Genomic DNA, 111,679 nt, shown 5'->3' with positions numbered 1-111,679 from the left:
CGACAGCGCTTCCGGCGGCGGCGGCGACGCGCTCTCGCAGGACCGCGTCGAAGTCGACGACCGGGGTCCACGACTCGGCGGTGACCTCGGCGCCGGAGAACTCGGTCAGCTCGGCGACCAGCGCCCTGACCGCGTCCTCGTCGCCGCCCCTGGCGTCCAGCCAGGCGCTGACCAGGCCGGGGACGGCGTTGGCGTTGTTGGGCGACACACGCGTCTTGCCGAAGGTGGCGACCACGCCGCCTCGCTCGGCGGCCTGACGGGCGTGCAGGACGGTACGGGCGAAGGGCAGCATCGGGTCGTCACGGTCGGCCAGGCGGGTGGTGCCCGCGTGGTTGGCCTGGCCGTGGAAGTCGAACCGCCAGCGGCCGTGCGGCCAGATGGCCGAGGCGACGCCGACCCGGGCGTCCCGGTGCACCAGGTCCTGCCCCTGCTCGACGTGGAGTTCGACGAAGACGCCGATGTGCCGCAGGGTCTCCTCGTCCCGGCCCAGGCCGCCGGGGTCGCGCCCCGCCCCGCGCAGCACCTCGGCCAGCGAGTCGCCCTCGTCGTCCTTCAGAGCGCGGGCCCTGTCCGGGTCGAGGATCCCGGTCAGCAGGCGGGAGCCGACGCACGGGACGCCGAACCTGGCGCCCTCCTCGTCGGTGAAGCAGACGATGCCCAGGGGGCGTGCGGGCTGGAAACCCCTGGCCCGCAGCAGGTCGAGGGCGGCGAAGGCCGACACGACTCCGAGGGGGCCGTCGAAGGCGCCGCCCTGCCGTACCGAGTCGAGATGGCTGCCGGTGACCACGCCCGGCCGGGCCGAGGGGTCACCCCACCAGGCCCACAGGTTGCCGTTGCGGTCCTCCCTCAGGTCGAGGCCGCGCCTGGCTGCCTCCTGCCCGAACCACCGCCGGAGTTCCAGATCCGCGGGCGACCACGCGTCTCGCAGGTAGCCCCGGGTCCGGCCGTCACGTCCGAGGTGCTCTATGGCACCCCACATCTCGTCGAACACCCTCCCATTATGTGAATGAGCCCATTCATTGGCGAGCCCGCCGCCCTCTCGACCCGCCGCGTCTTCACCCCGGCACCCCGCCGCGCCTCCGTCCCGAGACCCCGCGGCCCCTCAGTCCGGCTCAGCCCGGTGTGCCCTCGGCCCGCCGTACCGCTCTCAGTTCGCGGGTCCGCCGGTGGGACGGACGGTGATCTCGGTGATGTGGGCGTCGGGGGACGCGGTCAGGGCCGTCACCACCACCCGGGCCACCGAGTCCGGGTCGAGGTAGTTCTCCGGCTCGTAGGGGCCGCCCTCGACGGCCCGCAGCTCGCGCTGCATGTCGGTGGCGGCCCGTCCCGGGTAGATCGTGGTGACCCGGAGCCGGGGCTCCTCCAGGCGGAGCCCGTCGGCGAAGGCGCGCAGCGCGTACTTGCTGGCCGCGTAGGAGACCCAGTCCGGGTTGACCCGCTGCCCCGCCCCGGAGTTGATCAGCACCACGTGGCCCCGCGCCGCGCGGAGCGCGGGCAGCAGCAACCGGGTCAGCTCGGCCACCGCGATCACGTTGACCTCCATCGTGCGCCGCCACACCTCGGCCGGGGTCTCCTCGACACGTCCGAGGGTCACCACGCCCGCGCTGTGCACCAGCACGTCGAGCCGGTCGACGCCCGCGACGTCGGCCTCCGTGACGGCGGTGAGCTCCACCGGCCAGGGCCGCGCGCCGGGCAGGGCGGAGACCGTCCCGGCCAGCGCCTCGGTGTCCCGGCCGCCGAGCAGCAGGTCGTACGTGGGAGCCAGGGCGCGGGCGATCGCGGCGCCGATCCCTCGGGAGGCGCCGGTGACCAGCGCGGCGGGGCGTTCGGGCATGTCGATCATCCTACTCGGGGCGGAACATCTCGGGCCCGGGACGCTCCAGCGTCATCGCGAGGACGTCCTCGCGCGGGTAGCCGAAGTCGTTCGGCCGGATCCTGACCGCGTCGGCCGCCGCCTCCACGATCACGCACCGGTACCACTCCCCGCCCTCCAGGAACAGCCAGGGCCGCATCAGCACCTCCAGCCCGGACCGGTGGACCACCTCCAGCGCCTCCTCCTCGGAGGACGGCTCCCCCAGCGGGTAACCGAACACGGTCAGGGGCTCCCAGCCCTCGCCGGACGGGCGGATGAAGCCCATGAGGGCACCGTCGTCGTCACGCCTGATCTCTCGCATGCTTGACACTGTACTCAAACTTGAATACAAACTTGTATATGTCTTCCACCCGGACCCTGCTGCTCGGCGTGCTGCTCGACGGCCCGCTGCACGGCTACGAGGTACGGCGCCGCCTCGAACTGTGGGGCGCCGACAGCTGGGCCAACGTGGCCTACGGCTCGATCTACCACGGCCTGGCCAAGATGGCCGAGGAGGGGCTGCTGGAGATCGTCGAGCAGGGCAAGGGCGGCAGGACGGTGTACGGCATCACCGAGACGGGACGCGCCGACTTCCAGCGGCAGCTGACGGACAGCTGGTGGTTCGTGAAGCCGATCGTCGACCCCTTCCAGGTCGCGCTCACCTTCATGGACCGTCTCCCCCCGGCCGACCTGGTCAACGCCATGGAGGCGAGGGCGGAGCAGCTGCGGGCGTCCATCTCGATGATGCGGCGCGCGCTGGGTGGCAAGCAGGGCTACGGAGCCCCCCGGCACATCGACGAGTGCCTTCAGCTCAACATCCGCCAGTTCCAGGCACAGCTCGACTGGATCGAGGCGTCCGTCGCCGATGTCAGAGCCGGAAAACTCCCCTGAGCCTCGGCATCGACCGACGAGCGTCAACCGGTGAGCATCGACCAGTGAGCGCCAACCGACGGGCGTCGACCAGCGAGCGTCCACCGGTGAGCCTCAACCAGCGAGCGTCAACCGGCGGGTGGCAACCGCCCCGGAGCGCGTGGAAGATTACCGAACCGGAAAACCGGTTGAGTCCCCGCCGCCGTTCCCCGAACCTTTACCCCACCCCCCACCACGGAGAGTCATGATCATCGAAGCGCACGACCTGCGCAAGACCTTCACCACCGGGCGCGGCAGGGACGGCCCCCGGAAGGTCGAGGCCGTCAAGGGCGTCGACCTGTCCGTCGCCGAGGGCGAGATCTTCGCCTTCCTAGGTCCCAACGGCGCGGGGAAGACCACCACGATCCGGATGCTCGCCACCCTCGTCACCCCCACCTCCGGTACCGCCCGGGTGGCGGGCCACGACGTGGTCACCGAGGCGGCCAGGGTACGGGAGAAGATCGGCTACGTCGGCCAGGGAGGCGGCGTGGACGAGAACTCACCCGGCCGCGAGGGCCTGATCCTCGCCGCCAGGATCGGCGGCATGTCCCGCGCGCGGGCGAAGGCGCGCAGCGAGGAGCTCCTCGCCTCCTTCGACCTCGCCGAGATCGCCGACCGTCCCGTACGGACGCTGTCCGGCGGCCAGAAGCGCAGGTTCGCCCTCGCCGTCGGCCTGGTCAACCACCCGCCGCTGTTCTTCCTCGACGAGCCCACCACCGGCCTCGACCCGCAGAACCGGGCCAACCTGTGGGACGAGGTGCGCTCCCTGCGCGAGCGGGGCACCAGCGTGCTGCTGACCACCCACTACCTGGAGGAGGCCGACGCGCTCTGTGACCGGCTGGTCATCATCGACCACGGCCGCGTCGTCGCGGAGGGCACCCCCGCCGATCTCAAGAAGGAGGTCTCGGGCGACGTCGTCACGCTCCGCCTCGACCGGGCCCCCGAGGCGCGGGTGCTCCTCGACGCCGAGCCGTACGTCAGGGAGGTCCGCGAGGAGGACGGCGTCCTGCGCGCCTACCTCGACGACGGGGAGCACAACCTGCCCGCCCTGCTCCGCGCCCTGGAGGCCGGGGGGCTGCCGATCCGGTCGATCTCCCTGGACCGGGCCACGCTCGACGACGTGTTCCTGCGCCACACCGGCCGTTCCCTGCGCGACGCGACCTGAACGACAAGGACCTCCCATGCTCCGACACACGATGCTGTTCCTGGGCTACGAGCTCAGGGGCACCCTGCGCAACCCCGTCTGGTCGCTGTTCGGCCTGATGCAGCCCGTCCTGTACCTGCTGCTCTTCGCACCGCTGGTGGCCAACACCACCGCGGGCGGCACCATGGGCGACACGCTGCGGATGTTCACGCCCGGCGTGATGATGATGATCGCCCTGTTCGGCTCGCTCTTCGTGGGCTTCGGCATGATCAACGAGATCCGCAACGGCTACCTGGAACGGCTCGCGGTCAGCTCCGTCTGGCGTCCCGCGATCGTGCTGGGCCGCGCCCTGCGCGACATGATCGTGCTGGTCGTCCAGGCCCTGCTGGTGATCGCGCTCGCCACGCTGATGGGCATGCGGGCCAGCCTGCCGGGGCTCGCGCTCATGCTGGTGCTGATGGCCGCCACCGGACTGCTCGCCTCCGGCCTGTCGTACGGCATGGCGCTGGCGCTGCGCGACGAGAACGGCATGTCGCAGATCATGCAGTTCTTCGCGCTGCCGCTGATCCTGCTCACCGGCATCATGCTGCCCATGTCGCTGGCCCCCGACTGGATGCGGGCGGTCGCGCAGTTCAACCCGCTCTACCACGCGGTCGAGGCCGGGCGGGCGCTGTTCGACGGCGACCTCTCCGACGGCTCGATCCCGCTGGCCTTCGGCCTCATCCTGGTCCTGTCCGCGGTCAGCCTGCGCTGGTCGGTCGGCTCGATGAAGCGGCTCGCGGGCTAGGGTGCCGCGCCGCCCGCCGCGCCGTCAGTCGAGCTGCTCGGTGAAGATCCCGGCCTGGTCGATCATCCGCTCGTACTCCTCCAGCCGGGCCTGGGTGCGCAGCGGCGCCGCGTCGGCCATCGCCTCCACCAGCACCATCGCCAGCGCCAGCGGTCCCGCGTGCGAGTCGAAGACCAGCCGCTCCCCGACGGGAGCGGCCAGGATCACGTCGGCCTCGAAGGGCACGTCCCGCCGATCGGTGATCACCGCCGTACGCAGGCCGAGGTCGCGGGCCCCCCGCAGGGCCTGTACGGCCTCGGCCGGGTAGCGGGGCAGGACCACCGCGACCAGCCAGCCCGCTCCCGCCCGGCGCGCGGCGTACAGGCCGTCGGCCAGCTCGGAGCCGCCGTGGGTCAGCAGGCGGACGTCGGGGTGGATCCGGCGCGCGAAGTAGGCGAACGTGGTGGCCAGCCCGCTCGACACCCGCAGGCCGAGCACCGGCAGGGGCTCGCAGCCCGCCAGGTTGGCGCCCAGCTCCGCGAGGTCGGAGGGGTCGCTCAGCGCGTCGCGCACGCTCCGCAGGTTGTCGATCTCCACATCGATCGCGGTCTGCAGGTCGTTGGCCCGCGACGGCCTCCTGCCGCCCACGACCAGGGGCCGCAGCGCCTGCCTCAGCTCGGGGTAACCCGCGAAACCGAGCACCATCGCGAACCTCGTCACCGACGGCTGGCTCACCCCGGCCCGGTCGGCCAGCTCCACGCTCGACAGGAAGACGGCCTCGGACAGGTGGTCGCCCAGGTAGCGCGCGATCCGCCGCTGCACGGGCGACAGCCGCCGCCCCTCCAGAAGCCGATCCAGTCCGTCACCCACGCCCCCTCCAACCGCTCGAAGACCCACGAGCATTCCCCTCCCCCGTCCCGCCCCCGCTGTCGTTCTACACCCGGCGGGACGGGAGCGAGCGGCGCCGGGAGGATTCGCGCACCGGAATCAGGACGCGGCACGCGAATCGACCACCCGTACGCTTCGGCCGCGAGGCGCGTGCCCCCGGCCGTGACCCGCACCGGCTCCTAAAGCCCCGCGCCCCGGGTCGTGACCCGCACCGGCTCCGAAGCCGCACATCCGGACCGGGACGCGCGCCCGCTCAGGAGCCGCACGCCCCCGGACCGTGACGCGCCCGTTCCGAAGCCGCGTGCACCCGGTCATGAAGCGCGCCCCGTCAGGACTCGCACGCCCGGATCACGGCACGCGCCGCCTGGGACCCGCGTGTCCCGGGTCGCGGCGCGCGCCGTCAGAACTCGCGCGTCGGTCCGTCGTCCGTCAGGACTCGCGCACCGATCCCCGTCAGGACTCGCACACGGTCCCGTCAGGACTCGCGCATCGGGACGCGGACGCCCCGCTCCTCGGCCACGGTGACGGCCTCGTCGTACCCGGCGTCGACGTGGCGGATGACGCCCGTGCCCGGGTCGTTGGTGAGGACCCGGTTGAGCTTCTCGGCGCCGAGTTTGGTGCCGTCGGCCACGGTGACCTGCCCGGCGTGGATGGAACGGCCGATGCCGACGCCGCCGCCGTGGTGGATGGAGACCCACGCGGCGCCGGAGGCGACGTTGAGCATGGCGTTCAGCAGCGGCCAGTCGGCGATCGCGTCGGAGCCGTCGGCCATGCCCTCGGTCTCCCGGTACGGGCTCGCGACGCTGCCGCAGTCGAGGTGGTCGCGGCCGATCACCAGCGGGGCCTCGATCTCCCCCGAGGCCACCATGTCGTTGAACCGCTCCCCGGCCAGGTGGCGCTCACCGTACCCGAGCCAGCAGATGCGGGCGGGCAGGCCCTGGAAGTGGACCTTCTCCCCGGCCAGCCGGATCCACCGGGCGAGCGGCTCGTTGTCGGGGAACAGCTCCAGGATCGCGCGGTCGGTCTTGGCGATGTCGGAGGCGGCCCCGGACAGCGCGGCCCAGCGGAACGGGCCCTTGCCCTCGCAGAACAGCGGCCGGATGTAGGCGGGCACGAAACCGGGGAAGTCGAACGCGCGGGTGTAGCCCGCGAGCTGGGCCTCGCCCCGGATCGAGTTGCCGTAGTCGAAGACCTCGGCCCCGGCGTCCTGGAAACCGACCATGGCCTCCACGTGGGCGGCCATGGACTCGCGGGCCCTGCGGGTGAAGCCCGCCGGGTCCTTCTCGCGCTCGTCGGCCATGTCCTCGAAGGCCACGCCGACCGGCAGGTACATCAGCGGGTCGTGGGCGGACGTCTGGTCGGTGACGACGTCGATCTCGGCGCCCCTGCGGAGCAGCTCGGGCACGACCTCGGCCGCGTTGCCCTCGACCCCGATGCTCAGCGGCCTGCGCTGGTCACGGGCCTCGTACGCCAGGCGCAGCGCCTCGTCGAGGTCGGCGGCGCGGACGTCCAGGTAGCGGTGCTCGATCCGCCGGTCGATCGACCTGGGGTCGCAGTCGACGCAGATCACCACGCCGCCGTTCATGGTCACCGCGAGCGGCTGGGCGCCGCCCATGCCGCCGAGCCCGGCGGTCAGCGTGATCGTCCCGGCGAGGTCGCCGCCGAACCGCTTGGCGGCCACGGCCCCGAAGGTCTCGTAGGTGCCCTGGAGGATGCCCTGGGTGCCGATGTAGATCCAGGAACCGGCCGTCATCTGCCCGTACATGGTCAGCCCGGCGGCCTCCAGGCGCCGGAACTCCTCCCAGTTGGCCCAGTCGGGCACCAGGTTGGAGTTGGCGATGAGCACCCGGGGGGCCCACTCGTGGGTGCGGAACACCCCGACGGGGCGGCCCGACTGCACCAGCAGCGTCTCGTCGCCCTCCAGGGTGGTCAGGGTACGGGTGATCGCGTCGAAGGAGCGCCAGTCGCGGGCGGCCTTGCCCGAGCCGCCGTAGACGACGAGCTGTTCCGGATGCTCGGCGACCTCGGGATCGAGATTGTTCTGGATCATGCGGAGCGCCGCCTCCTGCGGCCACCCCTTGGCGGTGAGCGTGGTACCGCGCGGCGCGCGCACGATCCGGCTGCCGGACATGCCCGACCTCCCCATCAGGAATGAATGAACGTATTCATATTTGGTCACCCGGAGGCTACAGGTCAACCCGGAAAAGGGGGTACCGCGGGCAGCACGCCCGTGGTACCCCCTGGTGGTAGCCGTAACGATCGTCACGCCCGGATCCTCGTCCCGCACGGACGGGACCGGGTGATCGAATGCGGCGCGCGCCCGATGGGCGCTCCGATGCGAAGGAGAGGCTCCGCACAGGCGGGGATGCCCGGTTCACCGGACAGCGAATCAATCTCCCGATCCGCTGTCCGAATTATGGCTATATGAGCGATATGAATTTACCCAACCGAGCCGGTGACCACAGGTTAGGTGGGCAGCAGGAACTGGGTGGCGGCCAGCTCGCGGTAGAGCGCGTCGTCGGCGAGCAGCTCGTCGTGGGTCCCCACGGCCCGCACCCGGCCCGCCTCCATCACCACGATCCGGTCGGCCCCCGCCACGGTGGAGAGGCGGTGGGCGATCACCAGCACGGTCGTCTCCGCCGCCACCTCCGCGATCACCTCGCGAAGCCGCAGCTCGTTGACCGCGTCGAGCTGGGAGGTGGCCTCGTCCAGCAGCAGGAGCCTGGGGCTGCGCAGCAGGGCGCGGGCGATGGCGACCCGCTGACGCTCGCCGCCGGAGAGCATGATCCCCCGATGGCCGACCCTGGTCTCCAGCCCCTCGGGGAGCCGGGAGACCAGGTCCTCCAGGCGGGTGCGGGCGAGCACCCGCCAGATGTCGGCCTCGTCCACCCCCGGCGCGGCGAAGACGAGGTTCTCCCTGAGCGTGCCGTCCAGCACCGGCGCGTCCTGCTCGACGTAGCCGAGGCAGGCGCGCAGCTCGGCGAGCGGCCAGTCCGCGATGTCGCGGCCGTCGATCGTGATCGTCCCCGCCTGCTGCTCGTAGAACCGCTCCAGCAGGGCGAAGATCGTGGACTTGCCCGCCCCCGAGGGACCCACCAGGGCGGTCAGCCCGCCCGCGGACACCTCGAAGGAGACGTCGTCGTGGACGACCGGCCTGTCGTCGCCGTACCGGAAGGCGACACCCTCGAAGACGACCCCGGCCGGGGCCCTGCCGACCTCGTACACCGCGCCGTCCGCCCCCTCGGCGGGGAGCTCCTCGATCTCGCGGATCCGCTTCACCGCGGCCAGGCCGTTCTGCACCTGCGTGAAACCCTGGACCAGCTGGCCGATGGGGGCCACCAGGTAGAACAGGTACAGCAGGAAGGCGATCAGCGAGGAGACCTCCAGCGAGCCCGAGGAGACCCGCGCGCCGCCCACTCCGAGCACGGCCACGAAGGCCAGCTGCGCGGAGACCCACGCCGAGACACCGGCGATCGAGGTCAGCCAGGCGACGGCGATCCCCCGGTCGCGCGCCTCGCGGGCCGCCTCGCCCACCGCGGCGATCTCCCGCTCCTCGGCACCGCTGGCCTTGACCGTACGGAACGCCTGGAGCACCCGGTCGAGAACCGCGCCCATCTCGCCGACCGCGACCTGCGCCTGCATCGAGGCGCGCTGGATACGGGGCATGATCAGGCTGACGAGCCCGCCGACCACGACCAGCACTCCCAGCGTGATGAGCAGCAGCAACCCGTCGATGACCGCCATCATCACCACGGCGCCCACGAGCATGAACAGTGAGCTGACCGTCTCGACCACGCCGTTGGTGAACACCGCCCGCAGCAGCGTGGTGTCGGAGGTCACCCTGGACATCAGGTCGCCCGGCTTGAGCCGGTCGACCTCGGACACCCGCAGCCGCAGCATCCGGTCGACGAGGGTACGGCGGGCGGAGAAGACGATGCCCTCACCCATCCGCTCCAGCACGTAACTGCCCAGCGCGCCGATGGCCGCGCCCAGGAGCACGGCGGCGGTCAGGCCGAGCACCGGGCCGAGCAGGGAACGCTGCTCGCCGAAGGCGTCGATGACCGTCTTGGCCAGGAGCGGCATCGCCAGCCCGGCCAGCGAGCCGACGAGGCTGAGCACCCCGCCCAGCAGCAGAGCCCTTCGGTGGGGGCGCACGTACGCGACCAGCAACCGCCAGGACGCGGTCTCGGGCACCGTGCTCCCGGGGTCTTCTGTGTCCTTCGCGTCCTTCGTGTCCCCCGGCAATGTGACCCCCGCCAATGTGTCCCCCTCCGAAGCGATGTGATCGGCCTCCGGCCGCTTTTCCTATCTACCGCGCGCGAGTCCATCTCGGGCGTCTCGCCCTGGTTTAGAGATGAAAGCGATGGCGTCAATGTAGGTTGACACCATCACCACTGTCAATACAGGTTGACTTAAAGGGGCCGTACGTGGGCCGGGGACCCGGCGAGGGGACCCCGGCGGGACCACGAGAACGCGACGGGGAAAGCCGATGGGAGAGCGGTGGAAAAGGTGCCGGGAAATCGTCCCGTCCGGCGCCAATCCGGGGAGGCCCCGGCGGCGAATGGGGACCGAGGAATCCGGCCGGATCCTTCCGTACCCCCGTACACCCCCGTACCCACGGCCGGTCACACCGTGACCGGCGGCCGAAAGGACCAACTGACATGGAGCTCCGGATCAACCGGCGCGCCCTGGTCGGCATGGGCGTCATAGGGGCGTTGACCGCTTCCTCGTTCGTCCTGCTCAGAGCCGAGACCGGTACCGCCTCCTCGCACCGCGAGGCACCGATGATCGCGGGCGACCCCCGCAACGACAACACCGACGTGTACGCGTTCGTCAGCCCCGACAAGCCCGACACCGTCACGCTGCTGGCCAACTTCATCCCGTTCGAGGAGCCGAACGGCGGGCCGAACTTCTACCAGTTCGACACCAACTCCCGCTACAACATCAAGATCGACAGCAATGGCGACGCCAGGCCCGACGTCGTCTACCAGTGGACGTTCCGCAACGAGGACCGGCGCGGCAACGGCACCTTCCTGTACAACAACGGCCCGATCACCTCGCTGAACGACAAGAACCTGCTGTTCAGGCAGCGCTACAAGCTCACCAGGAGCACCGCCCACGGCACCAGGACCCTGGTCGCGAACGGTGTGGTGGCGCCGAGCAACACCGGCCCCGCCTCCGTCCCCGACTACGGCAAGCTGCGCGCCCAGGCCGTCAAGAGCCTGCCCGGCGGCGGCAGGGTCTTCGCCGGGCAGTCGGACGAGGCGTTCTTCGCCGACCTGCGGGTCTTCGACCTGCTGTACGGCGGCGACCTGTCCGAGGTCGGCCAGGACACGCTCAAGGGCTACAACGTGCACAGCCTCGCGCTCCAGCTGCCCAAGGACGAGATCGCGCTGCGCGGCGACCCGAAGCGCAACCCCGTCGTCGGCGTCTGGTCCACCGTCGACAAGTGGAGCCCGAAGGGCTACGTCCAGGTCTCCCGCCTGGGCCAGCCGCTGGTCAACGAGGTCGTGGTCCCGGCCGGGCTGAAGGACGCCTTCAACGCCCTGCCGCCGGACCAGGACGCCGGGATCCCCGCCGTCGTCAAGCGTGTCACCGAACCCGAGGTGCCCAAGCTCCTGGAGGCCATCTACGGCCTCAAGGCGCCGAAGACGCCCCGCAACGACCTGGTCGAGATCTTCCTCACCGGTATCGCCAAGGAGAACGGCCCGATCAAGGCCGACCTCAACTCGCAGAGCCTCAACAAGGACGCCGGGAAGCTGCGCCCGTCGGAGATGCTGCGGCTGAACATGGCGGTCCCGCCCTCGGCGACCCCGAACAGGCTCGGCGTGCTCGCCGGAGACCTGCAGGGCTTCCCGAACGGCCGCCGCCTCGGCGACGACGTGATCGACATCGCCCTCCAGGCGATGGCGGGCGCCGCGCAGACCGGCAAGCTCGTCGACGCGCTGGCCTCGGGCGACAAGGTGGACGCCAACGACAAGCCGTTCGACACGGTGTTCCCGTACCTCCCGCTGCCGGGCAACACGTCGGTGAACGCGAGCTGACGTGGAGCGCGGGGCCGGGCTCTCCCCCGGCCCCGCGCGACCGCGCACCCGCGCTCCCGCATGCCTCCGCGTGCTCCCACGTGCTTCCGCGCCGACCAGAGGGGTGCTGACCATGAAGACTTCCGCGAAAGCCCGTACGGCGGCGGCCGTGCTCGGCCTGGCCTCGGCGCTCACCCTCGGAGCGGCGCTGATCCCCGGCGACCGGCCCGCCCCCGCGCCCGCGCCCGTCGCGGCCCGGGTGGACCTCACCGAGACGCCCGCCTCCGCCGTCTCCCTCGACGACGCGATCGAGGCGCTGAACGACCGGCTCCGGCGACTGCCCGCCGACCACCTCGCCTGGGCGCGGCTCGGCGCGGCCCACATCCAGCGGGCGCGCCTCACCGCCGACCCGTCCCACTACCCGCGCGCCGAGGCGGCGCTGGCCAGGGCCACCGCGCTGAGCCCCGGCGACCCGGAGGTGCTCACCGGCCTGGCCGCGCTCGCCGCCGGGCGCCACGAGTTCGCCGAGGCCGTACGGCTGGCCCGTGCCTCGGCCGCCGCCAACCCCTACGGCCAGGGCGCCCAGGCGGTACTGGCCGACGCCTACACCCAGCTCGGCCGGTACGGGGAGGCGAGGCGGGCCGTCGACAGGATTATGGAACTCCGCCCCGGCGTCGCGGCCTTCACCCGGGCCTCCTACGACGCCGAACTCAGGGGCGACCGGACGGCGGCCCGCCGGATGCTGGAACACGCGCTCTCCGACGCCTTCTCCCCCGCCGACGTCGCCTACTGCCGCCACTACCTGGGCGAACTGGCCCTGCACTCCGGTGACCTGCGCGGCGCCGCCGAACAGTACCGGCTCGCGCTGAAGGCCGACCCCGCCTTCGTCCCCGCCCTCGCGGGGAGCGCGCGGGCCGCCGCGCTCGGCGGGCGCACGGCCGAGGCGATCGACCGCTACGCCACCGTGGTCGCGCGGCTGCCCCTGGCCCAGTACGTGGTCGAGTACGCCGAGGTGCTGACCGCCGCGGGCAGGGACCCCTCCGAGCAGTGGGCCCTGCTGCGGGCACAGCGGAGCCTGACGCGGGAGGCCGGGGTGCGGGACGACCTGACCTGGGCCGAGTACGAGGCCGACCACGGCTCTCCGGCACTGGCCGTCACGCACGCGCGGGCCGAGTACGCCCGCAACCCCAACGTGGTCGCCGCCGACGCCCTGGCCTGGGCCCTGCACCGCGACGGCCGCAGCCGCGAGGCCCTGCCGTACGCGAGGAGGGCCACCGCCACCGGCTGGCGCAACGCCCTCCTGCTGCACCACCGCGCGGAGATCGAACGCGCCCTGGACATGGCCGGAGAGGCGGGGCGCTCCGCCGCCCGCGCCCGCGCGGCCAACCCCTCCTTCTCTCCCGCCCTCCCCGCCCTCGCGAGGTTGTCATGAAGTTCACAGAGGTCCGGAAACGGGGAGGAACGACGACGCCGCCGAGCCTCCCGAGGCTCGCAAAGCCGCCGAGTCCCGCGAAGGCTCTGAGATCGTCGAGGTCGTCACGGCTCGTGAAAGTGTCGCGTGCGGCGCTCGGCGCGGTTCTCCCGGTCGTGGCGGTCGTGGCGATCACCGCCCTCGCGCCCCCGGCCGCCGCCGCCACCACCGCGAGCGCCAACGCCTCGACCGCCACCACCGCGGGCGGTACGGTCACCGTGACCGGCGCACGGGTCGCGCACCCGCTGGGCAACTTCACCGTCAACCACTACAACGGCCTGCGGATCGGCCCGGAACTGGTGGAGAGCCTGGCGGTGGTGGACAGCGCCGAGCTGCCCACCCTCCAGGCCCGCCCCTCGGTGGACACCGACCGCTCGGGTACGGTCTCGGACTCCGAACGGTCGGCGTACGGCACCGCCCGCTGTGCCGAGCTGGCCTCCGCGCAGCGCCTGGCGGTGAACGGGACCGCGACGCCCTGGCGCGTCGCCGGGAGCGCCTTCGCCTACGAGCCCGGCCAGGGCGGCCTGGAGACCACCCGCCTGACCTGCCGACTCTCCGCCCCTCTCCGGGGGACCGGGACGATCTCGTTCGACGACGCCTACCTCGCCGACCGGATCGGCTGGCGGGAGATCACCGCCGTGGCGTCGGGAGGGGTGCGGCTGACGCGGTCGTCCGTGCCCGGCACGAGCGCCAGCCGGGAGCTGCGGGCCTACCCGGACGGTCTGCTGTCCAGCCCGCTCGACCAGCGCACCGCCGAACTGGGCGTGGCCCCGGGGACCGGATCGGTGACGGTCACGCTCCCGCTCGTACCCGACGGGCCGATCGCCGACGCGCTGGCCGCGCTGGACCGTACGTTCACCGGCCTGATCGGTACCGATTCGCTCACCCTGCCGCTGGGGCTGCTCGCCGTCCTGCTGGCCACGGTCCTGGGCGCCGGGCACGCCCTCATCCCCGGCCACGGCAAGACCGTCATGGCCGCCTACCTCGCGGGCAGGAGGGGCCGCCCCCGTGACGCGCTGATCGTCGGCGCCACCGTGACCGCCACCCACACCCTGGGCGTTCTCGTGGTCGGCCTCCTGCTGAGCGCCTTCTCCGTTCTCACGGGAGAGGGGGTCCTCGCCTGGCTCGGCCTGGCCAGCGGCCTGCTGATCTCCGCCGTGGGCGTCCGCCTCCTGCTGTCCGCCTGGCGTGCCTACCGCACCGGCGAGGCCCCGGCCCACGGGCACCTCGGCCATGGTCACGGACACTTCGGCCACGGGCATGGTCACGGACATGGCCACGGGCACGGGCACGGGCCCGACCGGCTCGCCGAGGAGGGGCGTACCGTGGCGCTGCTGGAGCGGGAGGGGACCGATCCCGGCGAGGAGGTCGTGCGGTCGCGTACCGACGGAGCAGCCCGTACCGGACGCGAGAGAGCGGCGCCCTCGAAGGGCGGGCTCGTGGGCATGGGGGTGGCCGGGGGGCTGGTTCCCAGCCCGTCGGCGCTCGTCGTCCTGCTCGGCGCGATCGCGCTCGGCCGCACCTGGTTCGGGATCGCGCTGGTCCTGGCCTACGGCGTGGGGATGGCGGGTACGCTCACCGCCACCGGGCTGCTCCTGGTCAGGCTCACCGGACGGCTCGACCGCCTGGCCACGGCGGGCGGCGGTCTCGCGGCCCGCGTCTCGGCCTTCGCCCCGGTCGGCACCGCCGCCGTCGTCGTCCTGCTCGGCCTGGGCCTGGCCCTGCGGAGCCTCACGGGGTCCTTCTGAGTGCCCGGCGGCCGGTGAGGCCCCGGCACCACACTCTTCCGGACGTTCTGCCGAATCGCCCCAGAGCCGAGAGACGATCCGCCGCGTGCCGGTATCCCGCCCAGGATCTCCTCGCGAGCTCATCGGGTTCACCTCGAAGGGGTCGCCGCGTGCCGGTGTCCCGCCGATCCGGAGTCGGCTCCGAGGGGAGCCCATCGGCGGGACACCGGCATTCGGTGCGGCGGGGTGGGAGTCAGCGGCGGCGGGCGCCGTACTCCTTGCGCATCTCCGCGACGGTGTCCAGGATCTCGTCCTGCGTCTTCAGAAGCTTCGCCTCGGCCTCCTCGGTCCTGGCCTCGGCCACCATCCGGCGGTTACCCGTCCGGCTGGCCAGCTTCAGCTTGGCCTTGGCCTTCATTTCGCGCAGGTTGAGCTTCTCCATGAGACCCATGATCAGCACCCTTCAGCAGAGAGGACCGTCGACTGCCCGGCGGACGGCCGAATATGCGTCCCAGGAGCTTTCCCGTCCCTCCCGGGTCCCCGGCCTCACCGTCTCGGCCCGATCCCGGCGGCGCCCGGCTTCCTCAGTCGGGGTCGGGGACGTCGTCGTAGTCGACGTCGCCCTCCTCTGCGCGGCGGAGGCCGATGTCCTCCACCCAGGCGCAGGCGAACCGGCGGATCTTCATGATCTGCTCGCCGTCCACGCCGTAGGCCTCGAAGTCCTCGTCGGCGATCAGGTCGACGAACTCCAGCCGCATCACCAGCTCGGCGAGCTCGAACTCCTCGTTGTGCAGGCGGGCGAGGTGTTCGAGCTCGCGGAAGCCGTACAGGTGGGAGACCGAGGCGATGTCGATGACGTCACGGGCGAGGCTGCGCTCGTGCAGGGCCCGCATCTTCAGGCCGACCGCGTCGTCCAGGGAGACGACGGAGACGTCGCCGACGATCACGGGCTGCTGCTGGAACGCCTCCCTGAGCAGGTCGAACTCGCAGCTCTGCTCGGTCACCGGGTCGCTGACCACGAGGCGGCCCATCCGGGGCGTCACCTCCGTCAGGGTGACCTCCAGCCCGGCCTTCCTGAACGCCTCGGCCATGCCCTCCGCGACCTCGGGCAGCGGCGTCTCGGCGGCGGTCGCGAAGTCGAGGTCGTTGCTCGGGCGTTCGGTGAATCCGTGGGCGTTCATCGCGTAACCACCCGCCAGGACCAGCCCGAACCGGGTGCAGGCGGGCAGCGCGGCCTCCAGCATCCGCTGCTGGAAGGGAGGCAGGATCACCGTTCCCATCCCGGCGTCCCGTCGCCCGTCCCGGTCCTCGCTTCGGTGCCTGTCTCGGTCCTCGCCTCGGCGTCGCGGCCCGCTTCGGCTCCCGCGCCGATATCGAGGCTCGTACCAGGGTCAAGCCTCCACCCCAGGGCGGCGATCTTGGTTTCCCAGGCCCTCCGGTAGCTCGGCCCGATGCCCCGGCGCAGGGTCGGCCAGTCGGCCACGAGAAGCTCGGCGTTCAGGTACGACTCGGCGTCGGACCGGCCGCCGCCGGTGATGACCGTACGGTAGAGGCTCATCCGCAGCAGCGGGTTCACCAGGTCGAACTCGGTGAGCCCTGACCAGCCGAGGTGCACGGGCAGGGCGACCTTCCCCGTCGCCGGGCCGCGCAGGTCGGCGAGCGATTCGGGGACGCGCTGCTCCACGCCGTCCCATCGGGACGGAAGCGTACTCACGTCCCCCAGTATGCCCGCCGTTCGCCCGAGGTCCACGGGACGCGCGGGCTCGGCGGCCGGAACGGGCGCCGAGCGAATCTGTACCGGGAACGACGGCAGGGGGAACGGCGCCGGGCGGATCCGTACCGGGAACGACGGCGCGCGGGCTCAGCGGCGGGAACGGCGGCGGGTGGAGGGAAGGTCGTGGCGGCCGGAGAGGAACTCCTGGAAGGCGATCTTGCCGCGGATCACCGGGCGGCGCCAGCGCTCCTCGCGGCCCTCGGCCCTGGCCATCTTGCGAGGCTGCGGGTGCCGGGAGTCCGGCGCGAAGAACCAGTGGGCCCAGGGCGACCCCGGGCGGGCCAGCCGTACGGCGCCGGGCACCAGGAGGATCGGGACGAACAGCCCGGCGAGACCCGTCCAGATCTTGCCCTTGAGCAGCGTGATCACGGCGAGTACGAGATTGGCCACGATGAAGCCGACCGTCAGCCACGTGGCCCGGGGTTCGCCGTCGTAGTCCTCCCAGCCGAGGGGGCGCAGGCCGATCAGGAGCAGGGCGGTGATCGCGACGGCGATGAACACGGCGTCGACCGAGGCGCGGCCCTCCTCCTCCCAGTAGACGTCGTGCAGGTGCAGGATCAGCGCGAACTCGTCCAGGATCAGGGCGGCTCCGGCGCCGAAGACGGCCGCCGTCACCGCGTACCAGCCCTCGGAGACCCCCGAGACGATCAGGCCGGACACCCCGCCGAGCAGGGTCAGCACCACGCCGAACACCACGTGGTGGATGTGCATCTCACCGACGTTGACGTCGCCGAACCAGCCGATCTTGGCGCGGATGAGCCGGACGTTGATCCTGGTGAGCAGGAAGACGGCGATCAGCGCGACGAAGAAACAGAACAGCGGCAGCCGTCCTGTGTCCATGATCCGTTCTCGGAACAAATCCCCCACCGTCCTCCCAGGCTATGCGAGGGGGACCTCCGGGCAGGCGCGGGAACCACCGCGGCACGACGCTTTCCCCGTCGCCCGCTCTCCCCGGCATACGGATTCCCGGGCGTACGGCACCCGTCCGAGGCGTACCGCGTGTCAGGCGAGGAACCCCCGCAGCAGCGCCGCGGTCCCCTCAAGGTGTTCGGCCACGGCGCGGCGCGCGGCCTCCGGGTCCCCGGCCAGGATGGCCGTCACGATCGCCTGGTGCTGGACCGCGGCGTGCTCGATGTTGCGCTGGAGCACCGGGATGGCGTTGAGCAGGTCGGCGACCCGGAGCCTGGCGTCGGCGCAGGCCCCGGCGAGCAGGGCGGAGCCGGTCAGCTCGGCGATGGCCAGGTGGAAGGCCGTGTCGAGACGGCGGTAGTCGCCGGGCCCGGCCGAGTTGACCTCGCGCAGCCTCTCCCGCAGGACCTCGCGCCGCTCCGGGGTCAGCGGGGTGGCGGCGAGCACCTGGGCCGCGCCGCACTCGACCGCCATCCTGAAGGTGAGGGCGTCGGACAGGTCGGCGGTACCCATGTCGACCACGGCCCTGCGCAGGTCGTCCCGGTGCGGGTCCGGCGGGGCGTAGGTGAGGAAGGCGCCGCCGTACCGGCCCCGGCGCACTTCCAGATAGCCCGCGTCCTGCAGCTCGCGGATGGCCTCGCGCAGGGTGACCCTGCTGATGCCGAGCTGGGCGGCGAGCTCCCGCTCCGGCGGCAGTTTCTCGGCCACCAGCCCCAGTTTGATGACCTGGAGCAGGCGTTCCACCGTCTCCTCGAACGCGTTGCCCGCGCGCACCGGCCGCAGCACGGCCGTCAATCGCGACACCTCGTCCAATTATCCCCTCCGGCCCTTGACAAGGCTCCCCCCGCTACACGTCAATGGTCTGACACTAGCCCAATAAGACCCCGACGAGGAGGGCATGTGGACGTCCCCGAGCTTCACGACGAGGTGCGGGCAGGGCGGATCGACACCGTGCTGCTGGCGGTCGTCGACATGCAGGGCCGTCTTCAGGGGAAGCGCCTGTCGGCGCGCTACTTCCTGGAGGAGGTGGTGCGGCACGCCTCCGAGGGCTGCAACTACCTGCTCGCGGTCGACATCGACATGAACACGGTCGACGGTTACGCCATGTCGTCCTGGGAGCGCGGATACGGCGATTTTGTTATGAGGCCGGACATGTCCACTCTTCGCCGCGTGCCGTGGCAGGAGGGGACGGCCCTGGTGATGGCCGACCTGGTGTGGGAGGACGACTCTGACGTGACCGCCTCGCCGCGCCAGATCCTGCGCCGTCAGCTCGCCCGGCTGGACGAGCGGGGCTGGGGCGCCTTCGTCGGGACCGAGCTGGAGTTCGTCGTCTTCAACGACACCTACGAGGACGCCTGGCGCCGAGGCTACCGCGACCTGACGCCTTCCAACCTCTACAACGTCGACTACTCCCTCCTCGGCACCGCCAGGGTCGAACCGCTGCTGCGCAGGATCAGGCTCGGCATGGAGGGCGCGGGCATGTACGTCGAGTCGGCCAAGGGCGAGTGCAACCTCGGCCAGCACGAGATCGCCTTCCGCTTCGGCGAGGCCCTGTCCAGCTGCGACAACCACTCGATCTACAAGAACGGCGCCAAGGAGATCGCCTCCCAGGAGGGCATGGCGATCACCTTCATGGCCAAGCCGAACCAGCGCGAGGGCAACTCCTGCCACATCCACATCTCGCTCAGGGACGCGGACGGGGAGCCGGTCATGTCCGGTTCCGGCCAGCACGGCCTGTCGGCGACCGGGGAGCACTTCATCGCCGGTCAGATCGCGCTGATGCGCGAGCTGACCCTGCTGTACGCACCGAACGTCAACTCCTACAAGCGGTACGTGCCGGGCAGCTTCGCCCCCACCGCGGTCAAGTGGGGCGTGGACAACAGGACGTGCGCGCTGCGCCTGGTCGGCCACGGCCCCTCGCTGCGGATCGAGAACCGGGTGCCCGGCGGCGACGTCAACCCCTACCTGGCGGTCTCGGCCCTGGTCGCGGCCGGGCTGCACGGCATCGAGAACGAGCTGCCGCTTGAGGACGCCTTCACGGGGAACGCCTACTCGTCGGGCGCGGAGACCGTGCCGAGTACGCTGCGGGGCGCGCTGGAGCTCTGGGAGGGCTCCGCGTTCGCGACGGCCGCCTTCGGCGAGGACGTCGTGGCGCACTACGCGAACAACGCCCGGGTCGAGCTGGCCGCCTTCGACGCGGCGGTGACCGACTGGGAGCTTTTCCGGGGATTCGAACGGATGTGAATGTGAAGATCATCAATCCGGCGACAGAAGAGGTGGTCGCCGAGATCGGGATGGCGGACGCCGCCGAGACCGACAGGGCGGTGGAGCGCGCCGGGCGCGCCTTCGCGACCTGGCGGAACGTCGGCCCGGGAGACCGGGCCCGGCTGCTGCGCCGTTTCGCCTCGCTGGTGCGCGAGCACGCCGAGGAGCTCGCCCTGCTGGAGGTCGCCAACTCCGGGCACACGATCGGCAACGCCCGCTGGGAGGCGGGCAACGTCGCCGACGTCCTCGACTTCTACGCCGGGGCGCCCGAGCGCAACCACGGCCTGCAGATCCCGGTGCCCGGCGGGCTGGACGTCACCTTCAGGGAGCCGCTGGGCGTCGTCGGCGTGATCGTGCCGTGGAACTTCCCGATGGTCATCATGACCTGGGGGCTGGCCCCGGCGCTGGCCGCGGGCAACACCGTGATCGTCAAGCCCGCCGAGTGGACGCCGCTCACCGCCCTGCGGGTGGCCGAGCTGGCCCTGGCCGCCGGTCTGCCCGAGGGGGTGTTCCAGGTCCTGCCCGGGGCCGGGGAGGTGGCGGGCGCCCGGCTGGTCGAGCACCCCGGCGTAGCGAAGATCGTGTTCACCGGCTCGACCGAGGTCGGCAAGGAGATCGCCGCCACGTGCGCCGGGCAGGTCAAGCGGCTCACCCTGGAGCTGGGCGGCAAGAGCGCCAACGTGGTCTTCGCCGACGCCGACCTGGAGAAGGCCGCGGCGACCGCGCCGTACGCGGTGTTCGACAACGCGGGCCAGGACTGCTGCGCGCGCTCCCGGATCCTGGTCGAGCGCTCGGTGCACGACGAGTTCCTGGCCAGGTTCGGGGAGGCGGTGCTGGACGTCAGGGTCGGCGACCCCCGCGACGAGGCCACCGAGATGGGCCCGCTGATCAGCGCCGAGCACCGGGAACGGGTGGCCTCCTTCGTCACCGAGCCGCCCCACCTGCGGGGCACCTGCCCGCCGGGGCCGGGGTTCTGGTTCCCGCCGACGGTCCTGACGCCCCGGTCCGCGGACGACCGGGCGTTCACCGAGGAGATCTTCGGGCCGGTGGTGTCGGTGGTGCCGTTCGACGACGAGGCGGACGCCGTGCGGATCGCCAACGACACCCCGTACGGCCTGAGCGGGTCCATCTGGACCCGCGACGTCGGCCGGGCGCTCCGGGTGGCCAGGGCGGTCGAGGCGGGCAACCTCAGCGTCAACTCGCATTCGAGCGTCCGCTACTGGACCCCGTTCGGCGGTTTCAAACAGTCGGGCCTTGGCCGCGAGCTGGGCCCCGACGCCCTGTCAGCGTTCACCGAGACCAAGAACGTCTTCATTTCCGAGGAGTAGTAGCGATGCTGCGTTTGCAGGACCGGGTCGCCGTCATCACCGGCGCCGGAAGCGGGATCGGCCTGGCCACCGCGCGCCGGTTCGCCGAGGAGGGCGCCCGCGTCGTGTGCGTGGACCTGGACGAGACGACCGGCGCCAAGGCCGCCGACGAGGTCGGCGGGCTGTTCGTGCGGGCCGACGTGACCAGCGAGGAGGACGTCGCCCGCGTGTTCCGGACCGCGTTCGACACCTACGGCAGCGTGGACATCGCGTTCAACAACGCGGGCATCTCGCCGCCGGACGACGACTCGATCCTGGAGACCGGCATCGACGCCTGGCGCCGGGTCCAGGAGGTCAACCTCACCTCCGTCTACCTGTGCTGCAAGCACGCCATCCCGTACATGCGGCGGCAGGGCAAGGGGTCGATCATCAACACCGCGTCGTTCGTGGCCGTGATGGGGTCGGCGACCAGCCAGATCTCCTACACCGCCTCCAAGGGTGGGGTGCTGGCCATGTCCCGCGAGCTGGGCGTGCAGTTCGCCCGCGAGGGCATCCGGGTGAACGCCCTGTGCCCGGGGCCGGTGAACACGCCGCTGCTGCGGGAGCTGTTCGCCAAGGACCCCGAGCGGGCGCAGCGCCGCCTGGTCCACATCCCGGTGGGCCGCTTCGCCGAGGCGTCCGAGATCGCCGCCGCGGTGGCGTTCCTCGCCTCGGACGACGCCAGCTTCATCACCGGCTCCGAGTTCCTGGTGGACGGCGGCATCTCCGGCGCGTACGTCACCCCGCTGTAGCCCTTTCCGCGCGCCCCCCTCCCCCGCGGGCGACCCCGGCGTGTCCCCCGGCCTCGCCGCGGGTCGCCCCGCCATGGCCGGTAGCGTGCGGAGAGGGGGCACGGACCCCCCTGACCAGCCCTGACGTCGAGAAGCAAGAACAAGACAGGAGATCATGTCCCGTCCCGTCATCGGCATCACCTGCTACGTCGAGCCCGCGCGGTTCACCGTCTGGGAGACGACCACCGCGCTCCTGCCGTACGACTACGTCGACCACGTGGCCCGCGCGGGCGGGCAGCCGGTGATCCTGCCTCCGGCGGGTGACCCCGCGGCGCTGGCGGGGCGCCTGGACGGGCTGATCCTGGCCGGTGGCGGGGACGTCGGCCCGGAGCGGTACGGGCAGGAGCCGCACGAGCGGACCGGCTACGTCCGGCCGTTCCGCGACGACGCCGAGCTGGGGCTGGTCAGGGCGGCGCTGGAGCGGGGCCTGCCCTTCCTGGGGATCTGCAGGGGCATGCAGGTCCTGAACGTCTCGCTGGGCGGCACCCTCCACCAGCACCTGCCCGACGTGGTCGGTCACCCCGGGCACGCCCCGGCCCCCGGCCACTACGGCAGGATGCCGGTGTGGCTCGCCCCCGGCAGCCGGACCTCGAAGATCTTCGGGACCGAGACCGTGGACGTGGCCCACTACCACCACCAGGCCATCGACCGGCCTGCCGAGGGCCTCACCGTGACCGCCCACGCCGAGGACGGCACGATCGAGGCCGTGGAGGTGGACGACCACCCGTTCGCCGTCGCCGTCCAGTGGCACCCCGAGACCGACGGCGAGTCCGCTCTGTTCGAGGCACTGGTCCGGCACGCCACCCCCTGACCGGGACCGCGAGGGGATTTCGCTCGGCCTGTACGAACGGACGGATCGGGGCCGCGAGGGGATCTCGCCCACCCGGTACGGGCAGATGGGTCAGGGCCACGGGAGGATCTCGCCCGCCCGGTGCGGACGGACGGATCGGGACCGCGAAGGGATCTCGCTCGCCCGGTACGAACGGACGGATCAGGGCCGCGAGGGGATTTCGCTCGGCCGGTGCGGGCGGTTAGGCTGGCCGGTGACACCGATGAATCCCGTGCGGGAGAGCGTCCTGACACCCAGGCCAGGACCCCTGAAGGAGCAAGCCCTCCCCGCGAACCTCTCAAGGCAAAGGACCGTGCGGGTAGGTGCCCTCTGGAAAGCAGGTCCCACGACCTCGCCGAAGGTGAAAGTCCGGTAAAACCCGGATGAAACTCTCAGGCACCCACGACAGAGGGGGAGGATGCTCTCATCTGTCCCTTGTCTGAGGTGCGCACATGTCCCGACCTACGCCGCTGCGCGGCGTGCACGAGTCCCTCGGCGCGACGCTGACCGACTTCGCGGGCTGGCTGATGCCGCTCCGCTACGGCAGCGAGTCGGCCGAGCACAACGCGGTCCGCCAGGCGGCCGGCCTGTTCGACCTCTCCCACATGGGGGAGATCTTCGTGACGGGGCCGCAGGCCGCCGAAGCCCTCGACTACGCGCTGGTCGGCCACCTCTCCGCGCTGGAGCCCGGCCGCGCCCGCTACACGATGATCGTCGACGCCGAGGGCGGCGTGCTGGACGACCTGATCGTCTACCGGCTCGCCCCCGCCGAGTTCATGGTCGTCGCCAACGCCTCCAACTACCCGAGGGTGGCCGCCGAGCTGACCGGCCGCGCCAAGGGCTTCGACGCCGCGGTGGACGACCGCTCCGAGCGGTACGCGCTGGTCGCGGTCCAGGGCCCGCGCTCCGCGGAGATCCTGGGCTCGCTCACCGACGCCGACCTCGACGGGCTCAAGTACTACGCCGGACTGCCCGCCGTCGTCGCGGGCCACGAGGCCCTCGTCGCCCGTACGGGATACACCGGCGAGGACGGTTTCGAGCTGTTCGTCGCGGCCGGGGACGCCGAGCCGGTCTGGGCCGCCCTCACCGAGGCGGGCGCCCCGCACGGCCTGATCCCCGCGGGCCTGTCCGCCCGCGACACCCTCCGGCTGGAGGCCGGGATGCCGCTGTACGGCAACGAGCTGTCGGCCGGGCTGACTCCGTTCGACGCCGGGCTGGGCCGTGTGGTGAGGTTTGACAAGCCGGGCGACTTCGTCGGCCGGGCCGCCCTCGAATCGCGCAGGGACGTCCCGCCGTCCCGCCGCCTGGTCGGCCTGATCGCGACCGGCCGCAGGGTGCCCCGGCACGGGTATCCGGTGGTGGTCGCCGGTGACGGCGCCGTCGTCGGCGAGGTCACCAGCGGGGCACCCTCCCAGTCACTGGGCAGGCCCATCGCGATGGCCTACGTGGACAACGGCCTGTCGTCAGGACTGGCCGTCGACATCAGGGGCAGCCACGAGCCGGTCGAGGTCGTCGCACTGCCCTTCTACAGGAGGAAAAAATGAGCAGCATTCCCGAGGAACTGCACTACACCAAGGAACACGAGTGGATCTCCGGCATCGATGACGGCCTGACCCTCACCGTGGGCATCACCGCCTACGCCGCCGAAGCGCTGGGCGACGTGGTCTTCGTGCAGGTCCCCGAGGTCGGCTCGACGGTCGCCTCCGGTGACGCCGTCGGCGAGGTCGAGTCGACCAAGTCGGTGAGCGACATCTTCGCCCCGGTCTCCGGCGAGATCGTCGAGGTCAACCAGGCCGTCGTGGACGACCCCTCGCTGGTCAACAGCGACTCCTACGGCGACGGCTGGCTGTTCCGCGTACGTCTTGAGGGCTCCGCCGACGACCTGCTGTCGCCGGAGGAGTACGCCGCGCTCACCTCGGGTGAGTCCTAAGCCTCTCCCCCCTCGCGTCACGGTCACGCGCGTCCCCGGGCGCGCGTGGCCGTCCACGCTGGAAGGATTCAGATGACGATCAGCGTCTTCGATCTCTTCAAGATCGGAATCGGCCCGTCCAGCTCGCACACCGGCGGCCCGATGGCCGCCGCCCACAAGTTCGCCCGCGGCCTCCACCAGGACGGGCTCCTGGAGAAGACCGCCCGGGTGAGCGCCATCCTGTACGGCTCGCTGGGCCTGACCGGCAAGGGCCACGGCAGCGACAAGGCCGTGCTGCTCGGCCTGTCCGGCGAGAAGCCCGAGCTGGTCGACGTCGACACGGTCGACGCGCGGCTCGCCGCCATGCGCGAGTCCGGCACCATCTCCCTGTACGGCTCCCACGAGATCCCCTTCGTCATCGGCGAGGACCTCGTCTTCGAACGCAAGATCTCACTCCCCGGCCACCCCAACGGCATGCGCTTCACCGCGCTGTCCGAGTCCGGCGAGACGATCCGCGAGAAGGTCTACTACTCGGTGGGCGGCGGCTTCGTCGTCGACGAGAACGCCACCGGCGCCGACCGGATCAAACCCGACGACACCGTCCTGCCGTACCCCTTCACCACGGCCGCGGAGCTGCTCGCCCAGTGCGCGGAGACCGGGCTGTCGATCTCCGGGCTGATGCTGGAGAACGAGCGGGCGTTCGGCCGCACCGAGGCCGAGATCCGCGCCCAGCTGCTCGTCCTGTGGCGGGTGATGAGCGAGTGCGTACGGCGCGGCATCGGCAAGGAGGGCGTACTGCCCGGCGGCCTGAAGGTCCGCCGCCGCGCCCACCAGCTCCACCGGCAGCTGCGCAGCGAGTCGCCGGAGAAGGACTCGCTGCAGACGATGGACTGGGTCTCGCTGTTCGCCCTCGCGGTCAACGAGGAGAACGCCGCCGGTGGCCGGATCGTCACCGCGCCCACCAACGGCGCCGCGGGCATCATCCCGGCCGTGCTCACCTACTACGACCGCTTCACGAAGGACTCCGACGACGAGGGCGTGATCCGCTTCCTGCTGACCGCGGGGGCGATCGGCGTGCTGTTCAAGGAGAACGCCTCCATCTCCGGCGCCGAGGTCGGCTGCCAGGGCGAGGTCGGCTCGGCCTGCTCGATGGCCGCCGCCGGGCTCACCGAGGTGATGGGCGGCACCCCCGAGCAGGTCGAGAACGCCGCCGAGATCGGCATCGAGCACAACCTGGGGCTGACCTGCGACCCGATCGGCGGCCTGGTGCAGATCCCGTGCATCGAGCGCAACGCGGTCGCCTCGATCAAGGCCATCGCCGCCGCCAGGATCGCGATGCGCGGCGACGGCCGCCACTTCGTCTCGCTGGACAAGGCCATCAAGACGATGCGCGACACCGGCCGCGACATGCTCGACAAGTACAAGGAGACCAGCCGGGGAGGGCTCGCGGTGAACGTCATCGAGTGCTGAACGGGCCCCGGGTCGTGGACCGGGTCTTCGGACCTGGGACGAACGTCATCGACGTGTTGAGCGGACCCTGAACCGCGATGGGTCTTCGGACCCGGAAGAGTGCCGAGCGGTCCCGGATCGCGACGGGTTTTCAGACCTGGGACGAACGCCATCGGTGCCGAACGGGTCTTCGGGCCCGGAACGAACGTCATCGAATGCCGAGCGGGTCCCGGGTCGTGACGGATCTTGAACGTCGCCGGGTGCGAGCGGTCCCGGATCGCGGCGGGTCTACAGGGCGGCTTCCGCTCCCCGGGACGAACGCCGGGAGCCGGACGAAGAGCCCGAGGGGCCCGAGGAGTCCCTGGAAAGCATGCGGGAGGCGGGACCGGAAGGCCCTTCGGGACATATAACCCGATCGCTATCAAATTTCGCATCACGTGCAGGCTCCTCCGCTCCCGCGCCTATGCTGGGTGGCCATGTGCGCGGGATTCGGGAGGTCGCGGTGGTAACGGGAACACACCCGGCAAGCCGTTCCCATCGCTCCCAGCGCCCCGCGAAACCCTCCCTCCCCCTGCGGACGCTCCGCTTCCTCGGGTCGCACTGGCTCTTCATCACCGCCCTGCTGGCGGGCGGCGGCCTGCGGGTCCTCGCCATGCTCGGCTACCGGCCCGCCCTGTGGTTCTGGGCCGACTCCTTCGTCTACCTGAACGCGGGACTCGATCCCCGCCCCCTGGAGTCCCGTCCCGCGGGCTACGCGCTGTTCCTGTGGATTCTCAAGCCGCTGTCCAGCGTCCCCGCGGTCGTCGCGGTGCAGCACCTGCTCGGACTGGTCGTGGCCGTCTGCGTCTACCTGCTGCTGCGCAGGCTGGGCGGGCTGCCGGGGTGGGGCGCGACGCTCGCCGCGCTGCCGGTGCTGCTGGACGCCTACCAGATCCAGCTCGAACACCTCGTCATGGCGGACCTGCTCTTCCAGTTCCTGGCGGTGCTGGCGGTCACGCTGCTGCTGTGGCGGCGGCGCCCCGCGGTGTGGGTCGCGGCGCTGGCCGGAGCGCTGCTGGCCGCGGCGACCGTCACCCGCACGATCGGGCTGCCGCTGATCGCCGTGGCACTGGTCTGCATGGTGATCCGCAGGGCCGGGTGGCGGGCGGTCGTCGCCGCGACGCTGGCCGCCGCGATCGGCCTGGGCTCGTACGCGGCCTGGTTCAGGGCAGAGCACGGGACCTTCGGGATCACCAGGGGAAACACCTTCCTCTGGGCGCGGACGATGACCTTCGCCGACTGCGCCAGAATCCACCCGCCCGGCCCCGAGGCGGCCCTGTGCCCCGTCGAGCCGCTGGGACAGCGCGCGGCACCGCCCGTCTACATCTGGGACGCCAAGTCCCCGCTGAACAAGGTCAAGGGCAGCTGGGCGGAGCGGGACGCGCTCGCGGGCACCTTCGCCACCCAGGCGATCATGGCCCAGCCGTTCGACTTCCTCCGGGCGGGCCTGGAGGACGCGGCCCACATCTTCGACTGGACCCGGCGTGTCTACCCCGCTCCCGGTCCGCAGAGCGCCTACGTCTTCCCCGACACCGTGCGGCCCTTCTCCTCGGGGGCCGCCTCGCAGGGCAAGACCGCCGAGGAGCTGACCGTGGCCTACCAGGGCTCGTCGGGGGCGCCGGTGATGGCCGAGCCGTACGCGGGCTGGCTGCGCGACTACCAGGCGTACGGCTTCGTGCGGGGCCCGTACCTCGCGGTGATCCTGCTGGTCGGCCTGGTCGGCGTGCTGATGCGGCTGCGGCGGCTCGGCGGCGTGGTGCTGCTGCCGTGGGCCGCGGGGACCATGCTGCTGATCCTGCCGCCCTTCATCGCGGCCTTCGACCACCGCTACGTCATCCCCGCCCTCCCGCTGGCCTGCCTGGCCGCCGGGCTCGCCTTCGGGTCCAGGCACGAGGAGAGGGCACCGGAGGCCGAGGATCCGGACGAGGATCCGCCGGATGACGGCCCCGGCGACGACGACCCGTTCCAGGTCGCGGCGGTCGAGCGGCCGGTGTACGCGAGCCCCGTCAGGGAGACGGCGCACGGGTCGTACGACGGGCAGGCGTACGGGGAGACCTCGTACGGAGGAACCCTGCCCAGGGCCTCGTACGGCGACACGGCGGAACGACCGGCGTACGGCGCGACGGGGGAACGACCCGCGTACGGCGCGACGGGTGAGCGGCCGGTGTACGGGGGGTCAGCGGCGGCGAACGTGCAGGCGAACCAGCACGCCGAGTTCTACCTCCCCGAGCGCCCGTCGGACCTTCCCCACCGCGTCCCTGTTCAGCCGGGCCACAAGCTTGCCGACGTCGGTCGCGGGCGCGCAGCCCACCCCGATGCGCAGCCGCTCGTGCCGTACATACCTGACGCGGACACGAGTGAGCCCTTCGACTTCTTTAAGAGCGACCCCCAGCATGGCGGTCCCCGTCCCGGTCCGCCTGCCCCACCGCCCCCACCCCAGGGCGTGTAGCAGCCACCGCACCGCCAGGAGAGCCAGCGCCACCAGCAGCAGCGCGACCAGCCAGCCCAGCCACGGATGCGCGGCCAGCCAGCCGGGGAACCCCCGGTGCACGAGCCTGCCCCCGGGCGACTGGCCGGGAAGGTCGCCGCGCCCCCGCAGGAAGGCGTAGAGCCCGGCGCACACCAGCGTCGTCCCGGTGACCGCCAGGCCGATCCGGTTGCCCAGGTACGGCCGCATCAGGCCCCCTTCCTGCGCAGCCGTACGACGACGTCACCCGCGCACATCGCGCCCAGGCCCGCCAGCCGGTCGCCCACCGCCGCGCCCACCCGGCGCAGCACCGGCCCGGTCCGCTCGGCGTCGGTGAACACGGTGACCTCGACGATCCGCGACGTGAGCCGGACCCGCGCCCCGTTCACCTCGTCCACCGACTCGGCGGCCTCCCGCAGCGTGCGGCGCAGCCCGGACCTGGTGATGCCGATCACCATGTGCGGGTCTCCCGACTCCAGCGGCACGAGCCTGGTCCGCCCCGGCAGCGCGGCGAGCACGAGCATCACCAGGCCCGCCGCCATGGCGAGCATCGCGGCGGCGAACGTGGCGGGATCCGACCAGTTCCACGCCCCGGCGCCGTTGACGAGCCGCCGGTAGGGCACCCGCGCGAGCGGTGACTCCAGCAGCAGGCCCACCGTCACCGAGGCCGAGACCACCAGCGCGGCGGCCACCGCCAGGGCGGCGGGGACGCCCGCGGGGGTCCTGCTCGGCCTGAGCAACCGCACCGACCTGCGCCGGATGTCCTGGAACTGCTCGGCCGCCGCCTTGCCTCCCGAGCCGCCGGTGGTGGCCCCCGCGCCGCCGGTGCCTCCCGAGCCCGCCAGGATGTCCTGGAGAGTAGTCGTCATTCGGTCAGGTGTACGCGTTCCGGCAGGACCGGGCCGGGGATCAACCGCCCACTTGCACGATCTTGGGACCTCCCTGGCGGGAGCATTGACCACCCGGCCGACAATATGAATAGCGTTCACATTCACCGGGGCCGGGTTATCCTGCGGACATGGACGACCGCCAGCGTTACGACCGGGCCACAGCGCACCTGGACCCTCCCTTCGCCGTCCTCGACCTGCCCGCCCTGCGCGCCAACGCCGAGGGCATGGCCCGCCGCGCCGAGGGCAAGCCGATCAGGGTCGCCAGCAAGTCCATCAGGTCCCGGGCCGTGCTCGAACGCATCCTCGCCATGGACGGCTTCACCGGAATCATGGCCTTCACCCTCCCCGAGGCCCTCTGGCTCGTCTCCACCGGGATGCGGGACGTGCTGGTCGCGTACCCCACCGTCGACCGCGCCGCGCTCGCCGAGCTGGCCGCCGGGCCGACCGCGGCGCGGGAGATCACGATCATGGTGGACCGGGCCGAGCACCTGGACCTCGTCGAGTCCGCCGTCGCCGGAATCCGCGACCGCCACGAGATCCGGCTCTGCCTGGACGTCGACGCGGGCTACCTCGCCTTCGGCGGCCGGTTCAGGGCGGGCGTCCGCCGCTCCCCCATCCGCGAGATCGACCAGGCCGCCGACCTCGCCACCGAGATCGCGAAACGCCCCGGCTTCCGGCTCGTGGGCCTGATGGCGTACGAGGCGCAGATCGCCGGGGTCGGCGACAACCCCCCGGGCAACCCCGCCCTCACCCGGGCCATCCGCCTGATGCAGGCCAGGTCCAGGCGCGAGCTGATCACGCGCAGGGGCCGGATCGTCCAGGCCGTCCGCCAGGTCACCGACCTGGAGTTCGTCAACGGCGGCGGCACCGGCAGCATCGAGAAGACCACCAAGGAGAGGGCCGTCACCGAGATCGCGGCCGGATCCGGCTTCTTCCACCCCCGCCTGTTCGACTTCTACCGGGGGTTCACCGGCCGGCCCGCCGCCCTGTTCGCCCTGCCCGTCGTACGCCGCCCCGCCCCCGGCGTCGTCACCGTCCTCGGTGGCGGCTACCCCGCCTCCGGCGCCCCCGGCGACAACCGCCTGCCCCAGCCCTACCTGCCGTGCGGGCTGCGCTACGACTCCGACGAGGGAGCCGGAGAGGTCCAGACCCCCCTGATCGGACAGGCCGCCGAGGACCTGCGCGCCGGTGACCGGGTCTGGTTCCGGCACGCCAAGGCGGGTGAGCTCTGCGAGCGCTTCGCGAGCCTGCACCTGATCGACGGGGACGAGGTCGTGGACGAGGTCCCCACCTACCGCGGCGAGGGCCGTACCTTCCTCTGACCTCACCTTTTCCTCCGCGCTTGGAGGGCGGAGGCATGGGGCGGGTCCCGGCACACAGAACGAACGGGCACCCGCCGCTCCAGCGGCGGGTGCCCGTTCCCGTCATGTCCCAGCCCCACCCTCCGGGCACGATGGCCTGCGGTGCTCCCGCACCCGGAGGGGGCCCGGCCCCCGAGAGATCTCAGAAGCCCAGGTCGAGCTCTTCCCACTTGCTGCACTTGTAGGTCGACGAGCTGCGGTACTTGACCTGGCAGGTCTTGACCCGCACCTCACTCACGTCGTGCGCCGTGACACGGAAGCGCTTGGTGTCGTCGTAGCTGCACACCCTGTCGCGCTTGGCGACCTCCCAGTCCTCTTCACCGGACGAGATGACCTGGACCTCGACGTAGGCGCAGCGGCCGCCCTGGCGGAGGGTGCGCCTGTCACCGTCGTACAGCTCGCCCCGCAGCCTGAACGTGTTGTCCTCCTCCTCGTCACCCTCGACCGAGTACTCCGCCTCCAGCGTGGCCAGGCCGTTCCTGGACTCCTGCTCGAAGCTGTCGTCGAAGTCCCGCGCCGACGACGCGGAGGACGCTGCCGACACGGACGCCGGCGTCGCGGCGAAGGCGGCCGGAGCCACCGTCAGCATGAGGCCCGCGGTCGCCACCACCGCGATCGCGGATCGAATGATGCTTTTCATGGATTTACCCCTCCCTTTCACCTACTCGCGATGTTCCGCCAGCAGGAAAAAGGTCACATGAGTAAACCCCTACTCAATTCCGGGCCGCCGATCGATCCCCGGCGACATTCGGAACCCCCGGTTCAGCGACGACGACGCCGCCACAACATGACCACCGCGCCGAGCGCCAGCACCGCCCCCACCCCGATCAGGATCGGCGCCAGATCCGGCCGGTCGTCCGCCCACAGATCCTCGGGCTCGTCGGCGAGGCGGACCGGCTTCGGCCCCGCCGCACCGCCCACCAGGTCACCGACCTGGGAGACGAGATGCTCCGCGTTCGCCCGGACCTTCGCCACACTCCGCGCCGCGACCCGCTTGGGGCTCACCCGGTCCGCGATGGCGTCCACCGTCTGGGCCAACTCCGCGCGCGTGCGCTCGATCTGCCGCTCCAACTCCGCGGGATCGGTGTCCGCCATGGCTCTCCTCCCCTACTCCTTGACATTGATCAGTCTGTCAGGTCCTACCCACCCACGGCACTTCGGGCAGGCCGGTAAGTTGACCGGGGAACCATTCCTCGGAGGAACACCATGAAACTTGAGCCGGGCGACGCCGCCCCGGACTTCACGCTTCCCGCCGCCGACGGCACCACCGTGTCGCTGGAGACACACCGCGGCAAGCGCGTCATCCTCTACTTCTATCCCGCCGCGATGACCCCGGGCTGCACCAAGCAGGCCTGCGACTTCCGCGACAGCCTCGCCTCGCTCACCTCGGCCGGATTCGCCGTGCTCGGCGTCTCGAAGGACAGCCCGGCCAAGCTCGCCAAGTTCGTCGAGCACGACGCCCTGACCTTCCCGCTCCTGTCCGACCCCTCCCTTGAGGTCCACAAGGCCTACGAGGTGTACGGAGAGAAGACGATGTACGGCAAGACGACCGTCGGGGTCATCCGCTCCACCTTCGTCATCGACGCCGACGGCAAGATCGAGAAGGCTCTCTACAACGTGAAGGCGACCGGCCACGTGGCCCGCCTCCGCCGCGAACTCGGCATCGACTAACACCCTTTTTTACCATTTAATACGACGTGAGCACGCCCCAAGAATTGTCAGCCCCATTACCTAACCTTGGGGCGTGCCTTCCAAATACAAATACACCCCCGAAATGCTGGCGGAGGCCGCGGCCGACTCCCTCAGCATCGCCGACGTCCTGCGCCGCCTCGGCATCACCATCGCGGGCGGCAACCACGCCCACATCAGCCGCCAGCTGAAGCGCTTCGGAATCGACACGTCGCACTTTCGCAGGGTCTCACCCAACAAGGGGCGACCCTCACCGCGACGCCGCCTTCCCGAACAGGTTCTGGTCGTACGACCGGAGGGCAGCCCGCGTTCGGACCCGGGGCAGCTCAGGCGCAGCTTGATCGCCATCGGGATGCCGTATCGCTGCGCGGGCTGTAGGATCGAGGGCGCCTGGCAGGGTCAGGCATTGACACTGCACGTCGACCACATCAATGGCGACTGGCTGGACAACAGAAAAGAAAACCTGCGCTTTCTCTGCCCCAATTGCCATTCACAAACAGAGAATTTCGCAGGAAAATCAAGGGGCCGTAGTCCAAAGGTAGAGACACACGGTTTAGGTCCGTGCAAGTTCGGGTTCGAATCCCGACGGCCCTACAAAACAATTCAAGATATCCCGGTCGGCATGAAGTCGATAGACACCAGCATAACAATATCTCCCCAGGATTCATTCTTCATAGAATACTGTCGGAGCGAAAAACGCTTCGCGTCGAGGTCCGCGGTCATACGCAGAGCCATTCAGTTGATGCGCGAATCCATCCTCGAAGAGGAGCAGGCGGCGTCCGGCGGGGCGGGTTCGCAAGGCTTCGGGGAGCCGCCCGCGTGAGGTCCGGTGTCGTCCGGGGGCACGATGCCCAGCGCCGGATGGGGAAACCCGGGCGGGTGGGGCGGTGGCTATCGGGCGCGGCCCGGAGGAAACGTCAGGGGAAAAACGTCAGGTCGCGCGGCCTGTCCTCGTGGCCGCGCGACCTGGCGTCGTTGTGATTGATCACCACAAACTATCTCCCTTTACTCACCCCGTAGGGCGCTCCCAGAAACCATGGTGCCCCAGAGACCGTAAAGGCTGTGTAAGCCGTGCCGAATGTGCGACCCGATGTGCGACCTGAGTCGTACACCGGGTTCCACCTTGAGGGGGAAGGGGGCTGATCTGCGCATACATATCGTAGTGATGTGTTCGGCAGACTACGCGCCTGGAGTGGGCGCCATCCCAGGATCACGGACGCCCTGTGGCTGATGCCGTTCCTGCTGGTCTCGCTGCTCAACGTCTGGACCGTCGGGGTGATCGACGTGGTGGCCTGGGGGGCGGAGAGGCTTGGGCTGTGGGGGTTCGCGGGGCTGACGCTGTTGTTGTTCGTGCCTCTGTTCTGGCTGCGTGAGCGTCCCGTCGCGGTTTTCGCGATCATTTCGCTGACCTCGTTCGTCCAGTGGCTCGTCGGGGTGCAGACTTTGTTCTTCAACCTGTCCGTGCTCGTCGCGATGTACGGCGTGGCCTCCCGGCGTCCGTTGCGCTGGGCGGTCGGGGCGGGTCTGGTGGTGGAGCTGGGGTTGTTCCTGGTGTTCGGGCGGGTGCCTCGGGGGCTTGACCTGAGTGCCTTCTCCACGGCGTCGGCGTTCGCGGCCGCGATCTGGATGGCGGGGATCTACGCGAACACTCGCCGCCGTTATCTGGAGGGCCTGGAGGAGCGGGCCGAGCGGGCGGAGCGGGAGCGTGATCAGCAGGCCAGGCTGGCGGCGGCTGCGGAGCGGGCCAGGATCGCCCGTGAGCTGCACGACGTGGTCGCGCACAACGTGAGTGTGATCATCGTGCAGGCCGACGGGGCGGGGTACGCGATCGACCGTGATCCGGAGCAGGCGCGCAGGGCGATGGAGGCGGTCTCGGCCACGGGTCGCAGGGCGCTGGCGGAGATGCGGCGGATGGTGGGCGTGTTGCGGGCCGACGGTGTTCAGGAGGAGTACGCTCCGCAGCCGAGCCTGTCGCAGCTGGACGGTCTGGTGGCGCAGGTGCGGGAGTCGGGGTTGCCGGTGGAGTTGCGGGTGTCGGGCGTTGCCCGGGAGCTTCCCGAGGGGGAGCAGCTGACGGTTTACCGGATTGTTCAGGAGGCGCTCACCAACACCCTCAAGCATGGTGGTCCGGACAGCAGGGCCGTGGTCGAGATGGAGTACGGGGTGCGGGAGCTGCTTTTGCGGGTGACCGACGACGGTCGCGGTGCCGCGACGCCGGAGCGTGAGGGCGGGCACGGCCTGGTCGGTATGCGGGAGCGGGTCGCGTTGTTCGGCGGGAGTGTGGAGGCGGCGCCTGTTCCGGGCGGCGGGTTCCGGGTGGTGGCGCGGTTGCCGATCGGTGACGTCGGGGCGGGGCGGGCGGCTTGACGGGGTACGCGGTGGACGACCGGGTGGATGGCGGGGCGTGCGGTGGGTGACCGGGCGATTCGGGTGATGCTGGTCGACGATCAGGAGTTGCTGCGCGCCGGTTTCCGGATGGTTCTCAGTGCCCATCCTGGTATCGAGGTCGTCGCGGAGGCGGGTAACGGGGCGGCGGCGGTGGAGGCGGCGCGGACGGTCGCCGTGGATGTGGTGCTGATGGATGTGCGGATGCCGGTCATGGACGGGGTGGAGGCGACGCGGCTGATCCGTTCGGTGACGGGGGGTCCTCGGGTGCTGATCCTGACCACGTTCGATCTGGACGAGTACGCGTTCGCGGCGTTGAAGGCGGGTGCGTCGGGGTTTCTGTTGAAGGATGTGCCGCCCGCCGATCTGGTGAGCGCGATCCAGTCGGTGCACAGTGGGGACGCGGTGGTGGCGCCGAGTACGACGCGGCGGTTGCTGGAGCGTTTCGCGGTGCATCTTCCCTCGGCGGGGGCGGCGGAGCCCGCGGTGCTGACGGGGTTGACCGCGCGGGAGCGGGAGGTGTTGGTGCTGGTGGCGAGGGGGTTGTCGAACATGGAGATCGCCGGTCGGCTGGAGTTGGCGGAGGCGACGGTCAAGACGCATCTGGGCCGGATACTGGCCAAGCTGAGCCTGAGAGATCGGGCGCAGGTCGTCGTATACGCGTATGAATCAGGGATCGTCACTCCGCATTCCGCCGACTAGCATGATCTGTATGACGGTTCCTGACGGTCGGCTCCGCGCGTCGCACGCCGACCGGGACGTGGTCATCGAGCAGTTGCGCGTGGCCGCGGGCGAGGGGCGGCTCACCCTGGAGGAGTTGGAGGAGCGGATCGAGCGGACGCAGTCCGCCAGGACGTACGACGACCTGAGGGTGCTCACCGCCGATCTGCCGCCGGACTCGTCGCTCGCCGTGCCGGGGGTCGGGGGCGGGGTCCTGGAGTTGCGGACGAAGAGCGGGCACTTGCAGCAGAAGGACTACTGGGTGGTCCCCGCGCGCATCGTGGCGAGTTGCACCTCGGGCAATGTGAAGATCGACTTCACCGGGGCGGTGTGCTCGCACCGCGAGGTGCTGCTGGAGGCGACCTGCGGGATGGGCAACATCCTGGTGATCGTGCCGCGAGGGTGGACCGTGTGGGTCGACTCTGTGACGACGAACATGGGCACGATCACCAACAAGGCCACCGACCCGGGACATCCGGACGCGCCGGTGCTGCGCGTCACCGGCAAGGTCGGCCTGGGCACCCTCAAAATCAAATACCCGCGAAAGTAGCCCCGGGCGAAAACTGCGAAAAACCTCCGCGGAACCCCCCGCGAAGGCGGCGCCCGAACGAAGACCGAGAAAAACCTCTGCGGAAGCCCCCGCGCAGGCAGGCCCCGGACGCAAGCGAAGGCTGAGGGCTGAGGAAACCCCCGGCCGACGGTGAAAGCCACGTAAGCCCCCGCGCAGGCAGGCCCCGGAGGCAGGCGGAGCCCGGGAGACCGGTGAAATCCCAAGCGCGCTGGTCGCTGTGGCCGTCCCGGTCACCCCCGTCGTCCCGGCCGCCTCGTCCGAATGGCCGAGGCCGCGCTACGACGGAGGTCGCGCCCGTCCTTCTTCGGGCCCCCGCACCGTGCCGTAAGACAGACCTAAAGCCTGATGGATCCCCCTTTGCTCATCAATACCGTTTGGTCCGTCATAACGCCATACGTTGTTGAGGAGAGCTGCCGTGACCATCACCGGAGAGGTCGGCGCGTGGGACGCGCGGGGAAGCGCGGTGCCGGCCGTGACGGCCAGGGGACTCACCAAGGTGTACGGCCGGGGGGACACCGCCGTGCACGCGCTGAGAGGGGTGGACGTCTCCTTCTCGACGGGCGCCTTCACCGCGATCATGGGTCCTTCGGGGTCGGGGAAGTCCACGCTGATGCACTGCCTGGCCGGGCTGGACACGGTGAGCGGCGGGCAGGTGCGCGTCGGGGACGTGGAGCTGACCGGGCTCAACGACAAGCAGCTCACCATGCTCCGCCGCGAGCGGATCGGCTTCGTCTTCCAGGCGTTCAACCTGCTGCCGACGCTGACGGCCGAGCAGAACATCCGGCTCCCGCTGGAGATCGCCGGACGGCTGGCCGACCCCGCGCTGTTCGACCTGGTCGTGGAGACCGTGGGGCTGCGTGACCGGCTGGGTCACCGGCCCTCGGAGCTGTCGGGCGGCCAGCAGCAGCGTGTCGCGGTCGCCCGCGCCCTGATCAGCAGGCCGCAGGTCATCTTCGCCGACGAGCCCACCGGCAACCTGGACTCGCGCAGCGGTGCCGAGGTGCTGTCCTTCCTGCGGACGTCGGTGCGCGAACTCGACCAGACGATCGTGATGGTCACCCACGACCCGGTGGCGGCCTCGTACGCCGACCGGGTGGTCTTCCTCCGCGACGGCCTGCTGGTCAGCGAGCTGACCGAGCCGAGGCCGCAGTCGGTGCTGGACACGCTGATGAAGCTGGAGGCGTGAGGTGCTGAGGACGACGCTGGCCGGGCTGCTGGCGCACCGGCTGCGCCTGGTACTGACGTCGCTGGCGATCGCGCTGGGTGTGGGCTTCATCGCGGGGACGTTCGTGCTGACCGACACCATCGAGACGGGTTTCACCGAGAAGTTCTCGGCGGCGGCCGACAGGATCGACGTCGCCGTGATCCCCCGGGCGGACGGGAACGGCGACGAGCCTCCGGCCGCCTCCGAGGCGACCCTGGAGAGGGTACGCGCCGTGGACGGCGTGGCCGACGCCCAGGGGCTGGTACGGGGCACGTCCGCGCTGCTCGGCAAGGACGGCAAGACCGCGGGTGACTTCCCCACCGCGGGGATCTCCCTGCCCGAGGGCGACCTGAACCGTACGTCGATCGTGAGCGGTACGGTCCCGAGGACCGCGACGCAGGCCGTGCTCGACGAGGGCACGGCCAGGACCAGGGGATTCAAGGTCGGCGACATCATCGCGGTGCTCGACGCGAAGAACGCACGGCACGAGTTCACGCTGGTGGGCCTGTTCGACCTCGGCCTGGACCAGGAGCTCGGCTATTTCGGCGCGGTCGGCTACACCACGGACACGGCCAGGAGCATGACCGGGCAGAAGGGGTACCGGGAGATCGACGTCGCCGCCGCCGAGGGCGTCACCCAGGAGGCGCTGCGCGGTTCGGTCGCCGCGGCCGTGGGCGCGGGTCACGAGGTCAAGACCGGTGAGCGGTACGCGGCGGACCTGGCCAGGTCCAACGGCGCCAACAGTGACTTCCTGATGCTGGGCCTGCTGCTGTTCGGCGTGGTGGCGATGTTCGTGGCCGCGCTGGTCATCTACAACACCTTCAACATCCTGGTGGCCCAGCGGACCCGCGAGATGGCGCTGCTGCGGTGCATCGGGGCGACGCGCGGGCAGGTGTTCGGGTCGATCGTGCTGGAGTCGGCCGTGGTCGGCCTGCTGTCGTCGGTGCTCGGCCTGCTGTTCGGCTACGGCCTGGGCGCGGGGGCGCTCGCCGTGCTGACGGCGTTCGACGCGCCGCTGCCCTCGGCCGCCGCGACCACCCTGACGCCGCGTACCGTCGTCCTGGGCCTGGTCATCGGCCTGGCGGTCACGGTCGGCGCGGCGCTGCTGCCCGCGCGGGCCGCGACGCGGGTGGCGCCGATCGCGGCGCTGCGCTCGCAGGCCGAGGAGCAGACCTTCAGGACCGGCCTGGTACGGGTGATCTTCGCGGGACTGTTCCTGGTCGCGGGCGTGGGCGCCACGGTGGCGGGGATGCTCATGAAGCCCGGCGAGACCGCGCTGGTGGTGGTCATGGCCGGTTGCTCGTTCGTCTTCCTGGCGGTGCTGACCCTCGGGCCGGTGATCGTCAGGCCGCTGTCCGCCTTCGCGGGGTGGGTGCCCGCCCGGCTGTTCGGCGTACCCGGCAGGCTGGCCGTGGACAACTCCCGGCGCAACCCGAAGCGGTCGGCGACCACCACCGTGGCGCTCACCGTGGGCGTGACGCTGATGACGGTCATCTCCGTGGTCACCGGCACCGTACGGGTGACGTACACCCAGCAGCTCGACGAGCAGTTCCCCTTCGACTACCTGGTGCAGACCCAGGAACGCGACTCGGGCCTGCCCCGCGCGATCGCCCGGGATCTGCGGACCAGGCCCGAGCTGGAGTCGGTCATCGCCTTCCGCGAGACCACCGCCAGGCTCGCGACCGGGACCGCGCGCTACGACGTCGGGACCTTCACCCCGGTCCCGGGCTTCAAGCCGCCGCTGGACGCGGGCTCACTCGACCGGCTCGGGCCGGGGACCGCGCTCGTCACCGAGCGCGTCGCCGAACGGCTCAGGCTCGGGGTCGGTGACCGGATCACCGTACGAACGGCGAAGGCGGGCGCGGTCGGCCTGACGATCGTGGGTCTTTCCGACATCGACGCGAGCCTCGCCAGCGTGACGGTGCCCGAGGGCGATTTCGACCGCTACTTCGGCGAGATCGGCGACAGCCGGGTGATGATCAAGCACCGGGACGGCGTCGAACCGGACCGGGCGCTCGCGGCGGTCGAGGCGGCGGCGGAGCCGTACCCGACGGCGAAGGTCGCCAGCTCGACGGAGATGCGGGGTCAGTTCGACGAGGCGCTCGACATGGTGCTGATGATCATCACGGGGCTGCTCGGCCTGGCGGTGCTCATCTCCCTGCTGGGTATCGCCAACACGCTCTCCCTGTCGGTCCACGAGCGCACCCGCGAGTCCGCGCTGCTGCGGGCGCTCGGCCTGACCAGGCCCCAGCTGCGGCGGATGCTCTCGGTCGAGGCGCTGGTCCTGGGGCTCATCGGCGCGCTGGTCGGCGTGACGCTGGGCGTCGCGTTCGGCTGGGCCGCCGCGCAGACGATGACCGACAACGTCATCTTCCAGCTGCCGGTGCCGCAGATCCTGTCGTTCGTGGCCCTGTCCGGCCTGGCCGGGGTCCTCGCCGCCGTCCTGCCCGCCCGGCGCGCGGCCCGCGCCTCGGTCGTGGGCGCGCTCGCGAGCGGGTGAGGCCGCCCGGACCGCGAACGGGATCGGAAACGGCACCGCACCCGGCCGGGCGGGACAGGACCGGAAAGGCCGAGCGGCTCGCGACCGGATCGGAAACGGCATCGCACCCGGCCGGGCGGGCGGAACCGGGATGGCCTCGCAACCGGGTGAGGCCCTGCCCGGCCGCGTGAAACCTTGCCCGGCCGCGTGAGGCTTTGCCCGGCCGCGCGAAGGCCGAGCCCGGCCGAGTAAGACCTTGCCCTGCCAGGTGAAGGCCGGATCTGGTGGCCGGGACGTCTCGCTATCGGGGGCGGCGTCCCGGCCACTGCTCGGCCACGGTCTCGGGGTTGAGCAGCGGCCGGATGACGATCTCGCCGGTGGCCCTGTCGATGACCACGCACCCGGAGCCGACGGTGTCGGGCAGCACGCTGGGATCGTCGGACTCGGGCTCGTTCGACCAGGCGACATAGCCCTCATTGAAGGCATAAATTCTGATCTCAACGGCGGAACCGGCACTGCGGACCCCGTTGAAGTACTCCTCCGCCACCGCCCTCGCCTGGTCCGGGTTCACCCCGTCCTCCTCGTCTCGCTCATCTCGCGGGAACCCGCCTCCGCGAAGTAAGCCGTCAGGAAAAGCGGCCGTGAAGCCGTCGGGAAGGACGGCCGTGAAGCAGCCGGGACAGGTGTGGGCAAAGCAGCCGGGAAAAGCGTCACAACCGCCGCCCCTCCCTGTCGATCACGACGCAGAACACGCCGGTCACCGCTTCGTACGGTGGTTCCACCGCCATGTGACCTCGCTGCGCGTCGATCCAGATCACCTCGCCGTCGAAGTTCACCGCGTTCCACGCGTGGCTGCCCCCGGCGGGCCAGCGGTTGATGATGACCGCGGAGGAGCCGTGCCCTCCGGCCAGCAGCGCCTGCGCGATCGGAAGGTAGGAGTGGCGCCCCTGCCCCACGTACTGGAAGCGCTGCCCCAGCCACCGCTCCGCCCTGGCCACTCCCCCGGCCTCCCCGCTGAGCAGCGGCTTGCCCACCCGGTCGTACTCGGGCCTGCGGGGCGCGGCCACCGCCGGGGAGCCGTACCAGGTGGAGAGCACCGACAGGGCGCAGTCGATCGCGTTGGTCGCCCGGAACGGGTCGTCCGCGGGCCCCGTCCCGTTGACCAGCCTGATCCACATGCCACGGGGGTCGGGGAAACGACGCGGGGTGCCCTGCTCGGTGAGGGGGACGGCCCGCAGCATATCCTCCTCGGTCTGCGGATCGGGCCTGGCCAGCCCGCCCGCCAGCCCGTACGGCCTGCACTGGTCCAGCCGTGCCGGACCCCAGCGCATCCGCTCCCGCTCACGCGGCGCCGGTGCCACGACCGGCACCTGGATCTCCAGCTCGAAGTCCCGCCACCGCTGCCCGTCCATCGTCACCACGGGGTTGTAGACCCCCGAGGCCAAACTCCACTCGTCCACGGCTCCCCCGTTCCCTGGCAGCCAGATAGTAGGGCGCCCCTCTCCACGAGAGAGAAGAGTTGACCATTTAAAGCCCGGCGCCCGCCCCGGGATGGGGCAGCGAAGAAGCCACCGCATAGCGAGAGTGATGGTTTGGGGCCCGTTCAGTGGTACGGGCCTCGTACGGGGCGGAAGGTCATAGCTACGCAGGAACGTGACTTAGATCTTCCTCCTCCCGATATCCTTGCGAACCGCCTTAGTTTTCCCTAACTTCATACTGCTTCGTTGATACTGGCCAAGATCGGCAATCTCTCCCAGATACACCTAATAAAAACACAGGCCCTGTGCCAGTAAACCCACAGCTCACAAAGTGTCGGCCCCGCACGCGCGGGGGTGGTCCGTGATCCCTGGCTCTGGTGTCCTGGTCATCCCTGTCGGCCCCGCACGCGCGGGGGTGGTCCCCCGCCACCGCCGCCGCGTAGGGCCTGCCATGCGTCGGCCCCGCACGCGCGGGGGTGGTCCGGTGGGCAGCCGCCGGGCCGCAGCCCGCGCGATGTCGGCCCCGCACGCGCGGGGGTGGTCCGCAGTGGCGGTCGTGCCCGCCCGCTTCCGAACCGTCGGCCCCGCACGCGCGGGGGTGGTCCGATCCCGCTGGCGATCGCAGGGAACCGCGACAGGTCGGCCCCGCACGCGCGGGGGTGGTCCGGACGCGCCGTGGCAGATCTTCAACCGGTCGGAGTCGGCCCCGCACGCGCGGGGGTGGTCCGCTCGACGCGAGGATCAGGGCCGGTGTCCGCGAGTCGGCCCCGCACACGCGGGGGTGATCCGACGTCCATCAGCCGCCCGGGGACGTCGCCGCCGTCGGCCCCGCACGCGCGGGGATAGCTCCTCCTTTGCCGCGTCGATACCGAGGGGCGTGGACAACATCCCGGGTCAGGTGACGTCGACCGTGATGGTGTGCCAGCCGGTGGCGCCGTTCGGGGTTATGGGGGCGCGGTCGCCGGTTTGGGTGTAGCCGGTGGCGTCGGTGGCGCGGACCTCGATGGTGTGGCTGCCGGGGGTGGCCTCCCAGTCGTCGAGGACCCACTGGCGCCAGGTGTCGGGGGTGGGGGCCGTGGCGAGGCGGGCCCTGCGCCATGGGCCCCGGTCGACGCGGACCTCGACCGCGTCCACGCCCTTGTGCTGGGCCCAGGCGACACCCGCGACGACGATCTTCCCCGCCGGGACGGTCGCGCCGTCCCTGGGCAGGTCGATGCGCGACTCGGTCTTGATCGGCCCCTTCGCGGACCAGCCCCTGGGGGTCCAGTAGGCCTCGTCCCGGTCGAAACGGGTGACCTTGATGTCGGTGACCCACTTGGTGGCCGACACGTAGCCGTAGAGCCCGGGGACGACCTGGCGGACCGGGAAGCCGTGGTCGACCGGGAGCGGCTGGCCGTTCATGCCGAAGGCCAGCAGGGCGTTGCGGCCGTCCATGACGACGTCGACCGGGGTTCCGGCGGTCCAGCCGTCGGCGGAGGTGCTGAGCAGCATGTCCGCGTCCTTCTGGACGCCCGCGTCGCGCAGCACCCCGGCCAGGCTGACGCCCAGCCAGCGGGCGTTACCGATGTAGGGGCCGCCGACCTCGTTGGAGACGCAGCAGAGCGTGACGTCGGCCTCGATCACGACGCGTTTCATCAGGTCGGCGAAGGTGAGCTCCACGGGCCTGTCGACCATGCCGTGGATCGTGAGGGTCCAGTCGCGCGGATCGACCTGGGGGACCACCAGGGCGGTGTCGACCCGGTAGAAGTCGTTGTTGGGGGTGACGAACGACGACAGGCCCTTGATCCTCAGATCGACCCCGGCGGGCAGCGTGGCGAGGGCCCTCGCGGGCGGGGGCAGCGTGATGCCGCCGCGCACCGCGCTCACCTCGGCCTGTCCCGAGAACGTGCGCCCGGCCACCCCCGCCACCCCGGCGAGGGCCACGCCGCCGAGCGCGCCGGTCAGCAGGCCCCGGCGGTCGAAGGCGCGCAGGTCGTTCCCGGCCCGCATGACGGGCGGGGTCGACGGATCACGGCGCTCCCCGGACCTCGGCAGCCTCTCCGGCCGGGGCGTCATCCCGGTGTCGTACGCGGCCCCCGCCGCACCCACGGCGTCGGCACCCGCACCGGGCACACCTCTGTACGGCTCAGGCGAGGCCGGGGCGTCGATCGGTACGAGGGCGCGGCGGATGAGCCATCGGAGGGCGAGCATGGCGGCGCCCACCCCGGCCAGCGTCGGGACGACGTCCATCAGTCCGGAGCCGGGGCGGGTCAGCACGGCGACGACACCGATGAGGCCGAATACGGCCAGGCCCGCCATCCCGTACCGCAGATCGCGGACGGCGGCCCTTCCCAGCGCGGCGGCGATGGCGGCCAGGATCAGGAAGATCCCGGCGAGCAGCACGGTCTTGTCGCTCTCGCCGAAGGTACGGATCGCCCACTCCTTGAGCGGGGCCGGGGTGAGGTCGACAACGGAGTTGCCGACCGCGACGACCGGGAAGGCGGCGGGGTTCATCAGACCCGCGACGAGCAGGGACACCCCCACCGCCACCGCGCCGGACACCAGGCCGATCAGCGCCGAAGCCCACGAGGGCATGCGCCTGTTGCTCTGCATACTCCGACGCTACGCCCCTACGGGGCCCCGGGTTCTTACGCCCCGATTACAGGCCCGGCCGGACGCCCGCCCGCTTTCCGTACGGGTCCCCGCAGCCACCCACCACCGTCGGGAGGAAGACGGATGATCACTTCCGGGCCGAGCCGGGAGATGCTTCACGAGCGGGTCTCAGGCGAGCCAGGCCCCTGCGGGCCTCAACTGGAGGGATCAAACAGCTGCTCCGGCCAGGCCGCCTCCCTGCGGGCCCTCGGCTGGAGAAATCAAACGGCCGCTCGGCCAAGGGTCGGTCCGGCTCTTGCGGGCCCTCGGCTGGAAAGAGGTCAGGCGACCACTTCGGCGATGATCGGGGCCAGGGCGCGGAAGGCGCGGCCTCGGTGGCTGATGGCGTTCTTCTCCTGGGCGGACAGCTCGGCGGTGGTGCGGGTCTCGCCCTCGGGGACGAGGATCGGGTCGTAGCCAAAGCCGCCGGTGCCGCGCGGGGCGTCGATGATCACACCGTGCAGGGCGCCCTCGGTCACCCGCTCCTCCCCCGACGGGAGGGCCAGCGCCGCCGCGCACGCGAAGTGCGCGCCCCGGTGCCCCTCGGGCACGTCGGAGACCTGCGCGAGCAGCAGGTCGAGGTTGGCCTGGTCGTCGCCGTGCTTTCCCGACCAGCGGGCGGAGAAGATGCCGGGCATGCCGTTCAGGGCGTCGACGCAGAGGCCCGAGTCGTCGGCGATCGCGGGCAGGCCGGACTGCTGGGCGACCGCGTGCGCCTTGAGCAGGGCGTTCTCCGCGAAGGTCAGGCCGGTCTCGGCGACGTCGCCGATCTCGGGGAACTCCTCAAGCCCGACGATCTCGACCGGGATCGAGGCGTCGGCCAGGATCCGGCGCAGCTCGGCGATCTTCCCGGCGTTCCGGGTGGCGAGGACCACTCGCGCCCGGGTCAAGCCGCTCTCGGCCTCGTTCGCACCGGACTCGCTCATGCCGAACCCCTCAGCCCAGAAGCTCCAGAACGTCCCACGCGGAAAAGCCCGCTCACGCCGGAAGACCCGCTCATGCCAGGGACTCCCGCTGGAGGCGGGTGAGCTCGGCGCACCCGGCCGCGCCGAGGTCGAGCAGTTCGTCGAGGGCGGCGCGGTCGAACGGCTTGCCCTCGGCGGTGCCCTGGACCTCGACGAACTCGCCGGAGCCGGTCATCACAACGTTCATGTCCGTCTCGGCGGCGACGTCCTCGGTGTAACAGAGGTCGAGCAGCGCCGTGGAGCCGACGACGCCGACGGAGACGGCCGCGACCGAGTCGACCAGCGGGTCTCCGCCGCACATCTTGCGCTTGCGCATCCACGCGACCGCGTCGACCAGTGCCACGTACGCCCCGGTGATGGCGGCGGTGCGGGTGCCGCCGTCGGCCTGGAGCACGTCGCAGTCGATGACGATCGAGTTCTCGCCCAGTGTCTTGTAGTCGACGCAGGCGCGCAGGGAGCGGCCGATCAGGCGGGAGATCTCGTGCGTACGGCCGCCGATCTTGCCGCGTACCGACTCCCGGTCGTTGCGGGTGTTCGTGGCGCGCGGCAGCATGGCGTACTCGGCCGTGATCCAGCCCTGACCGCTGCCCCGGCGCCAGCGCGGCACGCTGTCCTGCACGGAGGCGGCACAGAGCACCTTGGTGCCGCCGAACTCGACGAGCACCGAACCCTCGGCGTGCGCGAGCCAGCCGCGGGTGATGGTGACGGGGCGGAGTTGATCGGGAGAACGTCCATCTGCGCGAGCCATGACGTTCACCCTAGGTCATAGCGGACCCCGCTCCGTGCGAGTTCCATCCGCCCGCCGAACCCGCCGCGGGAGGCGTCCTCCATGACGCGGTCACGGTCGTTCCAGGGCACCAGGTGGGTCAGGACCAGGGTGTCCACGTCCGCTCTGGCCGCGTGCTCGGCCGCCTGGCGGCCGTTCAGGTGCAGGCCGGTGGGAAGGCCGGGTTTGTCGAGGTATGAGGCCTCGCACAGGAGCACGTCGGCCCCCGAGGCGAGCTTGACCAGCTCGGCGCTCTCGCCGGTGTCGGCGGAGTAGGCCACCGAGCGCCCGCCGTGGGAGACCCTGAACCCGTACGTCTCCACGGGGTGGTTCACCAGCGCGGCCGTCACCTCGAACGGGCCGACCTCGAACATCCCGGGCATCAGGCCCACGAAGTCGAAGGCCGTGTCGAGCGACGGCTCGTCCGGCATCGCGTAGGCGGCGTCCAGCCGCTCGCGCGCCCCCGAGGGCGCGTACACCGGCACCCTGGGCAGCGGGCCCTGGGACGAGTAGGTGCGCACCACGTGGTACGGGCACATGTCGAGGCAGTGGTCGGCGTGCAGGTGCGACAGGCATATCGCGTCCACGTCGTACAGGCCGATGTACTTCTGGAGCGCGCCGAGCGCGCCGTTCCCGAAGTCGAGCAGCATGCGGAACCCCTCCGCCTCCAGCAGATAGCAGGAGGAGGGGCTGTCAGGCCCGGGGAAACTCCCCGAGCATCCGATGATCGTCAATTTCACGGCGGCCTCCTACGGTTACTGTGCGGCGCCGCGTGTCACGGCGCGGGCGCCGGTGGCCGGTATCCGCCCCCCTTCGTCCGCCGATCCTCCGGAGCTCCCCCTACGGAGCGCCCGAGCACCGTCACACGCGATGCCCGTTGTTCGGAACATCCCCTACTACCGCCACTTCGACCGCCTGGATCTCCGGCCCGAGGAACCGTCGCCCGAGGTCGGCGAAGAGGCCCGCGTCGCCGGTGGCGCGGAAACGGTGTCCGGGCACGCCCCCTACGGCGGCCAGGCTCCGGTCGTGCAGGACGCGGTAGACGTCCTTGGCCGTCTCGTCGGCGCTGGACACCAGCGTGACGCCGTCTCCCACCACGTAGGAGATCGGCCCGGCGAGGAGCGGATAGTGCGTACATCCCAGGATCAGCGTGTCGCACCCGTCGGTGAGCACCGGCTCCAGGTACTCGCGGATGACGTCGATCAGCTCGTCACTCATCGTCTCCCCCCGCTCGACGAACTCCACCAGGCGCGGCGCCGCCACCCCGGTCAGCCGGACGTCGGGAGCCGCGGCGAACGCGTCGTGGTACGCCATCGACGCGATCGTGGCCCTGGTCCCGATCACCCCGACCCTGCCGTTGCGGGTGGCCCGTACGGCACGGCGCGTGGCCGGTTGGATCACCTCGACGACCGGGACGGAGTAGCGTTCCCGAGCGTCGCGGAGCACCGCCGCGCTGGCGCTGTTGCACGCGATCACCAGCATCTTGACGTCGTGCTCGACGAGGTGGTCCATCACCTCCAGCGCGTAGGCGCGAACCTGCGCGATGCTCTTGGGGCCGTACGGCTGCCTCGCCGTGTCGGCCACATAGAAGATCGACTCGTTGGGCAGCTGATCGATGATCGCTCTGGCCACCGTGAGACCGCCGACACCGCTGTCAAAGATTCCAATACTCGCTTGCGACACAGTTCCCAAGGCTAGGCGACCTGGGACGACCGATCACGGTAAGAATCCTCACAACGCCGATTACCAGCTCAGCCATGTATTTTTGATGACATTCAGCCCCGCCCGACACGGGCCAGCTGGCGGGACTGGGCGACCAGGCGTCCGGCCGAGTCCCAGACCTCGACCTCCTCGTCGAACCAGCCGTCGCTGATCAGGCGGCCTCCGGCCAGGAGGGTGAGCCAGCCGGGAGCGGGCAGGGCGCGCAGGTGCCAGGTGAGGTCGACCGTGGGGGCCCAGCCGCGCGCTCCGGCGGAGAAGACCACCGGCGGGAGGGCGTCCACGGCCAGCGCCAGCACGTACGGGTCGGGGTCCTGCGGCTCGGCCATCCGGAAGTAGGCGCGGGCCTCGGGCCTGCCGGTGGGCTCGCCGGTGAGCCAGCCGATGGTGGGAGGGTCGAAGACCAGCTCCATCTGGGCGTTGAGCGTCATGTTGGAGTCGGCCTTGGGCGCGGGCAGCGAGACGCACCGCTCGATCGGCGGCATCGCCGCCGAGGGCCCGTCCGTCCAGTCGGGGACGGCGTCACCGAGGGTCGCGGTCGTGACGAGTCCCTCGATGAAGGAGGCGCCGTCCTGGATGAGGGTCGCCCGGGTCATCGTGACGGTACGGCCGGTCTTGATCTGCTCCAGGCGCACCTGCGCGGGGCCGGGCCTGGCCGCGCGCGGGAACTGGACGGCCGTGGTCACCGGGTGCTCGTGCGGGGAGGCGTCCACGACCGCGCGCAGCAGCACGGCCATCAGGTAGCCGCCGTTGAGGGGACCGCCGATCGAGTATCCGGTGTCGAGGCACACGTCGTAGGTGGTCTCGTCCACCCTGATGGCCGCTGTCGCCTCGTCGAACTTCGTCATCCACGCCCCCGAACCTTGTTCTAGAGGGGTCACTCTACCCATTCCGCGCGGGCTTCGCCTCCCCGGGGTCGGCCCCGGTCCTCGGAGCCGCCGGAGTCCTCGGAGTCACCGGCGCCATCGGGAAAAACGGGAGGCCGCGATAAGGAAGAGACGGCAGTGACCTGCGGGAATGAGATGACAAAGGCGACAATGAGCCATAAAACCGCTCTGAGCAGGGGCTGATCGCACTTAGACGGGTCAATCACATAGTTAGTTCAATGCAAGCGGGTTGCTAGCAATGTGCACTAACTTCTCCCTGTCCGCGAAGTCCACATTGTGAGTGATCATGCCTGCCAACAATCCCCCCGACCAGTCGCCCGTACCGGGTCAGCAACCCGACAGGACGATCGCCTACCGTTGGAACGAGGGCGCGCAGCCAAACGACCAGCCGCACACACAGGCCTATCCGCAGAACGGCCAGCCCGGATACTCACAGCCTTCCGGCGGTTACCAGCAGGGGCAGCCCTACCCGCAGCAGGGCCAGCCCTACCAGCAGCAGAACCCCCAGCAGGGCTACCAGCAGCAGCCGTACGGCCAGCAGAGCTACGGCCAGGCCGGTCAGCAGAACTACGGCCAGCAGGCCGGGCAGCCGTACGGGCAGCAGCAGCCCGGCTACCAGCAGCAGCAGAACTACGGCCAGCAGGCGTACGCGCAGCAGCCCGGGAACTGGCAGCAGGGTCCCGACTTCCTGAGCGCCGGACCGCCCCCCGGACCTCCCGCCCGCAAGGGTGGTAGGGGCTGGCTGCTCGCGGTGATCGCCGCGCTGGTCGTCGCCCTCGTGGGCGGCGGCGGCTTCTTCGCGGTCAACCTGCTCAGCGGCGGCGGCGCGCAGCCGCACGACGTCCTGCCCGGCAACGCCCTCGGCTACGTACGCCTCGACCTCGACCCGGCCGCGAACCAGAAGGTGGCGCTGTTCACCATCGCCAGGAAGTTCACGGCCACCAAGGACTCCTTCACCGGTGAGGACCCGCGTCAGGCGATCTTCGACCTGATCAAGAAGGACACCAGCAGCCTCGGCAAGATCGACTACGCCGCCGACGTCGAGCCGTGGCTCGGCGTCCGCGTCGGCGTGGCCGCGCTGCCCCCGGCCAAGACCGGCGCCACCCCCGGCATCGTGGTGGCCGTCCAGGTCACCGACCAGGACAAGGCCACGGCGGGCATCGCCAAGCTGATGGGCGAGGAGAAGTACGGCATCGCGTTCCGCGACGACTACGCGCTGCTCGCCCAGACCCAGGCCGAGGTCGACAAGGCCGTCACCGCCGAGCCGCTGTCGGGGAACGCCAACTTCTCCGACGACCTGAGCGCCCTCGGCGAGACCGGCGTGCTCTCCTTCTGGGCGGACGCGGGCCAGCTGGCGAAAATGGCTCCCGAACTGGCGTCCCAGGACCCCGCCACCCTCGCCCAGATCAAGAACGTCCGCGTGGCGGGCGCCCTTCGCTTCGACGGCGAGTACGTCGAGCTCGCGGGCATCAGCCGGGGCGCCGAGAGCCTGGACATGGGCACTCCCGAGGCATCCAGGATCGGCACGCTTCCGGCCTCCACCGCCGGGGCGATCTCGATCTCCGGCCTCGGCGAGGTGATCGGCAAGCAGTGGGCGCAGGTCATGAAGTCGGCCGACCAGGCCGCGGGCGGCGGCGTCCAGCAGTTCGCCGACCAGGCCAAGCAGAAATACGGCCTGGCGCTCCCCGACGACCTGGTGACGCTGCTCGGCAAGAACATCACCCTCGCCCTGGACTCCAACGGCCTCGACGGCAACCAGCCGAAGTTCGGCGCGAAGGTCGTCACCGACCCGGCCAAGGCGCAGGAGGTCGTCGGCAAGATCGAGAAGTTCCTGGTGGACTCCGGGACGGCCACACCGCAGCTCGCCAAGGTCCCCGGCGACGGCGTCTTCGTCCTGGCCAGTTCGCAGGAGTACGCCGCCGAGCTCAACAAGGACGGCGCCCTGGGCGACAGCGAGACCTTCCAGCTCGCGATCCCCAACGCGGGCGAGGCGACCTTCGCCGCCTACGTCGACCTGGACAAGGTGGAGAGCTTCTATCTCAACGGCCTCCAGGGCGAGGAGAAGGCCAACCTCCAGGTGCTCCGCGCGGTGGGCATGAGCGGCACCCAGTCGGGCAGCGATGCGTCCTTCTCGCTGAGGCTCCTGTTCAACTGATCCACCCGTTCGATCGGGCTTCCGCGGGTCCCCCGCGGAGGCCCGGGAACGACAGAGGGCGGGCGTCCCACCGGGACGCCCGCCCTCTGGGTCTCAGGCCCAGAGCTGGCCTTCGAGCCGCTCCTCGGCCTCGTCCAGCGTCCCCTCGTAGGCGCCGGTGGACAGGTACTTCCAGCCGCCGTCCGCGACCACGAACACGATGTCGGCCCGCTCGCCCGCCTTGACGGCCTTGGCCGCCATGCCGAGCGCGGCGTGCAGGGCGGCACCGGTGGAGACCCCCGCGAAGATGCCCTCCCCGGCCAGCAGCTCGCGGGTACGCCGGAGCGCGTCGGCGGAGGAGACCGAGAAACGCGTGGTCAGGACGTCGGCGTCGTACAGCTCGGGGATGAAGCCCTCGTCCACGTTGCGCAGCCCGTACACCAGCTCGCCGTAACGCGGCTCGGCGGCGACGATCTTCACCTCGGGGACCCGCTCGCGCAGGAACCTGCCGACGCCCATCAGGGTGCCCGTGGTGCCCAGACCGGCCACGAAGTGGGTGACGGACGGCAGATCCTCCAGGATCTCCGGCCCCGTCGACTCGTAGTGCGAGCGCCAGTTGGCCGGGTTGCCGTACTGGTAGAGCATCACCCAGTCGGGATTCTCCTCAGCCAGGCCCTTGGCGACCCTGACCGCCTCGTTGGAGCCGCCCGCCGCGGGCGAGGAGATGATCTTCGCTCCCCACATGCGCAGCAGCTGGCGGCGCTCCTCGGAGGTGTTCTCCGGCATCACGCAGATCAGCTTGTAGCCCTTGAGCCGGGCGGACATCGCCAGCGAGATGCCGGTGTTGCCGCTCGTGGGTTCGAGGATCGTGCAGCCCGGCTGGAGGAGCCCGTCCTTCTCCGCCTGCTCGATCATCCACAGCGCCGGACGGTCCTTGATCGAACCTGTCGGGTTACGGTCTTCGAGCTTGGCCCAGATCCGCACGTCCGCCGAGGGCGAGAGCCTGGGCAGGCCGACCAGAGGGGTCCGGCCGACCGATTCGATCAGTGAGTCAAAACGCATGGTGTACGGCTTCCGCCTCGGGTTGACCTTGTGCTGACAGACCTGGGGCCGCGGGCCTGTGCCGTCCGTACCGCGGGAGATCTCGCGGTACGGACGGCGCGGACGACGCCGCGTGGCTAGCGGGAGCCTCCGGCCACGGCGGGCAGGACGGTGACCGTGTCACCGTCGGCGACCGGGGTCTCCAGCCCGCCCAGAAAGCGGACGTCCTCGTCGTTCAGGTAGACGTTCACGAAGCGGCGCAGCGCGCCCTTGTCGACCAGGCGCTCCTTCAGCCCGGGGTGCCGGGCCTCCAGGTCGCCGATGAGCTCCTCAAGCGTGGCGCCCTTGGCGTCGACGGCCTTGGCGCCGTCGGTGTAGGTGCGCAGGATGGTCGGAATGCGAACCTCGATGGCCATCGCGGGTCAATCTCCTTGTGTCGTCATGGGAGTAAAGCCCACCGGATCAGAACACCGGCGAGCACCGGAGGATTCCAGGAAAGCCGGTCAGCGACAGTCGTAGACGACGACGGAGGGCGTGTGCGCGAACAGGAAGTTCTGCACGGCCGCGACACCCGCGCGCCGTGCCCGAGGGCCGGGACGCGAGAGCACGACGTCCTCCTGGCTCGGGGCGGCGGTCAGCATGCTCACCAGTTTACCCAAAGGGTCCATTCGCCTCACGGCCGTACCGGCCACCGACGCCGTACGAATCCCGAACACCACCCGAACGCCGTCCGAACACCCTCGGACGCCGCCAAGACGCGAACCCCGGACACCCGAGGACAGAGCCCCGGACGCGAAAGCCGAGACATCCGGAGACGAAGGCCGAGCCCCTCTGAGACAGAACCCCGGCCGCGAAGGCCCGAGCGGTGACGGTCACCCGGAGGTGATCGTCACCTCCTCCTCGCTCACCACACCGTCGACGATCCGGTACGAGCGGAACTCGGCCTTCTCCCCCAGCTCCTCACGGGTGGAGACCAGCACGTAATGGGCGTTCGGCTCGGAGGCGTAGGAGATGTCGGTACGGGAGGGATAGGCCTCGGTGGCGGTGTGGGAGTGGTAGATGACCACCGGCTCCTCGTCGCGGTCGTCCATCTCCCGCCAGACGCGCAGCTGCTCCAGCGAGTCGAACCGGTAGAACGTCGGCGACCGCTCGGCGTTCTCCATCGCGACGAACCGTTCGGGAGAGTCGGAACCGACCGGCCCGGCGACCACGCCGCAGGCCTCGTCGGGGTGGTCCGCCCGAGCGTGCGCGATGATCCTGTCGACCAGTTCCCGAGAGATCGTGAGCATGACTGGAAGTTACCAAAGGGCGCGGACCAGGGTGTCCTGGAGGTAGGTCAGCCAGTCGTATATGACGTACGCCGGATAGCGGGGGTCGCTCTCCGGCATGTCGGCGATCTCGTCGTGCACCTCCTCGGTCACCTCCAGCCGGGTGCCGAGCGCGAGCCGGACGTCGTTCAGCGCGCGCATCCACGCCTGCGCCTGCTCCCTGGTCAGCTCGACCCGGCCGGGCTCCGCGCTGTCGAGCATCGTCTTGGCGTCGGCCCGCTTGCCCTCGCGCAGCGTCGCCTCGGTGTATCTGCGGAACTCGGCGGCGGCCTCGCCGTCCTCGTACGCCGAGGGGAACAGCCGGGCCAGCACCGGATCGTTGGACTGCTCGGAGGCGCCGATGCCGAGCGCCTTCTCCAGGGGGTCGTCACCGGTCTCCCCCGGCTCTATCAGGCCCAGGATCTGCGTGACCAGCGAGCGCAGGATCGACACCTCGGCGGCGTCGAAAACCGTGATCACGCCGCCCTCGGGCCCCGGCTTGAACCCCGAACTCATCTCTCGCCCACCATTCCTCGCGGGCTCCGCCCGAGGCCCGCCCGCCCTTCCGAGCCCGACCGCTTCAAACCCAGCCGCTTCAGCCCCGGCCGCCGTTCCAGACATGATCGCTTCAGGCCCGGCCGTCCGCCGCGCGGCGACGGGTGACACCGGGCCGTCCGCGCGCTCACGAATCCCGCTGGACGGTGGCCCACAGCCCGTACGAGTGCATGATCTGCGCGTCGCGCTCCATCTCCTCGCGGGTGCCGCTGGAGACCACGGCCCTCCCCTTGTGGTGCACGTCGAGCATCAGCTTCTCCGCCTTCTCCTTGGAATATCCGAAAACGGACTGGAAGACGTACGTCACGTAGGACATCAGGTTGACCGGGTCGTTCCAGACGATCGTCAACCATGGCAGATCGGGTCGTACGTCGATTGACGGACGCTCGACCTCCGTTGGAGCGGTGCTACCCACATTCACCAGTCTGCCCTACCCCGGGCTTAGTCTTCGACTCGTGACAAAGAGCATGAGCACCGCGTTGCTTACCGATCACTATGAGCTGACGATGCTTGAGGCGGCGCTGAGAAGCGGGGCCGCCTCCAAGCGGGCCGTTTTCGAGGTGTTCGCGCGCCAGCTGCCCGGCGGGCGGCGCTACGGGGTCGTGGCGGGAACCGGCCGGGTGCTGGACGCGCTGGAGTCCTTCCGCTTCGAGGAGGAGTCGCTGGCGTTCCTCAGGGACAACGAGGTGGTCGACGAGCCCACCCTGGAGTTCCTCGCCGGATACCGCTTCTCCGGGAACGTCGACGGCTACGCCGAGGGCGAGTGCTACTTCCCCGGCTCCCCGATCATGACGGTGGAGGGCACGTTCGCCGAGGCCGTACTGCTGGAGACCGTGATCCTGTCGATCCTCAACCACGACTGCGCGATCGCCACCGCCGCCACCCGCATGATCCGCGCCGCCGGGACCAGGCCCCTGATCGAGATGGGCTCGCGGCGTACCCACGAGGCTGCGGCCGTGGCCGCGGCGCGGGCCGCCTACCTCTGCGGGTTCTCCTCCACCTCCAACCTCATGGCGGGCCGCGAGTACGGCATCCCGACCGCCGGGACCGCGGCCCACGCGTTCACCCTGCTGCACGACTCGGAGGAGCAGGCCTTCCAGGCCCAGATCGCCTCCCTCGGCGCCGGTACCACCCTGCTCGTCGACACCTACGACGTGGCCCAGGCCGTACGGACCGCGGTGGAGCTCGCGGGCCCCTCCCTGGGAGCGGTCCGCCTCGACTCCGGCGACCTCGGCCAGGTCGCCCACGAGGTCCGCGAGCAGCTCGACGCGCTCGGCGCCCACAAGACCCGGATCATCGTCACCAGCGACCTCGACGAGTACGCCATCGCCGCGCTCGCCTCCGCGCCCGTGGACGGCTACGGCGTCGGCACGTCGCTGGTCACCGGGTCCGGCTCCCCCACCGCCGCCCTCGTCTACAAGCTCGTCGCCCGCGAGGACGCCGAAGGGATCATGCGGCCGGTGGCCAAGAAGTCGGTGGGCAAGCCCAGCCGGGGCGGGCGCAAGGACGCCTTCCGCGAACTCGACGCCGGGGGCACGGCGGTCGCCGAGCTGGTCACCGTCTCGGGCGAACGCCCCCCGGACGCCCGCCCGCTACAGGTTCCGCTGGTCGGGGACGGGGAGATCGTCGGCCGCGAGAAGCTGGACGCGGGCCGCGCGCGGCACCGCGAGGCCGTCACCGAGCTGCCCTCGAACGCCTACCAGCTGTCCCGGGGCTACGCCGCGATCCCGACCGTGTTTGACTGACCGCATGCCAACAGCACTGATCGTCGTCGATGTCCAGAACGACTTCTGCGAGGGCGGGAGCCTTCCGGTCGGCGGCGGCGCGGAGGTGGCCGCCGCCATCTCCCGGCACGCCGCCTCGCACGGCTACGACCATGTCGTGGCCACCCGTGACTATCACGTCGACCCCGGCTCCCACTTCGCCGCCGAACCCGACTACGTGACCACCTGGCCCGCCCACTGCGTCGCCGGGACACCGGGCTCCGACTTCCACCCCGCCTTCGACACCGGACGCGTCGAGGAGGTGTTCAGCAAGGGTGCCCACAGCGGCGCCTACAGCGGCTTCGAGGGCGCCGCCCCAGACGGTACGAGCCTGGCCGACTGGCTCGGCGAGCGCCACGTGGACGCGGTGGACGTCGTCGGCATCGCCACCGACCACTGCGTACGGGCCACCGCCCTGGACGCGGTCGCGCACGGCCTGTCCGTCCAGGTGCTGCTGGATCTCACCGCCGGGGTGTCCGCCCCGACCACCGAGGCCGCCCTCGCCGAACTCGGCTCCGCCGGAGCCCGCCTCACGGGAACTCCCGTGGTCCGCCCGGCCTGACGATCTTCTCAGCTCTGCGGCATCCCCAGAAAAAGGATCATCCGGTCGAGCTTCCCGTCCATGGCCCGGTAGTTCTCCTTCAACTTGCCGACGTCGTACGCCATAGCCCCTATGTGGCGCTTGACCCCGACCATGTCCTCCGTCAGGACCGCGACATCCTGTTTGACGCCGTCAAGATCCTCCTTCGTCGCACACTTCGCGACCTCCTGCCTGATCCCGTCGACGTCCCGCCTGACCTCGACAAGATCCTCCTTCGTGGCGCACTTCGCCACATCGAGCCGAAGATCGGTGACCTCCTGCCTGACCTCGGCGAGGTCTTCCTTGGTGGCGAGGGTGTCCATCCTTGTCATGATCTGCTCGAACATCGGAGCCACGTATTCCATGATCTCCGTACGGATAATCTCCGCCAACATGAACCCTCTTCTCGAACGAGAGTACTGAGGCACCGGTTGGAGGGGGGCCGGAGCAATTGCGGGAACAGGCTACCAAGAATGGTGACTCTAGGAATACGAACGATCACCGAGCGGGCATGAGCGGGTAAACAGAACCATCGCCGGTTGCGACAGGAGTATCACGGGGAGTTGATATCTCTTACTACCGGTGGTGACCTCATATGTTCGTGCTCGGCGTCTCCTGGCTGATCCTGACCCCGCTGTGCCTGTGGAACCTGTTTCGCGGAGGGACGCTGGTACGGCTGACGAGCGTGCTGTCCCTGGTCGCGCTGGAGGCGGCCACGGTCTGGGCCACCACCGTCGTCCAGGCTCCCGCGCCGACTCCGATCGCCGCGCCCCTGTCCCCGGCGGCCCGGACCGAGCCGCAGACCGAGCCCTGGATCGGACCCCGGCCTCAGGCGCCGACGCCGCCCCCGGAGGCGGCCCAGCAGGGCGCGCGGGACACCCGGGGAGCACAGGCCGGGCAGGGGGAGCGGCTCATCTGGAACGAGCCTGGCGAGCGGAACGCCTCCTGCCGGGGGCGGATGCCCGCTCCCGAGCGGGTACGGCTGGCTCACCGCCGGGGCGCGCCTCGGGGCGTGACGCTCTTCTGGAAGGCCAGGGCGGACGAGTGCGACACCGCGACCGTGGTCCTGCACCACAGGAACCGCACGATCAAGGTCTGGATGCGCGACGACAGGGCGGAGAGGCGTTCCTCCGGCGCCACCACGTGGCCCGTGAGCGTCGCCGGTGGCGTGGCCTCTCTGGAGGTGCCGCTCACGATGCCGGTGCGCGACACGGGGGCGTCCGGGGCGTTCAGGGCGATCGACGGGCGGACCGGCAGGCCGATCGCCCTCATCCGGCCGGGTCGTGTGCCGGAGGAGCCGTCCGCGGTCCGGTGATCCGGCCGGGCGAGACCCTCCGGGCCACCGGGTCGGGCGGGAGACCGCCTGACCCGGTGACCCGGTGAACGGATCAGTGGGAGCGCTGGGTGGCCCAGTGGCGGATCTTGCCGATCCGCTCCTGGATCTGCTCGGCGGAGGCCTGCGCGATGGCGGGCCCGCCACAGGCCCTGCGGAGCTCGGCGTGGATGACGCCGTGGGGCTGGCCGGTGCGGTGGTTCCAGGCGCCGACGAGGCCGTTGAGCTCCTTGCGGAGGTTGGCGATCAGCTCGTGCGGGGCGAGCTGCGGCTCCTTGGGCTCGGGCTTGTTCCGCTTGGCCTTCAGCTGGTCGGACTGGCGCTTGCTCAGCAGGGTGCGGACCTGGTCGGGCTCCAGAAGGCCCGGCAGCCCGAGGAAGTCCTCCTCCTCGGGAGAGCCGGTCTCCGCGGCGCTGCCGAACTCGCCGCCGTCGAAGAGGACCCGGTCGAAGGTGGCGACCGCCTCCAGGGTCTCGAACGGCAGCTCGTCGCCCACGACGTCGGGGTTGTCCTTCTTGCGTTGGGCGTCCTCCAGGAGGAAGTCGTCCAGCCCCTCCTCGGGGGGCTTGCGGTCGAGCACGTGGTCGCGCTCGGCCTCCATCTCCCCCGCCAGGCCCATCAGGGTCGGCACCGAGGGCACGAAGACGGACGCGGTCTCGCCCCGCTTGCGGGCGCGGACGAAGCGGCCGACGGCCTGGGCGAAGAACAGCGGGGTCGAGATGCTCGTCGCGTAGACGCCGACGGCCAGGCGCGGGATGTCGACCCCTTCGGAGACCATCCGGACCGCGACCAGCCAGCGCTGCTCGGAGGCGGAGAACTCCTTGATCTTCTTGGACGCCGTGGGGTCGTCGGAGAGCACCACCGTGGCGCCTTCCCCGGTGATGGTCCGGATGTGGCGGGCGTAGGCGCGGGCGGTCTCGTGGTCGGTCGCGATGACCAGGGCACCGGCGTCGGGAACGCCCCTGCGCACCTCGGTCAGGCGCCGGTCGGCCGCCCGGAGGACCTGGCGGATCCACTCGCCCTTCGGGTCGAGCGCGGCCCGCCACGCCTGGCCGAGCTGGTCCTTGGTGAGCGGAGTGCCGAGGGTCGCGGCGATCTCGTCGCCCGCGCGGGTACGCCAGCGCATCTCACCGGCGTAGGCGAGGAAGATGACCGGCCGGACGACGCCGTCGGCGAGGGCGGGGCCGTACCCGTAGGAGTAGTCGGAGAGGCTGCGCCGGATCCCGTCGCCGTCCTCGGCGTAGGTGACGAAGGGGATCGGGTTGACGTCGGACCTGAAGGGGGTCCCGGTCAGGGCGAGGCGCCTGGCGGCCGGTTCGAACGCCTCCCGTACGCCGTCACCCCAGGATTTCGCGTCGCCCGCGTGGTGGATCTCGTCGAAGATCACGAGCGTCTTGCGTGCCTCGGTGCGGGCGCGGTGCAGCGCCGGGTGCATGGACACCTGGGCGTAGGTGATGGCCACCCCGATGTAGTCGCGGGAGGTCGCGCCCTGGCTGTTCTTGAACTCGGGGTCGATCGCGATGCCGACCTTGCTCGCGGCGTCCGCCCACTGCTGCTTGAGGTGCTCCGTCGGTGTGACGATCGTCACAGCCCGGATGATCCCTCGGGACAGGAGGTCGCTGGCGATGCGGAGCGCGAAGGTCGTCTTGCCCGCACCCGGCGTGGCGACCGCGAGAAAGTCGCGCGGCTCACGACTGGAGTACAGGTCAAAGGCCTCCTGCTGCCACGCGCGAAGCTTCGGCGCGGTGCCCCAGGCGGCACGGTCCGGATATGAGGGCGAGAGGTGGGATGCGGCGAAAGTGCTCACAGTGTCCCCAGGGTAATCTGCGCCGCCGACAAGACGTGCCGATCGGCCGAGATCCTCGCCAAGCTCATCTCCCCGTGCTAGGAGTCCGCGACACGGAAAACACCGCACCGCCCAACCGAAGCCGCCCGCTCACGGAGCCGCCGCTCACGAATCACGAAGCCGGAGTCGCCCGCTCACGGAGTCGCCGCTCGCAGAACCACCGCTCACGGAACCGGAACCACCGGCGTACGGTGACAAAGCTGCCAATGCGCCCAAAGCCACATGACGCCCGTTCAGCGCAGGCCCGCGATCACCGTGTCGATCTCGGCCCTCGACACGGGATCGTCCGGCTGGGTCATCCCGACCACGACCACCGGGCGCCCTCCGGCCCCCGTGAGGAAGACCACCCGCAGGTACGCAGGCCGGTTCACCACGTCCAGATACTCCGCGCGCAGGGAACGGGTGTGCCCGGTGCGCGCGCCCACCGCGATCTGCGTGTCGTCCACGACCTTCACCTCGTCACCGTGGAGCAGGAGCCGCGCGTACAGGTCGCTGAGCTCGGCGGTGGTGGCGCGCACGTCGGTCGCGGGCTCCGCGGGCATGACCATCACGGTCGTGTTGACGCCGTCGCCCGCGGCCGAGGTGAACGCCGTGACCGGCGGCACCGTACCCGTGAACCAGCGCTCGGGCAGCGGGTAGCTGACACCCGCGACCGGATCGGTCACCCTCCCCGGCGCCGGGGAGGGCACCGCCCGCAGCGCCAGCACGAACACCGCGGCGATGACGCCGCCCCCCGCGGCCAGGGTGAGCAGCACGAGCAGCACGCGGCGCAGGCGTCCCGGACGGCGCTCGGGAGGGGCGATGGGCGTGCCGTACCAGCGGGCGGAGGGCGGGAGGTCGTCACCGGGCTCGGGGATGCGCGGCGGCCAGGTCAGGTGGGAGCGGGCGTCGGACGGCCCGTCCTCCGGCGGCGGCCAGGGGTGGTACTCGTCGTCCTCGGGAGCCGGCCAGGGGCGGCGCTCGTCGTCGAGGTCGGGGTCGACGGGCGGCCACACCTCGTCCCTGGCCGCCCGCGCGGCCCTGCGGGCCCGCCGGGACCGGCGCCCCCCGCCACGGCCGGGCTCGTCGGGCGGATCCGACCGGCGAGGTCGTTCGTGCACGGGACCTCCTCCCGGCGGTGACGGTCCTACCGTCCTACCACGCATCTCGCGGCCTTATCCGGCTATGGGTGATCGCTGTTACAGGAGTGACCAATGAGTCATGGGATGTCCCTCATACGCTGGGCCACGACGATCCCGAAGAGTCCGATGGAGGCCATCAGGGCGACGATCGTGGTGTAGCCGGTGGCGATGTCGTCGTGGCCGATCAGGTTGACCAGGACCCCGCCGAAGCCGATGGTGATCGCGCTGCCCAGGGTGTCGACGACCTGGAGCGCGGCGGAGTTGGCCCCCTGCTCGGCGTCGGGCGACTGGCGCATCGCGGTGACGTTGACACTGGTCATGCTGATGCCCATGCCGAACCCGGCGACGACCCAGGCGGGCACGGTGACCCAGCCGCTGACCCCGGGCACGAGCGCGAGCAGGGTCATCAGGACGCCCGCGGTGATCGCCGCGGCGCCGATCCGCACCAGCAGCGGCCTGTCGTACGAGCGGCGGGTCTGCAGGTAGGAGCCGGTGGTCCAGCCCAGGGCGCCGAGGGTGAGCGCGACCCCCGCCTCGGCGACGGAGAAGCCGTGCACCTCGGTGAGGAGCAGCGGGATGAAGGCGTTCACCCCGAAGAACGCCGAGGCGAGCACCCCGCGCATCATGATCGTGGTGGGCAGGCCCCTGCCGAACCTGAGGGCCCGGGGAGGCAGCAGCCTCGGCAGGCCCGCGGCGAGGACGGCCAGCCCCGCGACGGTGGCGATCCCACCCCGCACCGGGGCGTCGTGGAGGTGGCCCACGCCGTACAGCAGGACCCCGCCGCCGCACGCCGTGGCGGTGGCGGCCAGGGTCATCGCCAGCGGCCTGGAGCGGGGCCCTGTGGAGGGTGTGGGCGCCGGGGTGTCACCACCGGCGCGCAGCGCGGGCAGGAGCATCACCAGGGCGGGGACGACCAGCGGCACGATGCCGTAGAAGACCCACCTCCATCCCATGGCCTCGGCGATGAGGCCGGTGAGGCCGGGCCCGATCAGGGCGGGGAGCACCCAGGCCGCCGACAGCGCGGCGAACACCCGGGGCCTCGCCTCCGGGACGTAGACCCGCGCGATCATCACGTAGATCGCCACGATGACGGCGCCGCCGCCGAGGCCCTGCACGACCCGCGCGACGATGAACAGTTCCTTGGACCCGGCGGCCCCTGCCATCGCCATACCGGCCGCGAACAGCCCCACGCCGAGCAGGAACGGCCAGGCGTGTCCCCGCCGGTCGGACCAGAGCCCGGCGACGACGTTGGCGAGCAGGCAGGAGATGAGGAAGGCCGAGAAGCTCACCCCGTACAGGTCGAGGGCGTCGAGGTCCTCGGAGACGGCGGGCATGACCGTGCCCACGGACATGCCCTCGAAGGCGATCAGCGTGACGACGAGCAGGATGCCGAGGGAGGCGGCCCGGTACTCGGGACCGAAGATCCGGGGAGATTCGTATGGAGCGTCGACTGTCTTCGGTGCTGTCACCCGTCAAGGGTAGTGTTCGCCCCCCGGCCTCGGTAGACGGCCCACATCTCCTGCATCCTGACGGCCTGACCGGCGGTGAACCCGGACATGCAGCGGTCGTCGGAGTAGTCCATGAAGTTGTGGACCGGGTCGGGCCCGCCGCCCTTGCAGGTGTCCTTGACCGGCGGGCACCCCTCGGTGGGCTGTCCCTCGGACTCGGTGTCGGCCACGCCGTCGCCCAGCGGCTCGCACCCCTTCTCGAAGGTGTGCAGCAGTCCGAGCCAGTGCCCGATCTCGTGGACTCCGGTGTATCCCCGGTCGAAGCTGCGCATCGCCCCGCCGGGCAGGCTCCGCCAGTCGACGACCACACCGTCGAGGACGGGCTCCTTGACGTACCCCTGGGGGTAGGTGGAGTAGCCGAGCACCAGCTCGCCGAGCTGGGCGAGATAGAGGTTGAGGGTCTCGGGACCGCCCCTGCGCATCCGCTTGATCATCCGCTCGTGGGTGACGGGCTCACGGAACCAGGCCGCGTTGACCGTACGGGTGACGCCGTCCAGCCTGAACCGGATCCCGGTGTCCGCGCCGCCGAGCCGCCCGGAGTAGGCGGCGTTGAGCGTGACGATCTGGGCGCGTACCGCGGTGTCGGGCGCGCCGAGGCGGCCGTCGGTGATGACGTGCACCCAGGTGGGCACGGTGATGGGAAGCACGGGCCGGAGGGGGTCGGGCCCACGCCGCCCGCCTGCGGGCGCGGGGGACGACGCGGACGCGTGTCCCGGCACCGCGGAGCGGGCGGCCCGGAGGGGGAGGGCGCATTCCGGCGGCCCGGACGCGGCGCCCCCGCCTAAGACAACCCGAAGTACCGGAACGGCCGGAGCGGGAGGAGAGGCGCCCACCGTGAACAGGCATGCGGAAACAACGGCGATCGCACGCCGAAACATGGACTCCCCCGACAGATCCCAGGCACTGGTCGTTCGCCGCCCCCCGGCGGCACCCCGACCGTAACCTCATCTGTGGCGATCACCCATGAGCAACACTCACTCGTTGTTGCTGTCTTCGCCCTTCGGCAGGCCCGAGTAGATCTCCTTGCACTCCGGGCAGACCGGGAACTTCTGGGGGTCGCGGTTCGGCACCCAGACCTTCCCGCAGAGCGCGCGGACCGGGGTCCCGCTCAGCGCGCTCTCCATGATCTTGTTCTTCTCGACGTAGTGGGCGAAGCGCTCGTGGTCGCCGTCGCCGTGCGACAGGTCCGGGCGGACGTCGCTCTCAGGGAGAATCTTCGTACTCACCCTGGCGATTTTATGCCCGTACCACCGCGCCCGGGGCATCGGCGGCCGGTGGGTCGCGGAACACGACCCACCGGCGCGGGCACGACGGGGCCCGATCGGCCCGCCGGACGCCGAAGCCGTGAAGGGGCGTCAGCCCATGTGGACCGGGGCGCCCTCGGTCTTGCGGCCCGCCCGGACGAACAGGGCGAGCAGCGCCGCGAGGACGGCCACCCCGGTGCTGATCGTGAATCCGAGCTGCATGCCCTCCAGGAAGGACGTGTGCACGACTCCGGCGATGGCCTGCGCGACCGGCTCGGGCGTGCCGGGGGCGGAGACGGCCTGGGCGTAGGAGGCGGCCTGGTTGACCCCCGCCATCTGCTCAGGCGGGAGCGGCGGGAGCTTGGCCGCCGTCCAGTGTCCGGGGAGCACGTCGGCCACCCTGGCCGCGACGATCGCGCCGAGCACGGCGGTGCCCATCGAGCCGCCGACCTGCATCGCCGACTGCTGTACGCCGCCCGCGACGCCGCTGAGCTCCTCGGGGGCGTTGCCCACGATGATCTCGGTGGCGCCGACCATCACCGGGGACAGGCCGAAGGCGAGCAGCGCGAACGGGATCGCGCTGTCGACGTACTCAGACTCCAGGCCCAGGCGGGAGAGCAGGAACATGGACACGGCCGTGATCAGCATGCCCGCCGAGATCGTGATCTTCGGGCCGAACCTCCCGATCGCGAGGCCCGCCAGCGGCGAGGCGACGATCATTCCCGCGCTCATCGGGAGCATCCGCAGGCCCGATTCGAGCGGCGACAGGCCGTGCACGCCCTGGAAGTAGAAGGTGAGGAAGAACATCGCGCCGAACATCGAGAACGCCATCAGCACCATCAGCACGGTGCCGATCGCGACCGATGCGTTGCCGAACAGGCTGAGCGGGATCAGCGGCTCGGCGGCCCTGGTCTGCCAGTAGACGAACGCGGCGCCGATCACCACGGCGCCCGCGAGGAAGCCGAGCGTCCTGGCGTCGCCCCAGCCGTACTCGGGGGCCTTGATGATCGCCCAGACCATGCAGAACATCGCGCCGGAGAGCAGGAGCACGCCGAGCCAGTCGATCCTGGACAGGGAGGCGGCCTTGCTCTCCTTGATCACCAGGAGCCCGACGATCAGGGCGACGATGCCGACCGGCACGTTGACGAAGAAGACCGACTGCCAGCTGACGTGTTCCACCAGGAGGCCGCCGACGATGGGGCCCGCGGCGCTGGACAGGCCGATCGTCGCGCCCCAGACGCCGATCGCCATGTTCAGCTTCTCGGCCGGGAAGGCGGCGCGGAGCAGGGCGAGGGCCGCGGGCTGCAGCAGGGCGCCGAAGAGCCCCTGCAGGACGCGGAAGGCGATCAGCCAGGTGATGGAGTCGGACAGCCCGATGGCCAGGGAGGTGAGCGCGAAGCCCGCGATGCCGATCACGAAGAGCCGCTTGTGCCCGAACAGGTCGCCGAGCTTGCCCGCCGTGATCAGGAACACGGCGAGCGCGAGCAGGTAGCCGCTGGTCACCCACTGCAGGTCGGAGAGGGAGGCGTTGAGCGCCCTGCCGATCACCGGGTTGGCGATGGAGACGACGGTGCCGTCGAGCATCACCATCATCACGCCGAGCGACACCGCCAGCAGCGTGAGCCACGGGTGCCCCTGCCTGGACGGTCTGCCCGGATCCGGTGGCGGCGCCGTCGCCACCGTCTTGGCCTGTGCCATGGAAGGGTCCCCCTCGTGCTCTTTCGTCCGCCCCCGCTTGGGGCGTCAACCCCCGGTAATTTATGACAGTCACTGACAAGTGACAAATCCTTTGAAGATTCAGCCGGTGACTTATGGCAGACTGTGAATTCTACGTTTCGAAGGGGTGACGAGTATGGGTCGGCCCGGCCTACGGGAGCGCAAGAAGCAGAGGACGCGGCTGGCCCTCATCGACGCCGCCCTCGACCTGTTCCAGGAGCAGGGGTACGAGGCGACGACCGTCGACCAGATCGCCGCGACCGTCGACGTCTCGCCCCGCACGTTCTTCCGCTACTTCGCCACCAAGGAGGACGTCGCCCTCTCCCTGCTCGACGACGGGCAGGAGGTCATGTTCGCCGAGCTGGCCGCCCGGCCCGCCGACGAGCCGCCCTTCACCGCGCTCTCGCACGCCGTGCGCGCGATGGTCACCGTGCTGGAGGAGGGGGACCACGACGACACCGCCCGGTTCCTCAGGGCCCAGGAGGTGATCGACGCCACCCCGGCGCTCTTCGGCGGAAGCGTGCGCCGTCTGATGGAGAACGAGCGGCGGCTGATCGTCGAGCTCGCCCGGCGCGAGGGCGCCGGCCCCGACGACCTCCTGCCCCACTTCGTGGTGGCACTCTTCACCACCGTCACCCGGATCGGCTTCGAGTTCTGTGAGGCCACCGGCCTCGGCGGCGTCAGCGCCCTGTCCACCCGGCTGGAGTCGGCCCTCGCCCTGGCCGAACGCTCCCTGCGTCCCGGCTGGGACCGGCCTGTCACCTGATCCGTGACTGTCCAGAGGCCCGTCCGGCTAGTTCATCGACGGGTCGTCGGGACAGGTGGCCACGTAGGCGAGCTCGCCCCGCTGGCGGCGAAGGACCGCCCGCCACAGCGACTCGGGCTCGTGGTGGAAGGTGTCGCCGGGCTCGGAGTCCACGACGTACCAGGCGCCCTCGCCGATCTCGCTCTCCAGCTGGCCCGCCGACCACCCCGCGTACCCGGCGAAGATGCGCATCTGGGCGATCTCCCCGGCGAGGATCTCCGGCGGCGCGTCGAGGTCGACGGTGCCGAGCCTGGAGACGGCCGCGGTGCCCGCGTGCAGCCGCCGCCAGCCGAGCGGTTCCTGCCCGCTCGGGACGGCGGCCAGCGCCAGGGCGCTGTCCGTCTGGACGGGGCCGCCCTGGAACAGCACGGACGGGCCGGTGACCATGGTGTCCCAGGTGGGAAGCACCTGGGTCACCGAGATGTCGCTCGGTCTGTTGAGCACCACACCCAGGGTGCCGCCGTCGAGGTCGTGTTCCAGCACCAGGACCACGCTGCGCCGGAAGTTGGGATCTTCCAGTTGCGGGGTCGCCACCAGAAGCCCACCGACGTAGATCGCCTCCGCCATACCTCCATCATGAGGGGTGAACCCCCTTTCGCGCTGCTCCACCCGCTGTTCCGATGGTCCGGACCCGCTCAGTGTCACGTGACGCGCATGTGAGGGCACTCCCCGGAACGGAAAGGGCTTCCGGGGGAGACGAAAACCTCGGAGAACCTTCGGAAAGCCGCCGTCACGCCTCCGTCATGCCCGTACGGGCCCGGCCACCGGCCGACTCGCGCACGGCCGCCGCGACGGCGCCCGACACGTCCGGGTGGAACACGCTGGGCACGATGTAGTTGGGGCCGAGCTCCTCGGTGGTCACCACGGCGGCCAGCGCCCTGGCCGCGGCGAGCAGCATCTCCTGGCTGACCACGGTGGCCTGGGCGTCGAGCAGGCCGCGGAAGACGCCGGGGAAGGCGAGCACGTTGTTGATCTGGTTCGGGTAGTCGGAGCGGCCGGTGGCGACCACGGCGGCGTGCTCGCGGGCGTCGTCGGGCGAGACCTCGGGCTCGGGGTTGGCGAGCGCGAAGACCACGGCGTCCTTGGCCATCGTGGCGATGTCGTCGCCGTTGAGGATGCCGGGCGCGGACACGCCGATGAACACGTCGGCGCCCTTGACCGCGCCGCGCAGGTCACCGGAGTAGCCCTCGGCGTTGGTGTGGTCGGCGATCCACTGGAGCGAGTCGTCCAGGTCCTGGCGGCCACGGTGCACGGCGCCCAGGTAGTCGCAGACGACCAGGTTGCGGGCGCCCGCCGCGAGCAGCAGGCGCAGCACCGCCGTACCGGCCGCGCCCGCGCCCGCCAGGGCGATGCGGACCTCGCCCAGGTCCTTGCCGACCACGCGCAGCGCGTTGGTGAGCGCGGCCAGCACGCAGATCGCGGTGCCGTGCTGGTCGTCGTGGAAGACCGGGATGTCCAGCAGGTCGCGCAGCCGCCGCTCCACCTCGAAGCAGCGCGGCGCCGAGATGTCCTCGAGGTTGATGCCGCCGAAGCCGGGGGCGATGATCTGCACCGTCCGCACGATCTCGTCGACGTCCTGGGTGTCCAGGCAGATCGGCCAGGCGTCGATGTCGGCGAACCGCTTGAACAGCGCGGCCTTGCCCTCCATGACGGGGAGCGCGGCGGCCGGGCCGATGTTGCCCAGGCCGAGCACCGCCGAGCCGTCGGTGACGACGGCGACGGTGTTGCGCTTGATGGTGAGGCGGCGGGCGTCCTCGGGGTTGCGCGCGATGGCCATGGAGACCCGGGCGACGCCGGGCGTGTAGGCCATGGAGAGCTCGTCGCGGTTGCGCAGCGGCACCTTCGACCGCATCTCGATCTTGCCGCCGAGATGCATGAGGAAGGTCCGGTCGGAAACCTTGTGGATGACGACGCCCTCGACGCCCTCCAGCTTGTCGACGATCGCCTGCGCGTGATCGGTGTCACGCGCGGCACAGGTGACGTCGATGCGCAGCGTTTCGTGTCCGGCGGTGGTCACGTCGAGCGCGGTGACCACACCTCCGGCGGACTCTACGGCATGGGTGAGCTGGCTGACGGCATTGCCGCCGGCGGGCACCTCCAGGCGCACGGTGATGGAGTACGACACACTCGGCACGGTGGCCACAGCCAATCCGCTCCTTTGCGACTGACTTTGGTTGGGATGGCTTCCATCGTGCCATCTCGTGACGGGTGTGCGCGCCGTACCGGCCGACCTGCGCATATAGATGCGGTTACGACATACTCCATACCACCCGGCCCCCGGCGGGAGCCGCGAGCCGGGTGCCGGAACCGCCGATCGCTCAGAACAGGGCGCTGGCCAGGTTCCTGCGGGCCCTGCCGATGGACGGGTCGTCGCCGGGGAGCGTGTCGAACAGGCCGAGCAGGTGCACCCTGGCCGTGTCGCGGTCGGCGCCCGAGGTGCGGCGCACCACGTCGACGAGCCGGTCGAAGGCCTTGTCCACCTCGCCGGAGAGCATCTCGAAGTCGGCGGCCAGGAGCTGGGCCTCGATGTCGGCGGGGTCGGCCAGGCGGCTCTGCACACCGGCCGGGTCGACGTCCTGCGTCCGGCGGATCAGGCCGAGCCCGGCCAGGCCCAGCTTGGCGTCCTGGTTGTTCGGCGAGCGGGCCAGCAGCCGCTCGTACGCGGCCACCGCGCCGTCGAGGTCACCGGCGTCGACGGCCTGCTCGGCGGCGAGGACGTCCGGGTCGACCGGGGGCTCCTGGGGCCGCTGCTCCTCGTCCGCGTTCGCGGCCTCCTCGCCGGGGGGCGGGAGGTACTGGGCCAGGGCCTCCATCAGCTGCGACAGCCAGTCGCGCAGCTGCGGCTCGGTGGCGATGCCCGGGACGACGGCCACCGGCTGCCCCTGGAAGATGGCGTACAGGGCGGGCACGTTCTGCACCCGGAGCGCCTGGGCGATCTGGGGGCTGAGCTCGACGTCGACCCTGGCCAGGACCCACCGGCCGGAGTTCTCCGCGGCCAGTTTCTCCAGCAGCTGGCTGTACTGCTTGGCCTGCTCGGCGCGGGTGACGGTGAGCTCCAGCAGCACGAGGCCGTTCATGGAGCGTTCGACGACCTCGGTCGCGAAGTTGGCGTCGTCGATGTCGATGACCGGCGCCGGGGCACCGCCGGTCTCCTGCGCGACGGTCTCCCGCCGCGCCTGTGCCTCGAGTGCCTGCTTGCGGGCGCCGAGATCGACGGCGCCGTGGAGCGATCCGGGTCGAGTGAAGTCCGCTGGGCTCATGACTCCAATCCTGCCGTATCCCGGTCGATGCCCCGACGCGTCACCGCTAGAAGCGGGCCGGTTCGGTGTAGACGCCCCACTCGTCGCGCAGCGCGTCGCAGATCTCGCCCAGCGTGGCCTCGGCCCTGGCCGCGTCGAGCATGGCCGGGATCATGTTGCCCTCACCCCTGGCGACCTGCACCATCGTGGCCAGGGCGGCGTCCACGGCCGCCTGGTCGCGGGAGGCGCGGCGCCCGGCCAGGACGCGGTTCTGCTCGCGCTCGACCTCGTGGCTGACCCGGAGGATTTCCAGCGGCTCGTCGATGGAGGCCGTGTGGCAGTTCACCCCGACGATCCTCTTCTCGCCCTTCTCCAGCTTGCGCTGGTAGTCGAAGGCCGCCTCGGCGATCTCGGACATGAACCAGCCGTCCTCGATGCCGCGCAGGATGCCCGAGGTCATCGTGCCGTCCGAGCCCATGTCCCTGATCCTCGTGAAGATCGCCTCGGCCTCGGCCTCCAGCCGGTCGGTCAGCGCCTCCACGTACCAGGACCCGCCGAGCGGGTCGGCGACGTTGACGATCTCGGTCTCCTCCATGAGCACCTGCTGGGTGCGCAGCGCGATCTCCGCCGCCTTCTCCGAGGGCAGCGCGAGGACCTCGTCCAGCGCGTTGGTGTGCAGCGAGTTGGTGCCGCCGAGCACCGCCGCGAGCGCCTCGACCGCGGTACGCACCACGTTGTTGTACGGCTGCTGCGCGGTCAGCGACACACCGGCCGTCTGGGTGTGGAAGCGCAGCCACTGGGCCTTGTCGGTCTTCGCGCCGTAGACGTCGCGCAGCCACCGCGCCCAGATCCGCCGGGCGGCCCTGAACTTGGCGATCTCCTCGAAGAAGTCGATGTGCGCGTCGAAGAAGAAGGACAGGCCCGGGGCGAAGACGTCGACGTCCAGGCCGCGCGACAGGCCCAGCTCCACGTAGCCGAACCCGTCGGCCAGCGTGAAGGCCAGCTCCTGGGCGGCCGTGGACCCGGCCTCGCGGATGTGGTAGCCGGACACGCTGAGCGGCTTGTACGCGGGGATCTCGGTGGCGCAGAACTCCATCAGGTCGCCGATCAGCCGCAGGTGCGGCTCGGGGGCGAACAGCCACTCCTTCTGCGCGATGTACTCCTTGAAGATGTCGGTCTGGAGGGTGCCGTTGAGCTTCCCGACGGGCACCCCCTGCCGCTCGGCGGCGACGACGTACATGCAGAAGATCGGGACGGCCGGGCCGCTGATCGTCATCGAGGTGGTGGTGTCGCCGAGCGGGATGCCGTCGAAGAGCAGGTCCATGTCCAGCGCGGAGTCGATCGCCACGCCGCAGTGGCCGACCTCGCCGAGCGAGCGCGGGTCGTCGGAGTCGCGGCCCATCAGGGTCGGCATGTCGAAGGCCACGCTCAGCCCGCCGCCGCCCGCGCCGAGGATCATCTTGTAGCGCTCGTTGGTCTGCCTGGCGTTGCCGAACCCGGCGAACTGCCGGATGGTCCACGCCTTGCCCCGGTAGCCGGTGGGGTGCAGGCCCCGGGTGAAGGGGTACTCGCCCGGCCAGCCGACGCGCTCCATGCGCGGATCGCCGCTCTCGGGCCCGTAGACCGGTTCCACGTCGATCCCGGAGAGGGTGCGGAACTCCGCCTCGCGCTTGCGCGCCCTGTCGAACCGCGCCTGCCAGCGCGCCCGCCCCGCCTCGACCCGCTCGGCGTCCATGGCCAACCCCCTTGTACGGCATGTGGCTTCTTATCCGGCTTGTGGCCTCACCCAGATACTAGGACGTCCTAGTAATTCTTGGCCAGGCGTGGGGGCACACAGGGGCACACAGGGGCCGGACGCGGCGCCGCCGTCAGTGGCTGAAGTCGCCCGCGGCCACGCGGAGGGTCCTGAACAGGTCGAACATCTGCTCCAGCTTCGCCTCGTCGTACATGGGCATGGCGAAGTCGGCGTCCATCAGGTCGGCGGTCGCCAGGCGGACGGTCTCGCGGCCCCGTTCGGTGATCTCGGCGAGCACGCCCCGGCCGTCGCGGGGGTTGGGCAGGCGGCGCACCAGACCGGCACGTTCCAGGCGGCTCACGGTGTTGGTCACGCTCGTGGGGTGGACCATCAGGCGCTCACCGATCTTGGAGAGCGGCAGCGCCCCCGTCTTGCTGAAGGTCAGCAGCACCAGCGCCTCGTACCGGGCGAAGGTCAAGTCATGCGGTTTGAGCAGCGTGTCCAGTTGCGACAGCAGGATCTGGTGCGCTCTCATGATCGATGTGACGGCGGCCATGGCCGAGGAGGGCCCGAAGTGAACGCGCCACGTCTCCGCGGCACGTTCGATGGGGTCAAACGGGAGATTCAGCTGACCTGTAACCACAGGGCTACGGTAGCGCGGCCTCATCCCGATTCGCCCGTATACGTAGAGTCACCGGGCTGATGGCTTCACCAAGAAGCCGGACGCCAAACGTCACGCTCCGTTATGGTTCCCACATCGAATGGTGAGGCCGTGGCCAAGTGGCCGCGATGACTCAGTCCGGCCTGCGGGGGACGCGAGCCGGACCGGTGCCGAGGGGACCGGCATCCGCACATTCACGGCACGGGGGGTGCTTGATGAACGACAACTTGACGGCGTTCGAACGCCGGACGGGCTTCGGCCACACCGACGCGGCGTGGGTTCACACCACGCCCACCGGTGCGTGAGCACAGGGGCGTTTCACGCGAAGAACTCCAGCAGAGCGGGTTGATGGCCGTCGCCATCCTGCTCGTGCTCGGGGTGGTCGCGGCGTGGAGCGTCCTGGTTCCCGGTGTCAGCGCGTGGGAGAACATCATCGTCGCGGTGATCGGCTCGCTCCGGCTGACCGGCCCGGTGGCGGCGGCGTTCGCCGCCTGGGTGGCGGTACGCAGGCGGCGCGGGACGCGCGGACGGGCGATGACCCCGTGGCAGGCCGTGCGGGCGCCCCTGGCGATCCTGGTGGTGACGGGAGGCGCGTTCACCGCCACCGTCCTGGTCCTCGCGGTCAGAACCATGATCACGGAGCAGGCCGGGCGGCTGCTGCCCAGCGGCCTGGTGATGGGCGCGGCCGGGCTGGCGCTGTACGTCGTCATCGGCTGGGTGACCGGCTGGCTGATGCCGTGGACGATCACACCGGTCCTGGCCGGGCTCGGCTGCTACAGCCTGTTCACCTGGCTGTCGCAGGGACCGGCCTGGGGCGACCGGCTCGCCCCGGCCACCCGGGAGCCGTACGACCCGTTCCAGGGGCTGAACGCGGCGGCGTTCACCGACCAGACGCTCTGGCTGGTGGGGATCAGCGCGGCGCTGCTGCTCGGCTGGGCCGCGGTCGTGACGCGCCAGGCCCTGGTGCTCGCCGCGGCGCTGATCGCGGTGCTCGCCGCGGGGACCGGCATGGCCAGGCTGTTCACCGAGCAGCAGCCGGTCTCGGCCCAGCAGGTCGTCTACAGCTGCCAGGAATGGCCGATCATGGTCTGCGTGCACCCCGGGATGCGCGCCGGCCTGCCCGAGCTGGGCTCGGAGTTCATCAAGATCGCGTCCCGGCTGGCGGGGACGCCCGGGGAGTTCTCCCGGGTGGAGCAGCACCCCCGGCGCGACACCGCCCCCGTCGCGGCGGGCGTGATCGCGATCCACGTCGACGATCTGGCGGCCGGGTTCGCCGAGAAGGCGGCCGACGAGTTCGTCGACGGCCTGGCCGCCCGGTGCGACACCAGCCCCGCGTCGGGGTACCGCGACATCGTGGCCGCCTGGCTGCGCGGCGAGCCGCTTCCCGGCGGCCCGCTCCCCGAGCACCGCTACGCCGCGGCGTGGTTCTCCGGGCTCACGGACGTCCAGCGGCGCGACTGGCTGCGGCTCTACTACACCGACTTCACCGGCTGCCGGCTACAAAGCACTCACTTCGGGGGACAGGCCGGGCAGACCTCTCAGACAGGGCAGAGCGGGCAGGGCGCGGGGGGCACCTCGACCGGCCCCGAGCCCTCGCCCGGCACCGTCGACCAGGCACCCGGCCAGGCGCCCGGCGGGCCCCCGTCCCCCGGGGCGATCGTCCCGACCGGCCCCTGGCGCGTGCCCTTCGCCGAAGGCGGCGTGCTCCCGTCGCCACGGGGATAGGAAGATCGGCATAGGCTCCGCGTGAGAAGGTCGCCGTCCGGGGAAGGAGAGCGCTGTGAAAGCCTCCCAAGAAGCTCCGCCCGCCGCACCCCCGGCGGCGCGCCGCGGGCGCGGCTGGCGTTTCCTCGCCGGGCTGCTCGTCGTCGTGGTCCTGCTCGTCGTGGGAGCCCGCCTCACCTGGTCGTGGCTGAACCCCTTCGGCGAGGAGACGGTCGACCGCAGCCAGCCCGTGCTGCTGGAGTCCATCCACAACCTCAGCCGCTTCGAGGCCGCCACCGGCAACTTCCAGGTCGTGGTGGACCTGGAGAAGGACGCGGCCTTCCTGCCCGACGCGGTCAAGGGCAGCAGGACGCTCTTCGTCGGAGCGGGCGGCGTCGACGCCTACGTCGACTTCGGCGGCATCGCCGGTAACGCGCTGACGGTCTCCCCCGACCGCACCGAGGTCACGATGAGGCTGCCCCGCGCCCAGCTGGAGAAGCCGAACATCGACAACAAGCGCTCGTACGTCTACGCCCAGCAGCGCGGCCTCTTCGACCGGGTCGAGGACCTGCTGTCCTCCTCCCCCGCCGACCAGCGGGAGCTGTACGTCCTCGCCGAGAAGAAGATCGCCGAGGCCGCCCAGGCCAGCGACCTGCGCAACCGGGCCGACCAGAACACCAAGATCATGCTTGAGGGCCTGCTGCGGGGCCTCGGCTTCGAGAAGGTCACCGTCAAGTTCGCCGACGAGACCTGAGCCCCGGCACCCGAGCCCCGGTTTTTCGGGACGAGGGTGGCCGGGGCGCGCGGACCCCGTTCAGCTCGTGGCGGCCAGGAGCTCGTCCGCCGCGGTGTAGGGGTCGAGCCCCGCGTCCAGGACGCGGGCGGCGAGGGCGTCGAGGCGCCGGTCGCCGTGCAGGTGGGCGAAGCGGGAACGCAGGGTGGTGAGGGCGATCGCCTCGATCTCGCCCCTCGCCCTGGCGTGGCGGCGCCGGACGAGCTCGCCCGACGCCTCCAGATAGGCCAGGTGGTCGCCAAGGGCGTCGACCACCTCCTCACCCCCCTCGCCCCGGTAGGCCACGGTCTGCACGATCGGCGGCCTCCACGGCCGCTCGACCAGGGCGATCATGTTGCGGAGCTCGCGGACGGTGGCCTGGGTGCCCTCGCGGTCGGCCTTGTTCACCACGAACACGTCGGCGATCTCCAGGATGCCCGCCTTGGCCGCCTGGATGCCGTCGCCCATCCCGGGGGCGAGCAGCACGACGGTGGTGTCGGCCAGCGAGGCGATGTCGACCTCCGCCTGGCCGACCCCGACGGTCTCGACGAGGATGACCTCGCACCCGGCCGCCTCCAGGACGCGCAGCGCCTGCGGCGCGGCCCACGACAGCCCTCCCAGGTGGCCCCGGCTCGCCATCGACCTGATGAACACGTCCGGGTCGGTGGCGTGGTCCTGCATCCGGACCCGGTCGCCCAGCAGCGCCCCGCCGGTGAACGGCGAGGACGGGTCGACGGCGAGCACACCGACCCTCATGTCCCGCTTGCGGAACGCGTGGACCAGCATCCCGGTCGAGGTGGACTTGCCGACGCCGGGAGAGCCGGTGAGCCCGATGATCCGGGCCCGGTACGGCCGGTCGGCGCAGAGCAGTCCGGTGATCTCCCGCAGCCTCGGGGAGCCGTTCTCGACCATGGAGATCAGCCGGGCCACGGCCCTGGGCCTGCCCTCCCTGGCCATCGCGACCAGGTCGGAGACCTCCGCGGTCATGCCGAGGGCACGCGGATGATCAGGGCGTCACCCTGGCCGCCACCGCCGCAGAGGCCCGCCGCGCCGAGGCCGCCGCCCCTGCGCCTGAGCTCGTGGGCGAGGGTGAGGACGATACGGGCGCCGGAGGCGCCGATCGGGTGGCCGACGGCGATGCCGCCGCCGTTGACGTTGACCCTGTCGAGGGGGACGCCGAGTTCCTTGGCCGACTGGAGGACGACCTGCGCGAAGGCCTCGTTGATCTCCAGCAGGTCGAGGTCGGCGGCCGAGAGGCCCTGCTTGCCGAGGGCGTGCCTGATCGCGTTGGCGGGCTGGGACTGGAGCGAGTTGTCGGGCCCGGCGACGTTGCCGTGGGCGCCGATCTCGGCCAGCCAGTCGAGGCCGAGCTCCTCGGCCCTCGCCCTGGACATCACGACGACCGCGCAGGCCCCGTCGGAGATCTGCGAGGCCGACCCGGCGGTGATCGTGCCGTCCTCGGTGAACGCGGGCCGCAGCCGCGACAGGATCTCGGCGGTGGTGTCGCCACGCACGCCCTCGTCGGCGGAGAAGACCACCGGCTCGCCCCTGCGCTGCGGGATGGCCACCGGGACGATCTCGTCGTCGAGCGTCCCGTTCTTGATCGCGGCGGCGGCGAGCTCGTGGGAGCGGGCGGAGTAGGCGTCCTGCTCCTCGCGGGTCAGGCCGAGGCGCGCGTTGTGCCGCTCGGTGGACTCGCCCATGGCCACCTGGTCGTAGGCGTCGGTGAGGCCGTCGTGGGCCATCGAGTCGACGATGCCCGCGGCGCCGTACTTGACGCCCCTGCGCAGGCCGGGCAGCAGGTGCGGAGCGTTCGACATGGACTCCATGCCGCCCGCGACCACGATGTCGAACTCCCCGGCGCGGATGAGCTGGTCGGCCAGGGCGATGGCGTCCAGGCCGGAGAGACAGACCTTGTTGATCGTCAGGGACGGCACGGTCATCGGGATGCCCGCCTTGACGGCGGCCTGGCGGGAGGGGATCTGACCGGCGCCGGCCTGGAGCACCTGCCCCATGATCACGTACTGTACGGCGTCGGGGGCGACGCCGGAACGCTCCAGCGCGGCCTTGATGGCGATGCCGCCGAGCTCTGCGGCCGACAGGCCGGACAGTGAGCCGAGCAGCCGTCCGATGGGCGTGCGAGCTCCGGCGACGATGACGGAACCAGACATTTGACGAGCCTCCCTGGCGGGGCTTGGGGGGACTTTGCCACCATACCCATGAGTACATCAGCGACCGCCATGGAGGATGTCCCTATGTTCATGCGCATCGATCATGTGGGAATCGCCTGCCACGACCTTGAGGAGAAGATCGCTTTTTTCGAGCGGACCTTCGAGCTCACGGTGGTGGCCCGCGAGGTGAACGTCGAGCAGGGAGTGAAGGAGGCCATGCTGCACATCGCCGACGGTGAAGGCGGTGGATCTTATATCCAGCTCCTCGAACCGCTCGGCCCCGACACGCCGGTCGGTAAATTTCTGGCAAAGCGCGGGGAAGGTGTTCACCATGTCGCCTTCGGTGTCCCGGACGTTGTGCAGGCCCTGGAGAAGATCGGCGGCAGGGGCGTCCGGCTGCTCGACCAGCAGCCGCGCCACGGCTCGCTGGACTCCTCGATCGCCTTTCTTCATCCCAAAGACGTCGGAGGAATGCTCACCGAACTCGTACAGGCCTCGGAAAGGCAAGCCAGGCCCACCCCGAATGCAAGAAACGCTGATACGTAACAAGTCACGCATAAAGCCGGACGAGACCGCCAACTTGGCAACGGCGGAGTACGCTGGCGTACCACCGGACGTGGATCCCGCCCCGGCTCCCGCTTCGGATGCCTGAAACCCCCGTCCGGCCCGTGTAGCCGTCTCGACAACCCAGGATCGAGCCTCCATGCAGTCCGACATCGACGCCCAGCTCAACAATTTCTTTGAAGACGCCCCCGCTCGGGAATTCGACGTGGTGCTCCGTGGCTATGACCGGCACCAGGTCCACGACCACCTGAAGCAGCTCGACGGCGAGCTCCGGCAGTCCCGGGAGCAGGTTCAGGGCCTGCAGCGGGATCTGACCGACTCCCAGCGCCAGCTCCAGGAGCAGGAGCGCCCGACCTACTCCGGGCTCGGTGCCCGGATCGAGCAGCTCCTCCGCCTGGCGGAGGAGCAGGCGACCGAGCTGGTCCAGGCCGCCAGGTCCGAGGCGAACGAGATCAAGGCGGCGTCCAAGGTCGAGGCAGCCGACCTGCGCGCCGCCGCGGAGAACGAGGCGGCCGAGAAGCGCGCCCTCGCCACCCGCGAGGTCGACGAGATGCGCACCAGCGCGGAGCGCGAGGCCGAGGAGATCCGCTCGACCGCCCGCCGCGAGGCCGACGAGCTGACCGCCACCACCGAGCGCGAGGTCTCCAAGCTGCGCGCCACCGCCGACCACGAGGTCGCCGAGAAGCGCGCCGACTCCGAGCGTGAGATCGCCAAGCTGCGCACCACCACCGAGCGCGAGGTGGCCCAGCTGCGCGCCTCGACCAAGCGTGAGCGCGACGAGGTCCTCACCACCGCCAAGCGCCAGGCCGACGAGATGCGCGCCCAGGCTCAGCGGGTGCTTGAGGAGTCCGAGGCCAAGCGGGCCCAGGACGAGGCGGAGTTCGAGATCCAGCTCGCCGCCAGGCGCGAGGAGGCCGAGCGCCAGGAGGCCGAGCGCCACGCCAACGCGCAGGCCGCGGCCCAGCAGCTGACGGCCACCGCCGAGCAGCGCGCGGCCACCGCCGAGCAGCGTGCCACCAAGGCCACGCAGCAGGCCGAGCAGACCCGCCGCGAGGCCGACACGCACGCCAAGCAGCTGCTGGCCAACGCGCGCAAGAACGCCGATCAGGTCGTGTCCGAGGCCAAGACGAGCGCCGAGTCCATCGTCTCCGAGGCGAAGGCCGAGTCCGAGCGCAGCCGCTCGGTCGCCCAGCGCCAGGTCGACGAGCTGACCCGTCAGCGCGACAGCATCACCAGCCACCTCGCGCAGCTGCGTCAGCTGCTCGGTGGCGCGCCGCTCCCGGCCGCGGAGCCGGAGCCCGCGATCGCCGCGGCACCGCCGAAGCCGGCCATCCCCGCCGCCACCAACGGCGCGGAGAAGCCGGTTCCCGCGCCCGCCAGGGCCGAGACGAAGGACGACGACGCGGAGTGGTGGCAGGAGTAGGCGGCCGCTGATCCGGGGCGTTGGCGACGGCTACGGGAGAGCCCGGCGACCTTCACGGTCGCCGGGCTCTCTTCCTGTCCCGCCGTAGCGGTCTATCGGCTTCCCGTCTCGCGTAACGGTCCACCGGCTTCCTGTCCCGCCGTAACGGTCCACCGGCTTCTCGTCTCGCCGTAACGGTCCACGGGCGGATCGAGGACTATCCGGTCCCATCCCCGGGTGACGAAGCGCCCGGTGGACGTGGCCCCGGCGGTCACCGTCATCGCCGCGCTGTCCGGCGGGGGCGCTGCCAACCATCCCATTCCGATGGCCGCGACGACCGCGCCGCTCATCCGCGAGGCGGTGATCCTCCGGCGAGCTCGGCGACGAAGCCGGACACCGCCCGGTTGAACGCCTCGGGCTGCTCGATCGCGCTGAGGTGACCGGCCTTCTCGATCACGGCCAGCCGCCCGTCGGGCACGGCCTCGACCATCGCGCCCGCGTCGGCGGGCGGGGAGATCTCGTCCTCCTCGCCCACGATCACCAGGACGGGCGCCTTGAGCGCCCGCAGCGTGTCGAAGGAGTCGGGGCGGCCCGCCATGGCCCGCTGCGCCCAGGCGACGGCCGTCGGCGGGGCCGACTGGACCAGCCCGCGCACCCGCCCGAACACCATCGCCCTGCGCCGTACGGTGGTCTGGCCGACCAGCCCGGGGAGCACCTCCTCCAGCAGGACGGACGTGCCCTCCTCCAGCACCCCGGCGGCGATCCGCTCGCGGTTGGACCTGGCGGCCTCCGGGTCGGCTCCCGCCTTGGTGTCGGCGAGGATCACCCCCCGCAGCCGGTCGGGGTGGCGGCGGCACATGGCCATCGTCACGTAGCCGCCCATGGACAGCCCGCCGACGACCGCGCGGTCGATCCCCTCGTGGTCCAGCAGGCGCGCGACGTCGTCGGCCATCACGTCGAGGGAGGGCTCGTCCTCGCCCAGCGGCGAGCCGCCGAAGCCGCGCAGGTCGGGGGTGATGACCTTGCAGACCGAGGACAGGCCCTCCCGCTGGGCCAGCCACATGGCCGATGACAGGGGGAACGCGTGGAGGAGGACGACAGGAAGCCCCTCTCCCGCCGACCGTGTGTACAGCTGCACGCAGTCCACCGTATTCCCGGGGCTCCCACCTGACACCCCCGATTCCACAGCCGTTTGTGACGTTGTGGTAACTCCGCCGTCAACGAACGGGACCAGCCCGGCGATACGGCGACGAAGATCCCGTGAGGGGTCCGAACCGGACAGGGTCCTACGAGCCGGGAGCCTCGGTGGGCAGGGGGTGGGCGGCCGGGTTCACCCGCAGGACGATCCGGTCGAGGACGATGCGCACGTACGGCTCGCCGACCCACAGGTGCTTGGCGTCGTCCACCCCGACGACCTCGGCCTGGGGCACCCTGGCGAAGCGCTCGCGGGCCTGCTCGGGGCGCAGGTAGTCGTCGAACTCCGGGATCATCGCGGTCAGCGGCCGTCCGAACTCCGCCCACGCGTCGAGGTCGGCGTCGGTGGCCCGGTGCAGGGGCGGGGAGAGCAGGATCGCGCCCTCCACCAGCGGGTCGCGGCCCCACTTGAGCGCCAGCTCGGTGCCGAAGGACCAGCCGAGCAGCCAGACCCGGGGCAGGTCGTGGAAGTCGGCGTACTCCAGGGCGGCGGCGACGTCCAGCCGCTCGTCCTCTCCCCCGCCGAAGGCGCCCTGGGAGGTGCCCTGCTCGGAGGTGGTGCCGCGCGTGTTGAACCGCAGCACGGCCAGGTCGGCGAGGGCGGGCAGCCGGTTGGCCGCCTTCTTGTAGACGTGGCTGTCCATCATGCCGCCGTGGGTGGGCAGCGGGTGCAGGCAGACCAGCGTGGCCACCGGGGGCCGGTCGGCGGGAAGGGCCAGCTCGCCGACGAGCGTCAGACCGTCGCCGGTGTGCAGCTCGATCGGCTCCCTGCGCGCGGGCAGCACCGTAGAGGCCCGAATCTCCATGTCTCTCCTCGAATCCGCTTCGACCGGTCACCGGCCGGTGTGTCCGCTCCGGCCACGGCCGGTCAGTATCTGCTTCGGCCGGGACCGTGCCTGGCCCGGTTGCGCCAGCACGCGGTGTGCCAGTGCCTGCGCTCGTCCTCCCCGCCCTGCCAGGCGGGCCAGCTGACCAGGTGCGGCAGGCCGGGCCTGATCTCCTGGTCACAGCCGGGACAGCGGTAGACCTTGTCCGCCCCGCCGCCGGTGACCCTGCGCACCTGCCAGTCACCGTCGGGCCACTCCTCCGTACGGTCGACGCCCGGCACGGAACCGCCGACGGGGCGGGCGAGGCCCCGGTTGCCACCGCGGTCGAAGGGGTCGGCGCGGCGGGCCCTGCGGGGGCTCACGACAGGTCTCGGAGACCCCGGGCCCCCGCCGCCTCACAAGTGCTCGTCATCGCTCTCCAACCCCGCCCACAGGTCCGCCCCACATGGCGAACCGCCGTTCCGGCATCGCAACAGTCTCCCAGAGAGGTACCGGCTACCCCAAAAGCTGGGTCGATAGCCAAAGAACGGATAGAAAGTACTTGAATGATAGTTGAGTAACAAGTACCGTTTGAACGCATGAGCAGAGGAGGAGACATGAAGGAGGAGCTAACTCCGGAGGAGGCCCTGCGGCGGATCGGCGAGGTCGGCCGGCGCACCCGGCGCCCCGCGCGTGTCGTCGGCCTGCTCTACACGGTCGTCGGCCTGAGCACGATCGTCTACTGGCCCGTCATGTTCCTCGGCCCCGTCTGGTCCAGGGCCGCGGCCGGGATCGCGTGGATCACCCTTACCGTCCTGTTCGCCGGATACCTCGGCGGCATGAGGGTTCAGGACCCGGAGGTCACCTGGGCCAACAAGACGAAGGGCCCCGTGACGATCTCGTACGTCGTCCTGGTCATGATCGTGTTCCTCTTCGGCACGTTCCTCCTCCCCGACGCCCCGGGCACCGGCTGGAGCGCGGCGCTGATCGCGCTCGCGGTCTGCGCGAGCGTCCCGCTCCTCTACGCGGCGTGGCGTGTGCTGCGGGCGGAGCGGTGAGCGAGACGAACAGCGCGAACAGCGCGAAGGAGACGGACCCCCCGAACCCTGCCGCGGGCGACGGTACGGGCGGCAACACGGGCAAGGCCGCACGCGGCACGGGAAACACCGGAGGCGCGGGAAACGCCGGGAGCGCGGCGCGCGGCGCGGGCTCGCATCCCCGGCACGACCTCGACGACGTCATCCACGCGCCCGTCCGGCTGTCGATCATGGCCGCCCTGTCGGTCACCGACAAGGCCGAGTTCCGCTTCCTGCGCGACACGATCGAGATCAGCGACTCACTGCTCTCCAAGCACGTCATCACCCTGGAGGAGGCCGGCTACGTGAACGTGGAGAAGGCCTTCGTGGGTAAGCGTCCACGCACCTGGCTGGCCATCACCGACGAGGGCCGCCGGGCGTTCCATGACTACGTCTCCGTGCTGAGACGCCTCACCGAGGGATCCTCCCAATGATCGAGATAGACGACCTGCACAAACGATACGGCGACAAGACCGCCCTGGGCGGTGTGACGTTCTCCGTGAGACCGGGCGAGATGTTCGGTTTCGTCGGAGCCAACGGCGCGGGCAAGACCACCACGATGCGGATCCTGATGGGCGTGCTCACCGCCGACTCGGGTTCCGTACGCCGCGACGGCAAGGTCCTGACGTTCGACGACCGGCGCCGGTTCGGCTACATGCCGGAGGAGCGCGGCCTCTACCAGAAGATGAGGGTCGCCGAGCAGGTCGAGTACTTCGGCAGGCTCAGCGGCCTGACCTCGGGCGGGGCGAGAAAGGCCACCGGCGACCTGCTCGAACGCCTCTCGCTCACCGAGCGCGCGAACGACGTGGTGGACGCGCTCTCCCTGGGCAACCAGCAGCGCGTGCAGCTCGCGGTGGCGCTGGTGCACGACCCGGAGGCGCTCATCCTGGACGAGCCCTTCTCCGGGCTGGACCCGCTGGCCGTCGACGCGCTGGCCGAGGTGCTCGCCGAGCGCCGCGCCGCGGGCGTGCCGGTGCTCTTCTCCAGCCACCAGCTGGACCTCGTCGAGCGGCTCTGCGACTCGGTGGGCATCATCTCCGCCGGGCGCATGGTGGCCAGCGGCGCGGTCGAGGACCTCCGCGACCGTGAGGGACGCGGCCGGCTCAGGGTGGTCGTCAGGGACGCCTCCCCCGGCTGGGCCGCCGCACTGCCGGGAGAGGTCGTCGAGAAGGGCGACGAGGTCCTCGTCTCGGGCGTCGAGGACGACGGCCAGGAGATCCTGCGCCTCGCGATCAAGGCCGGAAGGGTCGACCACTTCGGCTGGCAGCGCCCCACACTCACCGAGATCTTCAGGGAGGCCGTCGCATGAACGGGCTGTGGCTGGTCGCGCGGCGGGAGATCGTCACGCGCGGCCGTACGAAGGCGTTCGTCATCGGGCTCGTGGCCAGCGTCGTCCTGGTCGGGGCGGTGGCGTTCCTGCCCAAGCTCTTCTCCGGGCCCGACTCCTACACCGTGGGACTCACCGGGGCGCGGTCGCAGGCGCTGGGACCGGCCCTGTCCGGCGCGGCGAAGGACGTGGAGCTCACCGTCAGGGAGTTCCCCGACGAGGCCGCCGCGAGCGGCGCGGTGAGCGCGGGCGACGTGGACGCCGCCGTGGTGGACGGCCGCAGGGTGCTCGCCGACGGCGAGGTGGACCGCGAGCTCGGCCTGCTCTTGGAGACCGCGAACCAGACCACCCAGACCCAGCGGCAGCTCGCCGAGGCGGGCCTCGACCCCGCCAAGGTGGCCGAGGCCATGCGGGTCGCCCCGCTGGAGCAGGTCTCCGTCGGCGCCGACGCCCGCTACGCGGGCGTGCGGGTGGGCATCGCGTCCCTGCTGGTCATGGTGCTGTTCTTCCTGCTCATCTACTCCTCCATGTACGTCGCCATGGGCGTGGTCGAGGAGAAGGGCAGCCGGATCGTGGAGATCCTGCTGACCTCGGTCCGGCCCTGGCAGCTGCTCGGCGGCAAGATCGTGGGACTCGGCGCACTCGCGCTGGCCAACATGGCCGTGATCATCGTGGCCGGTCTCGGCGCGGCGGCGGCGACCGGGCTCGCGGCCGACCTGCCCCCGGGCATGACGGGCATCGTGGTCAGCGCCCTGTTCTGGTTCATCCTCGGATACGCGTTCTTCGCCGCGATGGCGGCGGCGCTCGGGTCGCTGGTGTCCAGGCAGGAGGACGCGAACAGCGTCCTGACCCCGATGACGATGCTCATGATGATCGCCTACCTGGTCGCCTACTTCGCCGCGGTCCAGCCGAACAGCCCGGTGGCAAAGATCCTGTCCCTGGTGCCGCCGTTCTCCTCGATGGTCATGCCGGTCAGGATGGCCGGGGGCGAGGTGCTCCTCTGGGAGATCGCCGTGGCGGCGGTCCTGATGCTCCTGGCGACGGTGGGCACCCTGCTGCTCGGCGCCCGCATCTACAGCCGCGCGGTCCTGCGTACGGGCGCCCGCGTCAAGCTCTCCGAGGCGATGCGCTGACCCTCCCGGCGTGGCTCCCCGGACCGTACGGCCGGGGAGCCCGTCTCCGCCCGCCAGGCCGTACGGACGCCGTCAGGTCTTGAACCGTCCGGCCGGACATCGAGTCATCGGGCCGACCGGACGGATCACGGGGATCCGGGCCCCGTCCGGCCGATAGGGTTCGGTCATGCGTCTGGTCATAGCGCGGTGCAGCGTGGATTACGTCGGGAAGCTCACCGCCCATCTTCCGATGGCGCCCCGGCTCATCCTCATCAAGGCCGACAGCAGCGTCTCCATCCATGCCGACGACCGGGCCTTCAAGCCGCTCAACTGGATGAACCCGCCGTGCAAGCTCCGCGAGGAGGAGGGCACCTGGACGGTGACCCACGGCAAGACCGGTGAGAAGCTCGTCCTCACCATGGAGGAGATCATCCACGACACCAGTCACGAGCTGGGCGTGGACCCGGGCCTGATCAAGGACGGGGTCGAGGCCCACCTCCAGGAGCTGCTCGCCGAGCACATCACCACCCTGGGCGCGGGCTGGACGCTCGTCCGCCGCGAGTACATGACGGCCATCGGCCCCGTCGACATCCTCTGCCGCGACCACACGGGCGCGTCCGTCGCCGTGGAGCTCAAGCGCCGGGGGAACATCGACGCGGTGGAGCAGCTCACCCGCTACCTGGAGCTGATGAACCGCGACCCCCTGCTCGCCCCGGTCGCCGGAATCCTGGCCGCCCAGAGCATCGCCCCCCAGGCCAAGACCCTGGCCGAGGACCGGGGCATCCGCTGCGTCACCCTCGACTACGACGAACTACGCGGCATCGAACGCAACGACACCCTCTTCTGACAACCACGGGCCTCGCCGGTTCAACGCGCTCGGCGCGAACCAGGCTCGGACCGTGCCGCCCCGGCGGTCGGCCTTCCGGCGGGAATGTCCACGACGCGATCCCGCGACCGGGGGACGCCTGCTCCGTCGGTCACGCTCCCCGGCCGGGTGCCAGGTGCGGGGTGTGCGTCCTGACCGCTTCGAACAGCCGGGCCTTCGACGGATTCACCATCGCCTTTCCGGCAACGGTCACGGTCGGTACGGTCTCGTTCCCGTCCGCGACCGAGCGGACGAACGCCGCCGCCTCGGGATCCCTCCAGATGTTGACCTCGCTGTAACGCAGCCGCGTGAAGCGCAGGCGCGTGCGCAGCTTCATGCAGTACGTGCAACCGGGGCGCCAGTAGATGACCACGCCCCGGTGGTCGGCGTTCTCGTACGACGTCGTCCGGCCCCAGCGGGGCAGGTTCGTGACGACGAGCAACGCGATGACGAGAACAAGGAACGCGAAGAACATGAGGGAAGTATCCCAAGTCGCTCGTGACCTGACGGCATGGACCCCGCAGACCCAAGCACTCCGCGCGAACGTGGCCCTCGCCGAATCCGCGCTCCGCGCGAACCAGGCTCGGGCCGTGCCTCCCGGCCCCCGCGCTCCCCGGTCGTTCTGTATGTAGCTCTCCGTCTGAAGCAGGCCGGGCACGAACTCGGCCTCGTACACCCGCAGCGACGTCGCCTCGGACTCCAGCCCCACGTACGCCTCGAACCAGTCGGGCACCGCCTCTCCGTACGTGTGCCACCACCCGCGCTACCGCGCCTCGCGGGCGAGTGTCAGGAGCCGGTCGGATTCCGGTGCCCGTACGTCGTAGACGGCGATCAGCGCGCGGACGTCGCTCGGCTGGGCTCGCACCAGCCAACGCGGCGCACGCCCGTACCGAACTACTCTCAGCAACGATTCGGTTACGCGTGGGGGAAGTCGCCGCGTTCAAGAGCGCGCGGCCGGTGAGTGCGGCCGGGGTTACCGGTGGCCGGTCACCGGCGGCAAGGTCGTCTGGTGCGTGATCGGGTGATCCCGGCGGCGAGAGGTCACGTATCGAGGGATGACGGCCCCCGCGTCCTCCGTTCGGTGGACATGGGGCTCCATCGAACGTTGGTGCCGCAAGATCCGGGCGGGCGCGACGCTTGGGGGCATGGAGGACACAGCGGTAAGAGTGAGAGGCCTGACCAAGCGCTACGGCGACGTCCAGGCCGTCGGGGGGATCGATCTCGACATCCGCGCGGGCGAGGTGTACGCGATCCTGGGCCCGAACGGGGCCGGGAAGTCCACCACGGTGGAGATCCTGGAGGGGCACCGCGCCCGGGACGCCGGGGAGGTGAGCGTCCTGGGCGTCGACCCCGGCGAGCCCACCCGCCTGTGGCGCTCGCGGATCGGCATCGTGCTGCAGACGGCCAACGACGTGGCCGAGGCGACCGTACGGGAGACCGTGCGGCACTTCGCGGGCTACTACCCCGGCGCCAAGGACCCGGACGAGGTGATCGAGCAGGTCGGGCTGACGGAGAAGGCCGACCAGCGCATCCGGAAGCTCTCGGGCGGCCAGCGGCGCCGGGTGGACGTCGCGCTGGGGGTGATCGGCAACCCGGAGCTGCTCTTCCTGGACGAGCCGACCACCGGGTTCGACCCGGAGGCCCGCAGGCAGTTCTGGGGGCTGATCGAGGGCCTGGCCCGTGGCGGTACCACGATCGTGCTGACCACCCACTACCTGGACGAGGCCGAGGCGCTGGCCAACCGGGTGGCCGTGGTCGCCGGGGGCCGGATCGTGGCCGAGGGCGAGCCCAAGACCCTGGGCGGCAGGGCCACCGCCAAGGCCGTGGTGAGCTGGTCCGACGAGGGTGAGCGCCGCTCCCTGGAGACGGACACGCCGACCAGGACGATCCTGGAGCTGACCGGCCGCTTCGACGGCGAGGTCCCCGAGCTGGCCGTGACCCGCCCCACCCTGGAGGACGTCTACCTCCGTCTCATCGAGACCCCCGCCTGATCATCCCCGTCCGAACGCAGACCGATCCCCCGAGGTGATCAGCCAGATGAGCCAGACCCTTGCCCGACCTTCCGCCCCGGCCGTCGAGGCCGGACTACCTTCCGCGATACGGCTGGGGCTGTCGCGGACGGCCGTCGAGACCAGGATGTTCTTCCGCGAACGAGACGCGGTGATCTTCACCTTCGCCTTCCCGATCGTCATGCTGGTGCTCTTCGGTTCGATCTTCTCGGCCGATCTGGAGGGAACCGGCCTGACCGTCTCCCAGCTCTACGTGGCCGGGCTCATCGGGACCGCCGCGATGACCGGGTTCCAGAACCTCGGGATCAACGTCGCGATGGACCGCGACGACGGCACGCTCAAACGGCTCGCGGGCACCCCGCTGCCCCGGTCCTCCTACTTCATGGGCAAGGCCCTCAGCACCCTGTTCGTCTCCTTCTTCCAGGTCGTCATCCTGATGGCCATCGGGGTCGCGCTGTTCGGCCTGAAGCTGCCGTCGGAGGCGTTCCGCTGGGTGACCTTCACCTGGGTGTTCGTGCTCGGTGTGATCAGCTCGTCCCTGCTCGGTGTCGCGATCAGCAGCCTGCCCCGGTCGGCCAAGAGCGCCAGCGCGGTGATCGCGATGCCGTTCGTGGTGCTGCAGTTCATCTCCGGGGTGTTCATCCCCATCGGTCAGCTGCCGTCCTGGGTGGTGAACGTCGCCTCGATCTTCCCGCTCCGGTGGATGTGCCAGGGTTTCCGATCGGTCTTCCTGGGTGACGCCGGAGTCACACTTGAGGTGATGAAATCGTATGAACTCAATCGGATCGCCCTGGTTCTGGGAGCCTGGGTAGTCGGAGGACTGGTGCTGTGCCTGCTGACGTTCCGCTGGAAGAGCCGCCGCGACGGATGAACCGGGCCGACCGCGCCGAACCTCCCGGCCGGGGAGCGGGTTCCCACGCGTGGGAGTCGCTGCGTGGCTGGGAGGTGCTCCTGGTCATCGGGACGCTCCTGCCGACCGTGTGCGTGGCGACCGACGCCGTACCCCTGCGCGAGCAGGTGATCGTGGCGGGCTGCCTGATCACGGTCCTGCCGCTCTATCTCCTGCTCGGCCGCCCCGCGATCGTCGCCGAGGACCGGCGGCGGGGGGCGCTCTACATCGTCCTGCTGGTCGTGCTGTTCACCCCCGCCGGGCTCAGCGCGTCGTACGCGACCTTCGCCCTGTTCGGGCTCTGCCCGCAGTGCTTCATGGTCTTCCCCGCCAGGCGGGCGATGATCGCCGTGACCGCGCTGAACCTCTCCCCGGCGATCCGGTACGTCTTCCTGTCCGGGGCGCCGGAGCCGTTCAACTTCCTGATGGTCACCACCATCGTCATCTTCTTCTCCGCCATCTTCGGCATCTGGATCGAACGGATCACCCGGCAGAGCGAGGAGCGGGCCGCGCTCATCGAGGAGCTGGAGAGCAGCCGGGCCAAGGTCTCCATGCTCTCGGCCGAGCGCGGGGCGCAGGCCGAGCGCGAACGGCTCGCCGTGGAGATCCACGACACCCTGGCGCAGGGCTTCACCAGCATCATCATGCTGATCCAGGCGGCCGAGGCGCAGCCGGACCCGTCCCGCCACCTGGCGCTGGCCATCCGGACCGCCCGGGAGAACCTCACCGAGGCCCGCCTGCTGGTCACCACGCTGAGCCCGGCACCGCTGGACGGCTCGACCCTGGACGAGGCGCTGCGGCGGCTGACGAACCGCCTCGGCGAGGAGACGGGCCTGTCCACCGGGTTCGAGGTGCACGGGGAGTCCCGGCCGCTGAGCGCCCCGGCCGAGGTGGTGCTCGTCCGCGCCGTCCAGGAGGGCCTGGCCAACGTGCGCAAGCACGCGGGCGCGAAATCCGTCGCGGTCTCGATCGCCTACGGGGACGGCTCCGTACGGCTGGAGGTGCGCGACGACGGACGCGGTTTCGAGCCGTACGACGGCCAGGGGTACGGCCTGCGGGGCATGCGCGCCCGCGTGGAGCAGGTCGGCGGGACCCTCTCCGTGACGGGACTCCCCGGCGAGGGAACCGTGCTCGAGGTGGTCGTCCCCGCCGACCGGCCCGCCCTCACCGCCGACGACCCCGGCGACTCCGACCTCCCCGATCTCCCCGACGTCCCTGACATCTCCGGCGTCTCCGGCATCTCTGGCGTCTCCGACGTCCCCACCGGCCGGACCGGCCGGGCCCAAACCGAACACGTCGGCCGACGTGACGGCACCGACCGGCTCGACCGGCCCGGCCAGAGGGTGTGACACATGCTTCGCGTGATGATCGTCGACGATCACCCGGTGGTCCGCGAGGGCCTTCGGGGCATGCTGGAGGCCGACCCCGGGATCACGGTGGTGGGCGAGGCGGCGTCCGGGGACGAGGCCGTCGTACGGGCCGGGGAGCTCACACCGGACGTGATCCTGATGGACCTGCGGATGCCGGACGGGGACGGGGTGAGCGCCACCTCGCGCATCCTCACCGGGCGGCCGGAGAGCCGGGTGGTCGTGCTGACCACCTACGAGACCGACGCCGACATCGTACGGGCGGTCGAGGCCGGTGCGGCGGGATATCTGCTGAAGGACACCTCCAGGGCCGACCTGCTCGCCGCGATCCGCTCGGCGGCGCGCGGGGAGACCGTGCTGTCGCCGTCGGTGGCGACCAGGCTGGTCACCCGGATGCGGGCCCCGGTGGCCGAGTCGCTGTCGCCGCGCGAGACCGAGGTGCTCTCCCTGGTGGCCGGGGGGCTGACCAACGCGGAGATCGGCAGGGCCCTGTTCATCAGCGAGACCACGGTCAAGACCCACCTGCTGCGCGTCTTCGGCAAGCTCGGCGTCTCCGACCGCACCGCGGCCGTGACCACGGCCCTGGACCGGGGCCTGCTCACCCGCTAGCCTCCCTCCGCCGGGCGGTCGCGGACCACGGCCGGGGCCCCCGGCCGCCCGCGACGAGCCGCACGCCGTTCACCCGTCAACGGAAAGAACTTGACCGACTACTCAGACTTGTCACCTTCTTGCACGGAGGATGTAAGCAATAACACAGCAACTCTTCCACAAAAAGGATCTTGCACCCATAATGGTTGATTCCGGGGGCCAGAACCATGAGGTGGAAGTGATAAAGCGAGTATCTGTCAACCTCACGCTGATCCGCGGGAGCTTGACATGAACGGACGGTCCTACCGGGGAATGTCGGCGGACGAGCGGCTTGCCGAACGCAGGGAACGCCTGATCTCCGCGGCGTACATCCTTTACGCCGATCCCGGATTCCCCGAAACGACGATCGAGAGGTTGTGCGCCGAGGCACGCATCTCCAACCGCGCCTTCTACGAGTGTTTCTCAGGGCGCGACGAGCTGATGCAGACCGTGTACGACCGGTGCGTGCGCGAGACGCTGGACGCGATGTCGAAAGCCATCGAGCAGGCCCCCAACACCCTGGCCGACCGGGTCAAGACGGGTCTCACCAGCTACATCGGCTTCGTCACCGACGACAGGCGCCGCGCGCGGATCATGCATCTGGAGGTACGCAGGGCGGGCGACTGTCTCGTCACCTCCAGGCAGTCGGCCGTCGCGGCCCTCATCAGGACGATCGAGTCGAACGTCGCCGACCTTCCGGAGGTGACGAAGGCCAACCAGCGGCTCCTCGCGCTGGGCATGATCGGAGCGATCCAGGAACTGCTCATCGAGTGGGTCCTGGCCGACGACCCGCCTCCGGTCGCCAAGCTGATCGACACCGCCACGCACATCTTCCACAGGTCCTTCGTGACCTGACTTCAGGCACAGGACGAGGACGGGCCCGCCGGGCCCGTCCTCCGGCATGTCCCGGCGCCGCCCCGAACCCCGGCGGCTTGTCCGGATCAGGCCACCGCGGCCACGGGAAGCTCGACGGCGAGGACCCGGTTGAGCCGGGTCACCGCCAGCACCCGCATCACCCTCGGCGGCACCCCCCGCAGGATGAGACGGCGTTCCGCGCCCACGGCGCGGCGGTGCGTGCCCACCAGCACCCCGAGACCGGTGGCATCGATCATCTCCAGCCTGGAAAGATCCACGATCAGGTCACCGCGCCCGGAGTCGACCGCCTCGTGCAGCCTCGGGCGCACCCGGGCGACGGTTCCCACGTCGAGACGGTTCCCGACGCCGACCACTTGGGCCCGGTGGTTACCAGGGACGCGCATACCTCCTCCTCACGCCCGGCCACCGAGGAGAGGCGGCCCGGCACAACGGCGATGCGTCACGTCACCACGGCGAGCAGGTCACGCACCGCATTCATACGATGTCAAAACGCACAAGAAGGTACGAACCTCCTTCGCTCTCGACGCCACCCTCCGGGCTTCCAGCGTCACCTCTTCCGGCGGACATGGGAGTCCCTTGCCCGAATCAAAGGAGAAAACGCGGTTTAAAGCCAACCTTTCTGCTGAGCCGCCCGGATCGCGGTGATCCGGTTGGCCGCGCCGAGCTTGGCGATGGCGCTGGACAGGTAGTTGCGTACGGTGCCCTGGGTGAGGTGGAGCGCGGCGGCGATCTCGGCGACCGAGGCCCCCTGCGCGGCCAGTTCCAGGGAGCCGCGCTCGCGCTCGGTGAGAGGGCTCTCCCCCGCCATCATCGCCGAGGCGGCCATCTCCGGGTCGAGATAGCGCCCGCCCGCGTGGACCTTGCGGATCGCCGTCGCCAGCTCGTCGGCGGAGGCGTCCTTGGGGATGAAGCCGCGCACCCCGGCCGCGAGCGCCCGCCGCAGGTGTCCGGGCCGCCCGAAACTGGTCAGCATCAGCACCGCGTGGCCCGGCAGCGTCTCGGCGACGCTCAGCCCGTCCATCCCCGGCATCTCGATGTCCAGCACGACGACGTCGGGCCGGTGCTCCAGCACGGCCGCCGTCACCAGGTCCCCCCTGGCCACCTCGGCCACCACCTCGATGTCGGGCTCCAGGCCGAGCAGGGTGGCGATCGCCTGCCTGACCAGGTGCTCGTCGTCGGCCAGGAGCACCCGGATCACCGCACCGCCCCGGCGGGACGGCCCGGCGCCGTGGTCGTCGTCCGGGTCATCACTCTCCCTCCAGCGGAACCGTCGCCCGCAGCCTGAACTCCCCGGGGCCGCCGGGACCCGCCGTGACGGCTCCGCCGATGGCGGCGACCCGCTCCGACAGCCCGACGAGGCCGGTACCGCCCCGGCCGTCCATTCTGCCCACCCCGTCGTTGGTCATCTCCAGCACGACACTCCCCTCGCGAAGCGTGATCGTGATGCCGCACCTGGTGGCGGAACTGTGCCGCAACACGTTGGTGGTGCCCTCCCTGACCACCCAGGCCAGCAGGGTGGCCGTCCCCTCGGGGACCCGGTCGCGCGGCGTCTCCAGCGTGCAGCGGATGCCGCCCGCCTCCAGCACCGCGGTCATCGCGCGCAGCTCGGCGACGAGGTCGACCGTCCGGTAGCCGCGTACCGCCGCGCGGATCTCCTTGAGCGTCTGCCGCGCCAGGATCCGTACCTCGCCCATCTCCACGGCGGCCCGCGTGGCGTCCACCCCCGACAGCTTGGCGGCCACCTCGCTCTTGACGGCGATCGCGGAGAGGCTGTGCCCGACCAGGTCGTGCAGGTCGCGGGAGAAGCGGAGCCGCTCCTCGGTGACGGCCAGCCTGGCCTGCGCCTCCCTGCCCTCCTCCGCGGCCCTGACCGTCCGCCAGAACCAGAGCTGGATCCGGTTCGCCCACGGCGCCGACACGGCCACCGCGAGGTAGGCGCCGATGGCGGGCGCGGCGATCTCCGCGTACGGCGGCGCGACCTCGGCGAGCCCGGGACCGGTTCCCGGCGGCGCGAGAAGCAGGCCGACGGCGGTCGCCACGACGGTGACGACGACCGTGGCGGACCTGCTCACCAGCAGCGCGACACCCGACGCCCAGGCCGGGCCGAGCAGCCCCCAGGACCAGGGGTCGCCGTTCTGGGTCAGCAGGAGGATCAGTACGACCACGGCCGAGGCGACGATCTCGCCCCTCGCGGCGACGCCGTCCACGGCCGCCTTGAGGATCCTCATGTAGAGAACGGTGAAGATCACCAGGCCCGGCATCCCGACGACCAGCAGGAGGAGCCCGGGTCGTTCGTCCCCTCCCCCCAGCTCACCGAGGGGACCGGCCCAGGCCAGGACGATGCCCATGGTCAGGGTGAAAATGGTCATCCGGCGGAACCGCTGGAGGGGAGACCGCCGCTTCCTCAGGGGAGGCACGGAGGGGATGAGACGCGCGAGGCGCCCCATCCCGTTTTTAACGATCTCAACTGACATCTCGTTACGAACGTTAGCCGTGCCGGGGCTCCCAGCGGAACAGCCACCGGGCCAGCAACCCGGCCACCACGATCCAGCCCAGCAGGAGCCCGAAGGAGGGCAGCGCGGCCACCCACTGTCCTCCCATGCTCAGCGCCTCCCCTCCCCCGGAGAGGTGGTCCCCGCCCAGGAAGGCGGTGCGCGCGATCTCCACGACCGGGGTCGCGGGGAGCAGCGCGGAGACCTGGCCCAGCACGCCGGGCAGCGTGTCGGCGGGGAACGCGATCGGGGCTCCGACCAGCACGACCATGAGCACCGGCAGCACCGTCACCTGGGCGAGCTCCGCGTTCGGCGTGAGACCCGAGAAGGCGGCGGCGAGCAGGCAGAACAGCGTGACCCCCAGGACCGCGACGGTCGCGAGCATCGGCACGTTGGCCACCGCGATCCCCTCGGACCGCTGCATCCAGACGGCCAGGAGCGCCACCTGGGCGAGATAGAGCACGAGCGCCCCGAGGGCGGCGCCGCCGAGGATCGCCGGGCCGGACGGCTGGCCCGCGCGCAGCCGCTTGAGCACCAGTTCCTCGCGCCGGGCGGTGAAGGAGTTCACCAGGTTGATGAAGACCGCGAACACCAGCATCAGCCCCGGCAGCCCGGCCAGCACGAAAACCCTCCCGGCCACGCCGTCGATCTTCTCGGCGCCGACGGCCTGGGTGTACACCCAGGCCATCAGGAGCGGCAGCAGGAGCACGTTGAACAGGACCGTGGTGTTCCTGCCCACCAGGGTCAGGTCGATCCTCGCCAGCCGCACCGCGTGCAGCACGTCGGCTCTCATGATCGCTCGCCTCCGCTCCCGGTTCCCGCCGCCACCGGACCGTCGCCGGTGCCCTCCCCGGCCACGCGCATGAAGACGTCCTCCAGGGTTCCCCGGCGTACGGCGAGCCGTTCCAGGGTCTCGCCCCGCGCGTCGGCCCAGTCCAGGAGCCGCCGGACCGCCGCGTGCGCGCGAGCCTCCGCCCGCGCGCCGGTCAGGGTGTAGGTGACCCCCGTACCGGCCGCGTCGCCGCCGTCGCCGCCGTAGGTCAGCACCGGGGCCACGTCGCCCAGCGAGGGAAGATCCCCGAAGACCCAGGAGATACCGGGGAGGCGGAAGGAGATCCGGTCGCCCGACCCGGCCACCACCTCCTCGACGGTGCCCTGGAGGTGGATCCGGCCCTCGTGCATGATGGCCAGCCGGTTGGCGAGGCGCTCGGCCTCCTCCAGGTAGTGGGTGGTGAGCAGCACCGTGGTGCCCCCCGCCCGCAGGTCCTCGATCACCTTCCAGGTGGCGCGGCGCGCCTCGGGGTCCATGCCGGTGGTCGGCTCGTCCAGGAAGAGCACCTCCGGCCGGGAGATCACCGCCAGCGCGAGGTCGAGCCTGCGCCGCTGGCCGCCGGAGAGCTGCCGCACCCGGGTCTTGGCCTTCCTGCCCAGCCCCGCCGCCTCCAGCGCGTCCACGGTCCCACGCCGGTTCCCCGAGGTCTCCGCGCGGCCCGCGTCCCGGCTCAGCCCCTCCCAGAGGCCGACGGTCTCGGCGACCGTGAGGTCACCGAGGAAGCCGCCCTCCTGCAGCATGATCCCCACCCGGGGCCGCAGCCTCCGGCGCTGCCTGACCGGGTCGAGCCCGAGCACGCGGACGCTGCCACCGGTGGGGGACCTGAACCCCTCCAGGACCTCCACCGTGGTGGTCTTTCCGGCGCCGTTCGTGCCGAGCAGGGCGAACAGCTCGCCCCTCGGGACGGTGAAGGAGACACCGCGCACCGCCTCGAAGTCCCCGTACGCCTGCCGGAGCCCGCCGACCTCGATCACGTCGCCGAGGCCGGCGGTCGCGGCGCCGGGTGGTTCCGTCACCTGTGGTGTTGTCATGGCGACAATCGTCGTCTTCCCGCGTTTGAGCAGGTAGTCGTTGATATCACCGGAAAGGCAGTGATCTTTAAGATCTTTTGGATGACAAATGTCAACTACGGGCGGGGCGGCAGCGCGGGACGCCGCCGCGAGGGCCGGGTGGCGGGGTCGGGCGGGGTCGCCGCCGGGCGCTCGTCCAGCGCGGCCAGCGCGAGCCGTACCGCCTCCTCGATCTGCGGGTCCCTCCCCTCCGCCCAGTCGTCGGGGGCGATGTCGACCTCGACGTCGGGATCGACGCCGTAGTTCTCCACGCCCCAGCCCAGCTCCTCGAACCAGAAGGAGTACTTGGGCACGGTGATGTGCGAGCCGTCGACCAGGCGGTGGGCGTCCTCGATGCCGATGACGCCTCCCCAGGTACGGGTGCCCACCACGGGCCCGAGCTTGTGGATCTTGAAGGCCGCGGTGACGATGTCGCCGTCGGACCCGGCGTTCTGGTTGGTGATCGCGACCAGCGGGCCGCGCGGCGCGTCCTCGGGATAGGTGATCGGCGTCATGCCCCGGGGCAGGTCCCAGGCGATGACCCGGCGGATCAGCTTCTCGATGACGAGCTCGGAGGTGTGACCGCCTCGATTCCCCCGTACGTCCACCACGAGCCCCTCGAAGGTCATCTCCCTGCGCAGGTCGCGGTGGAACTGCGCCCAGCCCTCGGCCACCATGTCCGGGATGTGCAGGTAACCGAGGCGCCCGCCGCCGAGCTCCCTGACCCGCGCCCGGCATCCGGCCACCCAGTGCTGGTAGCGCAGGCGCCGGTCGTCACGGAGCGGCGTGACGACCACCCGGCGGCCACCGACAAGGGTCAGCTCGACCGGCTTGTCGGCGGCACCCACCAGCAGCCGCGCGGGCCCCTCGGGCGGCACCGGGCGGCCGTCGACCGCGAGCAGCGCCTCTCCCGGCTGGACACCCGCCCCGGGACCGGCCAGCGGCGAGCGGGCGTGCACGTCGGAGGACTCGGCGGGCAGCACCCGGTCCACCCGCCAGCGGCCGTCGTCGCCCCTGGAGAGGTCGGCGCCGAGCAGCCCGATCGGCTCGGAGGCCGGGTAGCCCCAGGGCGCGGCGTCGACGTAGGCGTGCGAGCTGCCCAGCTCCCCCAGCACCTCCCAGAGCAGGTCGGCGAAGTCGTCGGCGGTGGCGACCCGGTCCACCAGCGGCCGGTACTCCTCCAGCACGGCCTCCCACTCGACGTCGGCCATGTCCTCGACCCAGAAGTCGGCGCGCATCCGGCGGCCCGCCTGGGCGTAGGCGTGCCGCCGCAGCGCCCGGGGGTCGGCGGTGATCCGGATCCTGGACAGGTCGACGGTCGCGTCGTCGCCGTTCTTGCCGCCCGGCTTGCCCCCCGCGGGGCGGACCGTGAGCGTGCCCTTGTCGCTGACGACGAGCTGCGTGCCGTCACCGCTCACCCGGTACCAGTCGAGCTTCTCGACCACTTCCTCCCACTTGCGCTTGACCAGGTCGTAGCGGTCCAGCGCCGGGCGGGGCGCCTCGCCCCCCACCTCGCCCCGGTCCTCGCCGAGTTCCCCCGCCAGCGGCTCCCGCAGCCAGACGAACCCGCCCTTGACCGCGCGCAGGTCCGAGTAGCGGCCCTCGGGCACCGGCACCTGCACGACCCTGGCGGCGATGCCCTCCAGGTCCACGGTGGCCGCGCCGTCGTCCTTCTTGTCGTCGTCGCCGGAGCCCGAGCCGGACTCGGCGGCCCGCCCCGCGGAACTGGGCGCGAACGGGGACGGCGTGGCCGCGGACAGCGGCACCAGGTAGGGCCGGTAGCCGAAGGGGAAGGACATGTCGAAGGAGTGCGCGTCATAGACCGGGTCGAAGCCGCGCCGCGACAGGAACGCCAGATAGTCCCCCGCGAACGCGGGTGAGATGTCCACGAACCGGCCGTCGGTGACGTCGGTGACGACCCGGTCCGCCACCCTGGCCAGCCTGATCCTGCGCAGCTGGGTGCCGTCCGGGTGCGACCAGGCCAGCCAGGCCGAGTCGGGCGACCAGGTGAGCCCCTGGATCTCCCCGTCGGCCCCGGCCAGCTCCACGGCCTCCCCCGAGGCCACGTCGACCAGCAGCAGCCGCCCGTCCCTGGCGGTCACCGCGATCGTGTTCCCGTCGGGCGCGACGGCCAGGTCCCCGACCTCGCCCAGCGCGCCCACGGCGATCCTGCGGCTCTCCCCGCCCCCCGCCGGGACGATCTCCAGCCCCTGTGTCTCACCGTCGTCGAAGACCCACACCACGCGGTCGTCGCCGAGGATCCGAGGCCGCCCCGCCGACAGGCCGGTGCTGAGCTGCCGCGCCGGGCCGTCCCGGTGGGTCACCCAGTGCACCGTCCCCTGGACCTCCACCGCGCTGGCCCGCCCGGTCGCGTCCACGGCCAGGTCGTGCAGCCGCCTGCCCGCGTGGACCTGGTATGGCTGCCGTCCGCGCAGCGGGGAGCCGAGGGTGACGTCGAGCTTGCGGGCCTCGGCATCGAGATCGTCCAGGAGGTAGAGGTCCCCGGCGTTCTGGTAGACGATCCGGGTCCCGTCGGTGGTGGCGTGCCGGGCGTAGAAGACGTCGTGGTCGGTGTGGCGGCGCAGGCCGGTACCGTCCGGGTCGCAGGAGTAGAGGTTGCCGACGCCCTCGTGGTCGGAGACGAAGACGAGCCGTCCCCCGACGAGCATCGGGTCGGCGAGGTGTCCGTTCAGATCCGCCAGGATCCGGGTGAAGTCGCCGTCACCGCGCCGCACCCACAGGCGGCCCGCCGTGCCGCCCCGGTAGCGCTTCCAGGCCGCCGGGTCGCGGGGAAGCCCCCCGGCCAGCAGCGCCACCGCGTCCCCCGTCACCGACAGGTCGTTGACCGGGCCGTACGGCAACCGCTCGACGCGTCCCTCACCGAGCACGTAGGCCCAGGTCTGCGAGGTGGACGGCTGGCCGGTCGCGCTGATCGCGAGAACCTCGCCGCCCGGCGTCCAGCCTCGGGTGCGCGTCCGCGCGTCCCCCCAGTAGGTCAGGCGCTCCGCGGAACCGGACTCCAGGTCCGCCAGGTAGACCTCGGGAGCGCCGTCGCGAACGCTGGTCCAGGCGACCTTGGTGCCTTCGGGCGAGAGGCGGGGGTGGCTCGCGGGGGCCCGGTCCGAGGAGAGGCGCCACGCCCGCCCGCCGTCCGCCGGGGCCGCCCAGACGTCGTCGTCGGCGACGAAGGTCAACGTCTCGTGGGAGATGTGAGGGAATCGCAGGTAGAAACCAGAAACCATCGACAAATCATATTGTCCACTATCAGGTTAATCAGGAGAGTTTTTCCTGCCGATACGCTGAGCCACATGACGCGAGCTGACAGAGACAAGCCGGTGGTGCTCTCGAAGATCTACACCCGGACCGGAGACGACGGCACGACCGCGCTCGGCGACATGAGCCGCACCCGCAAGACCGACCCGCGCCTGGCCGCCTACGCGGACGTCGAGGAGGCCAACGCCGCGATCGGCGTCGCCCTGGCCGCGGGCACCCTGGAGGCGGACGTCACCGCCCTCCTCACCCGGATCCAGAACGAGCTGTTCGACGTCGGGGCCGACCTGTGCTCCCCGGTCGTGGAGAACCCCGAGTTCCCGCCGCTGCGGGTCGAGCCCTCCTACGTCGAGTGGCTGGAGGCGCGGTGCGACGAGTTCAACGAGCGCCTCACACCGCTGCGCAGCTTCATCCTGCCCGGCGGCACCCCGGCCGTGGCCTGGCTCCACGTCGCCAGGACCGTGGTCCGGCGGGCCGAGCGGACCGTCTGGTCGGCGCTGGAGGTCCACGACGACGTCAACCCGCTGACCGCGAAGTATCTCAACCGGCTGAGCGACCTGATGTTCATCCTCTGCCGGGTGGCCGCGAACGGCGACGAGATCCTCTGGAAGCCCGGCGGCACCCGCTGAGCGACCAAAAACCCGGGCGAGCCAAGCACTGAACGGGACCGGCTCCGCTCAGGCGACGTCGAGATAGGCGCTGGGCGGGGCCGACTCCAGCCAGGCGACGAAACCGGTGAGGGCCCGGTATCCCATGGCGAGCTCGAAGGCGTCCTGCCCGTTGCGGCACTCGATCGCCGTCACGCCCTCGATGAACCCGAAGAACTCACCGGACCCGACCTTGCGACGCCCGGAAACGACAAGGCCGCGCCTCACGATGACGTGGCGCGGCCTTGGAAGCAGACCTATGAGCGGGATCCAGTTGAGATGGCCGTCGGCGTAGCGGGCCACACCGACCCGCCAACCTCGCTCCTTTGACAGGGAGCGCAGGCAACAGAGCACCGATCCCCGGGAGCGGGTCAGGATGAGAACCCGGAGTCCCAGGAGGGCGACGAGCAGCCCCAGCACGATGAGAACATCCACCACCATGTCTGCTCGCCCCCCAAAAGCGCGTACAGCCTAAGAAGCAGAATTTATCCGACTTCTTCCCCGGCCGCGCGCAGCCGGGCCCTGGCACGCTTGGCCTCGGAGGCCGCGTCCGCGTCTTCCTGGTTGGACTCGACCGAGGCCTGGGCCCGCTCCAGCGCGTTCTTCGCGCGGGTGACGTCGACCTCGGAACCCAGCTCGGCCAGCTCGGCCAGAATCGACACCTCGTCGTCGGCCACCGAGAGGAATCCTCCGTGGACGGCGGCGACGAGGTCGGCTTCGCCGTCGCCCCGCTTGATCGTCAGCAGACCGCCCTCGACGAGAACGCCGAGCACGGGTGCGTGCCTAGGCATGATACCGATCTCGCCGTCGACGGTCTTGGCAATCACCATGTCGGCCTCACCGGACCAGATCTCACGCTCCGGGGAGACGACGCCTACTCGCAGCTTCGCCACTTTCTCTCCAGTTCCTTATCGAACCAGGCGCCGGTACGGCCGCGTGACCGTACCGGCGCCGAAGGCGACTAGCGGGCGAGTTCCTTGGCCTTGGCCACGGCCTGGTCGATGCCGCCGACCATGAAGAACGCCTGCTCGGGCAGGTGGTCGTAGTCGCCGGCGCACAGGCCCTTGAACGAGGCGATGGTCTCGTCCAGCGGCACGTTCTCACCGGGCTGGCCGGTGAACGCCTCGGCGGCGTACATCGGGTGGGACAGGAAGCGCTCGATGCGACGGGCCCGGTTGACGGTGACCTTGTCCTCTTCCGAGAGCTCGTCGATACCGAGGATCGCGATGATGTCCTGCAGTTCCTTGTACTTCTGCAGGATCCGCTTGGTCTCCTGGGCCACGCGGTAGTGCTCCTCGCCCACGATCAGCGGGTCGAGGATCCGCGAGGTGGAGTCGAGCGGGTCCACCGCGGGGTAGATGCCCTTCTCCGAGATCGGCCGCGAGAGAACGGTCTGCGCGTCGAGGTGCGCGAACGCGTTGTGCGGGGCCGGGTCGGTGATGTCGTCCGCGGGGACGTAGATCGCCTGCATGGAGGTGATCGAGTGACCGCGGGTCGAGGTGATGCGCTCCTGGAGAACACCCATCTCGTCGGCGAGGGTCGGCTGGTAACCCACCGCGGACGGCATACGGCCGAGCAGGGTGGACACCTCGGAACCGGCCTGGGTGAACCGGAAGATGTTGTCGATGAACAGCAGCACGTCCTGCTTCTGGACGTCCCGGAAGTACTCCGCCATGGTCAGGGCGGAGAGCGCGACGCGCAGACGGGTGCCCGGGGGCTCGTCCATCTGGCCGAAGACGAGGGCGGTGTCCTTGAGGACGTTCGCCTCCTCCATCTCCAGCCAGAGGTCGTTGCCCTCACGGGTGCGCTCGCCGACCCCGGCGAACACCGAGGTGCCACCGAAGTTGCGGGCGACCCGGCGGATCATCTCCTGGATCAGAACGGTCTTGCCCACGCCCGCGCCGCCGAACAGGCCGATCTTGCCGCCCTGCACGTACGGGGTGAGCAGGTCGATGACCTTGATGCCGGTGGTCAGCATCTCGGTCCGCGACTCAAGGGTGTCGAAGGCGGGCGACGGGCGGTGGATGCCCCAGCGCTCGTTGATCTGGAGGGAGGAGGTCTCGACGTCCAGCGACTCACCGAGGGTGCTCCACACGTGGCCCTTGACGACGTCGCCGACGGGGACCGAGATGGCCGCGCCGGTGTCGGTCACCGGGGCGCCACGGGTGAGGCCGTCGGTGGGCTGCATGGAGATGGCGCGGACGAGGTTGTCACCCAGGTGCTGGGCGACCTCCAGGGTCAGGACCTTGGCCTCACCCTGAAGCTCGACGTCGACCTTGAGGGCATTGTAGATCTCGGGCATCGCCTCGACGGGGAACTCCACGTCGACGACGGGACCGGTGACCCGCGCGACGCGGCCCACGCCGGTCTCAACAGTCTGTGCAGTCATTTCACTCTTTCCCCGCTGCGGAGTCGGCCAGCGCGTTCGCGCCACCGACGATCTCGCTGATTTCCTGGGTGATCTCGGCCTGGCGGACCTGGTTCATCTTCTGCGTGAACACGCGGATGAGCTCGTTGGCGTTGTCGGTGGCCGACTTCATCGCCCGGCGGCGCGAGGCCTCCTCGGAGGCCGCCGACTGGAGCAGCGCGGTGAAGATGCGCGACTCCACGTAACGCGGCAGCAGCGTGTCGAGAACCTCGCCCGCGGTGGGCTCGAACTCGAAGTACGGCAGCGGCGTGTCGGGCTGCTCCGTGCTCTCCTCGACCACCAGCGGGAGGATCCGCTTGACCACGACCTCCTGCGTCAGCATCGAGACGAACTCGGTGGAGACGATGTGGATCTCGTCGAGCCCGTCCTCGGCCGAGAAGGCCTCGATCAGGGCGCCGGCGATCTCCTTGGCGTCGGAGTAGGCGGGCTTACGGGAGAACCCCGTCCACTGCCCGCCCATCTCACGGTTGCGGAAGGTGTGCCAGGCGACGCCCTTGCGGCCCGTCACGAAGGGCACGGGCTCGACGCCCCTGTCCCTGAGCAGGTTGCCGAGCGCCTCCGCCTCACGCAGGACGTTGGCGTTGAAGCCACCGCAGAAACCGCTGTCGCTGGTGACGATCAGGACGGCGGCCCTGGTGGGCTGCTCCTTGGCCACCGTCAGCGGATGGTCGGTGGTGGAGGTGTTGCTGACCACGCCCGTGACGGCGCGAGTGATCTCGCGCTCGTACGGCACGGCGGCCTGCATCCGCTGCTGTGCCTTGACGATGCGGGACGAGGCGATGAGCTCCTGGGCGCGGGTGATCTTCGCCGTGGACTTGACCGACTTGATCCGCCGCCGCAGCAGTCTTAGCTGGGCACCCATCGGCTACTTCTTCTCTGCCGTGCGGACTCGCTTCGTGATCTTCTCCTGGCCGACCTCGCCCTCGCCGAGCGCGGCGACCGGCTCGTCGTTGACCAGGTATTCACCGGAGGAGGTCTCGAAGCTCTTCTTGAACTCGGTGATCGCGTCCTTGAGGGCGGTCACCGTGTCGTCCGACAGCTCCTTGGTCTCGCGGATGCTGTCGAAGATGCCCTTCTTCTCGCGGCCCAGGTAGTCGTGGAAGTCCGCCTCGAAGCGGCGGATGTCCTCGACCGGGACGTCGTCGAGCTCGCCCGTGGTGCCGGCCCAGACCGAGACGACCTGCTTCTCGACCGGGAACGGGTTGTACTGGGCCTGCTTGAGCAGCTCGACCAGGCGCTGGCCGCGCTCCAGCTGGGCACGGGAGGCCGCGTCCAGGTCGGAGGCGAAGGAGGCGAAGGCCTCCAGGTCACGGAACTGCGACAGCGACAGGCGCAGCGTGCCGGCGACCTTCCGCATCGCCTTGACCTGCGCCGAGCCACCGACTCGGGAGACGGAGACACCGACGTTGATGGCCGGACGCACACCCGCGTTGAACAGGTCGGTCTCAAGGAAGCACTGGCCGTCGGTGATCGAGATGACGTTGGTGGGAATGAACGCCGAGACGTCGTTGCCCTTCGTCTCGATGATCGGCAGACCGGTCATCGAGCCGGAGCCCATGTCCTTGGACAGCTTCGCGCAGCGCTCAAGGAGGCGGGAGTGCAAGTAGAAGACGTCGCCGGGGAACGCCTCGCGGCCCGGCGGACGGCGGAGCAGCAGGGAGACGGCGCGGTAGGCGTCGGCCTGCTTGGTCAGGTCGTCGAAGACGATGAGGACGTGCTTGCCCTGGTACATCCAGTGCTGGCCGATGGCCGAGCCGGTGTAGGGCGCGAGGTACTTGTAGCCGGCCGGGTCGGACGCCGGAGCGGCGACGATGGTGGTGTACTCCATCGCGCCCGCCTCCTCAAGGCGGCCCTTGACCTGGGCGATCGTGGAGCCCTTCTGGCCGACCGCGACGTAGACGCAGAGAACCTGCTTGTCGGGGTCGCCGGAGAGCCAGTTCTCCCGCTGGTTGAGGATGGTGTCCACGGCGACGGCGGTCTTGCCCGTGCCACGGTCACCGATGATCAGCTGGCGCTGGCCGCGGCCGATCGGCGTCATGGCGTCGACCGCCTTGAGACCGGTCTGCAGCGGCTCCTTCACCGGCTGGCGCTGAACCACCGAGGGGGCCTGGAGTTCGAGGGCGCGAAGGCTCTCGGACTCGATGGCGCCCTTGCCGTCCAGGGGGACGCCCAGCGGGTCGACCACCCGGCCGAGGAAGCCGTCGCCGACCGGCACGGACAGGACCTCGCCCGTCCGGCGGACCGACTGGCCCTCCTCGATCTTGCTGAAGTCGCCCAGAACGACGACACCGATCTCTCGGACGTCCAGGTTCAGTGCCAGGCCACGCGTGCCGTCCTCGAACTCAAGCAGCTCGTTCGCCATCGCCGAGGGAAGGCCGGAGACATGGGCGATGCCGTCGCCGCAGTCGACGACGGTCCCGATCTCCTCGCGCGCGGCACCTTCCGGCTCGTACGCCTGGACGAAGCGCTCAAGTGCGTCCCGGATCTCATCCGGCCGGATCGTAAGCTCCGCCATCTCTCTTCAGTCTCCCTATTCGCCTAGCCGGCCAACCGGCGGCGGACTTCTTCGATTCGTCCCGCGATGGTGGTGTCGATGAGGTCGTCCCCGATGTGGACCGAGAACCCTCCCAGCACCCGCGGATCCACCTCGACGTTCAGATGAACGTCGCGGCCGTACGAGGTGCGCAGCCACGTGGCGAGACGCTGCTTCTGCTCCTCTGAGAGCGCGACGGCGCTGCGCACCACCGCGACGAGGCGCTGCCGCTGGGCGGCGACCAGCTTGCCGAACTCCCCAAGCCCACTGTCCAGGCTACGTCCTCGCGGATGCAGCACAAGCTGGGTGACCAGCCGGAGCGAGGTGGGGGCGACCTTCTCGGCCAGGAGGGAGTTCAGAAGCTCCCGCTTGGCCGCCTCGGGGGCCGCCGGCGCCGTGAGGGTCCGGTGCAGCTCCAGGTTCGAGGCGGCGATGCGCCCGAACCGGAACAGCTCGTCCTCGACGTCGTCGAGCCTGCCCTGCGCCTCCGCCTCGGCCGAGGCCGCGACGACGCCGAGACGCTCCAGGGAGTCGGCCAGGTCGCCCGAGCGCGCCCACTTGGCGGACACGGCCGCGACGACCGTCTCCAGCGCGGCGTCGCTGATCTTGCCCTCCAGCAGCACCCGGACGATCTGCGCCTTCTGGGCACCGGGACGCGCGGGGTCGGAGAGGTTGCGGCGGAGCCCGTGCTCGCGGTCCAACAGGTCGGCGACCGAGAACAGCTCGTCGGCCAGCGTGCCGAGATCGGCGCTTCCCGCGACGGCGTTGAAGCGCTCTTCGACCTCGGCCAGCGAGGTCCTGCTCAGACCTCTCATCAGCCGCTCACCGACACTCGCGCGTCACGCCTGGTTCGCCGCGTCATCAGCGGACCGCCGCGCTGCTCGACTCGAGCTCCTCGAGGAACCTGTCGACGGTACGGCGCTGGCGCGCCTCGTCCTCCAGGGACTCGCCGACGATGCGGCCGGCCAGCTCGATCGACAGGCGGCCGAGCTCCGTGCGGAGCTGGGCGAACGCCTGCTGGCGGTCGGCCTCGATCTGCAGGTGCGCGGCCTCGACCAGGCGGCGGGCCTCGGCCTGAGCCTCCTCGCGGAGCTCCGCCTTGATCTGCGCGCCCTGCTCACGGGCCTCCTCACGCAGCCGCGAGGCTTCGTGACGGGCTTCGGAGAGCTGGTCCTTGTACTGCTTGAGCAGCGCCTGGGCCTCGGCCTGCGCGTCCTCGGCTCGCTTGATGCCGCCCTCGATGGCGTCTACACGCTCGGCCAGCGTCTTCTGGATGCGAGGGACCAGGAGGCGACCGACGAAGAAGAGGACGAACAGGAATGCGAATCCACCGACGACCATCTCCGCCAAGTTCGGGAGGAGAGGGTTCGCCGCTTCCTCTGCCGCTAGCAGATTCATAAATGCTGCCTTCCGTCAGGGCCGGTCGTCTTTCAGGCCCGGAAAACGAACGCGAGCGCGATACCGATCAGCGCGAGCGCCTCGGCGAAGACGAAGCCCAGGATCATGTTCTGGCGAATGAGGCCGTAGGCCTCGGGCTGGCGGGCGATGGCCTGGACGCCCTGGCCGAAGATGATGCCGATGCCGACGCCGGGGCCGATCGCGGCGAGGCCGTAGCCGATGGAACCGAGGTTGCCAGTCACTTCGGCGAGCAGACCACTAGACATGCTTTGATTTCCTTTTCTATCGACCAGTGGAGTGTCCACCGGGGTTTTTTTCGGTAGGGCGGAAAAATTCAGTGCGCGGCGTGCAGCGCGTCATTGATGAACATGGCGGCCAGCAGCGCGAACACGTATGCCTGCAGCGCCTGGATGAACAGCTCGAAGGCGGTGAGCAGGATGGTCATGATGACCCCCAGCACGCCGAGCGGAGCACCGAGCGGAGACAGCTCGACAAACAGGAAGTGCCAGCCGACCTCGGAGAACAGCGCGACGATCAGGTGACCGGCCATCATGGTGGCGAACAGTCGAACCGCGTGCGTGATGTGGCGCAGGAAGAAGGTCGAGATGAGCTCGATGGGCGCGACCAGGAAGTAGATCCACGTCGGCAGGCCGGGCGGGAACATCACGTTCTTGAAGAAGCCGATGGGACCCTGGTGCTTGATCCCCAGGTACATCACCAGCACCCATACACCAAGTGAGAGAATCGCGGGGTAGCCGATCCGTGACATCACGGGGAACTGTACGAAGATCACGGAGCCGAACAGGTTCATGATCCAGACGAAGAGGAACATGCTGAACAGCAGCGGCATCCACCGGTCGCTGTCCTTGCCCAGGTTCGGCCTGGCGATCTGCTCCCGGACGAACACGTAGGCGAGTTCGCCCACGTTCTGCATGCCTCTCGGCACCAGCTTCGGGTTGGAGAAGGCGCTGTAGACGAGTCCCATGACCAGCAGAGCCCCGACCAGCGCGAGCAGGGCGGGCTTGTTGAACCAGGCCTGACCTTCGACGAGCGGCGGCCAGTCGAACAGGCCGAGCCCCGGAGCATGAAACTCCTCGGAGGCGAGAGGCGTCAGCGCGGCGCTCACTCGGCGTTCCCTTCGTCGTATTGATTGGTCAAGAAGTCATCCGGCGACCACCTTGGGCAGGCCGACCAGACGGGGAGTGCGAACGGGGCGAGGAGGCAGGGCTCAGGGGCTCCGGCAGGCCTTCCCCTACTTTTGTTTGTCGCGCACGCGACAATAGCAGGCGCGACTCTGACTAGTCATATCGGACCAGCCTTCAGGGGATTCCCTGTCAGATGTCCGGTGGCGACCAGCCCTGCCCCGTCTGTCGAGGCGAGTGTAAGGGACATTCGACATAAGACGCGACATGTCACCTCTTCTCTTCGATCAAGCCGGGGACCTTGGCGTCGGGGTCCACGTAGAGCATGCGGAGCCGCATGAAGCCACGCGCCTCACCGGCGGTCCAGCAGATCGTGCAGGCGATGACGGTCAGGGCGAACGCCATCGGGCTCCACACCGTGGCGTCCGCGAAGAAGTCCAGCATCACCGCCAGCAGGAGGATCTTCGCGAAGTAGCTGACCATCGCCGCGGCCATCATCATCGTGGGCGAGATCCGCGCCGCGTAGGCGACGGCGACCAGGCTGATCGTGAAGAAGGCCACCACGACGACGATGCCGATGCCGGCTCCCAGCGCCCCCTTGCCACCCGCGAGGAACGCGGCGACGACGACAGCGATCAGACCGAGGAGGGCCGTGGGGATCAAGGCCGCCCTGAGAATTCGGAGATCGTTATCCTGCATCGGTGCTCCAGATGGGGGTTATCAAGCGAGCGATTGCTACCTCACAGGGCTCATCCTGGTGAGCGACTGCTAGTGAAAGCTATCACAAGCTCATGGAAGAGCGCCTTTACCTGCCGTTTCAAGTAAACGATCAAGGAGTCGGCGAAGCGGTTCAAAGCGGCGTCTCAGGGTTTGAGAAACCCTGCCGGGGAGCGCTGAGCGACAGGTCGGGCAGCACCGACAGCGTGGCCGTGTCGTCACCGGCGGCGACCGTACGGGGCCCCTGGGGCTCCGAGGGGTACGGGTGGGGCCTGACCCGGCCCGGCGGCTGCTCACCGGGCCGCGCGTGCCGGCCCGGCCCCTCCTCGGGGCCCGCGGAACCAGCGGGACCGGTAGGGCCGGTGGGGACGGCGGGGTCGAGACCGCCACGCCCCTCGGCCCCGCCGAGGTCGCGGCGGGCGCGCCAGCGGGGCAGCGCCATCATCACCAGCACGCCGATGGCGAGCAGCACGGTCAGCGGGAACAGGATGAGCGGGACACCCTCGATGGACAGCGCCACGACCGCGAAGGCGAACAGGAAGGTCCAGGCGTACATGATCATGACGCTGCGGCGGTGCGAGTGGCCGATGTCGAGCAGCCGGTGGTGCAGATGCCCCCGGTCGGGCGAGAACGGCGACAGGCCGTTGGACGTGCGCCGGATCACCGCCATGATCAGGTCCAGCAGCGGGAGCACCAGGATCGCGACCGGCACGAGAAGGGGGAGGATGACCGGGAAGCGGTTGATGCTGCTGGAGTCGAGCGGTGTGACCAGAATCATCGTGGAGGCGAGGACCAGCCCGATCAGCATCGCCCCCGTGTCGCCCATGAAGATCTTCGCCGGGTGGAAGTTGTGCGGCAGGAAGCCCAGGCAGATCCCGATGAGCACCGAGGCGATAACCGCCGTCGCGTTGATGCTGGTGTTGCCGTAGTCCTTCGACAGGGCCACCGAGTACGTCCACGTGGCCATCGCGGCGATGCCCACGATCCCCGCGGCCAGCCCGTCGAGCCCGTCGACGAAGTTGACGGCGTTGATCATGACGACCACGATCAGGATCGTGATCAGCGGGCTCAGCGTCGAGTCGAGGATGGTCTGCCCGCCCAGCGCGGTGGGCAGCGGGAGCCACGGCAGGCTGACGCCGAAGGTGACGAGCACCCCCGCGGCGCCGATCTGCCCGGCGAGCTTGACCAGGGCGTCCATCCCCAGCCAGTCGTCCAGGAAGCCGGTCAGCGTGATCAGGCCGCCCGCGGCGATCAGCGCGATCACGGTCTTGCCCTGGCCCTCGGCCGCCAGCTTGCCCCCGGCGTAGGGCAGCTCCCCGGCGATCAGCAGACCGGCGACGAGACCGCCGTACATCGCCAGGCCGCCGAGCCTGGGCGTCGGCGTGGTGTGCACGTCACGACTGCGGACCTCGGGCATGGCACCGATGCGAACGGCGAAAACGCGGACCAGCGGAACCAGCAGGTACGTCACCGCGGCCGCGACGAGCGCCATGAGTAGGTATTCGCGCACGGAACCAGTTTCGCGGATAGTCCGGCCACCTGTGACCGGAAAACGACACAGAACAGCTCATAGTTCGCTGGGATATATCTGATGGGTCCTCGTCAGCACCGCGACGCGCTCCCGTATCTCCCCCGTCGCGTCCGGGTTGCGGATGACCTGCGCCACCATCGAGGCCACCTCCTTCATCTCCTCCGGCCCCATCCCCTGGGTCGTGACGCAGGGGGTCCCGGCCCGGATCCCCGAGGTCACCGTGGGCGGCTCGGGGTCGTACGGGATCGCGTTGCGGTTCAGTGTGATCCCGGCCTCGTGGCAGCGCCGCTCGGCCACCGCGCCGGAGATCCCGACGTCGCGCAGGTCGATCAGCGTCAGATGGCTGTCGGTGCCCCCGGAGACGGGCCGCATGCCCTCGGCGGCCAGCGCGTCGGCCAGCACCTGGGCGTTGGCCACCACCCGCCGCGCGTAGTCCGCGAACTCCGGCCGCAGCGCCTCGCCGAACGCGACCGCCTTGGCCGCCACCGCGTGCATGAGCGGGCCGCCCTGTACGAACGGGAAGACCGCCCGGTCGATCCTGGGCCCCAGCTCCTTCGTGCACATGATCCCGCCGCCCCTCGGCCCGCGCAGCGCCTTGTGCGTCGTGAAGGTCACCACGTCCGCGTACGGCACGGCGGAGGGCAGGGCCCGCCCGGCCATCAGGCCGACGGTGTGCGCGACGTCGGCGAGCAGCCAGGCGCCCACCTCGTCCGCGATCCCCCGGAAGGCGGCGAAGTCGATCTCACGGGGGTAGGCGGTGGCGCCACAGATGATCATCTTGGGCTGGTGCCGCAGCGCCAGCTCCCTGACCTCGTCGTAGTCGATCAGCTCGGTGTCCCTGCGCACGCCGTACGCCACGACGTCGAACCAGCGTCCCGAGAAGTTGACCTTGGATCCGTGCGTGAGGTGGCCGCCGTGCGACAGCTCCATCGCCAGCACGGTGTCGCCCGGCTGGAGCAGGGCCGCGTAGGCCGCCAGGTTCGCCGAGGCGCCGGAGTGGGGCTGCACGTTGACGTGCTCGGCGCCGAACAGCCTCATGGCCCGGTCGATCGCGAGCCGCTCGGCCCGGTCGACGACCTCGCATCCGGCGTAGTAACGCCTGCCGGGGTAGCCCTCGGCGTACTTGTTGGTGAGCGTCGAGCCGAGCGCGGCGAGCACGGCGGGCGAGGTGAAGTTCTCACTCGCGATCAGCTGCACGCTCCCGCGGAGCCGGTCGAGCTCGTCGAGGAGCACGCTCGCGATCTCCGGGTCCTCGCGCTGCAGGAGACCGAAATCCGGCCCGTAGTACGGTTCTGCGCCCATGTCTCACACCCCGAAGACGACGACTCACCCCCACTGTAAGCCCGCCCTCCCCGGTTATCCCACGTCAGGGACGTGCCGCCCCGGGAAAGCGTGTTGCGGGGGAGCACCGCCACCGGGAGGCCCGCCTCACGAGAACGCGTGCGGGGCTCCGGCGCTGACCGGCACCCACCTCGGCGTGTCGGCCGCCTGGTCGCTGATCGACGTCAGGATCGCCTGCCGGTAGAGGCCGAGACGGGTGCGCCACTCCGTCATGTCCTCGACGTAGCGGCCGGAGACGGGGGCGTCCCAGACGTCCCTGCTCCTGGCGAGCTGGTAGGCCTTGTCCAGGCTGGCGGTCAGCGTGTCGAGCACGGGGAGCACCTGCCTCCACATCATCACCAGCCGCTGGTAGTCGGGGTTGAACTCCCACGACGTGACGGCGTCCGGAGACGGCAGACCGGCGTTGGCCGAGGCAGGCGGAGTCTCCCCCGGCTGCAGCGGCTGCGGTGCGGGTGGATCCACGAACATCACAGGCTCCTCACCCTCGCTGACACGCTTCCTGCCCCCTGCTCACTCGCCCGCCGCTTCGTATCTCGCCGCCCGGTCCCCACCGCCGCACGCTCGCGGCGCCTCACGAGGCTCCCGGCCCCGTACGCGCGGCGCCTGGGCGCTCACGATCGTGTTCCCGGCACTCCCGGCCTCGCGTTCGCGGTGCGGCGGTCACCCGCCGCCGCCCGGGGGCGGGATCGGCCGCAGCGGGTCTCCCGGTTCGACGTCGCCCGCCGGGCCGTCGGGCCGGATGTCCATGGGCACCCAGGCGCCCTCGCCCCAGGTCTCCCCGTCGGGCACGCTCACGCCCGGCATCTCCAGCGGTTCGATCTCGCGGGCGTTGTCGGCGAGCGTCTTGAGCGCGTCGAGATCGAGCGGTCTCGCCTCGGCGGTGACGACGTCACTGCCGTCGTTCGCCCACCGGGCGGCCGAACCCCCGTCGGACCGCGCGTCGGACTGCGCGGCCGGTTGCGTGTCGGGGTGCGGGTTCGCCTGTGTGCCCGGCTGTGTGTCGGGTTGCAGGCCCGGCTGCGGGTTTGCCCGCGTGTCGGGTTGCGCGCCCGGCTGCGGGTTCGCTTGGGGGTCCGGTTGTGCGGCCACACCACCGGGAGCCGCCCCCGCCGCCTGCCCGGAGACCCCGTCGGTCCCCTGCGCCACAGCGGAAACCGCGTCGCCGACGGACGGCACCGGCGCCACGGCGGGCCGCGTGGCCGCCTCGCCCGAGTTCGTGCCCGCCGTCTGGATCGCGGGCTCACCGGAGGCCGTCCCGGCGGGCCGGGGCGCGGCGTCACCGGTGGACGGGGAGCCTCCCTGCGTATCGGCGGGCCTGGGCGCGGCGGGCTCGCCGGAGGTCGTACTGGTGGACTGGGGGGTGTCGCCACCGGTGCCCGGCGGCTGGACGGTCTGGTCCGTGGTCGGACCTGCGGTGTCGAGGAGCGGGTGCACGGGCCTGGCGGAGTCGAGCGGGGGGTGCGGGTCGACCCAGCCGGGCTGCCCCGCGGTGACGGAGGCCCCCTCGACGGTGGGCATCTCCAGCGGCGGGATGTCCTCGATGTTCTTCAGCAGCTCGTCGACCTCGGCGGCCGTGGGCGCGTCGAGCGGGATCTGGAGCACCCTCACCCCGTCGACCTCCACGACCTTCGCCCTGGAATCGCTCTGGTCGATGTCGTCGGGATGATCCTTCTTGGGAGTGTCGAGGATGGTCTCGCCGGACGAGCCTCCCCCGTCCCTGGGCGAGCGCTCGTCGCCCTTCGAACCCGCGTCACCCTTGGCGTCGGGCGCGTTGCCCGTGGAATCTCCGCGCGGCGTCGTCTCGTCACCCTTCGAACCGGTGTCGTCCTTGGCGTCGGGCGCGTTGCCCACGGAGTCCCCGCGCGGCGTCGTCTCATCGCCCTTGGAACCGGTGTCGCTCTTGGCGTCGGGCGCGTTACCCGTGGAGTCTCCACGCGGGGTCGTCTCGTCACCCTTGGAACCCGCGTCGCCCTTGGCGTCGGAATCGTTCACGGGCACGGTGCCGGTCGAATCCTGCCCGCGCGGCGTCGTGTCGTCCGCGTTGATGATCTCGGGCCGCGTGTCGGTCCCGGGTGGCTCCGGCGCGGGCGGGGAGTCTCCCTGCGGCGTCCCGGGCGCGGGGACGGTGTCCTGGGGAGCCTCGGGCGTACGCGGCAGGTCGGGCGTCTCGCGGGGCGCGGTGTCGACGGGCCCTCCTCCCTGCCCCTGCGGGTTCTCCCCCGGTCCGGGAATCGCGGGCTTCAGATCCTCGGCCCTCGGCGTCTCCGGCCGCGCGTCGTCGGCCCTCGGGACGTCCGGTGCGGGCGCGGAATCCTGCCTGGGCGTCTCCGGCGCGGGGGCGCCCTCGGCGTTCGGCGTCCCCGGTACGGGCGCGCCCTGGGCACTCGGCGCCTCCGGGACACGACCCGGCGCGGGCCGGGTGTCCTCGGCCCCCGGCGCGTCCGGCACGGACTGGGAGTCCGGGGCGTCCGGGGTGTACGCCTCCGGCGGGGGCACGGAATCGTCCCCCGGGGCCTCCGGCACGGGATCGGGCCCGGGAGGCTCGGGACGCGGCTCCTCGGCCCTGGGGGGCTCCGGCGCGGGGTCGGGGTTGGGAGGCTCCGGTCTCGGCTCCTCGGCCCTCGGAGGCTCAGGAGTGGGATCGGGC

106 protein-coding genes, 1 tRNA gene, 2 pseudogenes, 1 CRISPR repeat array and 2 riboswitches (1 of these 112 cut by a window edge) are annotated in these 111,679 nt (G+C 70.8%); of the genes and pseudogenes, 43 read left to right on the top strand and 66 right to left on the bottom strand.

Annotated features, from left to right (window positions below):
* The 3 genes from ACW9TB_RS12120 to ACW9TB_RS12110 all read right to left on the bottom strand — a co-directional run.
* Nucleotides 1–979: the 5' portion of an allantoate amidohydrolase gene (locus tag ACW9TB_RS12120; protein ID WP_472748238.1), read on the bottom strand. It extends 281 nt beyond the left edge of the window; only the first 979 of its 1,260 coding nucleotides appear in the window; its start codon is at nucleotides 977–979; its stop codon lies beyond the left edge, outside the window.
* A 168-nt stretch (nucleotides 980–1,147) separates the two neighbouring features.
* A complete protein-coding gene (locus ACW9TB_RS12115; RefSeq protein ID WP_472748070.1) occupies nucleotides 1,148–1,834 on the bottom strand; it encodes an SDR family oxidoreductase in 687 nt (228 codons plus the stop codon).
* Between the two features lie 10 nt (nucleotides 1,835–1,844).
* Nucleotides 1,845–2,174 (bottom strand): hypothetical protein, encoded by a 330-nt coding sequence (locus tag ACW9TB_RS12110; protein ID WP_472748069.1) that lies wholly within the window; start codon nucleotides 2,172–2,174, stop codon nucleotides 1,845–1,847.
* A 38-nt stretch (nucleotides 2,175–2,212) separates the two neighbouring features.
* On the opposite strand from ACW9TB_RS12110, the gene ACW9TB_RS12105 reads away from it, so the two are divergent.
* The 3 genes from ACW9TB_RS12105 (at nucleotide 2,213) to ACW9TB_RS12095 (ending at nucleotide 4,692) form a co-directional block, all read left to right on the top strand.
* Nucleotides 2,213–2,743 carry a PadR family transcriptional regulator gene (locus ACW9TB_RS12105; RefSeq protein WP_472748068.1) on the top strand — a complete coding sequence of 177 codons (531 nt, stop codon included), beginning with the start codon at nucleotides 2,213–2,215 and terminating at the stop codon, nucleotides 2,741–2,743.
* Nucleotides 2,744–2,969: 226 nt separating this feature from the next.
* Nucleotides 2,970–3,926: an ATP-binding cassette domain-containing protein gene (locus ACW9TB_RS12100; protein WP_472748237.1), complete on the top strand. Its 957-nt coding sequence runs from the start codon at nucleotides 2,970–2,972 to the stop codon at nucleotides 3,924–3,926.
* A 16-nt stretch (nucleotides 3,927–3,942) separates the two neighbouring features.
* Nucleotides 3,943–4,692 carry an ABC transporter permease gene (locus ACW9TB_RS12095; protein WP_472748067.1) on the top strand — a complete coding sequence of 250 codons (750 nt, stop codon included), beginning with the start codon at nucleotides 3,943–3,945 and terminating at the stop codon, nucleotides 4,690–4,692.
* A gap of 24 nt (nucleotides 4,693–4,716) precedes the next feature.
* Here ACW9TB_RS12095 and ACW9TB_RS12090 read toward each other — a convergent pair whose 3' ends face one another.
* The 3 genes from ACW9TB_RS12090 to ACW9TB_RS12080 all read right to left on the bottom strand — a co-directional run bounded on the left by ACW9TB_RS12090 (nucleotide 4,717) and on the right by ACW9TB_RS12080 (nucleotide 9,753).
* Complete coding sequence (locus tag ACW9TB_RS12090) at nucleotides 4,717–5,541, bottom strand: MurR/RpiR family transcriptional regulator (protein ID WP_472748066.1); 825 nt, start codon at nucleotides 5,539–5,541, stop codon at nucleotides 4,717–4,719.
* Nucleotides 5,542–6,034: 493 nt separating this feature from the next.
* Nucleotides 6,035–7,690 (bottom strand): urocanate hydratase, encoded by a 1,656-nt coding sequence (gene hutU, locus ACW9TB_RS12085; RefSeq protein ID WP_472748065.1) that lies wholly within the window; start codon nucleotides 7,688–7,690, stop codon nucleotides 6,035–6,037.
* Nucleotides 7,691–8,025: 335 nt separating this feature from the next.
* Complete coding sequence (locus tag ACW9TB_RS12080; RefSeq protein WP_472748064.1) at nucleotides 8,026–9,753, bottom strand: ABC transporter ATP-binding protein; 1,728 nt, start codon at nucleotides 9,751–9,753, stop codon at nucleotides 8,026–8,028.
* Between the two features lie 467 nt (nucleotides 9,754–10,220).
* On the opposite strand from ACW9TB_RS12080, the gene ACW9TB_RS12075 reads away from it, so the two are divergent.
* The 3 genes from ACW9TB_RS12075 to ACW9TB_RS12065 all read left to right on the top strand — a co-directional run bounded on the left by ACW9TB_RS12075 (nucleotide 10,221) and on the right by ACW9TB_RS12065 (nucleotide 14,801).
* Nucleotides 10,221–11,603 (top strand): DUF4331 domain-containing protein, encoded by a 1,383-nt coding sequence (locus ACW9TB_RS12075; protein WP_472748063.1) that lies wholly within the window; start codon nucleotides 10,221–10,223, stop codon nucleotides 11,601–11,603.
* Between the two features lie 112 nt (nucleotides 11,604–11,715).
* Nucleotides 11,716–13,014 carry a tetratricopeptide repeat protein gene (locus ACW9TB_RS12070; RefSeq protein ID WP_472748062.1) on the top strand — a complete coding sequence of 433 codons (1,299 nt, stop codon included), beginning with the start codon at nucleotides 11,716–11,718 and terminating at the stop codon, nucleotides 13,012–13,014.
* A 113-nt stretch (nucleotides 13,015–13,127) separates the two neighbouring features.
* A complete protein-coding gene (locus tag ACW9TB_RS12065) occupies nucleotides 13,128–14,801 on the top strand; it encodes a HoxN/HupN/NixA family nickel/cobalt transporter (RefSeq protein WP_472748061.1) in 1,674 nt (557 codons plus the stop codon).
* A gap of 232 nt (nucleotides 14,802–15,033) precedes the next feature.
* Here the strand turns inward: ACW9TB_RS12065 and ACW9TB_RS12060 are convergent, their stop codons facing one another.
* The 5 genes from ACW9TB_RS12060 to ACW9TB_RS12040 all read right to left on the bottom strand — a co-directional run bounded on the left by ACW9TB_RS12060 (nucleotide 15,034) and on the right by ACW9TB_RS12040 (nucleotide 18,276).
* On the bottom strand, nucleotides 15,034–15,222 hold the full coding sequence (locus ACW9TB_RS12060; RefSeq protein WP_472748060.1) for a hypothetical protein: 189 nt from the start codon (nucleotides 15,220–15,222) through the stop codon (nucleotides 15,034–15,036).
* Between the two features lie 142 nt (nucleotides 15,223–15,364).
* Nucleotides 15,365–16,060: a nucleotidyl transferase AbiEii/AbiGii toxin family protein gene (locus ACW9TB_RS12055; RefSeq protein WP_472748059.1), complete on the bottom strand. Its 696-nt coding sequence runs from the start codon at nucleotides 16,058–16,060 to the stop codon at nucleotides 15,365–15,367.
* Nucleotides 16,048–16,494 (bottom strand): hypothetical protein, encoded by a 447-nt coding sequence (locus ACW9TB_RS12050; RefSeq protein WP_472748058.1) that lies wholly within the window; start codon nucleotides 16,492–16,494, stop codon nucleotides 16,048–16,050. Before ACW9TB_RS12050 ends, ACW9TB_RS12055 begins: the two co-directional genes overlap by 13 nt.
* Before the next feature lie 147 nt (nucleotides 16,495–16,641).
* Nucleotides 16,642–17,394, bottom strand: coding sequence for a hypothetical protein (locus tag ACW9TB_RS12045; RefSeq protein WP_472748057.1), 753 nt, complete (start codon nucleotides 17,392–17,394; stop codon nucleotides 16,642–16,644).
* A 162-nt stretch (nucleotides 17,395–17,556) separates the two neighbouring features.
* Nucleotides 17,557–18,276, bottom strand: coding sequence for a FadR/GntR family transcriptional regulator (locus tag ACW9TB_RS12040; RefSeq protein ID WP_472748056.1), 720 nt, complete (start codon nucleotides 18,274–18,276; stop codon nucleotides 17,557–17,559).
* 87 nt (nucleotides 18,277–18,363) lie between these two features.
* Here ACW9TB_RS12040 and ACW9TB_RS12035 point away from each other — a divergent pair, with 87 nt between their 5' ends.
* From ACW9TB_RS12035 to ACW9TB_RS12000, 8 genes are all read left to right on the top strand, one after another.
* Nucleotides 18,364–19,707, top strand: a complete 1,344-nt coding sequence (locus tag ACW9TB_RS12035) for a glutamine synthetase family protein (protein ID WP_472748055.1) — start codon at nucleotides 18,364–18,366, stop codon at nucleotides 19,705–19,707.
* A gap of 2 nt (nucleotides 19,708–19,709) precedes the next feature.
* Nucleotides 19,710–21,056 (top strand): aldehyde dehydrogenase family protein, encoded by a 1,347-nt coding sequence (locus ACW9TB_RS12030; RefSeq protein ID WP_472748054.1) that lies wholly within the window; start codon nucleotides 19,710–19,712, stop codon nucleotides 21,054–21,056.
* A gap of 5 nt (nucleotides 21,057–21,061) precedes the next feature.
* Nucleotides 21,062–21,826, top strand: coding sequence for a 3-oxoacyl-ACP reductase (locus tag ACW9TB_RS12025; protein WP_472748053.1), 765 nt, complete (start codon nucleotides 21,062–21,064; stop codon nucleotides 21,824–21,826).
* 154 nt (nucleotides 21,827–21,980) lie between these two features.
* Nucleotides 21,981–22,676 (top strand): gamma-glutamyl-gamma-aminobutyrate hydrolase family protein, encoded by a 696-nt coding sequence (locus ACW9TB_RS12020; RefSeq protein ID WP_472748052.1) that lies wholly within the window; start codon nucleotides 21,981–21,983, stop codon nucleotides 22,674–22,676.
* Between the two features lie 243 nt (nucleotides 22,677–22,919).
* Nucleotides 22,920–23,018: riboswitch (glycine riboswitch) on the top strand.
* Nucleotides 23,019–23,113: riboswitch (glycine riboswitch) on the top strand. It abuts the riboswitch before it with no gap.
* Between the two features lie 33 nt (nucleotides 23,114–23,146).
* On the top strand, nucleotides 23,147–24,238 hold the full coding sequence (gene gcvT, locus ACW9TB_RS12015) for a glycine cleavage system aminomethyltransferase GcvT (protein WP_472748051.1): 1,092 nt from the start codon (nucleotides 23,147–23,149) through the stop codon (nucleotides 24,236–24,238).
* Nucleotides 24,235–24,624, top strand: coding sequence for a glycine cleavage system protein GcvH (gene gcvH / locus ACW9TB_RS12010; RefSeq protein ID WP_472748050.1), 390 nt, complete (start codon nucleotides 24,235–24,237; stop codon nucleotides 24,622–24,624). Before gcvT ends, gcvH begins: the two co-directional genes overlap by 4 nt.
* A 72-nt stretch (nucleotides 24,625–24,696) precedes the next feature.
* A complete protein-coding gene (locus ACW9TB_RS12005) occupies nucleotides 24,697–26,073 on the top strand; it encodes an L-serine ammonia-lyase (protein ID WP_472748049.1) in 1,377 nt (458 codons plus the stop codon).
* A gap of 481 nt (nucleotides 26,074–26,554) precedes the next feature.
* Nucleotides 26,555–28,540, top strand: coding sequence for a hypothetical protein (locus tag ACW9TB_RS12000; protein WP_472748048.1), 1,986 nt, complete (start codon nucleotides 26,555–26,557; stop codon nucleotides 28,538–28,540).
* 227 nt (nucleotides 28,541–28,767) lie between these two features.
* On the opposite strand, the gene ACW9TB_RS11995 is transcribed toward ACW9TB_RS12000, so the two are convergent.
* A complete protein-coding gene (locus tag ACW9TB_RS11995; protein ID WP_472748047.1) occupies nucleotides 28,768–29,427 on the bottom strand; it encodes a DUF6286 domain-containing protein in 660 nt (219 codons plus the stop codon).
* A gap of 149 nt (nucleotides 29,428–29,576) precedes the next feature.
* Here ACW9TB_RS11995 and ACW9TB_RS11990 point away from each other — a divergent pair, with 149 nt between their 5' ends.
* The gene (locus ACW9TB_RS11990; RefSeq protein WP_472748046.1) at nucleotides 29,577–30,770 is read left to right on the top strand and encodes an amino acid deaminase/aldolase; all 1,194 of its coding nucleotides are present in this window, start codon (nucleotides 29,577–29,579) and stop codon (nucleotides 30,768–30,770) included.
* Nucleotides 30,771–30,951: 181 nt separating this feature from the next.
* Here the strand turns inward: ACW9TB_RS11990 and ACW9TB_RS11985 are convergent, their stop codons facing one another.
* Both ACW9TB_RS11985 and ACW9TB_RS11980 read right to left on the bottom strand, forming a co-directional pair.
* A complete protein-coding gene (locus ACW9TB_RS11985) occupies nucleotides 30,952–31,449 on the bottom strand; it encodes a hypothetical protein (protein WP_472748045.1) in 498 nt (165 codons plus the stop codon).
* 122 nt (nucleotides 31,450–31,571) lie between these two features.
* Nucleotides 31,572–31,904, bottom strand: a complete 333-nt coding sequence (locus ACW9TB_RS11980) for a DUF3618 domain-containing protein (RefSeq protein WP_472748044.1) — start codon at nucleotides 31,902–31,904, stop codon at nucleotides 31,572–31,574.
* 111 nt (nucleotides 31,905–32,015) lie between these two features.
* Here ACW9TB_RS11980 and bcp point away from each other — a divergent pair, with 111 nt between their 5' ends.
* From bcp to ACW9TB_RS11940, 8 genes and pseudogenes are all read left to right on the top strand, one after another.
* Entirely contained in the window at nucleotides 32,016–32,480 is a 465-nt protein-coding gene (gene bcp, locus ACW9TB_RS11975; protein WP_472748043.1) for a thioredoxin-dependent thiol peroxidase, read from the top strand.
* 103 nt (nucleotides 32,481–32,583) lie between these two features.
* Nucleotides 32,584–32,991 (top strand): annotated as a pseudogene (locus tag ACW9TB_RS11970) (HNH endonuclease signature motif containing protein); the annotation flags it as partial.
* A 28-nt stretch (nucleotides 32,992–33,019) separates the two neighbouring features.
* A tRNA-Leu gene (locus tag ACW9TB_RS11965) sits at nucleotides 33,020–33,092 on the top strand.
* A 573-nt stretch (nucleotides 33,093–33,665) separates the two neighbouring features.
* A complete protein-coding gene (locus tag ACW9TB_RS11960; protein WP_472748042.1) occupies nucleotides 33,666–34,865 on the top strand; it encodes a sensor histidine kinase in 1,200 nt (399 codons plus the stop codon).
* A 66-nt stretch (nucleotides 34,866–34,931) separates the two neighbouring features.
* On the top strand, nucleotides 34,932–35,585 hold the full coding sequence (locus ACW9TB_RS11955; RefSeq protein ID WP_472748041.1) for a response regulator: 654 nt from the start codon (nucleotides 34,932–34,934) through the stop codon (nucleotides 35,583–35,585).
* 10 nt (nucleotides 35,586–35,595) lie between these two features.
* Entirely contained in the window at nucleotides 35,596–36,153 is a 558-nt protein-coding gene (locus ACW9TB_RS11950) for a DUF1707 domain-containing protein (protein WP_472748040.1), read from the top strand.
* Between the two features lie 442 nt (nucleotides 36,154–36,595).
* Nucleotides 36,596–37,360, top strand: a complete 765-nt coding sequence (locus ACW9TB_RS11945; protein ID WP_472748236.1) for an ABC transporter ATP-binding protein — start codon at nucleotides 36,596–36,598, stop codon at nucleotides 37,358–37,360.
* A gap of 1 nt (nucleotide 37,361) precedes the next feature.
* Nucleotides 37,362–39,878, top strand: coding sequence for an ABC transporter permease (locus ACW9TB_RS11940; protein ID WP_472748039.1), 2,517 nt, complete (start codon nucleotides 37,362–37,364; stop codon nucleotides 39,876–39,878).
* 280 nt (nucleotides 39,879–40,158) lie between these two features.
* Here ACW9TB_RS11940 and ACW9TB_RS11935 read toward each other — a convergent pair whose 3' ends face one another.
* The 8 genes from ACW9TB_RS11935 to ACW9TB_RS11900 form a co-directional block, all read right to left on the bottom strand.
* Nucleotides 40,159–40,428, bottom strand: coding sequence for a hypothetical protein (locus ACW9TB_RS11935; protein ID WP_472748038.1), 270 nt, complete (start codon nucleotides 40,426–40,428; stop codon nucleotides 40,159–40,161).
* Nucleotides 40,429–40,567: 139 nt separating this feature from the next.
* Entirely contained in the window at nucleotides 40,568–41,317 is a 750-nt protein-coding gene (locus ACW9TB_RS11930; RefSeq protein ID WP_472748037.1) for a toxin glutamine deamidase domain-containing protein, read from the bottom strand.
* Nucleotides 41,318–41,668: 351 nt separating this feature from the next.
* A CRISPR array of direct repeats spans nucleotides 41,669–42,185; the repeat unit is 29 nt; unit sequence GTCGGCCCCGCACGCGCGGGGGTGGTCCG.
* A gap of 44 nt (nucleotides 42,186–42,229) precedes the next feature.
* Nucleotides 42,230–43,927 (bottom strand): molybdopterin-dependent oxidoreductase, encoded by a 1,698-nt coding sequence (locus tag ACW9TB_RS11925; protein ID WP_472748036.1) that lies wholly within the window; start codon nucleotides 43,925–43,927, stop codon nucleotides 42,230–42,232.
* A 320-nt stretch (nucleotides 43,928–44,247) separates the two neighbouring features.
* The gene (locus ACW9TB_RS11920; protein ID WP_472748035.1) at nucleotides 44,248–44,892 is read right to left on the bottom strand and encodes an XTP/dITP diphosphatase; all 645 of its coding nucleotides are present in this window, start codon (nucleotides 44,890–44,892) and stop codon (nucleotides 44,248–44,250) included.
* A gap of 70 nt (nucleotides 44,893–44,962) precedes the next feature.
* Nucleotides 44,963–45,679, bottom strand: a complete 717-nt coding sequence (gene rph / locus ACW9TB_RS11915; RefSeq protein ID WP_472748034.1) for a ribonuclease PH — start codon at nucleotides 45,677–45,679, stop codon at nucleotides 44,963–44,965.
* 5 nt (nucleotides 45,680–45,684) lie between these two features.
* Nucleotides 45,685–46,437, bottom strand: coding sequence for an MBL fold metallo-hydrolase (locus tag ACW9TB_RS11910; RefSeq protein WP_472748033.1), 753 nt, complete (start codon nucleotides 46,435–46,437; stop codon nucleotides 45,685–45,687).
* 121 nt (nucleotides 46,438–46,558) lie between these two features.
* On the bottom strand, nucleotides 46,559–47,380 hold the full coding sequence (murI, locus tag ACW9TB_RS11905; RefSeq protein ID WP_472748032.1) for a glutamate racemase: 822 nt from the start codon (nucleotides 47,378–47,380) through the stop codon (nucleotides 46,559–46,561).
* Between the two features lie 92 nt (nucleotides 47,381–47,472).
* Complete coding sequence (locus ACW9TB_RS11900; protein ID WP_472748031.1) at nucleotides 47,473–48,264, bottom strand: thioesterase family protein; 792 nt, start codon at nucleotides 48,262–48,264, stop codon at nucleotides 47,473–47,475.
* Nucleotides 48,265–48,589: 325 nt separating this feature from the next.
* On the opposite strand from ACW9TB_RS11900, the gene ACW9TB_RS11895 reads away from it, so the two are divergent.
* On the top strand, nucleotides 48,590–50,458 hold the full coding sequence (locus ACW9TB_RS11895) for a DUF3352 domain-containing protein (RefSeq protein WP_472748030.1): 1,869 nt from the start codon (nucleotides 48,590–48,592) through the stop codon (nucleotides 50,456–50,458).
* 93 nt (nucleotides 50,459–50,551) lie between these two features.
* On the opposite strand, the gene ACW9TB_RS11890 is transcribed toward ACW9TB_RS11895, so the two are convergent.
* From ACW9TB_RS11890 to clpS, 6 genes are all read right to left on the bottom strand, one after another.
* Nucleotides 50,552–51,499: a PLP-dependent cysteine synthase family protein gene (locus tag ACW9TB_RS11890; protein ID WP_472748029.1), complete on the bottom strand. Its 948-nt coding sequence runs from the start codon at nucleotides 51,497–51,499 to the stop codon at nucleotides 50,552–50,554.
* A gap of 116 nt (nucleotides 51,500–51,615) precedes the next feature.
* Entirely contained in the window at nucleotides 51,616–51,894 is a 279-nt protein-coding gene (locus tag ACW9TB_RS11885; protein ID WP_030906436.1) for a MoaD/ThiS family protein, read from the bottom strand.
* 87 nt (nucleotides 51,895–51,981) lie between these two features.
* Complete coding sequence (locus ACW9TB_RS11880; protein WP_472748028.1) at nucleotides 51,982–52,119, bottom strand: hypothetical protein; 138 nt, start codon at nucleotides 52,117–52,119, stop codon at nucleotides 51,982–51,984.
* Nucleotides 52,120–52,350: 231 nt separating this feature from the next.
* Nucleotides 52,351–52,767 (bottom strand): M67 family metallopeptidase, encoded by a 417-nt coding sequence (locus ACW9TB_RS11875; RefSeq protein ID WP_472748027.1) that lies wholly within the window; start codon nucleotides 52,765–52,767, stop codon nucleotides 52,351–52,353.
* Between the two features lie 9 nt (nucleotides 52,768–52,776).
* Entirely contained in the window at nucleotides 52,777–53,301 is a 525-nt protein-coding gene (locus ACW9TB_RS11870) for a DUF2017 domain-containing protein (protein WP_472748026.1), read from the bottom strand.
* 166 nt (nucleotides 53,302–53,467) lie between these two features.
* Nucleotides 53,468–53,755, bottom strand: coding sequence for an ATP-dependent Clp protease adapter ClpS (clpS, locus tag ACW9TB_RS11865; protein WP_344888582.1), 288 nt, complete (start codon nucleotides 53,753–53,755; stop codon nucleotides 53,468–53,470).
* A 52-nt stretch (nucleotides 53,756–53,807) separates the two neighbouring features.
* Here clpS and ACW9TB_RS11860 point away from each other — a divergent pair, with 52 nt between their 5' ends.
* Both ACW9TB_RS11860 and ACW9TB_RS11855 read left to right on the top strand, forming a co-directional pair.
* Complete coding sequence (locus ACW9TB_RS11860) at nucleotides 53,808–55,085, top strand: nicotinate phosphoribosyltransferase (RefSeq protein ID WP_472748235.1); 1,278 nt, start codon at nucleotides 53,808–53,810, stop codon at nucleotides 55,083–55,085.
* A gap of 4 nt (nucleotides 55,086–55,089) precedes the next feature.
* Entirely contained in the window at nucleotides 55,090–55,665 is a 576-nt protein-coding gene (locus ACW9TB_RS11855; RefSeq protein ID WP_472748025.1) for a nicotinamidase, read from the top strand.
* A gap of 8 nt (nucleotides 55,666–55,673) precedes the next feature.
* On the opposite strand, the gene ACW9TB_RS11850 is transcribed toward ACW9TB_RS11855, so the two are convergent.
* On the bottom strand, nucleotides 55,674–56,078 hold the full coding sequence (locus ACW9TB_RS11850) for a hypothetical protein (RefSeq protein WP_472748024.1): 405 nt from the start codon (nucleotides 56,076–56,078) through the stop codon (nucleotides 55,674–55,676).
* Nucleotides 56,079–56,278: 200 nt separating this feature from the next.
* On the opposite strand from ACW9TB_RS11850, the gene ACW9TB_RS11845 reads away from it, so the two are divergent.
* Nucleotides 56,279–56,998 carry a hypothetical protein gene (locus ACW9TB_RS11845; protein WP_472748023.1) on the top strand — a complete coding sequence of 240 codons (720 nt, stop codon included), beginning with the start codon at nucleotides 56,279–56,281 and terminating at the stop codon, nucleotides 56,996–56,998.
* A gap of 73 nt (nucleotides 56,999–57,071) precedes the next feature.
* On the opposite strand, the gene ACW9TB_RS11840 is transcribed toward ACW9TB_RS11845, so the two are convergent.
* From ACW9TB_RS11840 to ACW9TB_RS11815, 6 genes are all read right to left on the bottom strand, one after another.
* Nucleotides 57,072–58,823, bottom strand: a complete 1,752-nt coding sequence (locus ACW9TB_RS11840) for a DEAD/DEAH box helicase (RefSeq protein WP_472748022.1) — start codon at nucleotides 58,821–58,823, stop codon at nucleotides 57,072–57,074.
* Nucleotides 58,824–59,095: 272 nt separating this feature from the next.
* Entirely contained in the window at nucleotides 59,096–59,962 is an 867-nt protein-coding gene (locus ACW9TB_RS11835) for a hypothetical protein (RefSeq protein WP_472748021.1), read from the bottom strand.
* Nucleotides 59,963–60,060: 98 nt separating this feature from the next.
* Nucleotides 60,061–61,452, bottom strand: coding sequence for an MFS transporter (locus tag ACW9TB_RS11830; RefSeq protein WP_472748020.1), 1,392 nt, complete (start codon nucleotides 61,450–61,452; stop codon nucleotides 60,061–60,063).
* On the bottom strand, nucleotides 61,449–62,138 hold the full coding sequence (locus ACW9TB_RS11825) for a zinc metalloprotease (RefSeq protein WP_472748019.1): 690 nt from the start codon (nucleotides 62,136–62,138) through the stop codon (nucleotides 61,449–61,451). Before ACW9TB_RS11825 ends, ACW9TB_RS11830 begins: the two co-directional genes overlap by 4 nt.
* 327 nt (nucleotides 62,139–62,465) lie before the next feature.
* Complete coding sequence (locus tag ACW9TB_RS11820) at nucleotides 62,466–62,717, bottom strand: DUF3039 domain-containing protein (RefSeq protein ID WP_329091055.1); 252 nt, start codon at nucleotides 62,715–62,717, stop codon at nucleotides 62,466–62,468.
* Nucleotides 62,718–62,846: 129 nt separating this feature from the next.
* Entirely contained in the window at nucleotides 62,847–64,433 is a 1,587-nt protein-coding gene (locus tag ACW9TB_RS11815) for a DHA2 family efflux MFS transporter permease subunit (RefSeq protein WP_472748018.1), read from the bottom strand.
* A gap of 154 nt (nucleotides 64,434–64,587) precedes the next feature.
* Here ACW9TB_RS11815 and ACW9TB_RS11810 point away from each other — a divergent pair, with 154 nt between their 5' ends.
* A complete protein-coding gene (locus tag ACW9TB_RS11810; RefSeq protein WP_472748234.1) occupies nucleotides 64,588–65,217 on the top strand; it encodes a TetR family transcriptional regulator in 630 nt (209 codons plus the stop codon).
* A gap of 27 nt (nucleotides 65,218–65,244) precedes the next feature.
* On the opposite strand, the gene ACW9TB_RS11805 is transcribed toward ACW9TB_RS11810, so the two are convergent.
* From ACW9TB_RS11805 to ACW9TB_RS11785, 5 genes are all read right to left on the bottom strand, one after another.
* Nucleotides 65,245–65,823, bottom strand: a complete 579-nt coding sequence (locus ACW9TB_RS11805; protein ID WP_329091052.1) for a YqgE/AlgH family protein — start codon at nucleotides 65,821–65,823, stop codon at nucleotides 65,245–65,247.
* Nucleotides 65,824–65,986: 163 nt separating this feature from the next.
* Complete coding sequence (locus ACW9TB_RS11800; RefSeq protein ID WP_472748233.1) at nucleotides 65,987–67,399, bottom strand: NAD-dependent malic enzyme; 1,413 nt, start codon at nucleotides 67,397–67,399, stop codon at nucleotides 65,987–65,989.
* 175 nt (nucleotides 67,400–67,574) lie between these two features.
* Entirely contained in the window at nucleotides 67,575–68,516 is a 942-nt protein-coding gene (locus ACW9TB_RS11795) for a tetratricopeptide repeat protein (RefSeq protein WP_472748017.1), read from the bottom strand.
* A gap of 46 nt (nucleotides 68,517–68,562) precedes the next feature.
* The gene (locus ACW9TB_RS11790) at nucleotides 68,563–70,230 is read right to left on the bottom strand and encodes an acyl-CoA mutase large subunit family protein (protein WP_472748016.1); all 1,668 of its coding nucleotides are present in this window, start codon (nucleotides 70,228–70,230) and stop codon (nucleotides 68,563–68,565) included.
* Nucleotides 70,231–70,363: 133 nt separating this feature from the next.
* The gene (locus ACW9TB_RS11785; RefSeq protein WP_472748015.1) at nucleotides 70,364–70,897 is read right to left on the bottom strand and encodes a MarR family winged helix-turn-helix transcriptional regulator; all 534 of its coding nucleotides are present in this window, start codon (nucleotides 70,895–70,897) and stop codon (nucleotides 70,364–70,366) included.
* A gap of 342 nt (nucleotides 70,898–71,239) precedes the next feature.
* Between ACW9TB_RS11785 and ACW9TB_RS11780 the strand changes: the two genes are divergently transcribed.
* Together ACW9TB_RS11780 and ACW9TB_RS11775 are read left to right on the top strand one after the other, a co-directional pair.
* Nucleotides 71,240–72,616 carry a hypothetical protein gene (locus ACW9TB_RS11780; RefSeq protein ID WP_472748014.1) on the top strand — a complete coding sequence of 459 codons (1,377 nt, stop codon included), beginning with the start codon at nucleotides 71,240–71,242 and terminating at the stop codon, nucleotides 72,614–72,616.
* 55 nt (nucleotides 72,617–72,671) lie between these two features.
* Nucleotides 72,672–73,349 (top strand): DUF4230 domain-containing protein, encoded by a 678-nt coding sequence (locus ACW9TB_RS11775; RefSeq protein ID WP_472748013.1) that lies wholly within the window; start codon nucleotides 72,672–72,674, stop codon nucleotides 73,347–73,349.
* Nucleotides 73,350–73,409: 60 nt separating this feature from the next.
* Here the strand turns inward: ACW9TB_RS11775 and meaB are convergent, their stop codons facing one another.
* Nucleotides 73,410–74,354 carry a methylmalonyl Co-A mutase-associated GTPase MeaB gene (gene meaB, locus ACW9TB_RS11770; protein ID WP_472748012.1) on the bottom strand — a complete coding sequence of 315 codons (945 nt, stop codon included), beginning with the start codon at nucleotides 74,352–74,354 and terminating at the stop codon, nucleotides 73,410–73,412.
* A complete protein-coding gene (locus tag ACW9TB_RS11765; protein WP_472748011.1) occupies nucleotides 74,351–75,538 on the bottom strand; it encodes an acetyl-CoA C-acetyltransferase in 1,188 nt (395 codons plus the stop codon). The genes meaB and ACW9TB_RS11765 overlap by 4 nt, the downstream gene beginning before the upstream one ends.
* 84 nt (nucleotides 75,539–75,622) lie before the next feature.
* On the opposite strand from ACW9TB_RS11765, the gene mce reads away from it, so the two are divergent.
* The gene (mce, locus tag ACW9TB_RS11760) at nucleotides 75,623–76,084 is read left to right on the top strand and encodes a methylmalonyl-CoA epimerase (protein WP_472748010.1); all 462 of its coding nucleotides are present in this window, start codon (nucleotides 75,623–75,625) and stop codon (nucleotides 76,082–76,084) included.
* A 157-nt stretch (nucleotides 76,085–76,241) separates the two neighbouring features.
* The gene (locus tag ACW9TB_RS11755) at nucleotides 76,242–77,525 is read left to right on the top strand and encodes a DivIVA domain-containing protein (protein ID WP_472748009.1); all 1,284 of its coding nucleotides are present in this window, start codon (nucleotides 76,242–76,244) and stop codon (nucleotides 77,523–77,525) included.
* A 325-nt stretch (nucleotides 77,526–77,850) separates the two neighbouring features.
* On the opposite strand, the gene ACW9TB_RS11750 is transcribed toward ACW9TB_RS11755, so the two are convergent.
* The 3 genes from ACW9TB_RS11750 to ACW9TB_RS11740 form a co-directional block, all read right to left on the bottom strand.
* A complete protein-coding gene (locus tag ACW9TB_RS11750; RefSeq protein ID WP_472748008.1) occupies nucleotides 77,851–78,642 on the bottom strand; it encodes an alpha/beta fold hydrolase in 792 nt (263 codons plus the stop codon).
* 148 nt (nucleotides 78,643–78,790) lie between these two features.
* The gene (locus ACW9TB_RS11745; protein WP_472748007.1) at nucleotides 78,791–79,504 is read right to left on the bottom strand and encodes an alpha/beta hydrolase; all 714 of its coding nucleotides are present in this window, start codon (nucleotides 79,502–79,504) and stop codon (nucleotides 78,791–78,793) included.
* Between the two features lie 62 nt (nucleotides 79,505–79,566).
* Nucleotides 79,567–79,887 (bottom strand): ATP/GTP-binding protein, encoded by a 321-nt coding sequence (locus ACW9TB_RS11740; RefSeq protein ID WP_472748006.1) that lies wholly within the window; start codon nucleotides 79,885–79,887, stop codon nucleotides 79,567–79,569.
* Between the two features lie 234 nt (nucleotides 79,888–80,121).
* Here ACW9TB_RS11740 and ACW9TB_RS11735 point away from each other — a divergent pair, with 234 nt between their 5' ends.
* The 5 genes from ACW9TB_RS11735 to nucS all read left to right on the top strand — a co-directional run bounded on the left by ACW9TB_RS11735 (nucleotide 80,122) and on the right by nucS (nucleotide 83,866).
* Nucleotides 80,122–80,562: a hypothetical protein gene (locus ACW9TB_RS11735; protein WP_472748005.1), complete on the top strand. Its 441-nt coding sequence runs from the start codon at nucleotides 80,122–80,124 to the stop codon at nucleotides 80,560–80,562.
* Nucleotides 80,559–81,014 carry a winged helix-turn-helix domain-containing protein gene (locus ACW9TB_RS11730; RefSeq protein WP_472748004.1) on the top strand — a complete coding sequence of 152 codons (456 nt, stop codon included), beginning with the start codon at nucleotides 80,559–80,561 and terminating at the stop codon, nucleotides 81,012–81,014. The genes ACW9TB_RS11735 and ACW9TB_RS11730 overlap by 4 nt, the downstream gene beginning before the upstream one ends.
* A complete protein-coding gene (locus ACW9TB_RS11725) occupies nucleotides 81,011–81,889 on the top strand; it encodes an ABC transporter ATP-binding protein (protein ID WP_472748003.1) in 879 nt (292 codons plus the stop codon). The genes ACW9TB_RS11730 and ACW9TB_RS11725 overlap by 4 nt, the downstream gene beginning before the upstream one ends.
* Nucleotides 81,886–83,040, top strand: coding sequence for an ABC transporter permease (locus ACW9TB_RS11720; RefSeq protein ID WP_472748002.1), 1,155 nt, complete (start codon nucleotides 81,886–81,888; stop codon nucleotides 83,038–83,040). The genes ACW9TB_RS11725 and ACW9TB_RS11720 overlap by 4 nt, the downstream gene beginning before the upstream one ends.
* 166 nt (nucleotides 83,041–83,206) lie before the next feature.
* Nucleotides 83,207–83,866, top strand: a complete 660-nt coding sequence (gene nucS, locus ACW9TB_RS11715) for an endonuclease NucS (protein ID WP_329091017.1) — start codon at nucleotides 83,207–83,209, stop codon at nucleotides 83,864–83,866.
* Between the two features lie 130 nt (nucleotides 83,867–83,996).
* On the opposite strand, the gene ACW9TB_RS11710 is transcribed toward nucS, so the two are convergent.
* On the bottom strand, nucleotides 83,997–84,617 hold the full coding sequence (locus ACW9TB_RS11710) for a Scr1 family TA system antitoxin-like transcriptional regulator (RefSeq protein ID WP_472748001.1): 621 nt from the start codon (nucleotides 84,615–84,617) through the stop codon (nucleotides 83,997–83,999).
* Nucleotides 84,618–85,029: 412 nt separating this feature from the next.
* Here ACW9TB_RS11710 and ACW9TB_RS11705 point away from each other — a divergent pair, with 412 nt between their 5' ends.
* The 5 genes from ACW9TB_RS11705 (at nucleotide 85,030) to ACW9TB_RS11685 (ending at nucleotide 89,631) form a co-directional block, all read left to right on the top strand.
* Nucleotides 85,030–85,875, top strand: coding sequence for an ABC transporter ATP-binding protein (locus ACW9TB_RS11705; RefSeq protein ID WP_472748000.1), 846 nt, complete (start codon nucleotides 85,030–85,032; stop codon nucleotides 85,873–85,875).
* Between the two features lie 46 nt (nucleotides 85,876–85,921).
* Nucleotides 85,922–86,764, top strand: a complete 843-nt coding sequence (locus ACW9TB_RS11700) for an ABC transporter permease (RefSeq protein ID WP_472747999.1) — start codon at nucleotides 85,922–85,924, stop codon at nucleotides 86,762–86,764.
* The gene (locus tag ACW9TB_RS11695; RefSeq protein ID WP_472747998.1) at nucleotides 86,722–88,131 is read left to right on the top strand and encodes a sensor histidine kinase; all 1,410 of its coding nucleotides are present in this window, start codon (nucleotides 86,722–86,724) and stop codon (nucleotides 88,129–88,131) included. Before ACW9TB_RS11700 ends, ACW9TB_RS11695 begins: the two co-directional genes overlap by 43 nt.
* Nucleotides 88,132–88,134: 3 nt before the next feature.
* Complete coding sequence (locus ACW9TB_RS11690; protein ID WP_472747997.1) at nucleotides 88,135–88,758, top strand: response regulator; 624 nt, start codon at nucleotides 88,135–88,137, stop codon at nucleotides 88,756–88,758.
* A gap of 267 nt (nucleotides 88,759–89,025) precedes the next feature.
* The gene (locus ACW9TB_RS11685; protein WP_472747996.1) at nucleotides 89,026–89,631 is read left to right on the top strand and encodes a TetR/AcrR family transcriptional regulator; all 606 of its coding nucleotides are present in this window, start codon (nucleotides 89,026–89,028) and stop codon (nucleotides 89,629–89,631) included.
* An 86-nt stretch (nucleotides 89,632–89,717) separates the two neighbouring features.
* On the opposite strand, the gene ACW9TB_RS11680 is transcribed toward ACW9TB_RS11685, so the two are convergent.
* The 6 genes from ACW9TB_RS11680 to ACW9TB_RS11655 all read right to left on the bottom strand — a co-directional run bounded on the left by ACW9TB_RS11680 (nucleotide 89,718) and on the right by ACW9TB_RS11655 (nucleotide 97,267).
* Nucleotides 89,718–90,035, bottom strand: coding sequence for an STAS domain-containing protein (locus ACW9TB_RS11680; protein ID WP_472747995.1), 318 nt, complete (start codon nucleotides 90,033–90,035; stop codon nucleotides 89,718–89,720).
* Nucleotides 90,036–90,256: 221 nt separating this feature from the next.
* A complete protein-coding gene (locus tag ACW9TB_RS11675; protein WP_472747994.1) occupies nucleotides 90,257–90,850 on the bottom strand; it encodes a response regulator in 594 nt (197 codons plus the stop codon).
* Between the two features lie 49 nt (nucleotides 90,851–90,899).
* Complete coding sequence (locus tag ACW9TB_RS11670; protein ID WP_472747993.1) at nucleotides 90,900–92,021, bottom strand: sensor histidine kinase; 1,122 nt, start codon at nucleotides 92,019–92,021, stop codon at nucleotides 90,900–90,902.
* A gap of 118 nt (nucleotides 92,022–92,139) precedes the next feature.
* Complete coding sequence (locus tag ACW9TB_RS11665) at nucleotides 92,140–92,937, bottom strand: ABC transporter permease (protein WP_472747992.1); 798 nt, start codon at nucleotides 92,935–92,937, stop codon at nucleotides 92,140–92,142.
* Nucleotides 92,934–94,007 (bottom strand): ABC transporter ATP-binding protein, encoded by a 1,074-nt coding sequence (locus tag ACW9TB_RS11660; protein WP_472747991.1) that lies wholly within the window; start codon nucleotides 94,005–94,007, stop codon nucleotides 92,934–92,936. The genes ACW9TB_RS11665 and ACW9TB_RS11660 overlap by 4 nt, the downstream gene beginning before the upstream one ends.
* Before the next feature lie 95 nt (nucleotides 94,008–94,102).
* Nucleotides 94,103–97,267, bottom strand: coding sequence for a S41 family peptidase (locus ACW9TB_RS11655; RefSeq protein WP_472747990.1), 3,165 nt, complete (start codon nucleotides 97,265–97,267; stop codon nucleotides 94,103–94,105).
* Between the two features lie 66 nt (nucleotides 97,268–97,333).
* On the opposite strand from ACW9TB_RS11655, the gene ACW9TB_RS11650 reads away from it, so the two are divergent.
* Nucleotides 97,334–97,924: a cob(I)yrinic acid a,c-diamide adenosyltransferase gene (locus tag ACW9TB_RS11650; protein WP_472747989.1), complete on the top strand. Its 591-nt coding sequence runs from the start codon at nucleotides 97,334–97,336 to the stop codon at nucleotides 97,922–97,924.
* 48 nt (nucleotides 97,925–97,972) lie between these two features.
* Here the strand turns inward: ACW9TB_RS11650 and ACW9TB_RS11645 are convergent, their stop codons facing one another.
* From ACW9TB_RS11645 to ACW9TB_RS11580, 14 genes and pseudogenes are all read right to left on the bottom strand, one after another.
* Entirely contained in the window at nucleotides 97,973–98,383 is a 411-nt protein-coding gene (locus ACW9TB_RS11645) for a DUF2550 domain-containing protein (protein WP_329090987.1), read from the bottom strand.
* A gap of 44 nt (nucleotides 98,384–98,427) precedes the next feature.
* Nucleotides 98,428–98,835, bottom strand: a complete 408-nt coding sequence (locus ACW9TB_RS11640) for a F0F1 ATP synthase subunit epsilon (RefSeq protein ID WP_472747988.1) — start codon at nucleotides 98,833–98,835, stop codon at nucleotides 98,428–98,430.
* A gap of 68 nt (nucleotides 98,836–98,903) precedes the next feature.
* Nucleotides 98,904–100,331 carry a F0F1 ATP synthase subunit beta gene (gene atpD, locus ACW9TB_RS11635; RefSeq protein WP_350973502.1) on the bottom strand — a complete coding sequence of 476 codons (1,428 nt, stop codon included), beginning with the start codon at nucleotides 100,329–100,331 and terminating at the stop codon, nucleotides 98,904–98,906.
* Between the two features lies 1 nt (nucleotide 100,332).
* The gene (locus tag ACW9TB_RS11630) at nucleotides 100,333–101,232 is read right to left on the bottom strand and encodes a F0F1 ATP synthase subunit gamma (RefSeq protein WP_472747987.1); all 900 of its coding nucleotides are present in this window, start codon (nucleotides 101,230–101,232) and stop codon (nucleotides 100,333–100,335) included.
* A 3-nt stretch (nucleotides 101,233–101,235) separates the two neighbouring features.
* The gene (gene atpA, locus ACW9TB_RS11625) at nucleotides 101,236–102,885 is read right to left on the bottom strand and encodes a F0F1 ATP synthase subunit alpha (RefSeq protein ID WP_472747986.1); all 1,650 of its coding nucleotides are present in this window, start codon (nucleotides 102,883–102,885) and stop codon (nucleotides 101,236–101,238) included.
* 23 nt (nucleotides 102,886–102,908) lie between these two features.
* A complete protein-coding gene (locus tag ACW9TB_RS11620) occupies nucleotides 102,909–103,718 on the bottom strand; it encodes a F0F1 ATP synthase subunit delta (RefSeq protein ID WP_472747985.1) in 810 nt (269 codons plus the stop codon).
* A 46-nt stretch (nucleotides 103,719–103,764) separates the two neighbouring features.
* Complete coding sequence (locus tag ACW9TB_RS11615) at nucleotides 103,765–104,301, bottom strand: F0F1 ATP synthase subunit B (RefSeq protein ID WP_472747984.1); 537 nt, start codon at nucleotides 104,299–104,301, stop codon at nucleotides 103,765–103,767.
* Between the two features lie 32 nt (nucleotides 104,302–104,333).
* Nucleotides 104,334–104,567, bottom strand: a complete 234-nt coding sequence (gene atpE / locus ACW9TB_RS11610; RefSeq protein WP_386264945.1) for an ATP synthase F0 subunit C — start codon at nucleotides 104,565–104,567, stop codon at nucleotides 104,334–104,336.
* A 68-nt stretch (nucleotides 104,568–104,635) separates the two neighbouring features.
* A complete protein-coding gene (gene atpB, locus ACW9TB_RS11605) occupies nucleotides 104,636–105,427 on the bottom strand; it encodes a F0F1 ATP synthase subunit A (protein WP_472747983.1) in 792 nt (263 codons plus the stop codon).
* A gap of 286 nt (nucleotides 105,428–105,713) precedes the next feature.
* Entirely contained in the window at nucleotides 105,714–106,142 is a 429-nt protein-coding gene (locus tag ACW9TB_RS11600) for a hypothetical protein (RefSeq protein WP_472747982.1), read from the bottom strand.
* Nucleotides 106,143–106,293: 151 nt separating this feature from the next.
* The gene (locus ACW9TB_RS11595) at nucleotides 106,294–107,670 is read right to left on the bottom strand and encodes a glycosyltransferase family 4 protein (RefSeq protein WP_472747981.1); all 1,377 of its coding nucleotides are present in this window, start codon (nucleotides 107,668–107,670) and stop codon (nucleotides 106,294–106,296) included.
* Between the two features lie 57 nt (nucleotides 107,671–107,727).
* Nucleotides 107,728–108,993, bottom strand: a complete 1,266-nt coding sequence (locus ACW9TB_RS11590) for a serine hydroxymethyltransferase (RefSeq protein WP_472747980.1) — start codon at nucleotides 108,991–108,993, stop codon at nucleotides 107,728–107,730.
* A 126-nt stretch (nucleotides 108,994–109,119) separates the two neighbouring features.
* The gene (locus ACW9TB_RS11585; RefSeq protein WP_472747979.1) at nucleotides 109,120–109,500 is read right to left on the bottom strand and encodes a hypothetical protein; all 381 of its coding nucleotides are present in this window, start codon (nucleotides 109,498–109,500) and stop codon (nucleotides 109,120–109,122) included.
* A 192-nt stretch (nucleotides 109,501–109,692) separates the two neighbouring features.
* Nucleotides 109,693–111,679 (bottom strand): annotated as a pseudogene (locus tag ACW9TB_RS11580) (hypothetical protein); the annotation flags it as partial.

This window comes from Streptosporangium sp. H13245 (assembly GCF_055690525.1).
Note: the sequence above shows the minus strand (reverse complement) of the source record. Positions and strands in the feature narration are given on the sequence as shown.

What these genes read in the sequence shown, in the direction of transcription:
- ACW9TB_RS12115 (WP_472748070.1), bottom strand. Translation starts at nt 1,834, where the DNA reads ATGCCCGAACGCCCCGCCGCGCTGGTCACCGGCGCCTCCCGAGGGATC.
- ACW9TB_RS12110 (WP_472748069.1), bottom strand. Translation starts at nt 2,174, where the DNA reads ATGCGAGAGATCAGGCGTGACGACGACGGTGCCCTCATGGGCTTCATC.
- ACW9TB_RS12105 (WP_472748068.1), top strand. Translation starts at nt 2,213, where the DNA reads ATGTCTTCCACCCGGACCCTGCTGCTCGGCGTGCTGCTCGACGGCCCG.
- ACW9TB_RS12095 (WP_472748067.1), top strand. Translation starts at nt 3,943, where the DNA reads ATGCTCCGACACACGATGCTGTTCCTGGGCTACGAGCTCAGGGGCACC.
- hutU (WP_472748065.1), bottom strand. Translation starts at nt 7,690, where the DNA reads ATGTCCGGCAGCCGGATCGTGCGCGCGCCGCGCGGTACCACGCTCACC.
- ACW9TB_RS12075 (WP_472748063.1), top strand. Translation starts at nt 10,221, where the DNA reads ATGGAGCTCCGGATCAACCGGCGCGCCCTGGTCGGCATGGGCGTCATA.
- ACW9TB_RS12070 (WP_472748062.1), top strand. Translation starts at nt 11,716, where the DNA reads ATGAAGACTTCCGCGAAAGCCCGTACGGCGGCGGCCGTGCTCGGCCTG.
- ACW9TB_RS12060 (WP_472748060.1), bottom strand. Translation starts at nt 15,222, where the DNA reads ATGGAGAAGCTCAACCTGCGCGAAATGAAGGCCAAGGCCAAGCTGAAG.
- ACW9TB_RS12055 (WP_472748059.1), bottom strand. Translation starts at nt 16,060, where the DNA reads ATGGGAACGGTGATCCTGCCTCCCTTCCAGCAGCGGATGCTGGAGGCC.
- ACW9TB_RS12045 (WP_472748057.1), bottom strand. Translation starts at nt 17,394, where the DNA reads ATGGACACAGGACGGCTGCCGCTGTTCTGTTTCTTCGTCGCGCTGATC.
- ACW9TB_RS12025 (WP_472748053.1), top strand. Translation starts at nt 21,062, where the DNA reads ATGCTGCGTTTGCAGGACCGGGTCGCCGTCATCACCGGCGCCGGAAGC.
- ACW9TB_RS12020 (WP_472748052.1), top strand. Translation starts at nt 21,981, where the DNA reads ATGTCCCGTCCCGTCATCGGCATCACCTGCTACGTCGAGCCCGCGCGG.
- gcvT (WP_472748051.1), top strand. Translation starts at nt 23,147, where the DNA reads ATGTCCCGACCTACGCCGCTGCGCGGCGTGCACGAGTCCCTCGGCGCG.
- gcvH (WP_472748050.1), top strand. Translation starts at nt 24,235, where the DNA reads ATGAGCAGCATTCCCGAGGAACTGCACTACACCAAGGAACACGAGTGG.
- ACW9TB_RS12005 (WP_472748049.1), top strand. Translation starts at nt 24,697, where the DNA reads ATGACGATCAGCGTCTTCGATCTCTTCAAGATCGGAATCGGCCCGTCC.
- ACW9TB_RS11995 (WP_472748047.1), bottom strand. Translation starts at nt 29,427, where the DNA reads ATGACGACTACTCTCCAGGACATCCTGGCGGGCTCGGGAGGCACCGGC.
- ACW9TB_RS11990 (WP_472748046.1), top strand. Translation starts at nt 29,577, where the DNA reads ATGGACGACCGCCAGCGTTACGACCGGGCCACAGCGCACCTGGACCCT.
- ACW9TB_RS11985 (WP_472748045.1), bottom strand. Translation starts at nt 31,449, where the DNA reads ATGAAAAGCATCATTCGATCCGCGATCGCGGTGGTGGCGACCGCGGGC.
- ACW9TB_RS11980 (WP_472748044.1), bottom strand. Translation starts at nt 31,904, where the DNA reads ATGGCGGACACCGATCCCGCGGAGTTGGAGCGGCAGATCGAGCGCACG.
- bcp (WP_472748043.1), top strand. Translation starts at nt 32,016, where the DNA reads ATGAAACTTGAGCCGGGCGACGCCGCCCCGGACTTCACGCTTCCCGCC.
- ACW9TB_RS11955 (WP_472748041.1), top strand. Translation starts at nt 34,932, where the DNA reads ATGCTGGTCGACGATCAGGAGTTGCTGCGCGCCGGTTTCCGGATGGTT.
- ACW9TB_RS11950 (WP_472748040.1), top strand. Translation starts at nt 35,596, where the DNA reads ATGACGGTTCCTGACGGTCGGCTCCGCGCGTCGCACGCCGACCGGGAC.
- ACW9TB_RS11925 (WP_472748036.1), bottom strand. Translation starts at nt 43,927, where the DNA reads ATGCAGAGCAACAGGCGCATGCCCTCGTGGGCTTCGGCGCTGATCGGC.
- ACW9TB_RS11920 (WP_472748035.1), bottom strand. Translation starts at nt 44,892, where the DNA reads ATGAGCGAGTCCGGTGCGAACGAGGCCGAGAGCGGCTTGACCCGGGCG.
- rph (WP_472748034.1), bottom strand. Translation starts at nt 45,679, where the DNA reads ATGGCTCGCGCAGATGGACGTTCTCCCGATCAACTCCGCCCCGTCACC.
- ACW9TB_RS11900 (WP_472748031.1), bottom strand. Translation starts at nt 48,264, where the DNA reads ATGACGAAGTTCGACGAGGCGACAGCGGCCATCAGGGTGGACGAGACC.
- ACW9TB_RS11895 (WP_472748030.1), top strand. Translation starts at nt 48,590, where the DNA reads ATGCCTGCCAACAATCCCCCCGACCAGTCGCCCGTACCGGGTCAGCAA.
- ACW9TB_RS11890 (WP_472748029.1), bottom strand. Translation starts at nt 51,499, where the DNA reads ATGCGTTTTGACTCACTGATCGAATCGGTCGGCCGGACCCCTCTGGTC.
- ACW9TB_RS11885 (WP_030906436.1), bottom strand. Translation starts at nt 51,894, where the DNA reads ATGGCCATCGAGGTTCGCATTCCGACCATCCTGCGCACCTACACCGAC.
- ACW9TB_RS11880 (WP_472748028.1), bottom strand. Translation starts at nt 52,119, where the DNA reads ATGCTGACCGCCGCCCCGAGCCAGGAGGACGTCGTGCTCTCGCGTCCC.
- ACW9TB_RS11875 (WP_472748027.1), bottom strand. Translation starts at nt 52,767, where the DNA reads ATGCTCACGATCTCTCGGGAACTGGTCGACAGGATCATCGCGCACGCT.
- ACW9TB_RS11870 (WP_472748026.1), bottom strand. Translation starts at nt 53,301, where the DNA reads ATGAGTTCGGGGTTCAAGCCGGGGCCCGAGGGCGGCGTGATCACGGTT.
- ACW9TB_RS11860 (WP_472748235.1), top strand. Translation starts at nt 53,808, where the DNA reads ATGAGCACCGCGTTGCTTACCGATCACTATGAGCTGACGATGCTTGAG.
- ACW9TB_RS11855 (WP_472748025.1), top strand. Translation starts at nt 55,090, where the DNA reads ATGCCAACAGCACTGATCGTCGTCGATGTCCAGAACGACTTCTGCGAG.
- ACW9TB_RS11850 (WP_472748024.1), bottom strand. Translation starts at nt 56,078, where the DNA reads ATGTTGGCGGAGATTATCCGTACGGAGATCATGGAATACGTGGCTCCG.
- ACW9TB_RS11845 (WP_472748023.1), top strand. Translation starts at nt 56,279, where the DNA reads ATGTTCGTGCTCGGCGTCTCCTGGCTGATCCTGACCCCGCTGTGCCTG.
- ACW9TB_RS11815 (WP_472748018.1), bottom strand. Translation starts at nt 64,433, where the DNA reads ATGGCACAGGCCAAGACGGTGGCGACGGCGCCGCCACCGGATCCGGGC.
- ACW9TB_RS11810 (WP_472748234.1), top strand. Translation starts at nt 64,588, where the DNA reads ATGGGTCGGCCCGGCCTACGGGAGCGCAAGAAGCAGAGGACGCGGCTG.
- ACW9TB_RS11805 (WP_329091052.1), bottom strand. Translation starts at nt 65,823, where the DNA reads ATGGCGGAGGCGATCTACGTCGGTGGGCTTCTGGTGGCGACCCCGCAA.
- ACW9TB_RS11795 (WP_472748017.1), bottom strand. Translation starts at nt 68,516, where the DNA reads ATGAGCCCAGCGGACTTCACTCGACCCGGATCGCTCCACGGCGCCGTC.
- ACW9TB_RS11790 (WP_472748016.1), bottom strand. Translation starts at nt 70,230, where the DNA reads ATGGACGCCGAGCGGGTCGAGGCGGGGCGGGCGCGCTGGCAGGCGCGG.
- ACW9TB_RS11785 (WP_472748015.1), bottom strand. Translation starts at nt 70,897, where the DNA reads ATGAGGCCGCGCTACCGTAGCCCTGTGGTTACAGGTCAGCTGAATCTC.
- ACW9TB_RS11780 (WP_472748014.1), top strand. Translation starts at nt 71,240, where the DNA reads ATGGCCGTCGCCATCCTGCTCGTGCTCGGGGTGGTCGCGGCGTGGAGC.
- meaB (WP_472748012.1), bottom strand. Translation starts at nt 74,354, where the DNA reads ATGACCGCGGAGGTCTCCGACCTGGTCGCGATGGCCAGGGAGGGCAGG.
- ACW9TB_RS11765 (WP_472748011.1), bottom strand. Translation starts at nt 75,538, where the DNA reads ATGTCTGGTTCCGTCATCGTCGCCGGAGCTCGCACGCCCATCGGACGG.
- mce (WP_472748010.1), top strand. Translation starts at nt 75,623, where the DNA reads ATGTTCATGCGCATCGATCATGTGGGAATCGCCTGCCACGACCTTGAG.
- ACW9TB_RS11755 (WP_472748009.1), top strand. Translation starts at nt 76,242, where the DNA reads ATGCAGTCCGACATCGACGCCCAGCTCAACAATTTCTTTGAAGACGCC.
- ACW9TB_RS11745 (WP_472748007.1), bottom strand. Translation starts at nt 79,504, where the DNA reads ATGGAGATTCGGGCCTCTACGGTGCTGCCCGCGCGCAGGGAGCCGATC.
- ACW9TB_RS11735 (WP_472748005.1), top strand. Translation starts at nt 80,122, where the DNA reads ATGAAGGAGGAGCTAACTCCGGAGGAGGCCCTGCGGCGGATCGGCGAG.
- ACW9TB_RS11725 (WP_472748003.1), top strand. Translation starts at nt 81,011, where the DNA reads ATGATCGAGATAGACGACCTGCACAAACGATACGGCGACAAGACCGCC.
- ACW9TB_RS11720 (WP_472748002.1), top strand. Translation starts at nt 81,886, where the DNA reads ATGAACGGGCTGTGGCTGGTCGCGCGGCGGGAGATCGTCACGCGCGGC.
- nucS (WP_329091017.1), top strand. Translation starts at nt 83,207, where the DNA reads ATGCGTCTGGTCATAGCGCGGTGCAGCGTGGATTACGTCGGGAAGCTC.
- ACW9TB_RS11705 (WP_472748000.1), top strand. Translation starts at nt 85,030, where the DNA reads ATGGAGGACACAGCGGTAAGAGTGAGAGGCCTGACCAAGCGCTACGGC.
- ACW9TB_RS11700 (WP_472747999.1), top strand. Translation starts at nt 85,922, where the DNA reads ATGAGCCAGACCCTTGCCCGACCTTCCGCCCCGGCCGTCGAGGCCGGA.
- ACW9TB_RS11690 (WP_472747997.1), top strand. Translation starts at nt 88,135, where the DNA reads ATGCTTCGCGTGATGATCGTCGACGATCACCCGGTGGTCCGCGAGGGC.
- ACW9TB_RS11685 (WP_472747996.1), top strand. Translation starts at nt 89,026, where the DNA reads ATGAACGGACGGTCCTACCGGGGAATGTCGGCGGACGAGCGGCTTGCC.
- ACW9TB_RS11680 (WP_472747995.1), bottom strand. Translation starts at nt 90,035, where the DNA reads ATGCGCGTCCCTGGTAACCACCGGGCCCAAGTGGTCGGCGTCGGGAAC.
- ACW9TB_RS11670 (WP_472747993.1), bottom strand. Translation starts at nt 92,021, where the DNA reads ATGACCATTTTCACCCTGACCATGGGCATCGTCCTGGCCTGGGCCGGT.
- ACW9TB_RS11665 (WP_472747992.1), bottom strand. Translation starts at nt 92,937, where the DNA reads ATGAGAGCCGACGTGCTGCACGCGGTGCGGCTGGCGAGGATCGACCTG.
- ACW9TB_RS11660 (WP_472747991.1), bottom strand. Translation starts at nt 94,007, where the DNA reads ATGACAACACCACAGGTGACGGAACCACCCGGCGCCGCGACCGCCGGC.
- ACW9TB_RS11655 (WP_472747990.1), bottom strand. Translation starts at nt 97,267, where the DNA reads ATGGTTTCTGGTTTCTACCTGCGATTCCCTCACATCTCCCACGAGACG.
- ACW9TB_RS11650 (WP_472747989.1), top strand. Translation starts at nt 97,334, where the DNA reads ATGACGCGAGCTGACAGAGACAAGCCGGTGGTGCTCTCGAAGATCTAC.
- ACW9TB_RS11645 (WP_329090987.1), bottom strand. Translation starts at nt 98,383, where the DNA reads ATGGTGGTGGATGTTCTCATCGTGCTGGGGCTGCTCGTCGCCCTCCTG.
- atpD (WP_350973502.1), bottom strand. Translation starts at nt 100,331, where the DNA reads ATGACTGCACAGACTGTTGAGACCGGCGTGGGCCGCGTCGCGCGGGTC.
- ACW9TB_RS11630 (WP_472747987.1), bottom strand. Translation starts at nt 101,232, where the DNA reads ATGGGTGCCCAGCTAAGACTGCTGCGGCGGCGGATCAAGTCGGTCAAG.
- atpA (WP_472747986.1), bottom strand. Translation starts at nt 102,885, where the DNA reads ATGGCGGAGCTTACGATCCGGCCGGATGAGATCCGGGACGCACTTGAG.
- ACW9TB_RS11620 (WP_472747985.1), bottom strand. Translation starts at nt 103,718, where the DNA reads ATGAGAGGTCTGAGCAGGACCTCGCTGGCCGAGGTCGAAGAGCGCTTC.
- ACW9TB_RS11615 (WP_472747984.1), bottom strand. Translation starts at nt 104,301, where the DNA reads ATGAATCTGCTAGCGGCAGAGGAAGCGGCGAACCCTCTCCTCCCGAAC.
- atpE (WP_386264945.1), bottom strand. Translation starts at nt 104,567, where the DNA reads ATGTCTAGTGGTCTGCTCGCCGAAGTGACTGGCAACCTCGGTTCCATC.
- ACW9TB_RS11600 (WP_472747982.1), bottom strand. Translation starts at nt 106,142, where the DNA reads ATGCAGGATAACGATCTCCGAATTCTCAGGGCGGCCTTGATCCCCACG.
- ACW9TB_RS11590 (WP_472747980.1), bottom strand. Translation starts at nt 108,993, where the DNA reads ATGGGCGCAGAACCGTACTACGGGCCGGATTTCGGTCTCCTGCAGCGC.
- ACW9TB_RS11585 (WP_472747979.1), bottom strand. Translation starts at nt 109,500, where the DNA reads ATGTTCGTGGATCCACCCGCACCGCAGCCGCTGCAGCCGGGGGAGACT.